The following is a 111,474-nucleotide window of genomic DNA, read 5'->3' on the forward strand; positions in this document are numbered from 1 at the left end:
CGGTGCACGCAATGTGATGGTGGAGGGACCAGCCGGCATTCTGGCTGTCCACGCGCGCGACGAGCGGCCGACATGGTCGCCCTCGCTGCGTAAGCTTGAATGGCCCAACGGCGCAGTGGCGCAGGTGTTTTCCGCCGAAGATCCGGACTCGTTGCGCGGCCCGCAATTCGAGGCCGCTTGGGCGGACGAACTCGCCAAGTGGCGACACGTGGAGGAAACCTGGGACATGCTGCAGTTCGGCATGCGCCTCGGCACGCATCCACGTCAGATGGTGACGACGACGCCGCGTCCGATTCCGCTGTTGAAGCGGTTTCTCGACGATCCGAAGGTGGCGGTTGCGCGTGCGAAAACTGCGGACAACGCGGCCAATCTCGCGCCGGTCTTTCTCGACGCAGTCGTCGGGCGCTATGCCGGAACGCGACTGGGGCGACAGGAACTCGACGGCGACATGATCGAGGATCGCCCGGGTGCGTTATGGACGCGCGATCTCATCGAGGTGCATCGGGTTGCGTTCGCACCGCCGCTCGCGCGGATTGTCGTCGCGGTCGATCCGCCCGCCTCGTCGTCGAAGCGCGCGGATGCTTGCGGCATCGTCGCCGCCGGTGTTGACGATGGTGGCGCGGCTTATGTGCTGGAAGATGCGACGGCATCCGGTCTCAAGCCGCCCGAATGGGCTGCGAAGGCGGTTGCGCTCTATCGCCGACTCCAGGCCGATGCGCTGATCGTGGAAACGAACCAGGGCGGCGAAATGGCGAGCGGGGTGATCCGCGAGGTCGACGCTTCCGTGCCGGTGGTGAGCGTGCGCGCGACGCGCGGCAAATATCTGCGCGCCGAACCCGTTTCCGTTCTTTATGCGCAAGGCCGCGTGCACCACGTGGGCGCGCTGCGGGAACTAGAGGACGAGCTGTGCGATTTCGGCCCTGGCGGCCTCACATCCGGCCGTTCACCTGATCGGATGGACGCGCTCGTTTGGGCGCTGACGGACTTGATGTTGCGCGAGAGGAAAGAGCCGCGAGTGCGTGCGCTCTGAGCTTCAGTTCCGATCCACCGAGAAGCGGCCGGGTCCCACGCCTGCGAGAATGATGAAGCCGCCGATCATCGCGAGGTTCTTCATCGCCTGGATCTCATTCAGCGCACGGGCATCGCCCGTCATGTTCCAATAGTGGTGGACGAACAGGATGGTCAGCAGGCTGAAAAGCGCGAGAAGCCAAGCCGCGACCCGCGTCTGGAAGCCGATGGCGACCGCAAGGCCAAGCCCGAGTTCCACAATCCCGACCAATGGCGCGAGAACGGACGGAAGCGGCAACCCCTGCGAGGCGATGTAGGCGGCCGTTCCGCTTAAGTTGGCGAGCTTACCGAGGCCCGATGCGATGAAGATGACGACGAGAAGAATGCGTCCGATCAAGAGAAGCGTGTCGCGCATGGCTTTTGTGCTCCGGGTCCGCCGCAAGGCGCGAGTGATTTTGTAGCGCCCGAGACATCGGCGTCAATGGACGCTGCCCAGACCTTTCTTTTGCCTCTCAGCGAGGGGCCGGAGTTTTTCATGCTGAGACAATTGACCCGCTGGTTTCAGGCACCGCCTGAAGCCAAGGCTTCGCGCGCCGAGTCCGCCATTGCGCTCTACGTATCGGGAGGCGCCGTGTGGACGCCGCGCGACTATGGCGCGCTGGCTCGCGAGGGCTTCCAGAAAAACGCCATCGTGCACCGCGCCGTGCGGCTTGTTTCGGAGGCGGCGGCATCGCTGCCGTTAATCCTGAAGCGTGGCGGCAGCGAGTTGTCCGATCACCCGCTCCTGACATTGCTCACGCGGCCCAATTCCCGCGAAGGCGGCCAGCGCCTGTTAGAGAGCGTTTACGGACATCTTCTTGTGTCCGGCAACGCTTACATGGAAGCCGTCAGCGTCGATGGCGTGCCGCGCGAGCTTTATGCCCTGCGCCCCGACCGGATGCGCGTGGTGTCTGGCGCCGATGGCTGGCTTGCGGCGTATGAATATGCCGTCGGGGCAGAAACCATCCGCTTCGCGCAAGGCGCGGACGATGCCGTTCCGCCGATCCTGCATCTGACGTTGTTCCATCCCGCCGACGACCACTATGGCCTGTCGCCGATGGAGGCGGCTGCAACGGCGCTCGACATCCACAATGCGGCCGGTGCCTGGAACAAGGCGCTGCTCGACAATGCCGCGCGCCCGTCGGGTGCGCTCGTGGTCGGCGGTGCGACACTCACCGACACGCAGTTCGACCGACTGAAGGGCGAACTCGAAGCCAACTGCCAGGGCGCGGGCAATGCCGGTTGCCCGTTGCTCCTGGAAGGCGGGCTCGATTGGAAGCCGCTGTCCCTCTCGCCGAAGGACATGGATTTCGTGTAGGCCAAGACGGCCGCCGCACGAGAGATCGCGCTCGCCTTCGGCGTGCCGCCGCTGTTGCTGGGCCTGCCTGGCGACAGCACGCACGCCAACTACGCCGAAGCCAACCGCGCCTTCTATCGCCAGACCGTCATTCCACTCGTGAAGCGGACGGCGGAAGCGATGGCGCACTGGCTCGCGCCGGCCTTCAACGAACCCCTGCAACTTACCCCCGACCTCGACGCCATCGAAGCACTCGCCGACGAACGCGAAAGCCTCTGCGCCGCGTCGTTCCTTACGGATGACGAGAAGCGCGAGGCGGTGGGGTATGGGCGCAACTGAGCGAATACACCGCCGCGTCGCTTCTCCATCCGCTCATTCAAAAAAGTCGGTTCGCAAATGAGGGCGAGTGATTTGAGAACAAATAATGAACATTGCTGATCGAGTCGCCGAGGCTGTCATCAGCCGCGGCGATCTTGCTCACCTCGCCCTGTTTGTCTGGGCGAGCGGGGCTTCCGCGCTGCTTGCCATGACGCTTCGCGATCTTTTCGCGGCCAACCGTCGCTTCGATGAATTCGTGCGCGAGCTGTCCCTCTTCAACCGCCGTCAATAGGGAGATTTTTCATGACCCGCTCATCACCTCGTCCCGCCCGCAAGCCGAAGGCTGTGCGGGAGGCGCAGAGTCGCGCGACGTTGGTGTTTCGTGACTTCGTGCGCCAGCTCGAAAAGCTCGATGCCTGTCCGCCGAAGCCCACACGCGAGGCTAAGCGATGATGCGGGCAGAGAATACATTCGTGCGGGAAATCAAGCTGCTCGCCGAGCCGTTGGGCGGCGTGGGCAATGACGGTGCGTTCGAAGGCTATGCCAGCCTCTTTGGCGTTGCCGATCTCGGCAAGGATGTTGTGATGCCAGGCGCTTTCAACGACAGCCTGAAGAAGCGCGGTGTCAGCGACATTCGTCTGCTCTGGCAGCGCGATCCGTCCGAGCCCATCGGACGCTGGCTCGCCATCGAGGAAGATCGTCGCGGATTACGCGTGCGCGGCAAGCTCAACCTCGCCGTCACCCGCGCCCGCGACATCCATGCGCTGATGCGCGACGGCGCGGTCAATGGCCTCTCCATCGGCTTTCGCGTCGAACGCGCGCGCGCCGAACGTCCTACGGGTCTGCGCAGACTCGAAAAGCTCGACCTGTGGGAAATCTCGATCGTCACCTTCCCGATGCTTCCGGGCGCGCGGGTGGAGAGGGTGAAATTTGCAAAGGAGGATCTGGCGGGTAGGATCCGTTCTACCGGCTTTCGATTATTTTCCTGAACTCGTCTCACCATCCGCATTGGCGTGTCGTACGGAGAATGGAAACGCTTTTCGGCACGATGCGCCTTTGATAAGAGGAGCGTCGGATGGTCCCAACGTGGCATCCATTTTTGAGTCTGATGCTTTAGCCGGAAGTCCACACGAGAGCAGAGGCCGCGAGTTGCCGGCCCGACGGTGGGACCTTTCCGCTCTTTCGAGGGGCTTTCCATGAAGAAACTCATTTTCAGCGCTTTTCTTATGCTCGCGGCCGCGGGCTGCACGACGGCGGAACAACGCGTCGGTGGTGCTGCCGTGGGGGCTGGTGTCGGCCTTGTCGCAGGGCCCGTCGGCGCCGTCGCGGGTGGTGCCGTGGGAGCTGCAACCGGGCCTGCAGTCTCGCGGGCCGTCAGGCGTGCAACGCGCTGACATTCCTCATTCCTTAACTCGACCCCAAGCCCGCCTCCTGGCGGGCTTTTCTTTTTTCTAACCGAATGATTCACATGATCCCTATTGTTGAGACAAAATCCACTTCCGACGATGTCGCTTCGGCGTTCGAGGATTTCGCGCGCGCCTTCGAGGCGTTTAAGGACACCAACGATACGCGCCTTGGCGAGATCGAAACGCGGCTGACCGGCGACGTCGTGACGGAAGAAAAACTCACCCGCATCGATGCGGCGCTCGATGATGCGAAGCGTCGTCTCGACCGGCTTTCGCTCGACCGTTCCCGCCCGCCGCTCGGCGGCAGCGCGGACGCTTCGCGCGATCCGGTGCTGGCCGAACACAAGAGCGCGTTTCACACCTATGTGCGCTCCGGCGAGGCCTCCGGCCTGAAGCGGCTCGAGGAGAAGGCGCTCTCCGCAGGCTCTGGCCCGGATGGCGGCTATCTCGTGCCCGATAATGTGGAGCGCGAAGTTCTGCGTCGTCTCGCCGGTATTTCGCCGATCCGCGCGATCTCGTCGGTGCGCGTGATTTCCGGCGGCCAGTACAAGCGCGCATTCTCGTCTTCCGGACCGGCAACCGGCTGGGTCGGCGAGACGGCGGCGCGGCCGCAGACGGCGAGTTCGACACTCTCCGAGATGAGCTTCCCGGCTATGGAGCTCTATGCCATGCCGGCGGCGACGCAGACGCTGCTCGACGACGCCGTGGTCGATATCGACGGCTGGATCGCCGAGGAGGTCGAGGCCGCCTTCGCCGAGCAGGAAAGTGCTGCTTTCATCAAGGGCGATGGCGTCAACAAGCCCAAAGGTTTTCTCGCCTACGACACCGTCGAGGACGAGATTTGGGAGTGGGGCCGTCTCAGCACTGTCCAGGCGGGCGGCGCGAGCTTCCCGGCTTCCAACCCGTCCGATGTGCTCGTGGAACTGATCTACGCGCTCAAGGCCGGTTATCGGCAGAATGCGTCCTTCGTCATGAACCGCAAGACGCAGAGCGCGATCCGCAAGTTCAAGGATGATAACGGCCAGTACCTTTGGGCGCCGCCCGCGAGCCTCGGCCAGCCTGCGACGCTGATGGGCTTCCCCGTCGTCGAGGCGGAAGACATGCCGGACATCGCGGCCAATGCGTGCGCCGTCGCCTTCGGCGATTTCAAGCGCGGCTACCTGGTTGTCGATCGTGCCGGCATGCGCGTGCTGCGCGATCCGTATTCGGCAAAGCCGTACGTGCTGTTCTACACTACCAAGCGCGTGGGTGGCGGCGTGCAGGACTTCGCTGCGATCAAGCTTCTGAAGTTCGCAGCCTGAAGCGCTTGAAACGATGAGTGGCGCGGGTCAGTGGCCCGCCCACTCGTCGCGGGCTCCGTTGAGCTTCTGCGCGCCTTCGACAATCCATCCGATGTGATCGTTGACCGGCGTCACCGCCGTCAGGCCGCCGCAGGCGCTCTGGTCGGTGGTGCGAAGCGCTCCGCTCGACCAGCTGACGATTCCGAAGAGGCGATAGTCGGACTGCGATCCCACAAGGATCGGCCCGCCGGAATCGCCACGGCAGGCTCCTGCGCCAGTGGTTTCGGCCAGCTTGTCACGATCTGCAACGATCATGACGCGGTTGGCCAACTCGACCAAGCCGACGGAAATGAGATCGGTCTGCCGGAGAACACGGGCGGAGTTCCTTTGCTTCTCCGCAAGGACTCCGAAACCCGCGATGGTAACGGTATCGCCACTCTCGACCTTGCCGGCGAGTTTCGGATCGAAGGGAGAAAATTCCGAGCCCAACGGCTGTTCGAGCTTGACGATGGCCAGGTCCACGCCGGGCTGCTTGCGCGGTACCGTGCCCGGCACGAACGCCGGATGAACGGCGATGGCGATGACTTTGAGCGTCTTCGACTTGAAGGAGTGACCGAAGGCCATGACGCGATAGCTCGCCTTGTCCATCACGCAATGCGCGGCGGTGAGCACCAGATCGGGCGCGATCACCGCGCCGGAACAGAGTTCGCCCGCGGAATTTTCGATGGAGACAACGGAGCGTCGGAGCCCGTTAGGATTGCGGTCCGCCGTCCCCTGCAGCACTGCGTGGGCCGGAGTGACGAAAATGGGGGCGATGGCCAGGAGAAAGAGGGGAAGGAACCGCATGGCGCGACTGTGAAGTTTGATGACCAATTCCGCAAGGGAAGGATTATCGCAGGCCGATGGTTCCGCGTCGTTTCCAGCTCTTAATTGCCGCGCTTGTCACCCCATTTCGCCGCTCGGTTCCAACCGTCCAGTGTCTTGTCGATCCAGGCCCGTTGGGGGCCGAGCAAGGCACCCTGGGTCATGTCTCCACAGGTGAGGCCTTTAGCAGCGGTCGACCAGCTCGTGATGGCGACAATAGCGCCGCTTGCGGCAATCGGTCCGCCGGAATCGCCGTGGCAGGCACCCATCGGGCCGTCGCCTCGCAACCACAGAAGGATGGTGCTGGGACCATAAGGCTCGATGACTTTCAACCGGGCCGCGCGAAACGTACCAGTCGTCTTCGCATCGCCCTCGCGGGCGAGCCCATAGCCGCCGACGATGACGGTTTCATCCTTCATCGGCCGCGACGCGTCCAGAGTTGCCGCCTCGAACGGCGCGGGTAGCGCGTCCGGAATGCGGATGAGCGCCAGGTCAATGGAGCGTCGGCGCGTCTCGACGGCTTTTGCGTCGTAGCCCGGATGAACCGCCTTGGCGGCGGGCACAATCAGGACAGGCTGCCCCGCCTCGTCCCGGAAATGCACCCGATGTTCTGGCGCGCCCGTCACGCAATGGGCGGCGGTGAGCACCACGTCCCGCGCTATCACGATGGCGCTGCAGACGCCGCCATGCGAGCTCAGAACCATCACGCTCTGGCGGGCGAGGGGACTTTGATCCTCCGCGCCGCCGACGATGGCTAAAGCGCTTGTCGTCAGCAGCGATGCGGCGATGGCGAGGGCTGCGAGCCGTTTCATCATTCAAGGATTCCTGTTTCATGCATCCCATACTCATCGACGGTCCGGCCGTCGAGCCGGTGACACTCACTGAGATGAAAGCCTATCTGCGCGTTGATGACGATGCCGAGGATGAGCTGATCGCGGGACTCATCAAGGCTTCGCGTCTCATGGTGGAGGCAGCCGCGCGTCGCATTCTCATCGCGCAGGGCTGGCGCCTGATGCTCGACCGATGGCCGGAAGGGCGGACGGTTCCGCTGCCGCTGTCTCCCGTGTTGTCGATCGAGAGCGTGCGTGTGTTTGATGCGGCGGGCACAGCGAGCGAAGTCTCTGCGGAAGTCATCGACGCCGATCTTTTTGCCGATCCGCCGCGTCTCACCGCCACCGCCGCGCCGGAGCGGGCCGCAAACGGCATCATCATCGATCTTCGCGCGGGATACGGCGTTGCATCTGACGATGTTCCGGACCCGCTGCGTCTTGCCATCAAGATCCTCGTCGCCCGCTGGTTCGAGAACCGGGGCGATGTCGCGGGCGACCAGACCTTGCCGGCCGAAGCGCTGGCCTTGATCGCGCCGTTTCAGCGTCCGCGCCTCTAGATTTTTCGAGTTCGTTTCATGAAAATCAAATCATTGTCCATCGGCGCGCGTGCGCGCCGGTTCGTTCTCGAATTGCCGCTCGAGCGACCCGGCGGTTTCGGCGGCGTTATTCGCTCCTATGCCGCCGGCCCGCAGATCTGGGGTGCGATGGAAATGCTCTCCGGCACCGAGCGCATTCGCGCCGGACGGCCCGAGCAAAGCCTGACCCACAAGATCACCCTGCGCTATCGCGAAGGCGTGACCGGCGCGATGCGCCTGACATCGGGCCTGCGCCGTTTCGCGATCCGCACCGCTTCCGATCCGGACGGGGCGCGGCGGGACCTGGTGTGCCTCGTCGAGGAGATCAGCGCATGGCGAGCCCGGTGCTTGCGCTTCGCCGCGCCATTCTCGATGTGGCGGAAGCAGACGCGAAGTTGAAGGCGCTCATGGGCGGCTCGGTTCGTCTTTTCGACGAGCCGCCCCGCGCCGCCACGCCGGCTTACGCGCTTTTCGGCGACGTCAAAGCGGCGGATTGGTCGACGGATTTCGATCGTGGTCATGAGCAGAGGCTCGATCTCGTCGTCTGGTCTGAGAGAGGCAGCGCGCGTGCCGCACTGGCGACGGCGGAGCGTCTCGCGGCTCTTCTCGACGATGCTCCGCTGACGCTTGAGGGGCATCGCCTCGTCAATCTGCGCGTGGCCGAGATCGCTTCCCAGCGTGACAAGGACACGCAGCTCGTCCGCGTCACGATCCGCCTGCGCGCTGTGACGGAAGTCGCGTGAGCGATCGTTCAAAAACACTTGCACCAAAGGAAAGACTCTTATGCCTGCTCAAAAGGGCAAGGACCTGCTCATCAAAATCAGCGACGGAGGCACGGGATTCGTTACCGTCGCGGGGCTGCGCACGCGCCAGATCGCCTTCAATGCCGAAACGGTTGACGTGACCCACGCAGAGTCGGTGGGGCGCTGGCGTGAATTGCTCGCCGGCGTCGGCGTGCGCCGTGCCGGCATCACCGGGTCGGGCATTTTCAAGGACGAGGCCTCGGATGCGCGGATGCGCCAGGTGTTCTTCGACGGAGATATCCTGACTTACCAGATCATCGTGCCGGATTTTGGCCGCATTGAAGGTCCGTTTCAGATTACGAGCCTCGAATATCGCTGCGATCACGCGGGCGAAGTCACGTTTGACATGGCGTTTGAATCCGCCGGCGCACTGACCTTCGTCGCGCTGTAAGGTGAGTGGCATCATGGCGAACAAACGACGCGGCGAGGTTTCGCTGCAACTGGGTTCCGGCTGCTACACGCTCTGCCTGACGCTCGGCGCGCTTGCCGAACTGGAAGATGCCTTCGGCGTGCAGGATCTCCTGGCGCTGGCCGAACGCTTTAGCACGGGACGATTGTCGAGCCGCGATCTGCTCGCAATCCTCGCAGTGGCGTTGCGTGGCGGCGGGCATGACGTATCGGATGCGGATGTCGCGGCCTTACCGCTGCACGACGGTATCGAGCCGGTCGCCGCTGCTATCGCGGATCTTCTCGTCGCCACCTTCGGAGCAGCGGCCCCATCGCCAAACCCTCCGCAACCGCAGGGCCTTTGAGCGAAGCCCAGGCCTTCCCGTGGGAAGATGCCATGGCGCTGGGCTTGAGTGTTCTGCGGTGGACTCCATCCGAATTCTGGCACGCCACGCCGCGCGAGTTGATGGCCGCTTGGGCGGGGCTGAACGGCGGGCGGCGGATGACGCCAGCGGGGGGAAGCGATCTCAAGCGATTGATGGAGGTGTTTCCAGACGCATAGACACGGCTACGAATAGACACGGCTCTTAGTATTTTCGATCCTATGTAAGAGGTTAAAATGACGATTAATAGTTCTGAAGTTATTAATACCGTCCCTGAGGTTGGCGCCATTCCCCGGCCGCTCGATCTCAAGTTGAGAGAAATTCTGTGCTTTGACGACTTCGGTCCGGATAAGACCGGAGTGGCTTCGGTCAGCACTGCGTGGCAAAATTTCATGAACGCGCTTAGAGCTGGACCCTGCAAGCATGGTTATATCCCGCAGGGTATTTATCGATTCAGCAGTCAGCCGGCCGATATCGACTTTCCTGTCGTTCTAGAAGGCGATGGGCTCAACGCCACGTCGTTTATTCGAGACTACAATGGGACGTCAGGTAAAGGGCTACTGAGCTTTACCGCTGGTAGCAATGGTTCCACTCTGCGTGGCATTGGCGTCGCGTCGGAAGTCGGAACGTCCTCGGGAGCTCTTATTTCTATCAAGTCGACGGCGACCAGTGCCGTGGGTTCGATCACGCTGGAAGATCTTTATCTCACAACCCGAGGCAGCGATACGCATGAGACAACGCTTTATGTCGATGGCACGGCCAAGGCCACTCCGGCGACCGGGTGCCGTGTCCTTTCGCTTCGCAACGTCGCTGTATTTGGCTCCTCGGGTTACAGCGTGGTACTGAAAGGCGTTCAGGGCCTCACGTGGACCGGCGGCGGTATTTACCCGGCAGGAGGCACCGGAGCTGCTTCGGGCGGTCTCCAGATTTCCGGCACCTCGACGGTCAAGTCTGTCAATATCCGGATTGCCGCCGAGGCGGTCAATTATATTAACCTCACGCAGGCGCAGACTTGCCACCTCGCCTTTAATTCGATCGGCGCAACCTCTGGCGTATCGTTGGATAACGACGGCACCGCAAGCACAACGATGCTGCAAGCCAGCTATATTGGCGGTCTGGTTCGGAATAACTGGGTAAACTCAGGTGTGTACCGTCCGACCGGCTGGAGTGCTACCTGACGCGGCTGGGGAAGATCGCACGACAGCTCTCATCGCCGCGTCTCTGCTGACCAACCGGCGATGATGATCTCTTAGCTCCGGGAGCTTTCGGCGGTGGCGGGACGAACTGATTCAGTAACCTGCCATCGCTCACTTTGACCAGACAAGTAAACGTTCTTAAATTCCTGCTTCCGCAATCGACGATAGAGGGCGCCAGCTCAATACCCTCATTGGGCTGTCCGCCAAATTCGGCGAGTTCTTCGCCGCGGCTAAATCAAACTAATAAGACTTCCGAAATTCCGCATCTTGCCGCTCAAGGCATTCCAGTTCCAAATCCTCCTTGAGTTCGTCGCGTATGCGTGACGCAGGATATTTGGTGATTGCGGCTTTAGCCTCTTCCTTGCATTGCATAGATATCGTTCGCCATTTCTCGTTAGGCATGGTCACCCGCCCGACGAATTTCGCTCCTTTCAACTCGGCACACATGACGTAGAGCCTTCTCCACGTGTCGGCGATGGGTGTTCTGGGTCCCGCAGAGGCAGTCGCCTTTTCCGCTTCGTACGTACACTCGTTGTCGATCCGGCTCCACTGAGCGTCGCTCATACCGGGTGTCTTGAAGACAGGTCTTGTCGACGTGTCGCTTAAACATCCGGCCAGCAGGGTTACTGACAGCAGGGCCGGAACCAATCTGATTTTTGGAGAGAAAACTTTGAATGAGCCGAAGAAACCCGCCGGTAGCGAACTCGACAAGGACGACGACAGGAGGCGCCAACTCAGTACTCTCATCGGGCTCTCCGATAAATTCGGCGGCTCCCTCGCCAAAGCGTTTGCGAAGAATATCGCTGAAGGGAAAAAATTCGATGATGTTCTAAAGTCGATGCGCCGATCTCTTGTGGAAACAGGGTTACGTATGGCGCTCGGGCCGCTTCAGATCGCGCTTAGCCAAGGCGCGCGGGACTTGACGGCAGGGCCGGCGCAATCGTCGTTGCCCTTGGGGAGTGGCTTGTTCTCCAGCCTTGCCAAGGGGCTCGAGTCAATCGTTGGCTCCATCTTTGGATCGGGAGCCGGTGCGGCTGCTGCGCCATCTCCCTTTGCTCAGGGCGGCGTGTTCTCCCGCGGCATGGTGATGCCGTTTGCGCAAGGCGGGGTGATCGGCGCGCCGACCTATTTTCCGCTCGGGCGCGGCCTCGGCCTCATGGGTGAGCAGGGCGCGGAGGCGGTGATGCCTCTGGCGCGCGGGCCGGATGGGCGCCTCGGTGTCCGCACTGGCGGAGGTGGACGGCCCGTTGCGGTGACCGTCCATGTCTCGACGCCAGACGCCGACAGTTTTCGCCGCTCGGAAGCGCAGGTTTCCGCAGCGCTCGCCCGCGCTGTGGCGCGCGGTCAGCGCGGCATGTGAGCGGTTAGGCGCTCTCCTTCGCCAGAATAGCGGCAAGCGCGTCCTTGATCTGGACGCGCTTCATCTTCAGCGCCTCCTCCTCATCCTGCGCCTTGGGGTCGAGATGGGTGTCGAGCGCGTGAATGGCGTGGTTGAGCTCGCGATACTTTTCCAGAAGCCGCGCGAAGTGCGGATTGTTCGCCGTCAGGCGCGCGATGCGGTCGGCCTGGTTGGGGAAATCGTCCTCGAGGTCGTCGGATGGTTTGCTCATGGCGCAAAAATCTCCCGTCGGCGAAAGGGCGCTCCGGTCACAACGCCGCGTCCGCTTTTTTCGTTTCACAGCAATCAAGGATGAACCATGGCCTCCGATTTTCACGAGGTCCGCTTTCCGCTCGACGTCAGCCTCGGCAGCCGGGGTGGGCCGGTGCGGCGAACCGACATCGTCACGCTCGCGTCGGGCCGCGAGCATCGCAACAGTCGCTGGGCGCAATCGCGCCGCCGTTATGATGCAGGACTTGGCGTGCGCAGCACCGATGCGCTTCATGCGGTGATCGTCTTTTTCGAAGAGCGACGCGGACGGCTGATCGGTTTTCGCTTTCGCGACAGGACCGATTGGCGCTCCGGTGCACCCTCCAAAGAGCCTACGGCGCTCGATCAGCGCGTTGGGACAGGCGACGGCACGACGCGCGGCTTTCAGCTGACCAAAACCTACGGCACGTCCTATGCGCCTTATCAGCGCGCCATCGCCAAACCTGTCGGGGGAACGGTGCGGGTTGCGCTGAACGGTGTGGAGCAGACGGTCGGTCCTGATTTCAATTGCGATCCGGCGTCGGGCCTTGTCACGTTCACCGTGGCGCCGCCGGCGGGCGCGGCCATCACGGCGGGCTATGCGTTCGATGTTCCGGTCCGCTTCGACACGGACGAACTCGACATCGATCTGTCGGCTTTCGAGGCGGGCGAGATTCCAAAAGTCCCGCTGATCGAAATCATTCCCTGAGTTTCTTTAAAAATCATGCGCAATATTCCTTCCGGCCTCGTCACACATCTCGCTGACGGGGTGACGACGCTTTGCCATTGCTGGAAACTGATCCGCCGCGACGGAACGACGTTCGGTTTCACGGATCATGATCGCGATCTCTCTTTCGGCGCCACCACGTTTGCCGCGCGGTCCGGCCTCGAGGCCGCAGAAGCGACGGCCGAACTTGGCTTCGCGGTAGGCGGCGGCGAGGTTTCCGGTGCGCTCGTTTCCGCCGGGCTGACGGAAGACGATATTTCCTCCGGACTCTATGACGATGCGAGCGTCGAAACCTGGCTCGTCAACTGGGAGAACGTGGGCGACCGGATTCTGCTCGATGTCGGCTCCATCGGCGAAATCCGCCGTGCGGACGGGACCTTTGTCGCGGAGGTAAGGGGGCAATGCACCGCTTCGACGAGGAGCGGGGCCGCCTGTTTCGCGCAACTTGTTCGGCAGATCTCGGCGATGCCAAGTGTGGCGTCAAGATTTCCTCGTCGACTTATACCGGAAACGGCACGGTGACGCGCACGGATAGCGCGCTCGTGATTGCAGCCTCCGGTATCGGCTTTGCGGATGGCTGGTGCACGGGCGGGCATCTGACCTGGACGAGCGGCGCGAACAAGGGGATCTCCGTCGAGGTAAAAGTTCACCGCGCGGTGAGCGGGACCGACGAATTCGATCTCTGGCAGCGTGCGCCGCAGGCCATCGCGGTCGGCGACAAATTCCGCGTCACGGCGGGATGCGACAAGATTCACACAACCTGTCGTGACAAGTTCAAGAACGCCGTGAACTTCCGTGGCTTTCCTCACATGCCGGGTAACGATTTCATCATCCGCATGCCGCGCCAAGGCGAGCCGGGGTTGGACGGCGGAAGCTTCTTCAAGTGATGTCCGGTCAGTCTTTTTCTTTCCGTGTCGTTGCCGAGGCGCGATCATGGATCGGTACGCCCTATCGCCACCAGGCGTCGCTGAAAGGCGTCGGTTGCGATTGCCTCGGGCTTTTGCGCGGGGTGTGGCGAGGCGTCATGGGTGCCGAGCCGGAATTACCGCCGCCTTACTCGCCCGATTGGGCAGAGTCGGGCGCGGATATGCTCGTCGCGGCCGCGCGGCGGCATCTCATTGAAGCCGATTGCCAAGGCATCGCGCCGGGGACGTGCTCCTGTTCCGCTGGCGCGACAACCTGCCGGCGAAGCACTGCGCCATCGCGACCTCCGAAGACACAATTGTTCACGCCCATGACGGTGCCTGCGTCGCAGAGGTGGCGTTTCGCCCTTGGTGGCGGCGGCATCTCGTTTATGCGTTTCGATTTCCTGGATAACAGCAATGGCCACAATCGTTCTTCAAACAGTTGGCTCGGTGGTCGGCGGAATGATCGGCGGGCCTCTCGGGGCCATGGCCGGTCGCGCGCTCGGCGGTCTTGCGGGAGCGGCTATCGACAATGCGCTTCTGAGCGGCTCCGATACGCCGAAAATGGTCGAGGGGCCGCGGCTCACCGAGATGGATGGCCTGATCTCGTCGGAGGGCGCGCCGATCCCTCGCATCTATGGCCGAGCGCGGATCGGTGGACAGCTCATCTGGGCGACGCGGTTCGAGGAAGTGGCGAACACCACATCCGACCGCTCTGGTAGCCAGGGCGGAAAGGGGATGGGCGGCCAGGGGCAGAAGACCGTCACCACGACCTATTCCTACTACGCCAATCTGGCAGTCGGCCTGTGCGAGGGGCAAATTGCCTTCATCCGCCGCGTTTGGGCCGATGGGCGCGAGGTCGATCTCAACACCATCACGATGCGCGTTCACCGCGGCCACGAGACGCAGGTCGCCGATCCGCTCATCGTCGCGAAGGAGGGAGCTAACAATGCTCCGGCCTATCGCGGGCTCGCCTATGTGGTGTTCGAGCGGTTGCCTTTGGCCGATTTCGGCAATCGTGTGCCGCAATTCGCCTTCGAGATCGTGCGCCCGGTCGCGGGCCTCAACACGATGGTGCGCGCGGCCTGCCTGATCCCCGGCGCGAGCGAGTTTGGATACGACACGCTGCCGGTCTCGCAAGTTCTTGACCTTGGCAAGACGAGGTCCGAGAACCGCCACCAGCTGCAGCGCGGAAGCGATGTGGCGGCCTCCCTTGATGCGCTGCAATCGCTGTGCCCGAATCTGAAACGGGTTTCGCTCGTGGTGAGTTGGTTCGGCGATGACCTGCGCGCGGGCTCGTGCCGCATCGAACCGCGTGTCGATGTGACAACGAAGACCACCGATGGCGCGACGTGGTCGGTGGCTGGCGTTAGTCGTGAGGACGCCAAGGCCGTCTCGACTGTCAACGGTTCGCAGGCTTATGGCGGCACGCCGTCCGACGAGTCGGTCATCCGCCTGATCAAGGAATTGAAGGCGCGAGGGCTCGACGTTGTCCTTTATCCCTTCGTCATGATGGACGTGGCGGCGGGTAACACATTGCCGAACCCTTATGGCGGGACAGGCCAAGCCGCCTATCCCTGGCGTGGGCGCATCACGTGCCATCCCGCCCCGGGGAAGGCGGGTTCGCCAGACGGGACGAACACGGCGGGAACGCAAGTCGGCCAATGGTTCACGAATGAATGGGGCTTCCGGCGTCTGATCCTTCACTGTGCCGATCTCGCAGTGCGGGCTGGAGGCGTCGATGGCTTTCTCATCGGCAGTGAGCTGGTGGGCCTTACGCGGGTGCGCTCGGCGTCGGGAATTTATCCAGCCGTCGATGCGCTGAAACAATTGGCGAGCGATGTGCGCGCCGTTGTCGGTTCTGCGACCAAACTGGTCTACGCTGCCGACTGGACCGAATATGGCGCGCATGTGCTCGACGGCGGTGACGAGGTACGTTTCCCGCTCGATCCGCTTTTCGCGCATTCGGCCATCGATGCCGTCGGCATTGATTATTATCCGCCGATTTCCGACTGGCGGGATGGGCCGGATCACGCGGATCTCAAGATCGCTCGCAGCATCTACGATGTCGACTATCTGCGCGGCAGGCTGGGAGCAGGCGAGGCGTTCGAATGGTACTACGCGAACGCATCCGACCGCGCCGCACAAAGGCGCACGACGATTTCCGATGGGGCTTATGGCAAGCCGTGGATCTATCGTGCGAAGGATCTCGTTTCCTGGTGGTCGAGCGCGCATGTGGAGCGCGTCGGCGGCGTCGAGATCCGCACCACGGCCTGGAGAGCGAAATCGAAGCCGATCTGGCTTACCGAAATCGGCGTCCCTGTCGTGGACAAAGGCCCGAACGGCCCGAACGTCTTTCCCGATCCGAAATCGTCGGAATCTGCCTATCCGCCTTTTTCGCGCGCGGTGCGGGACGATCTTGTCCAAGCACGCGCGCTCGAGGCCATTCTGTCGCGTTTCGATCCGGCGCAGAAGGGACACTCAACCGCCGACAATCCGACATCGTCGTCCTATGGCGGCCTCAGGGTCGATCCGGCGAATGTCTATATCTGGGCGTGGGATGCGCGTCCGTTCCCCGCCTTTCCGGACTTCGACGCGGTCTGGGCGGACGGCGCCAATTGGGAAACAGGCCACTGGGTCACCGGCCGCCTCGAAGGGGCCGCGCTCGATCGCTTGATCCCCGCGATCCTAAAAGATTTCGGTCTCGACGCTTCGGGGCCGTTTCCGGTCGATGGTTTCGTCGATGGCTATGTCATCGACCGCCCGATGTCCGCCCGCGGGGCGTTGGAGCCGCTGATGCGTCTCTTCGGCGTCGATGCGGTTGCGAGCGGTGGCGGCACACTGTGGAGAGGACGCGGCGGGCGTGTCGCGGCGGTGCTCGCGAAGGACGATTTTGTTCTTGGCGAAAAGCAACCGTCGCTCAAACTGACGCGTGCGCAGGAAACGGAGCTGCCGCAACAGGTGGAGATCGGCTTCTCGGAAGGCGACGGGGATTATCGTCGGGCTGCCGTGGCATCGCGCCGGCTCGCCGGCGTGAGCCGCAGGGAGTCGCGCGCGGACTCGGCTGTCATTACTCGCCGCGTAGAGGCGCAGCGTTTGGCGGATACCTGGCTGCAGGATCTGTGGGCAGGACGGGAAAGCGCGGAGTTCGAACTGTCGCCCCGGCGCATCGAGGTCGAACCCGGCGATGTCATCTCCCTTCCGACCGATGTGGGGCCGAAGCTGCACCGGGTCGTGCGCGTTGCTGACGGCATTACGCGGAAGGTCTCGACGCGAGCCGTGGAGCCGGCGGTCTTTGAGACGCCCGGAAGCGGCGCGGTTTCGCGGCCTGTGCGCCGTCCTCCGCCTCTTCCCGGCAAGCCGATGGCGGTCGTTCTCGACCTCCCCGCAGGAAAGGGCGATCCGGTTCCGTTGCAATACATTGCAGTGGCAGCGGATCCGTGGCCGGGTGCCATGACCGTTTGGCGATCCGGCAACGGCGCGAGTTTCACGGCGCACCGGTTCATCGATTTGTCCGCGCTCATCGGTCGGACGAAAAGCGCGCTGTCGCCGGGTCCGCTATGGCGGTGGGACCCGCGAGCGACCGTCGACATTGAAATCTCCTCCGGGGCGATAAGCTCCGTCGATGACGAAGCCGCTTTGGCGGGAGGAAACCTTTTTGCCCTGCAAGGGACCGACGGGCGATGGGAAATTCTGTCCGCTGCGCGGGCCGAGATGCTCGGCGAGCACCAATACCGGTTGTCGCGTTTGTTGCGCGGTCAAGGAAACAGCGAGGCGGAAGCCGCCCGCGCCGTTCCAGCCGGTGCGCTCATCGTTCGTCTCGACGAGGCGATTACGCCGCTTACGTCCGATCTTGAGGATCTCGGACGGACCTGGCGCTACCGCATCGGCCCGGCCGGGCGCGATCACGCGGATGCTGCAATCGTGGAGATTGCCGCGACGGTCGGGCGCGATCCGCTCAAGCCCTTGAGCCCCGTGCATGTCGCGGCGCGGCGGGAAGGTGACGGCGTTCGCCTCTCGTGGATTCGCCGCGCGCGCCGCGAAGCGGATGCCTGGGATGTCGCGGATATACGTCTCGGCGAAGATGCCGAGCTCTATGAGATCGACATTCTGAGCGGCGACCTCGTGCGCCGCACGCTCATCAGCAGCGAGCCTGCAGTTCTCTACTCCGCCGCGCAGGAAACAGCGGATTTCGGCACGGCGCAAACCTCACTGCGCGTTCGTATCGCGCAAACCAGCACAGTGGCGGGACGCGGTTTCGAGCGGGATGTGACCGTTTCGATCCTCTAGCGCGGCCCAGCTGCATCACTCACGACAGGCCAATCAATGTCTTCAACGCCTCATTTGGCCCTGCCGCTGCTTGCAGCTGCGCAGGCGCAGAAACATGTCACGCACAACGAAGCGCTCACCTCTCTCGATGCGCTGCTGCATCTTGCGGTGAAGGAGAAAAACAGGACGAGCGCGCCCGCTAGGCCGGAGGAGGGAGATCGCTATCTCGTCGGAGCGGGCGGCGCCGGGGTCTTTGCAGGTCACGAGAACGAGATTGCGCTGTTCGATCTCGGCGTCTGGCGTTTCTTCACGCCGCGTCCGGGGTGGCGCGCCTATGTCGAGGCCGAGGATCGCATCCTTGCTTTCGACGGCGTGAGCTGGCGCGATCTCGGTCATTATGGGCGCGATCTGAGCCGCGCCGAGCGGCTTGGCATCGGCACCGCCCCTGACGATCTCAACAGGATCGCGGCGAAATTGAACGCGACCCTGTTCAGCGCCCTGACGACCGCGGAGGGCGGGACAGGCGATCTGCGCTTTGTCCTCAACAAGACTGACGCCGGAAATGTGCTGTCTCAACTCTACCAGCGCGGATTCAGCGGACGGGCTGAGACGGGCTTGATCGGCAGCGACGATTTTAGTCTGCGAGTTTCGCCGGATGGGAGCCAATGGCGAGACGCTTTGCGGGTTGACTGCAATTCGGGCTTCGTGTCGTTTCCGAGTGGTACGGCAGCCTTGCCGAATGCGAATCTGCTCATCAACTCCAATTTCCTGGTCAATCAACGAGCTTCGATCGGCGGGACGATTGCATCCGGCTACTATACTTACGACCGGTGGAAGGCGGGATCAGGTGGCGGCACATTTAGCCGCGCCACTGACGGAACGATGACGTTTAGCGGCTCGCTCGATCAGATTGTCGACGTAGCGAACGCACCAGCCATGTTGGGCAGTACGACCTTCGCCAACCGCACGCTCACTCTTTCCGTCGAAGATCCCACGGCTCCGCTTTCGGTCACGATCGGCTCGAAGACCGCGACGATTCCGGCAGGGGCGGGGCGTCGTTCGGCGACGGTGACACTCGGCGCATCGGATACCGGTCACATCACCGTCAGGTTCCAGTCGAGCGTCAGTTGTTCGTTCAAATGCGCGAAGCTGGAACTTGGACCCAATGTGACCCCTTGGGTCGCCGAGCCATTTGAAGTCGAAGAACTCCGCTGCCGTCGATACTATCAAAGGATCTCGGCTGGCGGTGGCCCTCCCATGGTGTTGGGCGCGCTGGCGCAGCGCGTCTCGACCAACATCATCGACATCCCTTTCAGTCTGCCTGTTCCAATGCGCGCCGCTCCGACGTTGGCGACAAGCGGGCTCACCTGGGCGAATGCGAGTCCGTCCGGCAACCAAGCCGCTTTCTTCGACAATGTCGCCGGGACATGGGCTGTTCAAACGGGCGGAGTGACGCTGACAGCGGCTGTTGCCGGACTCACGTCCGTTGTCTTGCGGTTTCTTGCGGGAACGTCGTTCACCGGTGCGGCCGGCTCCATCGGAAACATCTATTTCGGCAACGTCGCCTATATCGGTTTGCAGGCGGAGCTTTAAGAGATGACCTCCGCCAGAACCTCGTTCGACGAGGCGCTCGCCGTCGTGCTGACGCATGAGGGCGGTTTCGTCCAGCATCGGCTCGATCCCGGCGGCGCGACCAATTTCGGGATCACCCGGGAGACATTGTCCCGCGCTCGCGGATGTCCTGCCTCAGTCGAGGATGTCCGCGACCTCGCACAAGCCGAGGCGGGCGCCATCTACCGCCGCTTTTACTGGGACGTTATCCGCGGAGAGGAGCTCCCTCTCGGCATTGCTCTCGCGGTCTTTGATGCCGCCGTCAATTCGGGTCCGGGACGTGCTGTCCGCCTTTTCCAGGAAGCGCTTGCGGTGCCGGTCGACGGCCTGATCGGCCCGCTGACCGTGAAGGCCGCCGGGAAAGCCGATCCCGCGGAGACGATCCGCGCATTTACCCGCGCCCGTCTCGGCTTCCTCGCCCGCCTCGCCATCTGGCCCGTCTTCGGAAGGGGATGGCGTCGGCGGGTTCTTGCGGTCGAGCAGGAGGCTCTCCGGCTCGCCCATGCTTCAACCTCTCTTCAAAAGGACGCCTGACATGATCAACACCAAGACAATCCTGGCCAGCCGCACGGTCTGGTCCAACCTGACCGGCCTGGCCGCTCTTCTTCTCGGCCTGTTCGGTTTTGACGCTTCCGCTCTCAGTACGGGGGCTTTTGCGGACGCCGTGGTCCAGCTGGTCGCAGCGGCGAGCTTCATTGCCTCGACGGTTTTCCGTATCCTGGCTACGAAGCAGATCCTGAATTAGAGTAACATTCAGGAATTGTTCAGTGCGAAAGGCGCATGTCTTCTTTCATGCGACTGGTTTGGTCAATCATTGTTCTGTGGGGACTGACGGGTGCGGCGTATGCGCAGAGCGCGACGTCGGCGCTCCAGAACTGTTTGCCCACCCGCGACATGCAGGAGGCCGTGGCCTCCAAAAGCGTGGTCGCGCCTGCTTTCGCGGTCATGACCGCCCGGCGGCAGGTGCCGAATGCGGAGGTGCTGAGGGCCAACCTTTGCCGGAACAGCGACGCTCTCGTTTATGTCATCATGGCCTTGCAGAAAGATGGTAGGATCGTGCAAGTGATGATCGACGGTCCTTCCGGCCGGGTGAAGTCAGTCCATTAAGGGGAAGCTCGAAGCGTGCGTCTTCTCGTCGTCGAGGATGACAAGATCCTCAACCAGCAGATCGTGACCGCCCTCGAACATGCGGGGTATGCGGTCGATTCCGCCATGGACGGGGAAGAGGGGCAGTTCCTCGGCGATACGGAGCCCTACGACGCCGTGATCCTCGACCTTGGCCTGCCGAAGGTCGATGGAGTCACGGTTCTCAGCGCCTGGCGTCGCGAAGGGCGCAAGATGCCCGTCATCATCCTCACCGCGCGCGACCGTTGGAGCGACAAGGTGCAGGGCTTCGATGCCGGCGCTGACGACTATGTGACGAAGCCCTTCCATATGGAGGAACTGCTCGCGCGTGTCCGGGCGTTGCTCCGGCGCGCGACGGGACATGCCACCAGCGAGATCACCTGCGGGCCGGTTAAACTCGATACCCGCTCCGGCCGTGTGGCCGTGGACGGCAATCCGATCAAGCTGACTTCACACGAATACCGCCTGCTCTCCTATCTGATGCACCATACCGGGCGCATCGTCTCTCGCGGTGAGCTGACGGAACACCTGTACGATCAGGACTTCGACCGCGACTCCAACACGATTGAGGTCTTCATCGGACGGCTGCGCAAGAAGCTCGGTGTCGACATCATCCAAACCGTGCGCGGGCTGGGTTACCTCCTCGACACGAGCCAGACCAAGACGTGACCGGGGTCCATTCGATCCTCGACCGGTTCGAGCGTCGCTCGATCGCCGTCCGCCTGGCGGTGTCCGCCCTGTTCTGGAGTTTCGTGATCCTGCTGATCGCAGGGCTGATCCTTTCGACACTCTACCGGGACAACACGGAGCGGGCTTTCGATCAGCGCCTGCTCGTCTATGCCAATACGCTGGCCTCGAACCTCGTCGCGCCGGGAGACCCCGACCGCGATCTCGGGCCAATCGGCGATCCGCGTTTCGAATTGCCGCTGTCAGGCTGGTATTGGCAGGTCGCGCGGCCGAACGCGAAGCCGAGGGAGATCCGCTCCTCGAAATCCCTGTTCGGAGGGCAGCTTCCAAGCCTCACACCGAATGCCGACGAGAATTTCGGCCAGATCCGACGGGGGTACGGAAAAGCCCCCGACGAGCGCGGCCTGCGTGTCATCGAGCGGGATATCGATTTGGGTGAGGATGGGCGCTTCATCATCCGCGTCGGCGGGCCGTCGGACGAGATCGAGGCAGATGTGCGCAGGTTCCTGGTTGCGCTGACGGTGACGTTCCTGCTTCTCGGCATGGCCTTGGGCGCCAGCACTCTGCTGCAGATCCGCTTCGGCCTTCAGCCGCTGGTCAATCTCCGCAGCGCACTCGGCGCGATCCGACGCGGGGAGGCGGAGCGGATCGCTGGCGAATATCCGCGCGATATTGCGCCGCTTGTAGGGGAATTGAACCAGCTTCTCGACACCAACCGCGAAATCCTCGAGCGGGCGCGGACCCAGGTCGGCAATCTCGCCCACGCTCTCAAGACGCCGCTGAGCATCATCGTCAACGAAGCGGAAAATGCCCCCGACGAGGTCGCCGCAAAGGTGCGCGAACAGGCCACGATCATGCGCGATCAGGTGAATTACTACCTCGACCGCGCCCGCGCGGCAGCCCTCGCAGGGACGCTCGGAACGCTGACGGAAGCGGAGCCGGTGATCGCCGGGCTCGCCCGGACCTTCGCCAAGATCTACCGCGACAAGGACCTGACGATCGATCTGGCCATTGCGCCGAACCTGCGGTTCCGCGGCGAGCGGCAGGACCTCGAGGAGATGGCCGGGAATCTCATCGACAATGCCTCCAAATGGGCTGCCGGGCGGGTGGCCGTGACGGGAGAGATCGTTCTGATGGACGATGAACGCTCTCGCCTGCGCCTGATGATCGACGATGACGGCCCTGGTCTGCCAGAGGCGGCACGGGAAGAGGTGCTCAAGCGCGGCCACCGTCTCGATGAGACGAAGCCGGGCTCGGGGCTTGGGCTTTCCATTGTCCGGGATCTGGCGGGGCTCTATCGCGGGGCGGTCAAGCTCGAAGCCTCGCCGCTTGGGGGATTACGGGCGGTTCTGGAACTGCCCGGGGACAGGGCCTGACAAAATTCCGCATTTGTGCGTGACACCGTGCCGCCGTCGTGCTTCACGAGAGGCCGCGGTAAGTAGGCTCCTATGGTGATTTGGATAATACTCCTGACGATGACGGCGGCGGCTGTGATGGCGGTTCTTTGGCCGCTGTCGCGCCATCACGGCCAAAATAGGCAGGTCGATCCGAACACCCAGTTCTACCGCTCGCAGCTTGCCGAAATCGAGCGTGACCAAGAAAAAGGGGCGCTTTTGCCGAGCGAGGCGGAGGCCGCCAAGGCCGAGGCCGCGCGTCGCCTGCTGCGGGCGAACGGTCAACAGGATGCGGGCTTCGTCGCCGTGGGCGAGCCTGCTTTGCGCCGGCGCCGCGCGGCGTCTGCGCTGGCCCTTTCGGTCGTCCCGATTCTCGCGATTGCGATTTATGGGGCCTACGGTTCACCGCATTTTCAGGGCGGTGCTCCGATTGCGATCAAGCAGGAAGCCGCAAAGCTCGATTTCGCCGCTGCCGTGGGCCAGATCGAGGCTCATCTTGCGAGCAACCCGGAGGATGGCCGGGGCTGGGAGGTTCTGGCTCCTGTCTATTTGCGGATGGGGCGCGTGGATGACGCGGTCAAAGCCTATGGATCAGCCATCCGTTATCTTGGCCCTGAGGCGGGAAGGCTTGCGAACTACGGCGAAGCGATGGTGCTCGCCAAGGACGGTGTCGTCTCAGCGGAAGCGCAGGCCGCGTTCGAGCAAGCCGTCGCGCTCGATAAGTCTTCCGCGAAGGCCCGCTTCTATCTTGCCCGCGCTGCCGAACAGGATGGCCAGATCGAGAAGGCAAAATCGGCCTATTCCGATCTTCTCTCGACCTCACCGGCCGATGCGCCGTGGGTCCCGGTTGTCAGGGAACAGCTGTCCCGCCTCGGCGCTCCTCAGTCCGACGCGGCGGAGGCAGGTGCTCCGAGGATCGGCTCCGACGACATCGCGCGCATGGTGTCCGGCCTTGCCGCCCGCCTCGAAGCGCAGGGCGGCAGCGCAGAGGAATGGGCCCGATTGATGCGATCCTATGCCGTTCTGGGCCAACGTGATAAGGCTGCGGCTGCGGCCAAGCAGGCTCGCCAGGCGCTTGCCAAGGACGAGGCCGGGCTGAAAACCATCGAGATGATGGCCCGTGAACTGAAATTGACCGACGCCGAACCATGACCAGAAAACAACGTCGTCTGACCCTCATCGGTGCCGCTGGAGCCGTCCTCGCGATTGCGCTCGGCCTCGTGCTCTATGCGATGAATGACACGATTGTGTTCTTCAATTCGCCGGCCGACATCCAGGCCAAGAATGTGAGGCCGGGAACCCGTTTCCGGCTCGGTGGCCTGGTGAAGCCGGGCTCCTTGCAGCGCGGCGAGAGCCAGCAGATTTCGTTTGAAGTGATGGATGCCGAGAGCTCGATTGTGGTCCGCTACAGGGGGCTGCTGCCCGACCTTTTCCGTGAGGGGCAAGGCGTTGTCGCGGAGGGCGTTCTGGAAAATCCCGGTGTTTTCCGGGCGGACACCGTTCTCGCCAAGCATGACGAGACTTATATGCCTCGCGAGGTGGCCGACGCCCTGCGGCGTCAAGGCCACTGGCAGGGTGAAGGAAAAGCCTCACAACAGGCAAAGTAAACTGAGGGGATGCCATCGTGTTGGTCGAGGCCGGACATTTCGCGCTCGCGCTCGCGCTTGGCTTGTCCCTGATTCAGTTTATCGTCCCGCTTTGGGGCGCGCGCACCAACGATCCGGTGTTGATGGGTGTTGCTCCTGCGAGCGCGCTGGCCGTTCTCGCGTGCATCGGCTTTGCCTTCCTGGCTCTGACAACCGCGTACATCACGTCCGATTTCTCGGTTCTCAACGTGGTCGAGAACTCCCATTCGACAAAGCCACTGATTTATAAAATCTCGGGCGTGTGGGGAAACCATGAGGGGTCGATGCTCCTCTGGGTGCTCATACTCGCTCTGTTCGGCGCAGTCGTCGCGGTTTCGAAAAACACGGTGCCGGTGCGTCTTCAGGCGAACACTCTTGCCGTGCAGGCGGCGATCACGGTCGCCTTTTTGCTCTTCATCCTGATCGCTTCGAATCCCTTCACGCGCATTACACCGGTGGGGGAGGGGCAGGATCTCAACCCGCTTTTGCAGGACCCCGGCCTCGCGATCCATCCGCCGCTTCTCTATATCGGCTATGTCGGCTTCTCGATTACGTTTGCCTTCGCCTGCGCCGCCTTGATCGATGGCCGCATCGATGCCGTGTGGGCCCGGATCGTCCGTCCGTGGACTCTGGGTGCATGGTCCTTCCTGACGCTTGGCATCGCGATGGGCTCCTACTGGGCCTATTACGAACTTGGCTGGGGCGGATGGTGGTTTTGGGATCCGGTTGAGAACGCCTCCCTGATGCCCTGGCTCGCCGGGACGGCGCTGCTCCACTCCACCGTCGTGATGGAGAAGCGCGATGCGCTCAAAGTCTGGACGATCCTGCTCGCAATTCTGACTTTCTCGCTGTCGCTGCTCGGCACCTTCCTGGTGCGCTCGGGCGTGCTGACGTCAGTTCACTCCTTCGCGGTCGATCCAGCGCGCGGAAGCTTCATTCTCGGCATTCTGGTCGCCTTCATCGGCGGCTCCTTTGCGCTCTTCGCGTGGCGCGCGCCCCTCCTGCGGCAGGGCGGATTGTTTGCGCCCGTCTCGCGCGAGGGTGCGCTCGTTGTGAACAACCTTTTCCTCGCGACCGCCTGCGCTACGGTATTCATCGGCACGCTTTATCCGCTGGCTCTCGAGGTGCTGACGGGCGAGAAGATTTCGGTCGGCGCACCGTTCTTCAATCTCACCTTCCTGCCGCTGATCATTCCGCTTCTTCTACTTCTCCCGTTCGGGCAGACACTCGCCTGGAAGCGCGGCAACTTTCTCGGCACCGCCCAGAGGCTCTATGCGGCGATGGGCCTTGCGATCGTCGCCACACTGGCGCTGCTGGCTGTGACTGCGGGCGGCCCGGTCGTTGCGCCGTTGGGCATCGGACTTGGCACCTTCCTGATCCTGGGCTCGCTGAACGAAATCGTCACGCGTTCCTGGTCGAAAGGGACACGCCTTGCGGTGGCTTGGCGCAAAGCGGCCGGTCTGCCTCGTTCGGCCTGGGGAACGGCCATCGCCCATGCGGGCGTCGGCGTGACGGTAATCGGTATCGCGGCCACGGCCTGGGGCGTCGAAGCCCTCGGCACTATGAAGGTCGGTGACCGCCTCAAGGCGGGTTCCTACGAAATCAGGCTCGAACGCCTCGTGCCGCGCGTCGAGGCCAATTATCGCGAGGATGTCGCGCTTCTCATGGTCTCCCACAACGGGCGGGAGCTTGGAAATCTGGAGACCATGAAGCGCCTCTATGTGACGCGGAACATGCCGACGACGGAAGCAGGCATCATGACCGTGGGGCTGGGGCAGGTCTATGCCAGCCTCGGCGAGATTCAGTCGGACGGCTCCATCGGCCTGCGCCTCTACTACAAGCCTCTTGTGCTGCTGATCTGGCTCGGCGCGCTCGTGATGGCGGCGGGTGGAGCGCTTTCACTCACGGATCGGCGGTTGCGCATCGGCGCGCCCGCGCGGGCGAAGGTGCCACCTTCCTCAGTTCCGGCGGAGTAGGGGATGCGCTTCGTTTTTGCCCTCATCGGCGTTCTCCTCGTGGCAAGCCCCGTCTTCGCGGTGCAGCCTGACGAGGTGCTGAAGGACCCGGCACTGGAGCAACGCGCTCGCGACATTTCATCGGGCCTGCGTTGTCTTGTCTGTCAGAACCAGTCCATCGACGATTCCGACGCGACGCTCGCAAAGGACCTGCGGTTGCTCGTCCGCGAACGCCTCTCGGCCGGCGACACCGACGATCAGGTGCGCGGCTTCCTGGTCCAGCGTTACGGGGAATTCGTCCTGCTCAAGCCGACCTTCGGCACGCATACGCTGCTGTTGTGGCTGACCCCTGCGCTTGTTCTTGTTCTGGGCGGTCTCGGCGCGTACGCGGCCCTCCGCCGCCGTCCGCAGTCTGCCGGTGCTCTCGACGATGCGGAGCAGGAAGCGCTCGCGGCCGTGCTGAAGCGTGATCCGGACGCGCCTTAAGCAAACCTTACCAACATTTCATCTTGAGGTGAGGGCGCCGTAAGGCTGCGGGGCCCATTTTCTTCCCATGACGAACCCGCAGGGGTTTCGCGAGGAGAAAAAGACAATGTTGGACAAAGCTTCCACCCCCACCCGCAAGCGTATGACCAAATGGCTCGGCGCAGCGGCCGTTGCTGCGTTGATCGCGGGCGGCGCCGTCGAGAGTGGTCTCGTTGTTCCCAATCCGGCCCATGCCGAGCTGCGCTCCATGTCGCAGCCGGTGCAAAGCATGCCGTCCTTCGCCAACGTCATCGACCAGGTGAAGCCCGCGGTCGTCTCGGTGAAGGTGAAGATGTTGAGCGTCGCCGACCGCGGCGGCGACGACGACGAAAGCGACGGCTCGGAGTTTGCGGTGCCCGACATGCCGCCTGGCAGCCCGATGGATCGCTTCTTCCGCCAGTTCCGTGACCAGCAGGGTCCTCGCGGCAAGCATCGCCAGCCGCGGCAGTTCGCCCAGGCCCTCGGCTCCGGCTTCTTCATCTCGGCCGACGGCTACGTCGTGACCAACAATCACGTCGTGGAGAACGCCTCGCAGGTCCAGGTGACGATGGATGACGGCAAGGTTCTGGACGCCAAGGTGATCGGCACCGATCCGAAGACCGACCTCGCGCTTCTGAAGGTCGATGGCGGCAGCGACTTTCCGTATGTCCGCCTCGCCCCGCAGAAGGCGCGGATCGGCGACTGGGTTCTCGCCGTCGGCAACCCGTTCGGCCTCGGTGGCACGGTGACGGCAGGCATCGTCTCGGCGCAGCACCGCGACATCGGCGCAGGCCCCTATGACGACTTCATCCAGATCGACGCGCCGGTGAACAAGGGCAATTCCGGTGGCCCGACATTTAACCTCGCCGGTGAGGTGGTCGGCGTGAACACAGCGATCTTCTCGCCGTCTGGCGGCAGCGTCGGCATCGCCTTCGCGATCCCCGCAAACACCGTCGATCAGGTCGTCGCCTCGTTGAAGGACAAGGGCTCGGTCACCCGCGGCTTCATCGGCGTGCAGATGCAGCCGGTGACCAAGGAAATAGCCGAAGCCATCGGGCTCAAGGAGCCGAAGGGCGCCCTTGTGGCGGATACGGTCAAGAACGGCCCCGCCGCCAAGGCCGGAATCCGGACCGGTGATACCATCGTCGCCGTCAACGGCGAGGCGATCACGGAGGCAAGGGACTTGTCGCGCAAGGTGGCCCAGGTGGCGCCTGGCAAGACCCTTTCGCTCACCCTCTACCGCGATGGCAAGGAGCGTACCGTAACCCTTGAGGTCGCGAGCCAGCCGAAGGGGGCCTAAACCCTTTTCGGAATGGAGCCGGCGCCAAGTTAGAATGTGTCCCTGTCGCTTGGCGCCCACTTCCCACGGCAGGCTGGCCTATCCCCCTCCAAGGCCGGCCTGCCGTTGGGATTAAAATGCGCTACACTCATGCCCATGCGGATTCTCATCATCGAGGACGACCGGGAGGCAGCGTCCTACCTCGTCAAGGCTTTTCGGGAAGCGGGCTATGTGGCGGATCATGCCGCGGATGGCCTGGATGGCTATGCCATGGCGGAATCGGGAGACTACGACGTTCTCGTCGTCGACCGCATGTTGCCGAAGCTCGATGGGCTTTCCCTGATCCGGTCCTTGCGGGAGCAGAGCATTGAAACCCCCGTTCTCATCCTCTCAGCCCTCGGGCAGGTCGATGACCGGGTGAAGGGCCTCCGTGCCGGGGGCGATGATTATCTCCCCAAGCCTTATGCCTTCTCTGAACTTCTGGCGCGCGTCGAGGTGCTCGCCCGCCGGCGCGGTTCAGCGCCGTCGGGAGAGCCGACCGTCTATCGCATCGCGGATCTCGAACTCGACCGCCTGTCCCATCGGGTGGCGCGGTCGGGGCAGGAGATCGTGCTGCAGCCGCGCGAATACCGACTGCTCGAATACCTGATGCGCAATGCCAACAAAGTCGTGACCCGCACCATGCTGCTGGAGCATGTGTGGGACTATCATTTCGACCCGCAGACCAACGTCATCGACGTACACGTCTCCCGCTTGCGGGCGAAGATCGACAAGGGCTTCGACAAACCTCTCATTCACACCATCCGCGGCGCGGGTTACATGGTCCGGGTCGGCAGCGATGGGGATGACGAATGAGAAGAGTGTGCGACCCATGAACGCCCTCGGCAAACTCGTCCGCACGACGGCTTTCAAGCTTTCCTTCGCCTATCTCGTCATCTTCACTATCTTCGCCTTCGTGACGCTGGGCTATGTGGCTTGGAGCGCCCAGCGCCTGCTGAACGACCAGTTCGTCTCCACCATCGAGGCGGAGATCAACGGGTTGGCGGAGCAATACCGCAACGGCGGCCTGCGGCGTCTTGTGAATGTGGTGGATCGCCGTTCTCGCGCACCGGGGGCCTCGCTTTACCTTGTCACCACGTTCGCGGGCGAAAAGATCGCCGGAAACATCAGCGCACTGCCGCCAGGTGCGATCGATCAGGCGGGTCAGTTCGAAACGGCCTATAGCCGCACCGACGATGCGGAGGCCGCGACCAGCAATGCCATTGTTCGCGTCTATTTGCTCCCTGGCGGGTTTCGCCTCATGGTGGGGCGGGATCTCGAGGAGCGCGCGCGGCTGAACGCCGTCATTCAACGGGCTTTTGGCTACTCGCTCTTGTTCATCGGCGTGCTCGGCTGCGCAGGTGGTTGGTTCATCACACGCCGCGTGCTCAAGCGCGTCGACGACATGACGGAAACGACACGCGTCATCATGGCCGGCGATTTGAGCGGACGGCTGAAGGTTGCCGGAACAGGCGATGAACTCGATCGCCTCGCCCATAACCTCAACGACATGCTCGACCGCATCGGCGAGTTGATGATGGGCATGCGCGAAGTTTCCGACAACATCGCCCATGATCTGAAAACCCCGCTGACCCGTTTGCGCAACAAGGCCGACGAGGCTCTGCGGACGGCGAAGACCCCTGACGAGTTGAAGGTCGCGCTCGAAGCGACCATCGACGAGAGTGACAACCTCATCCGCATCTTCAACGCCCTTCTCATGATCGCGCGGCTTGAAGCCGGCAATGCCCAAGAGGAGTTGGCGGATTTCGACGCGGCGGAAGCTGTGCGCGATGTCGCGGAACTTTACGAGGCGCTGGCGGAAGAGGCCGGCGTGCCGCTTGAGGTAACGATCGAGGACGACTTGCCGCTACACGGCAGCCGCGAACTGTTAGGACAGGCGGTCGCGAACCTTCTCGACAACGCCCTGAAATACGGAGCAACAGGCTCTGGCGAGTCCGAAAGAGCCATTACCGTAACCGCGAAGCGCGCCAATGGGGAGGTTCTGATCACGGTCGCTGACCGAGGGCCGGGAATCCCGGAGGCCGAGCGAGCCCATGTCGTCGAGCGTTTCGTCAGGCTCGAAACGGCGCGCTCGCGCCCCGGTTTCGGGCTTGGCCTCAGCCTGGCTGCGGCCGTCGCCCGTCTCCACGGAGGCACCCTGCGGCTTGAGGACAACGAGCCGGGCCTGCGCGCGGTGCTCGTGCTGCCGCGCCAGGAGGCGCCGGCCCAGCTGCCGGTCGCGGCTTAAGCGGAAATATTTCGATTGCCTCGGGCCGGAGGGCATGGACACTCAACCCGTCGACAAGGATTCGATGGATTGGCCGTGCCGGATAAGAAAAGCTCCTTCCTCAGCCGCCTGACGCAGGCTCCCCCCGTTGCCGATCTCCGGCGCGCCAAGGCGCAGCTGGCCGACTTCGTCCGGCGGGTCAAGGACGAGCCAGAGGCTGCATCCCTCTTGCCGCATCTTGAGGCCGGCCTTTTTCGCGATCTGCTTTTGGCCCTTGCCGACCATTCCACCTTCCTTTGGCAACTCGTCGTCACCGACCCAGTGCGCATGGCGAAGCTTGCCGCCGAGCCGCCGGAAGAGGCCCATCGCGCCGTCATCGAGAGCCAAGTCAATCTTTTCCGCGAACTCCGCTCCGGCGCGATGACGCGGGATGACGTGGTGAGCGCTTTCCGCCGCAACCGCAACACGCACGCTCTTCTCGTCGCGCTTGCAGATATTGGCGGCCTCTGGGATGTCGTGCAGGTCACGCAGGCCTTGTCGGATTTCGCCGATGCGTCGGTCAGCGGTGGCGTCAACCTCGTGCTGACCGAGTTTGCCGATTCCGGGCGGATCGTTCTGCAAAACCCGGACTCGCCGGGCGAGGGTTCCGGTTTCACCGTGCTGGCGCTCGGCAAGCATGGCGCGGGCGAGCTGAATTATTCGAGCGATATCGACCTCGTCATCTTCTTCGATTCCGAAAGTCCGGCGCTGCCAGAGGGCGCGGAGGCCGCGACCCTTTACACACGCATCGCGCAACAACTCGCGCGACTCTTGCAGGAGCGTACGCCCGACGGCTACGTGCACCGTGTCGATTATCGCCTGCGGCCCGATCCCGGCTCGACACCGACCGCTGTTTCCCTTGCCTCCGCCTATACCTATTACGAAACCGTCGGCCAGAACTGGGAGCGTGCGGCGCTCATCAAAGCGCGGCCCGTTGCGGGCGACCTGACGCTCGGCACGAATTTCCTATCCGAATTGCGCCCCTTCATCTGGCGCAAATATTTTGACTTCGCCTCGATCCAGGATGTGCACGCCATGAAGCGACAGATCCATGCGGTGCGAGGGCACGATGAGATCGCGGTCGCTGGCCACGACATCAAGCTCGGACGCGGCGGCATTCGTGAGATCGAGTTTTTCGTCCAGACGCAGCAGCTTGTGTTCGGCGGCCGCCGCCCGGCTTTGCGTGGACGGCGCACGCTCGACATGCTGGTCGCGCTTCACGACGAAGGCTGGATCACCGACAAGGCACGCGATGAACTCTCCGAGGCCTATCGCTTCCTGCGGACCATCGAGCATCGTTTGCAGATGGTGGCGGACGAGCAGACGCAGCGGCTGCCCTCGGATGAGGACGAGCTGAAGCGCTTCGCGAAATTCTGCGGCTATCCCAATCTCAAAGAATTCTCCAAAGCCCTGACCCATCAGGCGAGCATCGTGCAGGGGCATTATGCGCTGCTCTTCGAGGAAGCGCCGGAACTTGCCTCCGATGTCGGCAATCTCGTTTTCACCGGCACGACCGACGATCCCGAGACTCTGGCAACGCTCCAGCGCCTCGGTTTTCGAGAGCCCGAGAAAGCGGCTGAGACCGTGCGCGGCTGGCATTTTGGCCGCCGCTCAGCCATCACCAGCCAACGCGCGCGAGAGGTACTGACTGAGCTGACACCCGCCTTGTTATCCGCACTCGGCGGAACGGCCGATCCGGATGGCGCGCTTGCGGTGCTCGATCGCGCCTTCGGGCGCATGCCTGCGGCGGTCGAGCTTCTGACCATCCTGCAATCGCACGAACGACTGCGCCTGCGCTTCGCCGATCTGTTGGGCACGGCGCCGCGCCTTGCCGACACGGTGGCGCAGTCCCCGCATGTGCTCGACGCGTTGATTGATCCCGCTTTCGGCGTGGCCTCGACGGACGAGGCGGCCATCGAACAGCAGGTTCGCCAGATCATCGGATCGCCGCGCGATTTCGAGGACTTTCTCGACCGCTCGCGCGATGCCGCCCGGCAGATGCGCTTCATCACAGGCGCGCGCCTTCTTTCAGACGTCCTGTCTCCGGCGCAGGCGGGCGAAGTCTATGCAGCCATTGCGCAAGCGATCATCCGCGTTTCATTCGAACAAGTGCGCAAGGTTTTCGAAGCCGAGCACGGCGTGGTGCCGGGCGCGCAGATCGCCATTCTCGGCTTAGGAAGGCTTGGCACGCGCGAGCTGACCGCGGGCTCGGATCTCGACCTCGTCGTCATCTACGACTTCGATGAGGAGAAGCGCGAAAGCTCCGGAGCGCGTTCGCTTGACGCGGTGGTCTACTACACGCGCCTTACGCAGCGCCTGGTGGCTGCGTTGACGGTGCCGACCCGGCGCGGGCTTCTCTATGAGGTCGATTTACGCCTCCGTCCCCAAGGCGGAAAGGGGCCGGTCGCATCCCAGTTTCGCGGCTTCGTCAATTATCAGCAGACGGAGGCCGATCTGTGGGAGCACATGGCTCTCACACGTGCCCGCGTCCTGGCCGGGGATCCTGAGCTCACAAAGCGAGTTCAGGATGCTGTGGGTGGGCTCATCGCTGCACGGCGTGATCGCAAGAAGGTCGTGAAGGAAGTTCGCGCAATGCGGGAGCTCATCGCTCAGGAAAAAGGCGATGACAATCCGTGGGATCTCAAGTTGGCGCGTGGCGGCCTGACCGACCTCGACTTCATCGCGCAGGCCTTGATCCTTATAGACGCTGCCGACAATTCAGCACTGATCGGTCTCTCGCCGGAGGCGACATTCGCGGAAGCGAGGCGCTCAGGACTCCTGAACCTCGGGGATGAGGAAATCCTGATCGAGGCGCATCGCCTGTTCAGCGCCCTTTTCCAGTGGCAGCGCCTGACGATCGAGGGGGCTTTCAATCCGGCGGCCGTTCCGCCTGCTATTCTCAAGCGTCTGGCCTCCGTCGCAGGTCTCCCGGATGCGAAAGTCCTCATCGATCACCTGAACGCGACGCGTGCGCAGGTGACGGACATATATCAGAAAGTCCTCGACGCGCGGTCAGGAGTGGCTCGCTGAGGAGCCGAGTGAGTCTGCCGACGGCGTTATCTTTCGAAGGCGGTGCTTTGGGTTACGCCGCAGCGTCCGCCAGTGCGATGTCCGCGTTGGTCGCTTCCGTCAGCGGCAGGTGGACCAGCACGATGGTGCCGACGCCTTCCTGGCTCTTGATGCGTAGCGTGCCGCCGTGCAGTTCCGTGAGCGAACGGGCGATGGCGAGGCCCAGCCCTGAGCCCTTGTAGCTCTTCGAGAACTCGGTCTCGACCTGCTCGAAGGGACGTCCGAGCTTGTGCAGGGCCTGCGCCGGAATGCCGATGCCGTTGTCCTCGACATAGATGTTGATGGCGTTGCCGGCCTGACGGGTACGCACCGTGATGCAGCCGCCGTCACTGGTGAACTTCGTGGCGTTCTGCAGCAGGTTCACGAGGATCTGATGGATCGCCCGTTCGTCCGCCGTGACGACGATGTCTTCCGGGATCACGTCGACCGAGACGGACAGGTTCTTGCCCTTGATCTGTTCGCTGACGAGCTTGAGCGCCTTGTGGACAGACGCGTTCACTTCGACAGCTTGCTTCTTCAGGCTCGTGCGGCCCGCTTCGATGCGCGACATATCGAGGATGTCGTTGATGACCGACAGGAGATATTCGCCGCTGGTGCGAATGTCGGTGCAGTATTCTTCATACTTATCCGAGCCGAGCGACCCAAAGATGCCGCTCTGCATGACTTCCGCGAAGCCGATGATGGCGTTGAGCGGGGTGCGCAGCTCATGGCTCATGTTGGCCAGGAATTCAGACTTGGCGCGGTTCGCGCTTTCGGCCTGGGCCTTCTGGTCGAGATAACGCTCGGCGAGATCGGCAAGCTGGTGCGTCTGCGCTTCGAGCTTCTGACGCGACTGCTTGAGGTCCAGAACGGTGGCAATCAGTTCCTTCTCGGACTCGACAAGGCGATGCTCGTGGCGCTTGAGCGCGGTGATGTCCGTGCCGACGGAGACGTAGCCGCCGTCCTTGGTCCGGCGCTCGTTGATCTGCAGCCAGCGACCATCCTGGAGGCGCGCCTCGAAGGTGCGCGCGCCTACATCCTGGTTCTGTGCGCGCACGAACTGGTGCTGCACTTCCGGCGGGCGGCCCTGCGCCATCACCTCGGCATAGGTCATGCCCTGGAGCTGCGCGTCGGCGGGAAGCTCGTGCAGCTTCTGGAATTTCGAATTGCAGAGCACGAGACGGTTGTTGGCATCCCACAGCACGAAGGCTTCCGAGATCGCCTCGATGGCATCGTGGAGGCGCGCATCGGCTTTTTCGGTCTTTTCCTCAAGCCGGCGCTGCTCCGTCACGTCGACGGCGATGCCGACGAGATGGCTTGCCGCATCGTCCGGATCGTTCATCAGTTCGGCGCGGGCGCGCAGCCACACCCAGTCGCCGCTGGACGAGCGGATGCGGAACTCGTAATCGACGAGCGAGGTGCTGGCGGAAGCGAGCTGTTCGGCGAGCGTATAAAGGTCCTGATCATCCGGGTGGATCATCGTGTTGACTTCGCCGAAGGACAGGAACTCGTCCTGCCGCTCGTAGCCGAGAAGCTCGTACATCGAGTCGGACCAGTAGATGCGTCCGCGTCCGATATCCCAGTCCCACAGGCCGCAGCGGCCGCGGTTGAGGGCGGAGTCGATGCGGTCGCGCACCTTCTCGCAAACCTCGTCGGCGGCCTGCGCGCGATTGGCCTGCATGACATAAGCAATGCCAAGGCCGAGAAGCACCAGAATGGTCCCGCCGAGCAGCGACACATGGCCAATGGTGCGTGACCACCATCCTTCGAGAAGGCGGGGGATCGGCTGTACGATAGCGATCTGGCCGAGCGAGGTTGGCAGCGAGCGCACGGTCGCGATGCCTTCATCGCCGCTGGCGAGCTTGATGGTCATCACGCCTGCGCGGTCTGCAAAGAGCGCGAGGGGCTGCGCATCGCCGAGCAACTCGGCGAGCGCGTGTGGTGCGGTCGCTGTCGCGGGATAAGAAGCGATGATCGCGCCGTTATGATCGACAAGATGAAGCGTGCGGTTCCGCGTCAGCGCGCTCGGCGGCATGGTCTTGGCAAGCTCGCTCAGGCGCGATGCGGCCGCGGCCTTGTCGGCCGGCGCGGGATGGTTGCCGAGTTTTGCTGCCGACAGCGAGGCGATCACATCGATATCGCCGACGGCATCGATGAGCGTGTCCTTGCGGGTTTCGCGCACCTGAACCCAGGCGGTCGCCGCAAGCGTCACGAGAAAAAGCGCCAGAAGGGCGGGAACCGCGAGCTTCAGGAAGGGCTCGTATTGCTCCAATCGCCGATATGTCGGGTTCGCGTCAGATCGCGTCACCCCGAGAATCGTACCCGCGCGTGCGGGTACGCATGCGGTCACCGCCCCCGCCATGCGAAGTTCCCTCCAGAACCACTAACATCCTTGATCGGAGGACGTGCCGCATCTCTCCGAATCACCAACAATAGAATCGCGGATGAGTGATTTGTCTAGCTGCGCGAATGTCTAGGTTAACAAAAAATTTCTTTTTGTTTTTCGCGCGCCGATTTTGCCGGGAATTTTTGGGAACTTTCGTGAATCCAACGCGTTATTGGACCTTCGTTTCGAGCGAACGATTCACGATATCGCTGACATCGCGGGAGAGGTTCGGATGCTCGGCGATGGCTTGCAGAGTCTGCTGCGCGTGCTTGCGACGAGTCTCTTCCATCATCCGCCAGGCGCTGAATGCGGTCAGCAGGCGCGCCGCGAGTTGCGGGTTCAGCTCGTCCGCGCGCAGCACGATCTCGGCCAGGAAGGCGTAGCCCGCGCCATCGGCGCGGTTGAACTGCATCTGATTGGCCATGGCGAAACTGCCCACCAGCGAGCGCACCCGGTTGGGGTTGTTGATCGAAAAGGCGGGGTGGTTCATCAGCCCCTTCACCCGTTCGAGCGTCCCTTCTTCGAGGATCGTGGCCTGCAAGGCGAACCATTTGTCGAGCACCAGTGGCTCGTCGCGGTAACGCTCGCTGAACTGGGTCAGCGCCCCCTCGCGGGCAGCGCCCGGCAGGGTCGTCAGCACACTCAAGGAAGCCAGACGGTCTGTCATGTTGCCGGCGGTGTCGAATTGCTCGCGGGCCAACCTCTCGCCGAGACGCTTGTCCGCGCCCGCGATCAGATCGAGCGCGACGTTGCGCAGGGCGCGACGCCCCGCGCTGGCGGCATCGGGGCTGTAGGGGCCCAGATCCGCCAGCAGTTGGTGGAACTCCCATAGCTGCCCGATATTCGCGCTGCCGATACGCCGTTTCAGCTCCGTGCGGGCCTTGTGAATCGCATCGGGGTCCACGTCGGCGGCGATCTCCTGCGCGATGTCCGCCTCGCTCGGGAGCGTCAGCACGAGCGCGGCGAAGGCCGGATCGCGCATCGCGTCGTCCTCTATGAACATTTCCAGCGCAGCGGACAGGCCTGTGATGTCTGCGTCAGTGACCGCCGCGCCGGTCGACAGAGCAACGAGCAGGCGCATCGCGACGGTCTGCGCCGCCTGCCAGCGATTGAAGGCATCGCTGTCATGGCGCAAAAGCACGAGCAGTTCCGTGTTCGACAGGTCGAGCGAGGTTTTGACCGGAGCCGAGAAGCCGCGGAAGACGGAAGGGACGGGATGCGACGGGACATTCGTGAAGGTCAGGCTGTCGCTGGCCTTGTCTAGGATAAAGACCCCTTGCGCATTCACGCGGTCGGATGAGGTGGCAAGCGGCCTGCCATCCTGCGCGACAAGACCCAGCGCCACGGGGATCGCCATTGGCTCCTTATTAGGCTGTCCGGGCGTCGCGGGCGTGGCTTGCGTGAAATCGAGCCGGTAGGTCTGCGCCGCCTCGTCATAGGTTCCCTTGATCGTGACGCGCGGTGTTCCGGCCTGGGCGTACCAGTGCGAAAAATGGGAAAGGTCGCGGCCCGTTACTTCAGAGAAGGCTTGCAGAAAATCCTCGACCGTCGCGGCGGTGCCGTCGCAGCGGTCGAAATACAGGTCCATGCCGCGCCGGAAATCCGCCTCGCCGATGATCGTCTTGAGCATCCGGACGATTTCCGCGCCCTTCTCATAGACGGTGGCCGTGTAGAAGTTGTTGATCTCGCGATATTGCGTCGGCCGCACGGGATGGGCGAGGGGGCTCGCATCCTCCGAGAACTGGCGCGCACGCAAGGTCTTCACCTCGGCAATGCGATGCACGGGGCGGGACCGTTCGTCGGACGAGAATTCCTGATCGCGGAAGACCGTGAGGCCTTCCTTCAGGCAGAGCTGGAACCAATCGCGGCAGGTGACCCGATTGCCGGACCAGTTGTGGAAATACTCATGCGCAATGATCGCCTCGATATTAGCGTAGTCCATGTCGGTCGCGGTCTCAGGCGACGCCAGCACGTATTTGTCGTTGAAGATGTTGAGACCCTTGTTCTCCATCGCCCCCATGTTGAAATCCGACACGGCGACAATGTTGAACTCGTCGAGGTCGTATTCGCGCCCGAACACCCGCTCGTCCCAGCGCATGGAACGTTCCAGCGCATCGAGAGCGTAGGCCGCACGCTCTTCCTTGCCGGGCTCCACATAGACCGCGAGCTTCACCTTGCGACCGCTCATGGTGGTAAAGTCCTTGCCGACCTTTCCGAGGCGACCGCCGACGAGCGCGAAGAGATAAGCAGGCTTGGGGTGAGGATCGTGCCAGACCGCGTAGTGCCGGTTCGTTCCGGCAATGTTACCTGCCTCGACCGGGTTACCATTGCCGAGCAGTACAGGCGCTTCGTCCCGGTCGGCTTCGATGCGCGTGGTGTAAACCGCCATCACGTCGGGCCGGTCGAGGAAATAGGTGATGCGGCGAAAGCCTTCCGCTTCGCATTGCGTGCAGTAATTGCCGCTCGAGCGATAAAGACCCATGAGCTGCGTGTTTGCGGTCGGGTCGATTTCCGTCTCGATGGTGAGCGTGAAAGGCCGCCGCGGCGGTTGGGCAATGGTCAGGCCTTGCGCGGACGCTTCAAACTCCGCCGCAGGGATCGCCCTTCCGTCGAGTGAAAGCCCTTTTAAATTCACCTCGTCGCCGTCGAGCACGAGCGGTGCATCGGGGCGACCTTTGGGGTTCGGCTTAAGTGCGAGCGTCGCCGTGACGCGTGTCGTGGTGGGATGCAGCCGCACATCGAGTTCGACCCTCTCGATCACGAACGGGCTTGGCTGATAATCCTCAAGCCGGATCACAGGGGTCGTTTCGGTGCGCATGGGTCACTCTCGAAAAGGGTTACTCTTTCGGCCAGGGCTCTTTCTGCGAGCCTTTCTTGTCCTAGCTCTTTCCCCTGATATGGACCAACCGCCAGCCGATTCATAGGGTGGTAGCCATAAGGAACCAGGAAGGGAAAAGACGATGAATCCGGTTGTTTGGTTTGAAATTCCCGTCAACGATCTCGATAAGGCGAAAGCGTTCTATGAACACATTTTGGGCCTGACTTTGTCGCCGATGGACATGGGAGAGGCCAAGATGGTCTTCTTCCCGATGTCCGACCAGCAGCAGCCCGGCGCGACCGGCGCGCTGATGAAGTCGGACGGTTATGCACCGTCGCACAACGGCACCGTCATCTATTTCGAGGTTCCCGATATCGAGGGAACGCTCAAGAAGGTTGCCGAGAAGGGCGGCAAGACTCTTGTGCCGAAGATGAGCATCGGCCAATACGGATTCATCGCCCATTTCGAGGATACCGAAGGCAACCGCGTCGCGCTTCATTCCATGTAGTAAGCGCCGCCGCGTCTCCGTCGGAGATTGCCTTTCGGGGCGATCTCCGGCTAGGCGTGTTCCGGTTCACTACGGAGACGTGCCTTGGAATACCTGCACACGATGATTCGGGTCTCGAACCTTGAGCGATCCCTCGACTTCTTCTGCAACAAGTTCGGCCTCGTCGAAGTCCGCCGGATCGATAACGAGAAGGGCCGCTTCACCCTCGTTTTCCTTGCCGCCGATGAGGACATCGAAAAGTCCAAGACCAGCCGGGCTCCGCTGCTCGAACTGACCCACAATTGGGGCGAGCACGAATATACCGGCGGTCGCAATTTCGGCCATCTGGCCTATCGCGTCGACGATATCTACGCGATCTGCCAGAAGCTGATGGATGCGGGCGTCACCATCAACCGCCCGCCCCGCGACGGGCACATGGCCTTCATTCGCACTCCCGACCATATCTCCATCGAATTGCTGCAGCGCGGCGAACCGAAGCCGCCGCAGGAGCCTTGGGCGTCCATGCCCAATACCGGCACATGGTAAGAGCTTGACCTTACACATTGTGGTGGAGCGGCTCGTTTCGCCACAAAGTGCGCTGTTGGCGAAATCGTTGGACTCCGCCATTCTACCCGGCCCGACATAACGAGCCGGGTTCAACCGGCGGAGGAATGAAGTGGCACGAGACGCGATCCGCTTTTGGCGGCAAGGACAGGTCGTCGAGGTTTCCGGTTTCCACCCGCGCACCACGCTTCTGGACTATCTGCGGCTTCAAAAGCGCCAGGTCGGCACCAAGGAAGGTTGTGCCGAGGGCGATTGCGGCGCCTGCACGGTCGCGCTGGGCCGGGTTCGCGAGGGCTCTGTGCACTACGAGCCTGTCAATGCCTGCATCCTGCTGCTGGGCCAGATCGACGGCGCCGAGCTTGTCACCGTTGAGGATCTGGCAGCGGGCGGCCCGCTTCATCCCGTGCAGAGTGCAATGGTGGCGAGCCACGGTTCGCAATGCGGCTTCTGCACCCCTGGCATCGTAATGAGCCTGTTCAGCCTCTACTACGAAGGCGAGAGGCCTGTGACCCGCGAGGCGGTGAACGACGCGCTTGCGGGCAATCTCTGCCGCTGCACCGGCTATCGCCCCATCGTCGACGCCGCCCTTGAGGCGTGCGGCGGACAGCCGAGCGATGCCTTTTCCATTGATCATCCCGGTAGAGCCCAAAGCTTGACGGCGCTGAACGACGCGCAGGATGTCTTCATCCGCCATGAAAAAGGTTTCTTCGCCGCTCCGGCGAGCGAAGCTTCCCTTGCTGCGCTTTACGCCGAGCATTCCGATGCCACGCTTGTCGCAGGCTGCACCGATGTCGGCCTTTGGATCACCAAGGGCATGGCGGAGCTGGAAAAGATCATCTGGCTTGGCCGTGTCGCCGGCCTCGACCGGATCGAGGACAACGCTGAAGCGTTGACGCTCGGTGCGACCGTCACCCACGCTCAGGCCTTCTCCACGCTTGCCGCCATCGATCCCGATCTCGGCGAAATCATGCGCCGGTTCGGTTCCACTCAGGTCCGCGCGTCCGGCACGGTCGGCGGAAACATCGCCAACGGTTCGCCCATCGGCGATCTCGCTCCTGCCCTGATCGCGCTCGGCGCCGGACTCGAATTGCGCCGGGGTGACGAAACCCGAACCATCCCGCTCGAAAACTTTTTCATCGCGTATCGCAGGCAGGACCGCGCGCCGGGCGAATATGTCCGCCGCGTGACCGTACCGGAGCTTAAAGCGAACGAGCATTTCCGCGCCTATAAGGTTTCCAAGCGCTTCGACGAAGACATTTCCGCCGCCATGGGCGCTTTCAAGTTCACCCTCGGTGGTCGCCACATCGCAGATGCCCGCATTGCTTTCGGCGGCATGGCGGGGACGCCAAAGCGCGCCAGCGAGACGGAGCAGACGCTCGTTGGCCTTTCGCTCGATGAGCCTGCTACCTGGGGCGAGGCGCTCGCCGCCATCGGGCGTGACTATCAACCGATGGACGATCATCGCGCCTCTGCGGCCTATCGCGCCACCGTGGCGCGCAATTTGCTGTTCAAGGCCTTGAGCGAAACCGCCTCCGGCCAGACGCGCGCAACGCGCATTGTCGGCCAGCGCGAGGCGCTCGAGGCGGCGGAGTAGCGTGATGAACGAGACCATGAAGATTGATGCGCTCACTTTGGCCTCTGCGGGAGAGGTCGAATCTCTCCGCCACATTCGCCAACCGCTGCCACATGATTCCGGCCCCAAGCACGTGCAAGGCGCGGCGCAGTACATCGACGACATTCGCGAACCGGACGGCACACTGCACATCGCGCTCGGCCTGACATCGAAAGCGCGCGGACGTCTTGTTTCGCTCGATCTCTCCGCTGTGCGCACCGCGCCCGGCGTCGTCGCGGTGCTGACTGCCGCCGACATTCCAGCCAAGAACGACATTTCACCTGCCTTCGGCGACGATCCGCTCTTCGTTGAAACCCAAGTCGATTTTCTCGGGCAAGCCGTCTTCGCCGTCGTCGCAACGGAACGCGACAGCGCTCGTCGTGCGACGCGCTTGGCGAAAATGGAGATCGAGGCCGAAGCGCCGAGCATCACGGTCGAGGATGCGCTCGCGCGCGGTGAAACCGTGCTGCCGGATTACGCCTTTGGCCGGGGCGATGCGAAGGCCGCCATTGCTTCATCGCCATGCAGGCTCGAAGGGCAATTCCGCATTGGCGGGCAGGAGCACTTTTATCTCGAAGGACAGGTCGCACTGGCGATCCCCGGTGAAGATGGGGATGTGCACGTCTATTCCTCGACCCAGCATCCAACGGAAGTGCAGCACGTCGTAGCGCGTGTGCTCGGCATCCCTGATGCCTATGTGACCTGCGAAACCCGCCGCATGGGCGGCGGCTTCGGCGGCAAGGAAAGTCAGGCGACGCAATGGGCCGTCACCGCTGCGCTCGCCGCGCGCGTGACAGGCAGGCCATGTAAACTGCGCCTCGACCGCGACGACGATTTCGTTCTCACTGGCAAGCGGCATGATTTTCGTTGCGATTGGCAAGTGGGCATCGACGGTGAGGGGCGCATTCAGGGCTATGAGGTCGAGCATCTCGCCCGCTGCGGCTATTCGGCTGATCTGTCGGGCGGTGTCGTGGACCGCGCGATGTTTCACTCCGACAACGCCTATTGGATGCCCGCCGTCCATGTCGGTTCGAAACGGCTGAAGACAAACACGGTCTCGAACACCGCCTTTCGCGGCTTCGGCGGCCCGCAGGGCATGCTCGCCATCGAGCATGTGATGGACCAAATCGCCTGGGCGACGGGGCGCGACCCGCTCGACGTGCGTTACGCCAATTTCTACACGCCGGGGCAGAACATCACCCCGTTCGGCATGGAGGTGGAGGAGACCGATACGCTCTTCGGCCTCGTGCAGACGCTCGAGCGCACGTCCGATTATCGTGCGCGCCGTGCGGAGATCGCAGCGTTCAACGCCACGTCTCCCATCATGAAGCGCGGACTTGCGCTGACGCCTGTGAAGTTCGGCATCAGTTTCACGCTGACGCAGCTCAATCAGGCGGGCGCGTTGGTGCATGTCTATCAGGACGGCTCCGTGCATCTGAACCACGGCGGCACCGAGATGGGGCAGGGGCTCTATATCAAGGTGGCGCAGGTGGTGGCGGAGGAATTCGGCATCGCCATGGAGCGCGTGCGCATCACCGCAACGACAACCGCGAAAGTGCCCAACACGTCGCCCACGGCGGCATCGTCAGGCTCCGATCTCAATGGTATGGCCGCGCGCGTTGCGGCAAGCGCCATTAAGGCGCGTATGACCGCTTTCGCCGCCGAGGCCTATGGCGTGTCAGAGGATCAGGTGGAGTTCCGGGACGATCACGTCTTCGTCGGAAATCACAGCCTGCCCTTTACCGAACTCGCCAAGAAATGCGTGCTCGCCCGCGTGTCGCTCTCCGAGGCCGGTCACTACAAGACACCGAAGATTACGTGGGATCGCGCGACCGCGACGGGGCGCCCCTTCTTCTACTTCGCGTATGGCGCGGCGTGCTCTGAAGTGATCGTCGATACGTTGACTGGCGAAAACCGGCTTCTGCGCGCGGACATTCTGCATGATGTCGGCAAGTCCCTGAATCCTGCCATCGACATCGGTCAGATCGAGGGCGGGTTCGTGCAGGGCATGGGCTGGCTCACGACGGAAGAGCTGGTGTTCGGCAAGGATGGCCGTCTGCTCACCCACGCGCCGTCGACCTACAAAATCCCCGTCGCTTCCGATGTGCCTGCGGATTTCCGCGTCGCGCTTTATCCTAACGCTAATCGCGAAGAGACGATCTATCGCTCCAAGGCTGTCGGCGAGCCGCCGATCATGCTGGCGAACAGCGTCTTCTGCGCGCTGACCGATGCGGTGCATTCGCTCGATCCCACAAAGCCCGTGCCGCTTGATGCCCCCGCGACGCCGGAGGCGATCCTGCGCGCCTGCGAGGCTTTGCGCGGGAGGTTGTTGGGGTGAGGGTCTGGCGGCATCTCGCCGATCTTGTGGCCAGCCATGGCGCTGCCGCCCTTGTCAGCGTGCACGAGGTCAAAGGCTCCGCGCCGCGCGAGGTCGGCGCGCGCATGGTCGTGCGGCCGGATGGGGCCTATCGCGGCACCATCGGCGGCGGGCAGCTCGAATTCCGCATGCTCGACATCGCCCGCGAGATGCTGGAGCGCAAGGAACGCTCCGCCCGCATCGTCGATCAGGCCTTGGGGCCGGATCTCGGCCAATGCTGCGGCGGGCGCGTCAAAGTCCTTATCGAAACCTTCGACCCGCAGGACCTGGCCGACTTGAAGCCCCTGTTAACGGCGGAAGCCGAAGGCGGTGCTTTCCAAGTCGAGTGCCGGCTCGATCACGGCCGTGTCCGGCGAGAACTCTCCTCCGCCGTCGGCGATGACAGTTGGACCGAGTGGCGCGAAACCCATGGCGAGGCGCTGACCTCCGTCCTGCTCTTCGGCGCAGGCCATGTGGGCCGCGCACTCGTTCTGGCGCTCGCGCCGCTGCCGTTTTCCATCCGCTGGTTCGATGACCGTGAAGGGGCATTTCCGTCGCATATCCCGGGAAATGCCACCGCTATTGCCCTGCGCGATCCGGAGGCTGAGATCGCGGAGGCCGATCCTCACTCGCTCATCCTCGTCATGACCCACGACCACCCCCTCGACATGGCAATCACGGCGGCGGCCTTGCGGCGGGGCTTTCCCTATGTCGGCCTGATCGGCAGCGCCACGAAGCGGGCGCGGTTCGAGAAGCGCTTCCGGGAACTGGGCTTAAGCGAGGGGCGGATCGGCTCGCTCGTTTGCCCCATCGGCCTTCCCGGCATCGTGGGCAAGGAGCCCGCCATAGTCGCGGCCTCGGTGGCCGCCCAACTCCTCCAGGTCCGCGAGCGCTTAAACTTCTCGCCTCTTTCCGCCTCAAACGATAAAAGCGCCTTATGACTGACCATAAGACAGAAGATCAGCGCTATCTCGCGCGCGCTGTTGCCCTTTCGCGCGAGCACATGAACGACGGTGCCGGGGGGCCCTTCGGCGCGGTGATCGTGCGCGACGGCAATGTTCTGGCCGAGGGCTGGAACCGGGTGACGTCCTCGAACGATCCCACCGCCCATGCGGAGGTGACGGCGATCCGCCGCGCCTGCGAGGCGGTGGGCGATTTCGCCCTGCAGGGGGCGACCCTCTATACGAGCTGCGAGCCATGCCCCATGTGCCTCGCCTCGGCCTATTGGGCGCGTATTTCGCGCATCGTCTATGCCAATACCCGCGAGGATGCGGCGCAGATCGGCTTCGACGACAGCCTGATCTATGAGGAAATCCCTAAGCCCGTCTCCGAGCGGATCATTCCCATGGACCACGTGCCGAGTCTGGAGGCCAGGGCGGTCTTCGACGCCTGGGAAGCCAAGCCGGACAAGGTCACTTACTAAGCCGCGTCCTCTCGACCATGGCTTTACCCGGCCATGGTGACTATCTTGACGACAAGTTCACATCTCACGCGAGAAAGCCATGCCCTGCGCTGCCACCATCGTCCGTAAAGCCGCCGTCAAGGCTGACCGGGTCGTCGACACGGTCACCCTCGATTACGCGGCGCGCAATCGCCGCCATGCGACCTTGAGGGGCGAGGGTGGGACGGAGGTTGTGGTTGACCTCGACATGGAAACCACCGTCAACGATGGCGATGCGTTTCGCCTTAAGGACGGGTTGCTGGTGCAGGTGAAGGCTGCCGCCGAGCGCCTTCTGGAAGTGCGGGCGGAAAACCCGCTGCGTCTCACGCGCCTCGCCTGGCACCTCGGCGGCCAGCACGGCCTCGCCGAGATCACCAGCGATGCGATCTATATCGAGGACACTCCGGCCTTTGCCGAACTGGCACGCGGCCAGGGCTGCGTCGCGACGCCGGTGACGCGGGCGTTCCGGCCCGAGCAGAGCCTCCATGTCTGCGATCATGACCACGGGCATCACCACCATCATGGTCACGACCACGGTCATGCTCATCATGACCATCACGGACACGCGCATCACGATCATGGCCACGATGATCACAAGCACGACCATGCGCACGACCATCATCACGAGCACGGCCATGGCTGCGGATGCGGCCACCATCACGGCCACAAGCACGATCACTGATCCGGCATGTCCAAGACGACGCGCGCGACGCTCGCCTTGCAGCAGGCGGGCGTCGCCTTCACGGTCCACACCTACGACTACGATCCGCAAGCCGAGCGCATTGGCCTCCAGGCGGCGGAGGCCATCGGAGCCGATCCGAACACGGTTCTGAAGACCCTGATGGTGCTGGTCGATGGCAAAGCGGCTTGCGTGGTCGTGCCCTCCGACCGTGAGGTGAACCTGAAGAAGCTGGCGGCGGCGCTTGGTGGCAAGGCGGCGCAGATGATGAAGCCCGCCGATGCGGAACGGCTTACCGGCTATCACGTCGGTGGCATCAGCCCCTTCGGACAGAAGAAGCGCGTGCCGACCCTGATCGAAGAAACCGCCTTCACCCACGCGAGCGTCTTCATCAATGGCGGCCAGCGTGGCCTTCAGGTGAAACTAGCTCCCGGCGATGCCGCCAAGGTTCTGGACGCGAAGAGCGCAGCGCTGATCTGATCTCCAAGGCTGGGTGACATTGCCGCCTCGCGGAACCATCACCCCCGCTTCGACTTGGCTGGTGTGGGCAAGGGTCATCGCGATGCTGATCCTGCTTCCAAAGGGGATCGGCATGGAAACCGCGCCCGCCACCACAGACAATGAGACCTTGAGAGGGGAGATCGAGCGTCTCGCGGAGCTGTTTCGTCAGGCGCCGGGCTTCATCGCGGTCATGCGGGGGCCGGATCTGGTTTTCGAGATCGTCAACGACGCTTTCGAGCAGGTCGTCGGCCATCGCGACCTCATCGGCAGGCCGGTGCGCGAGGCCATGTCCGAGATCGAGGAGCAGGGCTTCTTCGAACTGCTCGACGAGGTTTATCAGACGGGCCAACCCTTCGTCGGCCGCCAGATGCCCTTGCGGCTTCAAAGACAACGGGGAGGCCCGATCGAGGAAGCGTATTTCGATTTCGTCTATCAGCCCATCCGGGACCGGAGCGGGAAGGTCACGGGCATCTTTCTCGAAGGCAGCGACGTCACCGACCGGGTCTGGGCCGAGGAATATCAGCAGCTTCTCATCAACGAGCTGAACCACCGGGTGAAAAACACCCTGGCGACCGTTCAATCCATCGTCTCGCAGACCTTGAGGCACGCAACCAACCAGGCGGAAGCGCGTAAAGCCATCGAGCAGCGCCTGGCGGCATTGTCCCGCACCCACGACATGCTCATCCGCGAGAACTGGAAAGGGGCCGAGATCCGCCAGTTGGTCGCCCAAACGCTCGAGCCGTTTCAAAGTGGGGCACACAAGCGATTCAACGTTGCGGGGCCGGAGCTCAAGCTGTCCTCCCGCACGGCGCTCGATCTGTCTCTCACCTTGCATGAACTCGCGACGAATGCCGTCAAATACGGGGCGCTGTCCAACGATGCGGGCCGGATCGAGGTGATCTGGTCGGTCGACGGATCGACCGATCCACCCCACCTCCGGTTGCGCTGGGAGGAGGAGGGCGGTCCCCCGGCCCATCCGCCCGACCGAAAGGGCTTCGGCTCCCGCCTCATCGAGCGCAGCCTTGCGCGGGATCTGGATGGCGAGGTCGCCATTGAATTCAGGCCGCGCGGTGTCGTCTGTACGATTGAAGCGCCGATTATCACCTGACGCATTTTTTCGTGCAAAACCGGCGCATTCGCCTTACATCGGCGCTATAGCCAACCCCATAACGGACATCCGAACCTGCACCGCCTTCGGGCGGAAGAGTAAAAAATTGTTGTCACCAAAAGACATAGCCCTGAGCGTTGCGCCCATGATCGAATGGACGGACCGGCATTGCCGGTCGTTCCATCGCGTTATGTCGCGCCGGACGCGGCTTTATACGGAGATGGTCACCACCGGGGCGGTGATCCATGGGCCGCGTGACAGGCTTTTGGGGTTTGATGACGCGGAGCATCCCGTCGCGGTGCAGCTCGGTGGGTCGGACCCGGCGGAGCTGGTCAAGGCGGCGCGGATCTGTGCCGATTTTGGTTATGACGAGATCAACCTCAATGTGGGTTGCCCTTCGGACCGTGTGCAGAACGGCCGCTTCGGGGCCTGCCTGATGCTGGAGCCTGCTCTCGTGGGCGAGTGCGTCGCCGCCATGAAGGGTGCCGTCTCCCTGCCGGTCACAGTCAAATGCCGCATCGGCGTCGATGAGCAGGATACGGAAGAGGCGCTGAACCGGCTGACCGAGAGCGTGGTCGCGGCCGGTTGCGATGCGCTGACCGTTCATGCCCGCAAGGCTTGGCTTCAGGGCCTGTCGCCGAAGGAAAATCGCGATATTCCACCGCTCGACTACGATCGCGTCTATCGGCTGAAGCAGAAAAACCCTGATTTGCCGACCGCCATCAATGGTGGCATCCGCACCATGGCGGAGGTTAAGGAGCACCTGAAACACGTGGACGGCGTCATGCTGGGCCGCATCGCCTATCAGGAGCCGGAAATCCTTCTTGCCGTTGATCGCGAGCTGTTCGGCGAGGGGCCGCCCGTCGCCGATCCCTTCGAGGCGGTGGAGGCCTACGAGCCCTATGTCGCAGCGCAGCTCGCCGAGGGGCGGCGTCTCCACGACATGACCCGGCATATGCTCGGCCTTTTCACCGGACGCCCGGGGGCGCGCGCCTATCGCCGCCATCTGGCGACCGAGGCGACGAAGCCGGGCGCAGGGCTTGAGACATTGCGCGACGCGGTCGCGAAGGTGTCGCGGCTTTCTGCTGAGGCGGCCTGAGGCCGATCGCGTTTTCCTTTTCACAGCCTTTTCGCCCGGCTTGCCCCGGAAGGCTTTCTCCGTCAGAGATCGAAAAACACGCCGCCTCAAAAGAGATTCCCGCCATGTTCGGAATATCCCTCCTCGACCTTTCCTGGCTTGTCGTTGCGCTGCTTGCGGCGGGGGCGATCACGGGCTTGCTGGCGGGCTTGTTCGGGGTCGGCGGCGGCACGGTGGCGGTGCCGATCCTCTATGAATTGTTCCGCATCGTCGGCGTGCCGGAAGAAGTGCGGATGCCGCTTTGCGTCGGCACATCGCTCGCTATCATCATCCCCACTTCCATCCGCTCCTTCATGACCCATCGCGCCAAGGGCGCGGTCGACATGTCGATCCTGAAAGTCTGGGCGGCGCCTGTGGTCATCGGCGTGGCGGTGGGGAGCTACATCGCCCGCTACGCACCGGCCGAACTTTTTAAGGCGGTCTTCGTCCTCGTGGCGGGTGTGGCCGCGATCCGGCTTCTCTTCGGCAAGGATACCTGGCGCTTTGGCCTCGACATGCCGGCGAAGCCCATCACGGTGTTTTACGGCTGGGTGATCGGCTTTCTCTCGGCCCTCATGGGCATCGGCGGCGGCCTTTTGTCGAACATGTTCATGACGTTCTACAACCGCCCCATCCATCAGGCGATTGCGACGTCCTCCGGCCTCGGCATTCTCATCTCCATTCCCGGCGCACTCGGCTATATCTATGCCGGCTGGCCGCGCGCTGCGGAGTATCCGAACGTTCTGGCGCTCCAGTTCCCGCTCGCCATCGGTTATATCTCGCTTCTCGGCTTCCTGCTCTTCATCCCGACCAGCACCTGGATGGCCCCCGTCGGCGCGCGTCTGGCGCACCGGCTCTCGAAGCGGCGTCTTGAAGTGGCGTTCGGCACCTTCCTGCTTCTCATCTGCGCTCGGTTCGCGATCAGTTTGTGGGTCTAAAATCAGGCATTGGCAATTTGTGGTTGCCGAACAATGCGCAACTATTGGTTGTTTTCGCCTGCTGGCGAGAACCCAAATGTGTGCGCGTGCACATTGGCGGAAGCAGAGATTTAAATTCTTTGCGAAAATAGTTGATATAACGTTTCATAAAAAATAACCTCCTTGTGCGCTTCGGCCTTCCAACGGTCGGCGCGTTGGTAAATCCCGAAGGAGGGAAAACATGGTAACTCGTATAAGTGCTGTCACATTGGCGCTTGCCATCTCCGCGTTCAGCGCGACGCAGGCTAGTGCGTTCTTTGGCTATGATGATGAGCGCGATCCGCCGAAGGGTTTGAACGGTGTGAGCGCGACCGGCCTGACGGACCAGGGGCTTGCCGACCTCAAGGTTGGCAAGGCGGCGCATTCGAAGTCCGTCGTGCTGCCTGACGGCTCGCGCGTCGAGATCAAGTAAGCGAGGAGGAACTCATGACGATCCGTAAAAGCGTTCTGGTGTTGGCGCTTGCCATCTCCGCGTTCAGCGCGACGCAGGCTAGTGCGTTCTTTCACTATGATGATGAGCGCGATCCGCCGAGGGGTTTGAACGGTGTGAGCGCGACCGGCCTGACGGACCAGGGGCTTGCCGACCTCAAGGTTGGCAAGGCGGCGCATTCGAAGTCCGTCGTGCTGCCTGACGGCTCGCGTGTCGAGATCAAGTAAGCGAGGAGGAACTCATGACGATCCGTAAAAGCGTTCTGGTGTTGGCGCTTGCCATCTCCGCGTTCAGCGCGACGCAGGCTAGTGCGTTCTTTGGCTATGATGATGACCGCGATCCGCCGAAGGGTTTGAACGGTGTGAGCGCGACCGGCCTGACGGACCAGGGGCTTGCCGACCTCAAGGTTGGCAAGGCGGCGCATTCGAAGTCCGTCGTGCTGCCTGACGGCTCGCGTGTCGAGATCAAGTAAACGTTCTCCGCATAATGAAAGACCCTCTCGCCACAAGGCGAGAGGGTTGTTCGAGTATGGTGCATCGACTAATCCTCTTTTTCGCGCTGCTGATTTTCGCGCAATTTTCTCCCGCATCTGTTTCGGCTTTGGAAGGGCGCTTTCAAGCCGATGGTATGGACCTCGTGCTCAAGCTCAGTGACGGCAGAGTACTGAGAGGGCAGACGCTGACCGGGATGAGGCTCTTCCTGGGCACAGGGGCGGATGAGCGGGAAATACGCATTGATGATATTGCGCTGGAAACGCGACTGCGCGGGTTGCCGCTTACCTTCTATCGGATGTCCGTGAAGGACAGAGAAACGGGGGCTTTCAAAGAACTGTGCCAGGTCGATCCTGACGGAGAGCGTGCCGCGATCGCTTATCCCAACGGAGCGGATGACTTTTCCCTGACATGCACGAGTGGAGCCGAGGGCAAATGCATCCTCTTCGGCTATTTTCCTTGGCAGACTCAGGACGGCATTCCGATGCGCGATCTGCATCGCGCCTGCGTCCACATGTTGCGCGCCGATTATACCGGGGATGATCGGCCGACCGCGAAGAACGGGACGAAAATCAACATCATCGACCGCTTCGGCATTCAGAATCCCGGCCACGTTTCCTGGATGGAGTTCGAGGCCGCCTGGGGGACGGAAGGGGCCATTTGTGTCGCCCATCCCCGCATTGCCGACAACATTACGTTGGACGAATTGGCCGATAGGGCGCCCCGGCTCAAGGGACGATTGGGGCCGCATAAATGCTATGAGGAAGCGGTGCGGGACGATCCGCGTGCGCTAATTTACAATGAATCGGTCCTGACCTGGCGCACAAAGCGGTAGGCAGCACGCTGCTGCTGCGTTGCCGGGCTTCTGCATCGTCTGTGCGCTCCCCTTAGCTGCGTGCCTGCCCCTGAAAGAATTATTCGGCACTCATTTCCTGCGCAGGATCAGCCGGTTGCCGCGAACCTCGTAAGATCCGAGGCGCTCTAAGAAGGTCATGCCGAGAAGATTGGTGTGCAAGCTTCCGGATGGGGTGATCAGGGCCTCCACATTGCGCTCGGTGATTGGCCCCACAGAAAGGATCGGGATGATGACCGGCGCCGCAAGCGCGGTGCCGTTCGCAGTGGAGACTGGCACGGAATAATCCAGGTCCTCCGGCTTGAAGCCAAGGGCAGCGGCATTTTCCGCGCGGATCACGACGGTGCTGGCGCCCGTGTCGAAGATGAAACGGCCGTCGCGTCCGTTGACCTTGGCAGTGAGCACGAAACTCCCGTCCAGCTTGCGCGCGGCAACAACCTCGCCCTTGTCGGTGACGACGGTGCGCCCGAGCGAGACATCGCCAATGGCGCGGTCGATAACGGCTTCAAACTCATGCCGGGCGGAATAGGCGACGAGCACAGCCAGAAGAATCCCCGCACTGACGGCAGTGGCCTGCACGCCATAGGTCCAGTGACGGCTGAAATTCTCGATGATACCGGCGGCCAGAATCAGCGTCAGCGCGCAGAAGCTGACGGCGAGCGCGGTTTCTAACGGCGAAAAATCGGCAATCGGCTCTTCGACGAGGACGGCAATCAGGAATGCTCCTGCGAGAAGAAGCAATCCCGCTCTGCGCGCGCCACGCATCAGGAGGCCTTATCGGGCTCGACAGCAAAGGCTTGCCGCATCCGCTCGGGCAGTTCGGCCATGATGCGCAGCCGCTCTTCCTCAGTCAGGCGGTACCACGTGCCGATTTCCTCGCGCGTGCGCCCGCACCCCTCGCACAGACCCGTTTCGGGATCGAGCATGCAGACGCGGATGCAGGGGGTGGAAGCGGGGCTCATGATTGCTTCATGTCGTTACGGTGCGGTGACGGTCAAGAGGCCGATCAGCGCGGCGATCTCCGCGACCTGTTGCGCCGCTCCCGCGATGTCGCCTGTCTGCCCCCCGATGTGCCGCGCGGCGAACCGCGTCAGCGCGAGCCCTGAGAGCGCCGACAGAGCGATCATCAGGCCGACGCCCGAGGGAGCCAGTCCGGCGATCATGCCGAGCACGACGGCGAGTAAGGATGCGATGGCGGCGGCGAGCCACAGCGCGTCGCGTGTCGGCTGTCCGACCGCTTGGGAGGCACCATCCGGACGGGCAGGGGGCAGCAGCACGAGGGGCATCAGGCCCGCCGTGCGGGAGAGCGAGGCTACGATCAGAAGGGCGATGCAGGCTGCCAGGGGGGCGAGGCGGTCTGCCAGGGCCGCCAGCGCGCCGATCCGCAAAGCGAAGGCCAGGATGAGCGCGGATGCGCCATAGGAGCCGATCAGGCTGTCCTTCATGATCGCGAGCCGCCGTTCGCGAGTCGCACCGCCAAAGCTGTCGGCGGTATCGGTCAGCCCGTCCTCATGGAACGCGCCGGTGGTCAACGTCATCGCGGCGATGGAGAGGATGGCCGCGAGCCAGGGGCCGAGATCGAGAAAGAGGGCGAGGGCCAGCACCAGCGCAGGCAACAGGCCGAGCACGAGCCCCGCCACCGGCAGAACCCGCGTCAATCTCTGAAATTCGGGCAGCGCATGGGGGTCATGCTCCCAAGGCAGGGTGGACACCGGAAGGCGAGAATAAAAGCGCAGGCAACGGGCGAGATCGGTCAGCAATTCCTGCCAAGCGCGCGTCGTCGCGGCGGTTTGTGCCTTCTGCAATTGATCGGACATGCTTCACCCCGTGTGCACAGCCCGTTATAGGTCACGCCTGACCTCATTCTTCAATGCCTCATAGGCTGGATCCCCATGAACGATACCGCGCCTTCCTCGCCCTTCGACGATATCCGCCGCCTGATCACGACGATTCCCGGGCCGGACGAGGCGGCGGTCGAGGCTGTGCGGCTGCGGGACCGGCAGCTGACGAAGCCAGCCGGCAGCTTAGGCCGCCTGGAATGGCTGAACGAGTGGCTCGCCGCCTGGCAGGGCAAACCGAAGCCGACCGTGGATCGTCCGATGGTCTGCGTCTTTGCCGGCAGCCATGGGGTGACGGCGCGCGGCGTTTCCGCGTTCCCGTCTGACGTGAACCGGCAGATGCTGGAGAACTTTTCCGCAGGCGGCGCTGCCATCAACCAGATATGCGCGAGCCTTGGGCTCGGCTTCAAGGTGTTTGATCTCGCCATCGACATGCCGACCAACGACATCGTGACTGACGCGGCGATGGACGAAAAAGCCTGTGTCGCCACCATGGCCTTCGGAATGGAGGCGATTGCAGGCGGCACCGACCTGCTCGCCGTCGGCGAACTCGGCATTGGCAACACCACCATCGCCGCCGCGATCTATACTGCTCTCTTCGGCGGCCCGGCGGCGCATTGGGTTGGGCGTGGCACGGGTGTCGACGATGAGGGGATGAAGCGCAAAATTGCAGCCGTCGAGGGGGCGCTCGACCGACACAAGGATCATCTGAAGGACCCGCTCGAAGTGCTGCGCCGCCTCGGCGGACGCGAAGTTGCCGCCATCGCAGGCGCGATCCTAGCCGCGCGGCTGCAGCGCATCCCCGTCGTTCTCGACGGCTACGTCACGACTGCGGCTGCTGCGGTTCTGCACGCCATCCATCCCTCGACCATCGACCATTGCATCGCCGGACATGTTTCGGCGGAAGGCGCGCATCAGGACGTGCTGGAGCGCCTCGGCAAAATCCCGCTTCTGGCGCTCGGCATGCGTCTTGGCGAGGGGACGGGCGCGGCACTCGCCGTCGGCATCGTGAAAACCGCCGCCACCGTTCATCGTGACATGGCGACTTTCGGTCAGGCAGGCGTTTCCGAACGCCTGTCATAAACATGTTCCAGTCCCGGTTCCCTCGTCGCCCCTTCGCTGCGCGCTCGTCTCACCGCGGGCTTGCGTCCTTGGTGCTGGCGCTGGGCCTGGCGGCCGGGGCGAACCTGCTTCTCAGCCCCAAGGAGCCCGCCGAGGGGCGGGCCTATGCGGTCGACGGAGATACCATCCGGATCAACGAGATGCGCATCCGCCTCAAAGGCATCGATGCACCGGAACTGGAACAGACCTGCGTCAGGGCCGGTCAGCCTTATCTCTGCGGCGAGGAAGCGCGCAATGCGTTGGTTGCGATCCTTCTCAAGCAGCAGGTGGAATGCCGCCTGTCGGGACGCGACCGTTATCGGCGCTCTCTGGCCCGGTGCACTGTCGAGGGCAAGGATATCGGCGCGCGATTGGTCGAAGAGGGTTGGGCCGTCGCCTATGGCGGTTATACCTGGGAGGAAACGCGCGCCCGGCATCGCGCCGTCGGCCTGTGGGCCGGATCATTCGACTATCCGCGCGAGTGGCGTCGGAAACACGGCCGCTCGACCTAATTTTGCATCCGCTCTCGCGAATTTATCAGGTCCATCAGAATTTTAGGCGAGATTTCCCCGCGATCATGAAGGCAAAGTCTGCGCTATATTAATTTTATAACATAAATTACCCTGCGTCATATGGATTTGAAATTATAAGTATACTTAAACCCTTCGTTAAATTCCTACGGTAAGGATGATGGCGAGAATATGGCAATCATTGTTACCGGGGTCCGTCGCGAGGCGGGTGATGAGATGAGGTTTCTTCAAAGACTGTCGATCAGGTCAAAACTGATCGGTGCGTTCGCTGTGCTTTTCGTCCTGACGCTGCTTGTCGGCCTGCAGGGACTGATCGAGGTCCGCAACCTCAACCGTCTCCTGGCTGAATCCAACACCGCCTCTCTTCCGAGCGTTCGCTGGTCGGGCGCGATCAACGCGATCACGGCGGATCTCAGGGGCACGCTTCTGCGTCATACGCTCGCGGTTGATGAGGACGTGATCCTTGAGGCGGAAGCGCGCTCGGTCGAACTTGATAAAAAACTGGCGGAAGCTCGCACCGCCTTTGTCGCCCTCATCAATACGTCCGAGGAACGCGCTCTCTACGAGGAATTCAGCCAGAACTGGGGCACCTATGCGACGGAGGCCGCCGCAGTCCTCAAGTACTCGCAGCAGAGCCAAACGGCGATGGCTCGTCAGCACTTCAACGGAAGAACCATCGAGCCCTTCCGGAAGGCGCAGGAGGCTCTCGAAAAAATCGTCGAGAGCGTCGTTGCCGAAGCGGAGAAAAACTATCTCGAAGCGCAGGCGGATTATGAGCGCATGCTCCAGTGGGTCATCGCCATTCTTGCTGCTGCCGCGATCTTCGGCGCCGGTCTTGGAGTCGTCATCATTCGCTCGATCTCGCGCGGCATTGCGTCGGTGGTAGCACCCATGAGGGCTCTCGCCGAAGGCGATCTCATGGCGGACGTGCCTCATCGCGGCGAGAAGAATGAGATCGGCACGATCGCTGACGCCGTCCAGGTCTTCAAGGCCGCGCTCATCGCCAAGAAGGAGGCCGATGAGGCAGCCGCTCTCGAAGCCGACGCCAAGATGCGTCGTGCTCAAAAGCTCGACGAACTGACGAAGCGCTTCGAGGCGAACGTCTCCGTCCTCACGCAGGAGCTGACCGGCGCCGCGACCGACATGGAAGCGACGGCCAAGTCCATGGCGGCGATTGCCGACCAGACGACCCGCCAATCGGCCACCGTGGCTTCGGCTGCCGAGCAGACATCGGCCAATGTGCAGACGGTTGCGGCTGCGACGGAGGAAATGTCGATTTCGATCCGCGAGATTGCCACGCAGATCAACCAATCCTCGCAGATCGCCGATCGTGCGGTCCAGGGCGCGCAGCGCACGAATGTGACCGTGCAGACGTTGGCATCGACGGCGGAAAAAATCGGCGACGTGATCGCGCTGATCAACAACATCGCCGGCCAGACCAACCTGCTTGCGCTCAACGCCACCATCGAGGCGGCGAGGGCGGGTGAGGCGGGCCGCGGCTTCGCGGTCGTCGCGTCCGAGGTCAAGGAACTGGCCAGCCAGACCGCCAAGGCGACCGAGGAAATCGGCAGCCAGATCGCGGGCGTCCAGCAGGCCACGGAAGAGGTCGTTGCGGCGATCCAGGATATCGCCAAGACGATCACCGAGATGTCCCAAATTTCCGTCACCATCGCTGCCGCCATGGAGCAGCAGGGCGTGGCAACGCAGGAGATCTCCCGCAATGTGCAGGAGGCCGCGCGCGGCACGGATCATGTCACCGGCAATATCACCGACGTCCGCCAGGGCGCGGGCGAGACGGGCTCCGTCGCCGCCAAGGTGCTCGACGCGGCGCAGGGGCTTGCACGCCATTCGGAGGATCTTGGCCGCGAGGTTCAGGACTTCCTCTACGGCGTGAAGGCCGCCTGACAAGTTCACGAACTTCGTGAGATTTTCGAAAGCCGCCCCCCTTGGGCGGCTTTCTTCGTTTTTCCCTTATTGACCCATTTGCCAGTGTCGCGGAGCCGGTTCCGCCCTATGCTCCAGCTTAACCGCAAGGAGCCGATGAATGAGCCAGACGACCCTGCATTGCGCCGTGACCGGAGCGGTCGCCACGATCACACTCGCCCGCGCCGACAAGATGAACGCGTTCAATACGGCGATGCATGCCGAATTGCGTGAGGCGTTGGATCGCTGCGAGAAGGATGATGCGGTTCGCGTTGTCGTGCTCACAGGAGAGGGAAGGGCCTTTTCCTCCGGCCAGGATCTGACCGAGGAGATGCCACGCGATGCGCAAGGACGCATCGAACTCGGGCCTGCGCTTGCGCGGGACTACAATGCGCTCGTGCTGAGGCTCGCAAATTATCCGAAGGTGACCATCGCGGCCTTGAACGGCCCTGCCGTTGGGGCCTCGATGAACATTGCGCTCGCCTGCGACGTGGCGGTCGCGGCCCGCTCTGCCTATCTTCAGGAGGGCTTTGCGAAGATCGGTCTCATTCCCGATGCGGGCGGCACCTGGATTTTGCCACGTCTTGTTGGGCCCAAGCAGGCGCTCGCGCTCATGTTGACTGCAGAACCGATTCCTGCCGACGAGGCGCAGCGCATGGGGATCGTTTTCAAGGTTTTCGACGATGCAACCTTCGCCAGGGACATGGCGGCCTTCGCAGCAAGCCTCGCCGGCGGACCGGCACTTGCCTATCGCCTGATGAAACAGGCGGTAGCCGGGAGCCTGTCGAACGATCTTGAGACGCAGCTTGAGCTGGAGGCCCGGTTGCAGAACCAAGTGGGCGCCAGCCGCGATTTCATTGAGGGCATCACGGCTTTTCGCGAAAAGCGCGCGCCGCGGTTTGAGGGGCGGTGAAGGATGAGTACATGCGATACAATTATTGGATCGTCGGCCTCCTCACGCTTCTTGTCGTGATCGGCCTTTTCATGTCCCGCGATCCTGAGCGCGCCGCGCGCCTCTCGCAGATGTATCGCGACGCCGCCTTTTCTGGTGAAGCGCGCCAGCTCGTGCTGTTCGCGCTCGCCATCGGGATCGGCGGGTTCATCCTCTACCTGACGATGACCCGCCGTTAGATCGGCGCTGCGATTAGCGCTCGAGCCGCGCGATCAGGCTGGACGTGTCCCAACGCTTGCCGCCCATTTTCTGCACGTCGGCATAGAACTGATCCACGAGAGCGGTGACAGGCAGGCTCGCGCCGTTCTTCCGCGCTTCCGCGAGGCAGATGGCGAGGTCCTTGCGCATCCAGTCGACGGCGAAGCCGAACTCGAACTTGCCCTCGTTCATGGTCTTGCCGCGGTTCTCCATCTGCCACGACCCTGCCGCGCCCTTCGAGATGACGTCGAGCACCGCCTCGATGTCGAGCCCGGCCTTCTTGCCGAAATGGACGCCCTCGGACAGGGCCTGCACAAGACCTGCAATGCAGATCTGGTTGATCATCTTGGTGAGCTGGCCAGAGCCCGCCGGACCCAACAGGCGGCAGGCGCGCGCAAAGCTCATGATGACCGGCTCGGCCTTCGCGTACACATCCGCATCGCCGCCGCACATGACCGTCAGCACGCCGTTTTCCGCACCGGCCTGGCCGCCGGAGACGGGAGCGTCGATGAAGGCCGCGCCTTTCTCCTTCGCCGCCGCATAAAGCTCGCGCGCGACTTCTGCGGAGGCGGTGGTGTGGTCGACGAAGATCGTGCCGGGTTTCAGACCGTGGAAGGCTCCGTCGGGACCCAAGGTCGCCTGACGCAGGTCGTCGTCGTTGCCGACGCAGGCGAAAACGAAATCCTGTCCTTCGGTGGCCTCGCGCGGCGTTTTCATGGCGCGACCGCCGTTCTCAGAGACCCATCGCTCGGCCTTTGCGAAGGTCCGGTTATAAACCGTGACCTCATGGCCCTTTGCCTTGAGATGCCGCGCCATGGGGTAGCCCATCACCCCAAGCCCGAGAAATGCGACCTTCGCCATTGTCTGCTCCCTTGTCGTCCCGAATGGTTCTATGGAGAGCAGCGGCGGCGGTCAAACGGCCCTATTTGATATCGAAGGGAAAGTACTTCGCGCGGATGGCGTCATAGGTCCCATCCGCCATGATGTGAGCGATGGCGCTGTTGAACTGCTCCCGTAGGCTGTCGTCGCTCTTGCGCAAGCCGATGCCGTAAATCTGATGCTGATAGGGCGGGTCGGCGGGCGCATTGCCGATCAGGCGGCAGCACGCGCCCTCGCGGGAGGAGAGGAACGCGGCAAGCGAGCGCCTGTCACCGAAAACGGCATCGATCCGTTCGGTCAGAAGATCGAGATTGGCCTCGTCGACCTTGGAATAGGGCCGGATTTCGGAATCCTTGTAGAACTGGTCGAGATATTCCGCCCAATCGCTGCGATCCGTCACCCCGATAGTCTTGCCTGCCAGCCCCTGCGGCGTGACCTCGCGAAGACCCGAGCCCTTGCGGGTGATGAAGGCTGCAGGAATCCGGTAGTAGGGCGCCGAGAATGCGATGCGCCTCTTGCGGCGCTCCGTGATTTCGAGCGACGACACGATCGCGTCATAGTCGCGGTTCACTAGGCCGCGCAAAATCCCGTCCCACTCGTGTGGGACAAGCACGCATTCCGCTTTCATGACCTCGCACATGGCTTTCAGGAGTTCGATCTCGAAACCCTGAAGCTCGTTGTTCTGGTCCATGTAGTTGAACGGCGGATTGGCCCCCTCGACGGCGACGCGGATGGTCTGCTTAGGGGGAGATGCGGGCGTCTCTTGCGCGGTCGCGGAAAGGCCTGCCGAGAGCCACACGACGAGGCCCGCAAGCATTGCCAGTCTTCGCCCGAAACCCGAAACGTTCACGTTTGTGCAGCCTGAATAATTTAAGGCTGGATATCCCTTGAAAAGCTTGAACAGTCAATCAACCTGCCGGTGAGATACTTTGACACCAAAGTAACGTTAGGAAATTAACCGCCCGTCATGCTCATGTGCCGGCCGACGGCGGGTCGCGCATGGCGCCTGTCGATGATGAAATCGTGCCCCTTCGGTTTGCGCGCGATGGCGTCAATGATGGCTTTTTCGAGAAGAGCGTTGTTGTCGGAGGCTCGGACGGGCGCCCGCAGATCGACGGCGTCCTCCTGGCCGAGGCACATGAAAAGCTGGCCGGTGCAGGTTAGCCGCACGCGGTTGCAGCTTTCGCAGAAGTTGTGGGTCATCGGGGTGATGAAGCCCAACTTTCCACCGGTTTCCCTCACGCGGGCATAGCGTGCAGGCCCTCCGGTGCGCTCGTCGATCTCGTCCAGCGTGTAACGTGCGCCCAGGCGCGCCCGTACGAGCGAGAGAGGCAGGAACTGGTCGATCCGCTGTCCGTCGATTTCGCCGAGCGGCATCACCTCGATGAGGGTCAAGTCCATTCCGCGCCCATGGGTCCAGGCGATGAGACCCTCGATCTCATCCTCGTTGACGCCCTTCAGCGCTACGGTGTTGATCTTGATCTTGAGGCCCGCGCGCTGCGCGGCATCGAGGCCGTCGAGGACCTTGGAGAGATCGCCCCATCGGGTAATGCGATGGAACTTGTCGGCGTCGAGCGTGTCGATGGACACATTGATCCGCTGGACGCCACAGGCAGCGAGGTCCGCCGCATGGCGCGCGAGTTGCGAGCCGTTGGTGGTGACGGTCAGCTCGTCGAGCGCGCCCGAATCGAGATGGCGGGAGAGCGAGCGGAACAGGTTCATGATATCCCGCCGCACGAGGGGCTCACCCCCGGTGATGCGCAGCTTGCGCACGCCCTGTCCGACAAAAACGGAGCAGATGCGGTCAAGCTCCTCGAGCGTCAGCAGGTCCCGCTTCGGCAGGAAGGCCATGTTTTCCGACATGCAATAGACGCAGCGGAAATCGCACCGATCCGTCACCGATACTCTGAGATAGGTGATGGCGCGGCCGAACGGGTCCACGAGAGGACGGCCGGAAACTGGATCGCTCGATGATCCCCACATGGTGGAGAAATCCTCGCTGTTCGTGCACTTGAATGCGTGCTTTCAACGTAGCTCTCAGGCAGCTAACGTCAAATCACAAACCATGGAAGAGAGAAACACCCATGAGTTCCGAGCGCTGGCCCACAGAGCTTCGTCTTGCCAAGGACAGGCGGACTTTAAGCATCGCATTCGATGACAGAACGGCTTTCGATCTTCCGGCCGAATATTTGCGCGTGACGAGCCCCTCGGCCGAGGTGCAGGGTCATAGCCCCGCGGAGCGGAAAACCGTGCCCGGCAAGCGCAACGTGGAAATCATCGGCGTCGAGCCCATCGGCAATTATGCGGTCAAGCTTGTCTTCGACGATCTGCACGACACGGGAATCTACGGGTGGGACTATCTGCACCAGCTTGGGGTCGAGCAGCAGGGCAGGTGGCAAGCCTATCTCGATGAGTTGGCAGTCAAGGGTTTATCCCGGGATCGTTAGCTCGGGTTGGTTGCCAACAACATGGCCGTGCATCGGCTTTCGAGGAGAGCCACGGTTTCGGCGAAGTCCTGCCGGTCGGTTTCGATTACCAGATCGCTGAAGGGCTGCGGGGCATAGCCTTGGTCGATCATTTCCGTGATCCGGCTCTGTTCTCCGGGGTCGAAGACGCGGCCCCGCGTGGGGGCGAGGATTGCGCCCTGCGCCGCGGAAAGCGTGACGCAATGGCATGCAATTCCCTGTGCTTTGAAGGTGCCGTGGAAAAAGACCCAATCCCGCCGGCGGAGCGGCTTGGCGATGACGACGGCCGGTTTCTCGCGAAGCGCTGCCAGTGCCGCATCGACCAGCCGGCGCGACGAGGTGAGGATCTCTCCGAACCACGTCCTTGTATGATTACGCAGGTCGTCGCTGTCGATGAAGGCCGCATTCATGGCCGGCGCAAGCGCCCGGCCCAGGGTGGTCTTTCCCGCCCCGATCGGGCCATTGAGGAAAATGACATGTCGCATAAGCGGACGATGTCAGGATTTCCAAGTGCGATCCAGGTCGGAAAGGCCGACGTGAGGCCGGCCTTTCACAATGTACTTATCTCCTTGCGATCAGCGCTGCACGACCACGCGCGTTCCGACCCTTGCGCGGCTGTAAAGATCCATCACGTCATCATTTGTCATGCGGATGCAGCCTGAGGAGACGGCTTCGCCGATAGTCTCCGGCTCATTCGAGCCGTGGATGCGATACAAGGTGCTGCCGATGTAAAGGGCCCGCGCGCCGAGCGGATTGTCCGGTCCGCCCCTCATGTAGCGCGGCAGATCGGGGCGACGCCTCAGCATCTGCGCCGGGGGGCGCCAATCCGGCCACTCGCGTTTCATGGTGATGGAATGCGTGCCGGCCCACTCGAAGCCGGGGCGGCCCACGCCGACGCCGTAGCGGATCGCCTGGCCGTTGCCGAGGGTGTAGTAGAGGTGCCGTTCACTCGTCGATACGACGATGGTGCCGGGCCCAAAACGGCTGCCAAAGGCGACGATTGCGCGCGCGCTTGGCGCGGCTTGCGCCCTCAGAGCGTCCTCTTGGGGGTAGAGTGGCCGGCGGGTCAGCGGATCGATTGCGGTGAAGGCTGCAGCCGGGGTGGCAAGGGCGGCGAAGACACAAAAAAGCCCGTACTGGGCAGCGCGAGAGCGTCCCATGATAGCCTCGAGAATTCAGGTTTGGTGCGGATTTTGCCTTTGCTAAACGCAATGGCTGCGTTTCGGATCCAGTCTCTTTCGGGAGCTCTAAGTGCAACGGTGTCGTGTTTTCGCCACGTCGCAATCCATCGTTAAAGTCACGGCGACACAATTCGCGGCCGAAAAATTTTGTTCGCCGTCTTTCGGATTCTTTGGCTTGACGTCAGGGGTTTAACGACCTTAGAAGGCGCTGGTCAGGGCGCGTAGCTCAGCGGGAGAGCATTCGCTTCACACGCGAAGGGTCACAGGTTCAATCCCTGTCGCGCCCACCATTTCTTCCTGACATGCCGGTTCACGTTTTCGTGCTTATGCCCGCGCTTGTTTGCGCGTGGTGGGGGTGTCAGGCCGCCAGCGGTCTCGTGAGATTGCCGATCGCCCCGAAAAGCTGGTCGAAATGGTCGATGACGATGTCCGGACCCAATTGCTGGACCGGCACTTCCGTATAGCCGAATGGCACAGCGATGACCGGGATGCGTGCGTTCCGGGCGGTTACGATATCGGTTCGCGAATCTCCCACCATCACCGCCCTGCGGGGATCGCCGCCCGCGCGCTCGATGGTGAGCGTGAGATGTCGGGCGTCCGGCTTGAAATACGGAAACGTATCGCGCCCGCAATTCGCTGCGAATAGATGGTCGACGCCCAGCGCCTCGAGCAGCTTGACCGAGTGCTCTTCGACCTTGTTGGTGCAGACGGCGAGGATGAAGCCCGCCGCTTCCAGCCTTCTCAGCGCCCGCCGCACACCGGGAAAAAGCTCCGTCTGGACGCAGATATTCTCGCTGTAATGGACCATAAACCGCTCGAATAGCCGGTCGAGATGAGCCGGTGCCAGGTCCTTGCCCGCAGCCTGAAATCCGCGCTCGATCAGGGCCTTGGCGCCCGCTCCGATCATATCCCGGGCCTTGGCCAGGGGCAGCGGAGCCAAGCCTTCCTGCGCCAGAATGACGTTCAGCGTGCCGACGAGGTCGGCGGCCGTGTCGGCCAGCGTTCCGTCGAGGTCGAAGACGGCGATGGGCGGGGTGTGAATGGCCATAGAGCTGGGCTACCTGCTGGAGACACCTGAATCAAGCCGGAGAATAATAGGGTCTGATTTGTTGATTCGTTCTTACCGAATGGAGTTTTCGATGCGGCTCGTTGGTCCTGCAACGTTTCTCTCAGTGGCCCTTTTCATGGGCGGTCTGACGGTTCCATCGCTTGCCGCGACCTATGATTTCGTCCCCGCGCCGCAAACAGACCTCAACCGGATCTACCGCATCGACCGGGTCACGGGGGAGGTTAGCTCCTGCCAGTACGGCCTGCAGGAGGGCACCATCGGCGTCACGCTCTGCTTCTCGCCCGGCGAGGGCGCTGGGCCGCAGGCCCCGGGAGAATTCGGCCTCGTCGCCTCCCGCCACGAGCGGGAAGGGGGCGTCTTTCGCGTCAATTACCGCACCGGGGAGATGAGCATCTGCTACGTCTTCGACGAAAGGTCGTCTGCACACCCCAGGCCAGCCCGTCGCCTGCCGCGCCCGCGAGCCCTCCGGCCTCGACTCCGAGCGTGCGTTCCGGCACAGGAGCTTCGCCGCAGCGGCCTTAAGACTCATGTCAGGCTGTGAAACCTTCTTTCTTCCTGCGCCTCTTGCGTGGTAGAGGCGTCCTCGTCCGCCTTCTTCAGGAGGCGGTGAATGGTTAGGGGTCATCAGTGAGCGACACTCTCAAGCGCGCCGCAGCCGAACGGGCGGCCGCCCTGGTCTCCGACGGGATGAGGCTTGGCCTCGGCACCGGCTCGACGGCGGCGCATTTCGTTGCGGCCATAGGCGAGCGCGTGCGCGGCGGTCTCAAGGTGATCGGTGTGCCGACCTCCGAGGCGACCCGCCAGCAGGCTGAGCGCGAAGGCATTCCCCTGACGACCCTCGACGAGACGCCCGAACTCGATCTGACGGTGGACGGGGCCGACGAGCTGGACGGTCAGCTGAGGCTCATCAAGGGCGGCGGCGGCGCGCATCTGCGCGAAAAAATCGTGGCTGCCGCCAGCCACCGCATGATCGTCATCGCCGACGGCTCGAAGCATGTGGAAACCCTCGGGCGTTTCCCGCTGCCGATCGAGGTGGTGCCCTTCGGCCTCAAGGCGACGGAAATTGCCATCGCGAAGGTTTTGAAGGGCTCGGGGCTGAACCCCGACCTGCGCCTGCGCGCCAAGGACGGCAACCCGTTCGTCACCGACAGCGGAAACCTCATTCTCGATGCGCATCTGGGCCGCATCGAAAAACCCGACGCTCTGGCCGCGGCGCTGAACGCCGTGCCCGGCGTCGTCGAGCACGGACTTTTTCTTGGCCTTGCCACCGGTGCGATCCTCGCGACCGGGGAGGGGCTTGTCGAACTCGGTCAGGTCTGACCATAAGTCTTCCAAAGATTGGAGCCTATTCAATGATCCGTTCCGCTTCCCGCCTGGCTGCGACCACCGTCGCCCTGTTCATGCTGGCCAGCCCTGTCTTCGCGCAGGCCCAGCCGACCCCGAGTCATCTTGCCCTCGCGCGCGAAGTCGCCATCGGGTCGGGCATGACCCGTTCGTTCGACGCCATGACCGAGCCGCTGCTCGGCCAGCTGCAGCAGATGAACGTCACGCGTCCGGAAGTGAAGCAGGACCTGGATCAGGTTGTCGCCATGCTGCGCCCTGAGATCGAGCAGCAGAAGGAAAAGATGGTCGAGGCCGCCTCCAAGGCCTTCGCCAGCCGCCTGACCGAAGCCGAGCTGAAGGAGATCGCGGCCTTCTACAAGTCCCCGGCGGGTGTGAAATACGTCCAGACCCAGCCCGTCATCCTCGACGAGATCGTCCGCGAACTCGCGACTTGGACCCAGAACGTCGCCGAATACGTGATGATCCGTGCCCGCGCGGAGATGGGCAAGCGCGGTCACCAGCTGAACTAAGAGCGCAAACCGCCTCGGACATGCAAAAGGCCCGGCATCGCTGCCGGGCCTTTTACTTTTCGAAGCTTTTCGCGATCGTTATTCCGCCGCCAAGGCGGTCGGGCGCTCGCGGGACTGGCGCTCGCGCTTGATCATCTCGGAGGTCAGGAACGCGATCTCAAGCGCCTGCTCCGCGTTGAGACGCGGGTCGCAATAGGTGTGGTAGCGGTCGCTCAGATCGGCATCGGTGAGGGCGCGTGCGCCGCCGGTGCATTCCGTCACGTTCTTGCCGGTCATCTCGAGATGGATGCCGCCCGCATGGGTGCCCTCGGCCTGGTGCACGGCGAAGAAGTCGCGAACCTCGCCCATGACCATCTCGAACGGCCGGGTCTTGTAACCGGACGCCGCCTTGACCGTGTTGCCGTGCATCGGATCGCAGGACCACACGACGGTGCGGCCCTCGCGCTGCACGGCCCGGATGAGGCCCGGCAGATGGTCGCCCACCTTGTCGGCGCCGAAGCGGCAGATCAGGGTGAGGCGGCCTGCCTCGTCCTCGGGGTTGAGCAGGTCGATGAGCTTGAGGAGCCCATCCGGCGTCAGCGACGGGCCGCACTTCAGGCCGATCGGGTTCTTGATACCGCGCATGTACTCGATATGGGCGTGATCACCCTGGCGGGTGCGGTCGCCGATCCAGAGCATGTGGCCGGAGGTGGCATACCAGTCGCCGGTCGTGGAATCGACGCGGGTCAGTGCCTCCTCGTAGCCGAGCAGCAGTGCCTCGTGGCTGGTGTAGAAATCCGTCGTGCGCATCTCGGGATGCGTCTCGGGATCGATGCCGATGGCCCGCATGAAGTCGAGGCTCTCGGTGATGCGCTCGGCCAGTTCGCGGTAGCGCGAGGATTGCGGGGAATCCTTCACGAAGCCGAGCATCCAGCGATGCGCGTTCTCAAGGTTGGCGTAGCCGCCAGTCGCGAAGGCGCGGATCAGGTTGAGCGTCGCCGCCGATTGGCGATAGGCCATGAGCTGGCGGCGCGGATCGGGGATGCGCGCTTCCGGCGTGAAGGCTATGTCGTTGATGATGTCGCCGCGGTAGCTCGGCAGCTCGACGCCGTCGACCGTCTCCGTGTTCGATGAGCGCGGCTTGGCGAACTGACCGGCGGAACGGCCGATCTTCACCACGGGCGAGCCGCCCGCGAAAGTCAGAACCACCGCCATCTGCAGGAACAGGCGGAAGAAGTCGCGGATGTTGTCGGCTGAATGCTCGGCGAAGCTTTCGGCGCAGTCGCCGCCCTGGAGCAGGAAGGCCTCGCCCTTGGCGACCTTGCCGAGGGTGCGCTTCAGCTTGCGGGCTTCGCCCGCAAAAACCAGCGGGGGAAAGCCGGCGAGCTGCTGCTCGACGCTCTCAAGCGCCTCAAGGTCCGGAAAGGCCGGAACCTGCTGGATAGGCTTGTTCCTCCAGCTGTTGGGCGTCCACCGCTCAGTCATGACACACTCTCTTGTCTCTCAATTTCCTCGTCGTTCACCGCAACAAGCGGCACGAAAGGGCACCTATACACGACATATTCAAAAAGGCGAGTGCGGTGCGAAATGACACCTAGTCATCTCGGCCGCCACTTTTAAGCCGCCACCGGCTTCTTGGCCGGCACCGGGGTGCGCATCGTGACCAATTCCTCCGCCGCCGTTGGGTGAACGGCGATGGTGCGGTCGAAATCGGCCTTCGTCGCGCCCATGGTAACGGCAATGCCGGCCAGTTGGATCATTTCACCGGCATCGTGTCCGACGATATGGACGCCGACCACCTTATCGGTGGCTTTGTCGACGATCATCTTCATCAGGACGCGATCCGGCGCTCCGGACAGGGTGGCGCGCATGGGGCGGAAGACGGCCTTGTAGACGTCGATCTCCCCATAGCGTTCCTCCGCCGCCGCCTCGCTGTGGCCCACGACGCCGATTTCGGGGGTCGAGAACACCGCCGTCGGGATCAGATCGTGATCGACCGAGGTGGGCTTATCGCCGAAAACCGTGTCCGCGAAGGCGTGTCCCTCGCGAATGGCGACGGGCGTCAGGTTGGCGCGGTTGGTGACATCGCCGACGGCGTAGATCGACGGGATCACGGTCTGAGAATAGGCATCGACGGGGATCGCTCCCACGGCGTCGAGGGTGATCCCGACATTTTCCAGCCCGAGCTTTGCCGTGTTGGGCCTCCGCCCGGTGGCCACGAGCACCTGATCGACCGTGACGATGCTGCCGTCCGACAAAGTGGCGGCAATGCCGTCCGGCGTCTTGTCGAGGCGAGTGACCGTCATGCTGAGCGCCAGCTTGATGCCGCGCTTGGCATAGGCGTCGGCCAGGGCGTCGCGCACGTCCTCGTCGAAACCGCGCAGCAGCTTGGGGCCGCGGTGGAGCAGGGTGACCTCGCTGCCGAGTCCGGCGAAAACGCCGGCGAATTCCACGGCGATATAGCCCCCACCGATCACTAGGATGCGCTTCGGCTGGGCCTCGAGATGAAAGACCTCGTTCGAGGTGATGGCGAGTTCCCCACCGGGAATGGCCGGCTCAAGCGTCGGGTAAGCGCCGACAGCGACCAGGATATAGCGCGCCCGAACGCGCGCCCCGGTCTTGAGAATGCGAACCGTATGGGCATCCTCGATCACCGCGCGGCTATCGACGATCTCGACGCCCGCCTTTTCCAGATTGCTCCGGTAGATGCTCTCCAGCCGGTCGATCTCCAGATCCTTGTTGCGGATCAGGGTCGGCCAGTTGAAGCTCGACGGACCCACGGTCCAGCCGAAGCCCGCCGCATCATGGAAATCGTCCGAGAAGCGGCTGGCATAGACCATCAGCTTCTTGGGCACGCAGCCGCGAATGACGCAGGTGCCTCCGACCCGGTATTCCTCCGCAATCATGACCTTCGCGCCATAGGTTGCGGCGATGCGGGCGGCGCGCACGCCGCCGGAGCCGCCGCCGATGACGAAAAGATCAACGTCGAAATCGCTCATGCTGTTGTCTCCAGATAAGTCTTTTTGGCGGCGAGCATCCAGGCGATGGCGGCCCCAAGGGAGGCCGCCCACCAGCCTTGCCAGGCGCCATGGCCGATGAGGCCTACGGCGGCTGCGGAGCCCATCAGGGCCAGGGATGCGCTCATGATTAGATGCGGCTGGCGCCGAATGGCGCTGACCACGAGAAGGGCGATAGTAAGCGCGAGTACCGCCCCGACGACACCAAGCTCGGTCCAGATCTGAATCGGGACGTTGTGGGGGTGCCCGACTGCCAGAAGGGTTCTGTCGGCCTCGGACACTTTCTGGGCGACCGCCGTATCCCGCATGCGCGGGCTCACGCCGAAACCGGCTCCAAGGAACGGCTGCTCGCGGATTGCCGCACCGAAGCTGATCCAGATATCGACCCGTTCACGGGAATGATCCCGCGCCAGTTTTTCATGAATGAAGGTGGGGATTGCGCGGTCGCTGATCGGGCCGATGAAGGGGGCCGCCACCGTGACCGCGACGAAGGCCGCCGCGGCCAGACCTGAGACGGCCCGCGGTGCAAACCAGGCCAGGGCGAAGACCGAGCACGCCACGATGAGGCCGACTACTGATGCGCCGCTTTCGCCGTTGGACATTGCGGCGACGATCACAGCGATTAGGCCGAGCGCGAAAATCCAGCCCCGGCGCAGGTTCAGGGCAAACCAGATCGCGAGCGCGGGCATCAGCACCAGAATCGTTAGGAACGAGCGGTTGAAGATGTAGCTGTTCCAGCGCCGCCCGAGCATGTGACGCAAGGCTAGGCCCGTTCGCAGCTCGATCACCATCATCAAGCAGGCCAGGACGATGGCGCCCGCTAGGAGAAAGAAAGCCTGTCGGGTTAGGTAGCGGGGCAGGGCCCGACCGACGACGAAAGCGCAGGCGACTGCGAGCCAGAACTCGCCGAGCGCCGCCACCGAGACGCCGCGAAATTCGCTCCATACGACCGAAAGAGCGGACCATCCGGCGAAAACAAGAACCGCGATCCCCAAGGGCGAGCGTAGGGCGGCCAAGGCTTGCCGGAGGAACGACGGCAGGTTCCCCTCGACGGCGAGCGCAGCCAGCGAACACAGGGCACTCAACACCAGAAAGACCGGGCTTGAACGATGGGCGACGGCCATGCCGACCGGCATCACGGCAAGGGCCCCCACGGCAATGCGCCATAATGTGGCGGCGAGCCGGAGCTGAGGGGCGGGAAGGGGACGGCCGGATGAGGCCATGTCGAGCGTGCTCATGAAAAGGTCTTACGCGAAGGTTGAACATCGATAAAGAACCCAGCGCTTGCAGCGGGGCATTTCGACCTTTACCGTTCAGGCGCAGGGCGCGCGCTTACGTAGCGGAAAAGGCGTCAAAGATCTCATTGGAGGAATTGTTAATGAGCCAATATCGCAAGGGTTTCTGGCGCGGCGCGCTGGCGGCTGCCGCTGTGGCGGGATTCGCCACGACCGCTATGGCCCAGTCCGAACTCAAGATCATGGCTCCGGCGGCTCCGGGCGGCGGCTGGGACCAGACCGCTCGTTCCATGCAGCAGGCACTGACCACGGCCGGCCTCGCAAAGAGCGTCCAGGTCACCAACGTTCCGGGCGCTGGCGGCTCCATCGGCATTGCCCAGTTCGTCAACGGCGCGAAGGGCGACGGCAGCCAGCTCATGGTTATGGGCTACGTGATGGTCGGCGCGCTTTTGACCAACAAGTCCCCCGTCACCCTCGACCAGACCACCCCCATCGCGCGCCTCACCGGCGAGTATGAGGCCATCGTGGTCCCGGCGGATTCGCCGATCAAGAACGCCAAGGATCTCGCAGCGGCCGTGAAGGCCGACCCGGCGAAGGTCACCTGGGCCGGCGGCTCGGCGGGTGGTGTCGACCACATCGCCGTGGCCCTCTTCGCGAAGGCCGTTGGCGCCGATCCGACCAAGATCAACTACATCCCGTTCTCGGGCGGCGGTGAATCGCTTGCGGCTATTCTTGGCGGCAAGGTCACGGCGGGCATCTCCGGCTACGGTGAGTTCGAAAGCCAGATCAAGGCAGGCAAGCTGCGCCTCATCGGCCTGACCACGCCGAAGGGCACGCCGGACATGCCTTCGCTGAAGGAACAGGGCGTCAATCTCGAGATCGCCAACTGGCGCGCTGTCGTTGCCGCTCCCGGCATCTCCGCGGACCAGAAGAAGGCTCTTTCCGAGACCATCGACAAGCTCGCGAAGTCGAAGGAGTGGGCCGAAATCCTGAAACAGAAGGGCTGGGATGACGCCTATCTGTCGGGCGACGCCTTCGCCAAGTTCCTGGCCGAGGACACCAATCGCACGAAGGAGGTTCTGACCTCCGTCGGGCTTGTGAAGTAACGAACTACCGCCTGAAAGACTATTGTCGGAAGCGCCGCCTTTGCGGCGCTTCCTTTTAGGGATTGCCATGAGCACACGAACACCTGGCCGCGTCGACAAGGCAGGCCTCGTCATCGCCCTTTTTCTCCTCATCCTCGCAGGTCTGATCTGGCAAGACTTGACCAGCCTCCAGCTCTCTTCCGTCTATGGCCTTGGGCCGAAGGCGATGCCGGTCGTGGTCTCAGTGGGGCTTGTGGTTTTGGCGGTCGGCAACGCCGTGACCGCGCTTAAAGGTGGATTGCCCGCGCGCGAAAGGCTCGATTGGAAGCCGATCCTCTTCATCCTCGGCGGCCTCGCCGCGCTGATCGCCTGCATCAAGTTCGAGATCGGCTTCATCCCCGCGACGGCCATTCTGTTCGCGGCCACGTCCGCGGCCTTCGGACGGCGTGCTTTTCTCGTCGATCTCCTCATCGGCTTCGTGGCCGGTATCGTGATTTTCCTTCTCTTCTCGAAGCTGTTGACCCTGACGCTGCCGATGGGTCCGCTCGAGCGCCTGATCTGAGGCTTCCATGGACGCTTTTTTTGCACTCGCCCATGGCGTGACCGTCGCCATCCAACCGATGAACCTGCTGTTCGCCCTCGTCGGCGTGCTGCTCGGCACGGCGGTCGGCGTTCTGCCGGGCATCGGCCCGGCGCTGACCGTGGCGCTCCTCCTGCCGATCACCTTCAAACTCGATCCGGGCGGATCGATCATCATGTTCGCGGGCATCTACTACGGCGGCATGTATGGCGGATCGACGACCGCGATCCTCATCAACACGCCCGGCGAAAGCGCCTCGATGGCGACCGCGCTTGAAGGCAACAAGATGGCCAAGGCAGGGCGCGGCGGGCCGGCGCTTGCGACCTCGGCCATCGGCTCCTTCGTCGCCGGCACCATCGCGACGCTGGGCCTCGCCTTCCTCGCGCCGACCCTCGTCGAATTGGCCGTGAAGTTCGGGCCGGAGGATTACTTCGCGCTCATGTGCGTCGCCTTCGTCACGGTCTCGGCGACGTTCGGCGATTCCCCGGTGCGCGGCTTGACGAGTCTTTTCATCGGCCTCGCGCTGGGTCTCGTCGGTATCGACAGACTGACCGGGCAGGCCCGTCTCACCTTCGGTGTGCCGGAACTTCTCGACGGCGTCGAGGTCACGACCCTTGCGGTCGGCCTCTTTGCGGTCGGCGAAGCGCTCTACGTTGCCTCCCGGCGCCACATCGAGGAAGAGGTGCTCGAGCCGGTGCGCGGTTCGCTGTGGATGACCAAGCAGGACTGGAAGCGTTCCTGGATGCCGTGGCTGCGCGGCACCCTCTTCGGCTTCCCCATCGGAGCCTTGCCGGCGGGCGGCGCGGAAATCCCGACCTTCCTATCCTACTCCACCGAAAAGCGCCTGACGAAGTACCCGGAAGAGTTCGGCCACGGCGCCATCGAAGGCGTGGCAGGCCCGGAGGCAGCCAACAACGCGTCCGCCGCCGGCACCTTGGTGCCGCTCCTGGCGCTTGGCCTTCCGACTTCGGCGACTGCCGCGATGATGCTGGCCGGCTTCCAGCAATACGGCCTCAACCCCGGCCCCCTGCTATTCGCCGAACGACCTGAGCTGGTTTGGGGCCTGATCGCCAGCCTGTTCATCGCGAACACGATGCTGCTCGTCCTCAACTTGCCGCTGGTCGGCCTGTGGGTGAAGCTTTTGGCCATTCCGCAGCCCTGGCTCTACGCCGGCATCCTGGTCTTCGCGACCATGGGCACCATCGCGGCGAAGCCTTCGGTTGTCGAGCTGACCATGCTTGGGGCTTTCGGCGTCCTCGGATTCCTGATGCGGCGGTTCGATTATCCCATCGCGCCAGTCGTGGTCGGCCTCATCCTTGGCCCCATCGCCGAAGCGCAGCTGCGCCGCGCTCTCTCGATCAGCCTCGGCGATCCGATGGTGCTGCTCCAAAGCCCGATCTCGGCGACCCTGCTCGCCATCGCGGCCATCGCCTTGATCCTGCCGTTCGCGCTCAAGGGCATGAACCGGTTCAAGGCTCAGGAGGACTAAGAGAAAGGTCCCGATCTCAAAAAAAGCGGCGCTTCGAGCGCCGCTTTTCGTTTCGGGCGTCGTTTCACCGGCCCGAATGGCAGGAGCGCATTTTCCCCGCATTGCTGCCATTGTCGCAACGCGCTAAATCGACAGGGCTATGGCTCAGAACAGACTCAAGATTGCTCTCGCGCAGCTCAACCCCATCGTCGGCGATGTGGCCGGCAACGAGCAGAAGGCGCGCGCCGCCCGCGCTGAGGCGGCCCGGCTCGGCGCGGACATCGTGATGTTCACGGAGCTTTTCCTGGCCGGTTATCCGGCCGAGGACCTCGTGCTCAAGCCTGCCTTTCAGGATGCCTGCCGCGCGGCCTGCGAGCGGCTCGCCGCCGAGACGGTGGATAGCGGGCCTGCTATGCTCATCGGCCTGCCCTGGAAAGAAGGGGCTGCGCTCTACAACACCTACGCGCTTCTCGATGACGGGGCGATTACGCTGCGCTTCAAAGTCGATCTGCCGAATTACGGCGTCTTCGACGAGAAGCGGAATTTCGAACACGGCCCCATGCCGGGGCCGGTTAACTTCCGCGGTGTCCGGCTCGGGCTGCCCATTTGCGAAGATATCTGGACGCCGGATGTCGTCGAGTGCCTGGCCGAGACCGGTGCCGAGATCCTGCTCGTTCCGAACGGCTCGCCCTATTGGCGGGGCAAGACCGAGGAACGGTTCAACATTGCCGCTGCACGCATCACGGAAAGTGGATTGCCGCTCGTCTACCTCAACGAAGTCGGCGGCCAGGATGAATTGATTTTCGACGGCGCGTCGTTTGTGCTCAATGCCGACTGCTCGCTCGCCTGCCAATTGCCCGCCTATCACGAGACGGTCGCGCTGACGGTCTGGGAGAAGGGCGCAGAGGGTTGGACCTGCATCGACGCTCCGATGGTGACGGTGGAAGAGGGCGAAGAGGCGGATTATGCCGCCTGCGTCCTCGGGCTTCGCGACTACGTGGAGAAGAACCGCTTTCCGGGCGTGGTGCTTGGCCTCTCCGGCGGCATCGATTCCGCAATCTGCGCAGCGATGGCGGTCGATGCGCTTGGGCCTGAGCGCGTCCACTGCGTGATGCTGCCCTATCGCTACACGTCGAGTGAGTCGCTGAAAGACGCCGAAGACTGCGCGAAGGCGCTGGGCGTTCGTTACGACACGCTGCCGATTGCGCCCGCCGTGGATGGTTTCGAGGAATTGCTGCAGCCGCTCTTCGCGGGCAGGCCGCGCGACATCACGGAAGAGAACATGCAAAGCCGCGCGCGCGGCACGATCCTCATGTCGATCTCAAACAAGTTCGGCGCGATGGTGGTGACGACGGGCAACAAATCCGAAATGTCGGTCGGCTATGCCACGCTCTATGGCGACATGAATGGCGGCTTCAACCCGATCAAGGATCTCTACAAGATGGAGGTCTATCGCCTGTCGGCTCTGCGCAATCGCCGGAAGCCGGAGGGTGCATTGGGGCCGGACGGCATCGTGATCCCCGAAAACATCCTGTCCAAGGCACCAAGCGCCGAGCTGCGCGAGAACCAGACGGACCAGGACTCACTGCCGCCTTACGACGCCCTCGACGCGATCCTGCACGGGCTTGTGGAGGAAGAACTGCGCGTCTCCGAAATCGTCGCGCGGGGCTACGATCTCGAAACCGTCAAGAAAGTCGAGCGGCTGCTCTATCTCGCCGAATACAAGCGCCGACAATCGGCACCGGGCGTGAAGGTCACTCGCAAAAACTTTGGCCGTGATCGCCGCTATCCGATCGTCAATCGCTTTCGGGATCAGGGCGAGGTGCCTGTCCGTCCCGCTGGGGTTGCGGAACGGGCCGTCGGCAAGCCGAAAATGAGTTCGCTGGATGTCTAGCGCCATCGTCGCTCGCGCCATCCAATTCCAGTTATTATAGGATCTCTATGTCCAAGCCTATCGTCCGCTTCGCCCCGTCTCCGACCGGGCGCATCCACATCGGCAATGCGCGCCAGGCGCTCATGAATGCGCTCTTCGCGCGGCGCGAGAAGGGCGTGTTTGTCCTGCGTTTCGACGACACGGACCTTGAACGCTCCAAGCGTGAATATGCCGATTCCATCGAAGTTGATCTCGCGTGGCTCGGCATCGCGCCGGATGTGGTGGTGCGCCAGTCGGAGCGCGTGGAGTTCTATGACGAAGCCGCCGAGCGGCTCCGCGATGTCGGCCGGCTCTATCCCTGCTACGAGACAGCCGAAGAGCTCGAGTTTCGCCGCAAGCGCCAGCTCGCGCGTGGCCTGCCGCCGATCTATGACCGCGCCGCGCTCAAGCTCACGAAGGAAGAACGGGAAAAGCTCGAAGCGGAAGGGCGTCGCCCGCATTGGCGCTTCCGTCTCGATCACCGCGTCGTCACATGGCACGACCTTGTGCGCGGCGAATGCCATGTGGATTGCGGCTCGCTGTCGGACCCCGTGCTGGTGCGCGAGGACGGGACCTATCTCTACACGCTGCCCTCGATCGTCGACGACATCGACCTGAAGATCAGCCACGTGATCCGCGGCGAAGACCACGTGACCAACACGGCGGTGCAGATTCAGATCTTCGAGGCTTTGGGCGCGCATCTCCCGCAGTTTGCACACATCAACCTGCTGACGACCGCGAGCGGGGAGGGGCTGTCCAAGCGTCTCGGGCATCTGTCGCTCACAAGCCTGCGCGAAGCGGGGCTGGAGCCGATGTCTGTTGCATCGCTTGCGGTTCTGGTCGGAACGGCGGAGGCCGTGCGGCCCGTTGCGGACATCGATGAACTCGCAAGCCTCATCGATTTCAACCACATCTCCCGCGCGCCGGCGAAATTCGACGAGCATGAGCTCGATCAGCTCAATGCGCGTCTGATCCACGAAATGCCCTACGAGGCCGCGCGCAGCCGTCTCGCGGCGCTTGATGCGGATGGGGGCGAGGCGTTTTGGCTGGCGGTGCGGGGCAACCTGACCCGATTGGCCGATGCGGTTCAATGGTGGCACGTGGTGCGCGGGCCGGTGACGCCTGTCATCGAGGACAAGGCCTTTCTCGATGCCGCCACGAAAGTTCTTCCCGACGCGCCCTGGGATTCCACGACCTGGAAGACCTGGACGGAGGCCGTAAAGGCCGCGACCGGCGTGAAAGGCAAGGCGCTTTTCATGCCGCTGCGTTTAGCGTTGACAGGTCTCGATCATGGGCCTGAACTGGCAGCGCTCCTGCCCTTGATCGGACCTGAGCGCGCCAAAGCGCGACTTGTGGGGCAGGCTGCTTAACAAAGGGGACACGCCATGTATCAGCTCTTCATCGCCAACAAGAACTATTCATCCTGGTCTTTGCGGCCGTGGGTGCTGATGACGGAACTCGCGATTCCCTTCGAGGAGCAAATGGTCCTCTTCGGTGGTGCCTCGAACTGGGACCGGTTCCGCGATTTTGCGCCGAACGGCAAGGTTCCCTGCTTGAAGGATGGCGACACGGTGGTGTGGGATTCCCTCGCCATCGCTGAATATTTGGCCGAGCGGCATCCGGGTGTCTGGCCCTCCGACGCGAGCGCCCGCACCTGGGCTCGCTCCGCTGCCGCGGAGATGCATTCAGGATTCACCACGCTGCGTGGAAGCTGCCCGATGTGTTGCGGCATCCGCGTCCGCATCGACGAGTGGACGCCGGCGTTGAAGCATGACATCGCCCGGATTGGTGAATTGTGGAGCGACGGCCTGAACCGCTTCGGCGGACCTTTCCTGGCAGGCAAGGCTTTTACGGCGGTGGATGCGTTCTTCGCGCCGGTGGCGTTCCGCGCCCAGACCTATGGTCTCACGTTCGGCGAGACCGCCGATGCCTATGTGAAGCGGCTGCTTGCTCTGCCGGCGATGAAAAGCTGGTACGAAGCGGCACTGGCCGAGACATGGCGCGAGCCCGCCCATGAAGATGACGTGAAGCGGACCGGGACCTGGCTGGAAGACCGGCGCGCGACGGCCTGAGCCATCGCGCGTCACCGACGAACCCGTTAAGGCGTTGCGTTCGGCACCGGGATCAGGTTGGGCGCGATAATGCGCACAGTCCGCTTGGTGCCGTCCGCCGCAACGTTTTCGCGCTTCGGACCTTCGCTCTGGTTCACGATGCGGGTGTTTTCGATGGATTGCGGGCCGATGCCGGAGGATTCCTTGCTCGCGGTTGGCGCGGCAGCGGCGATTTCGGCGGCGGCCTGTGTTTCCTCGGTCGCCTTCTTCTCGGCGGCCTTGCGGGCCTGAACGACCTTCGGACGCGAAAGCTCTTCCGACTTCTCGGCGGTCACGATCACGTCGCCCTTGCGCTGTTCCAGCATGCCCTCAGCCCTGCGCAGGACGACAGCCCAGCTCTCGTCCCCCTTCTTGCAGGCACAGCTTTCATCGAAGTTCTTGCGGAACTTGAAGGCGTTGGCGAGCGAGGTGTAGGGCCGGCTTCCGGACACCGAGATCGCCCGGTTAAGCGAGTCATCGCCGCCGCCGGTGGCAAACGCGAGGGTTTCGGTGCCGGGGCAGAGCGACTGGCACATTTCGTCCGCGCTCTCCCGGCCGCCGGGCGCGACGCTCAACGGGAAATACGAACCGTCGCAGGTTTTCACACAGACAAGACGGCGACCGCCGAGGGGCTGGTCCTCGGAGATGATCGGCTGGCCTTCCGGCATGATGTCCGGCTGTTGGGGACGCGGCGTGCCGAAGAGGGATTCGAAGAAGCCGCGGGGCTGGTCGGTGCTGCAGGTCTGCTGCACGGCGGCCTGAAGCTGACGGCGGCGGAATTCGATATCGCCGCTCTCGGCGGCCTGCTGGGCCATCCGGTTATATCCGGCCTCCAGCTGCCGAATCTGTTGCTGCATCGGGCCGCATTCGGCAGGTGCCGGGCCGGTCAGGAAGCCGAGCGGGCCGCGCTCGCAGCCGATGGAGCGGTAATAGGCGAGAAGCCGGTTCAACTCATCGCGCTGGGCCGCCATGGCGCTCGACTGGGCGCTTCCGCCGCTCCGTTCCAGATTCGCCAATTCGGCACGGAAGCGCAGGCATTCCGCCGATTGAGCAAAAGCGGCATCGCCCGCGGCGAGAAAAGCCGTGGCGGCAATCAGAAGGCGGAAGAAAGAGATCTTTTTCATAAATCTTGTCGCGAAAACCGGATTTTCATGCCGCCAATAGCCCAGGTCGATGGTCATTTGACGTCGTGAAATTGACCCTAATGTGATTAGCGCCTTGCACGCGCCGATGGAAGCCAAGTAGCGTTCAAGCAGGGCGGCAAAAGCCACAGCCAGAGGAATTTAGGGGAAAGCATGTACTCTCATACGACCGTCGGGGCAAATGACGTGAACCGCGCCAAGGCGTTCTACGACGTCGTTCTCGCGCCGCTCGGCATCGAGGCGAAGCTCGTTTTCGACAGCGCCATCAGCTATGGCCTGCCGGGCGGCCCCTCCCAGTTCTGGGTCACGCAACCCTTTGACGGGAAAAGCCAATCGGTCGGCAACGGCACCATGATCGCCTTTGCGGCCTCGAAGAGGTCGGCGGTCGACGCCTGTTATGCCGCCGCGATGGCCAGGGGTGGGAAGGACGAAGGCGGGCCGGGTCTGCGGCCGCATTACCACAAGGATTATTACGGCGCTTACTTCCGCGACCTCGACGGCAACAAGATTTGCGTGTGCAGTCAGCACGCCGAGTAACCCTCGCAAGAGGCGGGAAGCTTCCCCACATAGCGCGTGACTGTGGGAGATTGCGGAATGCTCGCTCGAATCGCCTTGGCTCTGGCGCTTGTCGCCGGGGCCGCTACCGGCGCCCTGGCCCAGGAGCCGGACCTGATTTTCAAGAAATCGACCGTCTGGCGGGCGCTGACCCCCAATGACAAGCTGGCCGTCTATGGCGTTGACGATCCGCTCGTGGAGGGCGTCGCCTGTCACTATACGACGCCGGAGAAGGGCGGCCTGTCCGGAACCTTCGGCGTGGCCGAGGAGGTGTCCGATATTTCGCTTTCCTGCCGTCAGGTCGGACCGGTCCGCTTCAAGGGCAAGTTCGAGCAGGGCGACGTGGTGTTCAGCGAGCGCCGATCCCTGATCTTTAAGAAGATGCAGATCGTCCGCGGCTGCGACGCCAAGCGTAACACGCTGGTCTATATGGTCTATTCCGACCGGCCCATCGAAGGCTCGCCCAAGAACTCGACCTCGACCGTGCCGCTGATGCCTTGGGGCACAGAAGCGCCACAGAAATGCGGCGAGTGGCTGACCCGTTAAGACGCGACCACAAAACGGGTCTCTCATGACCCGGTCATGGAGAGCCTTCTGTCCCGTTCAGCGCGCCTTCTTGATCTGATCCAGGTCCTCCGCCGTCGCCGCCGACCGATTACGGCAAGCGAGATTGCGGAAGAACTCGGCATTTCCTTGCGTACCGTCTATCGGGATATCGCTACGCTGATGGCCCAGGGCATGCCGATCGAGGGGGAGGCAGGGCTTGGCTATGTCTTGAAGCCCGGCTTCTTCCTGCCGCCGCTGATGCTGGGCGAGAATGAGATGGACGCGATCATCCTGGGCCTGCGGTTTGTTTCCCAGAGGGGCGACAAGGCGCTGGCTGTCGCCGCCGAGGATGCGCTGGCAAAGATCACCGCCGTTTTGCCGCCTGGTCTTGAAGATGCGGCAGCCACGAGCGGCCTCCTGGCTGGCCCGGGCAGCACGAGTGACGCATCTCGTCTTGCGGCGCTCCGCCGGGCGATCCGCGCCGAGGAGAAACTCCGGCTGAGCTATGTCGATAAGCTTGGCGTGGCCACCGAGCGGGTCGTCTGGCCCGTTGCAATCGGCTTTTTCGATGCAGTGGAAATGCTGGCGGCGTGGTGTGAGACGCGCAGCGATTTCCGTCATTTTCGCCTGGACCGGATCGCCTCGGCAGCGTCGACAGGAGAGAGGATGCCGAAACGCCAACGAATCCTGCTTGCTGAATGGCGTCTCGTGGAAGGGCTCGGCGACTTGATCTGATTGCTGCTGCCAGAAACTGACAATGGAGCGCGTTACGGATCGAGGCACCGAAACCGGAGAGCACCATGCCCGATCCCAGCCTCGTCATTCTCTACGTCGACAGACCCGAAGCCAGCGCAGCTTTTTATGCCGACCTCCTCGGTCAATCGCCGGTCGAGGCTTCGCCGACTTTCGCCATGTTCGCTTTGCCGTCAGGATTCAAACTCGGCCTATGGGCGCGCCACACAGTCGAGCCGGCCGCAACGGGCGCAGGCGGGGGCACTGAGCTCGCCTTTCCGGTTGCCGACGTCGATGCCGTTTATCTGGACTGGGCAGGACGCGGCCTGGCCGTGATTCAGCCCCCAACGGAGATGGATTTCGGCCGCACCTTCGTCGGGCTCGACCCAGATGGTCATCGGCTACGAGTATATGACCCGGTGATGCCGTGAGCGGCGGGTGGATTGCGGTCGCCTCAGCCGAGCATGTTCGGCGCGGGCGGGAAGGAGGCTTCATGCAGGTCTGCCATGGCAAGGCCGGCCCCTTACGCCGGATAAAGCCCGGCGACCATGTCGCCTACTACTCCCCGACGGCGGTTCTGGGCGACAAGATCCCCTATCGGGCATTCACGGCGGTCGGCGTGGTTGCGGAGGGCGAGCCCTACGCCTTCGACATGGGCGGAGGGTTCATCCCTTCGCGGCGCAATGTCCGGTGGTTCGATTCTGTCGATGCGCCGATCGTGCCCTTGCTCGAGCGCCTCGATTTCACGGCGGGCATGCGCAACTGGGGCTACAAGTTCCGCTTCGGATTATTCGCGGTCAGCGAGCGTGACATGGACGTCATCGCCGATGCGCTGAAGGGGCCCGCCGATAGGAGAGAGGCTTAATTCGAGCAGGTAATGGCAACCGGCCTCGGCGCGGGGGCGGTTGCCACCTTTTGCACTTCAACCGACCCCGTCACGTCCTCAGGGTCTGCCTGCCGGAAGGAGACGGCGCGGGAATAGCCCTGCGCTTCGCACCAGGTATCCGCCACCGCCTTGCCACAGGTATGGCCGGAGACGAGGCATTCTGCGACGCCGTAGCCGTCAGCGGCCGGCACCAGGAAGGTTGCCTCGGTTGCGGAAGCCTTGCCACCCTCCGGCATCAGGGTCAGGGACCCGGCGGCAACAAGCACGACCGCACCCAACCCGAGCATGGCATATGCGCGGCGCATGGAAGACCTCACTGCAATTGAACTCGTGCACTAATGTGACGAAGGGGCGTGAATAAACCGCTAACGTGACGGCAGACAACCGAGCTTGGGCGTTCTCTCAAAAAATTCATGGGACTTTGTGGAGAACCTTGACGCCGCAAGGCGGAGAGGGCATTGATGGAACCATGAACACGGCAACGATCCTCATTTCCGGGATTATTTGCGGCTAGCGCACAACGCTGGCTGGAGCCGTCTCGTCCTCATTCCACGGATCGAAACCATACTCCGGCCTGCGGCCTGAAGGGATTATGGTTTCATGACTGCACTGAAACTCTACAGCACGCTGACCCGGTCGAAGGACACGTTCGTCCCCATCGACGACAGGAATGTGCGCCTCTATGTCTGCGGCCCGACCGTGTACGACTATGCCCATATCGGCAATGCGCGCCCGATCATCGTCTTCGACCTTCTCTTCCGACTGCTGAGACATGTTTACGGTGCGGAAGCGGTCACGTATGTGCGCAACATCACGGATGTGGAAGACAAGATCAACGCGCGCGCCGCGCGGGACTATCCCGACCTGCCGCACAACGATGCGATTCGCATCGTCACGCAGAAGACCGAGAAACAGTTCCACGACGACATCCGCGCGCTCGGCGTGCTGATGCCGGAGCACGTGAACGAACCCGGCAAGCCGCCGCGTTTCGTTGAGCCTCGCGCGACCGAGCATATCGATGAGATGAAGATGATCATCGAGCGCCTGATCGCGCGCGGCGCGGCCTATGTCGCCGAGGACCATGTGCTATTCAGCGTGTCGGGCATGAGCAAGTTGTCGAACGTGCCGCAATACGGCGCATTCTCGAAGCGCTCGCTCGACGAGCTTCTGTCCGGCGCGCGTGTCGATGTCGCGCCCTACAAGCGCGATCCGATGGATTTCGTGCTCTGGAAGCCGTCAGGCCCCAAGGACCCGGCTTGGCCTTCGCCCGCCGGCATCGCAAAGCCGGGCCGTCCCGGTTGGCACATCGAATGCTCGGCCATGGCGTGGAAGCATCTGGTGCAGGCTTTCGAGACGCGGCTTTCATGCAACGATCCGGCTGAGCGTGAAACCTTCGACATTCATGGCGGCGGCATCGATCTCGTCTTCCCGCATCACGAGAACGAGATTGCGCAATCCTGCTGCGCCTTCGGCGTGCCGCGCATGGCGAATGTGTGGATGCACAACGGCTTCCTTCAGGTGGAAAGCGAGAAGATGTCGAAGTCTCTCGGCAACTTCTTCACGATCCACGATCTCTTGAAGGATTGGCCGGGCGAGGTTTTGCGCTTCAACATGCTGCGCACCCATTATCGCCAGCCCATCGACTGGACGGTGAAGGGGCTGGAGGAAAGCCAGAAGACGCTCGACCGCTGGTACGGCCTTGCGGGCGATGGCTCGTCTGTCACGCTCTCGGGCCCGGTGGTCGAGGCTTTGGCGGACGATCTCAATACGCCGAAGATGCTCGCGGAGTTGCACGCCCTCGATCACCACGGCGCGCATGAGGAACTGGGCGCGAACCTGCGTGCGCTCGGGTTCCTTCTTGAAGGCTCCGTTGCCTGGGAGGCGCGCAAAAAGGCCTCTCTCAGCGTCGACGCGAGCGTCGTCGAGGCGCTCATCGTCGCCCGCAAGGAAGCGCGCGCTTCGAAGAACTGGGCCGAGTCCGACCGTATCCGCGATGAACTCGCCGCCTTGAGCGTCGTCGTGAAGGACAACAAGGACGGCACCACCACCTGGGAGGTCGCGCGATGACCTTTTCGGTTCTTCACCGCTATGGCCGGGCTTGTTGCGGGGATGACGCCTCTGGTCTGCGTTGCCGTTACACCAAGGAAAGGACGCTCTGATGGGTCATTCTATGCCGAAGCCAGCTCTGCGACCCTTCCTGCCCGACGATGCTGAGATGCTCGTGAGCATTTATCACGCCAGCGTCATGGAGCTTGCGGAAGAGGATTACAGCGAGGCGCAGCGGGAGGCCTGGGCCGCGATTGCCGATGATGAGAGCTTCGTTAAGCGCCTCGCCGGGGGAGTTACCTTGCTCGCCACGATGGAAGGAACGCCGGTCGGTTTCATTTCTCTCAAGGACAACGAGCACGTGGATTTTCTCTACGTTCATCCAGCCGTGTCGGGACAGGGCGTAGGGGCCATGCTGTACGACGCGGTTGAGAAGCTGGCCCGCGCTCGCGGAGCAACCCGCCTCACGGTCGATGCGAGCGATACTGCGCGGCCTTTCTTCGAACAGCGCGGTTTCGCGCCCCAGCGCCGAAACACCATTTCTCTCGGCGACGAATGGCTTGCCAATACCACCATGGAAAAGCGCCTCGCTCCGCAAGAGGACAGGAAGTTGTCGTCATGACCCGCGAACGCATCTATCTCTTCGACACGACCCTGCGTGACGGTGCGCAGACCACGGGTGTCGATTTTTCGCTCGAAGATAAGCGCGCCATTGCAAGCCTGCTCGACCGTCTCGGCGTCGATTATGTGGAAGGCGGCTATCCGGGCGCCAACCCGCTCGACACCACGTTCTTTTCCGAGAAGCGGACAAAGAACGCAAAATTCACCGCCTTCGGCATGACCAAGCGCCCAGGCCGCTCGGTCTCGAACGATCCCGGCGTCGCCGCGCTGCTGGAAGCCGAGGCCGATGCGATTTGCTTCGTCACCAAATCATGGGACTATCACGTCCACGTGGCGCTTGAGACAACGCTGGAAGAAAACCTTGCCGGCATCCGCGACAGCGTCACCGCCGCACGCGAAAAGGGCCGTGAAGTTATCGTCGATTGCGAGCATTTCTTCGACGGCTACAAGGCCAATCCAGACTACGCGTTAGCCTGCGCGAAGACGGCTTACGATGCAGGTGCGCGCTGGGTGGTTCTTTGCGACACCAATGGCGGCACGCTGCCTCACGAGGTTTCGGCCATCGTCAGCGCCGTGACAAAGGCCGTGCCGGGCGCCAATCTCGGCGTTCACACCCATGATGATTGCGGTTGCGCTGTTGCGAACTCGCTTGCGGCGGTGGAGGCCGGTGCGCGGCACATTCAGGGCACACTCAACGGCCTCGGCGAGCGCTGCGGCAATGCCAACCTCGTGACGCTCATCGGTGCGTTGAAGTTGAAGGACGGCTATGCGGCTCGCTTCGACCTCGGCGTGTCTGACGAGACGTTGGGTGAGTTGACCCACGTGTCGCGGCAGGTGGATGAAATCCTCAACCGCCAGCCCAACCGCCACGCACCTTTCGTGGGCGCAAGCGCCTTTGCGACGAAAGCGGGCATTCACGCTTCCGCGGTCCTCAAAGACCCGCGCACCTACGAGCATGTGGAGCCGGAGGTCGTCGGCAATGTGCGCAAAGTTCTGGTGTCCGACCAGGGCGGCCAGTCGAACGTGCTTGCCGAATTGAAGCGCCTCGGCTTCTCGCTTGAAAAAGGCGATCCGCGCGTGACGCGCGTGCTCGAGGAAGTGAAGCGCAAGGAAGCGGAGGGCTTTGCCTTCGAAGGGGCGGATGCGTCCTTCTTCGTGCTGGTCAAGCGCATGCTCGGCGAAGTGCCCGCGTTCTTCGACGTCGAGCGCTTCTCCGTGAATGTGGAACGCCGCTATAACGCGGTCGGCGAACTGGTCACGGCCTCGGAGGCCATCGTGAAAGTGCGCGTGGGCGACGAGATGTTGATCTCAGCCGCCGAAGGAAACGGTCCGGTGAACGCGCTCGACGTGGCTCTGCGCAAGGATCTCGGCAAGTATCAGAACTTGATCCAGGACCTGGAGTTGGTGGACTATAAAGTGCGCATTTATCAGGGCGGCTCGGATGCCGTGACGCGCGTTCTGATAGAATTCACCGATGCCACGGGCGAGCGCTGGACCACCATCGGCGTTTCGGCCAACATCATTGACGCTTCCTTCCAGGCACTGACCGATTCCATGGTCTATAAGCTCCTGAAGGGTGGAGCGACGCTTTAAGCCCACCGGAGCTACCTATGACCCTATCAGTTCTGCTCCCGCTGCTCGGCGTTGTCGTGGGCGGTGTCTTTCTCTCCTCTCAGGCGCCGATCAATGCCGCGTTGGCGCGGGGCTTGGGAGACCCGGTGCTGGCGGCTTGTGTCTCGTTCGCAGTCGGATTCTCGGTTCTCGCCATCATCAGCTTTTTCAGAGGCGGATGGCCGACAGGTGGCGCGATTGCCTCCGCTCCGTGGTGGTCTTGGCTCGGAGGTTTGCTTGGCGCGTTCTACGTGGCCATCGTCATCTGGGGTGTGCCGCAGCTCGGCGTGGTCAGCACCGTCGCCGCGCTGGTCTTCGGTCAGCTTGCGGCGGCGCTGCTTTTGGATGCCGTTGGCGCTTTCGGATTACCCGTTCAGGAGATCACCTGGCAGCGGCTTCTCGCGGCGGGGCTCATCCTGAGCGGGCTTGTTCTGTCCCGGTTCTGAGATTCAGAATTTCGTTTCGATCAGATCGACGTTCTCGACGAGCCGGGTACGCCGCACCGAGGCTTCGAGCATCGGGATCACGTCTTCGACCTGCTCGGCCACGAGGTAGTTCAGTTCAAGGCCGGGGCGGATGAAGCCCTGCTCGCGCATATGGGCGAAGAGGCTTAGAAGTGGTTTCCAGAAGCCGTTGGTGTTGAGCATCAGAATCGGCTTGGTGTGCCGCCCGAGCTGCGCCCAGGTCATCTGCTCCACCAATTCTTCCAATGTGCCGATGCCGCCGGGCAGGGCGACGAAGGCGTCCGCTTTTTCGAACATCAGCCGCTTGCGGGTGTGCATGTCGGGAACCACGATGGTTTCCTGCACTGCATCAAGAAGCTTTTCGCGGGATTTCAAAAAGTCCGGAATGATTCCCGTGACATAGCCGCCATGGTCGAGAACGGCCTTCGCCACGGTGCCCATGAGGCCGACATTTCCGCCGCCATAGACGAGGCTAATTCCTTCTTCGGCCATCGTTCGGCCCAATGCCGCCGCATTTTCAGCGAAAACGGGCTCGTCGCCGAATCCCGAGCCGCAATAGACGCAAATGGATTTGATGGGTGACATGGGCTTTTCGGGGAAGCGGGCAGCTTCCCGCGCTGAGTCGTAAAACATTGTTATTCTTCCTTATGGCCGTAGCCTTTTCAACGATAAACGGCTTAAATGCCGGAAAGTGCCGCGGTTGAGAAAAAGCATTATGGCAAACGAGAAACAGGTCCGTGGGACGATAGCGATTCTCGGTGCAGCGGCGGTTTCGGTCGTCGCGGTTCTGCTGGGCGTCCTTTATTGGGAAACGGGTAAGAACACGCCGGTCGCGAAAAACGAGACGCCGGGTTCCGGTGTTCCTCCGCAGGCTTCTCAAGTTCCATCCTCCCAGGCCCCTGTACCGCAAGCGGCACCAGCCGAATCGAAGTCTTCTCCACCGGCGGAAGCGGCCAAAGCCGCCGCACCGGCTCCCATCGTTCCTTCCTTTGATGTGGTGCGTGTGGAGCCGGATGGCGAGAGCGTTATTGCGGGTCGTGCGGCACCGGGAGCCACCATCGAATTGCTGCGCGGCGATCAGGTTCATGCCCGCGCAGCCGCGGACGCCTCGGGCCTCTTCGCCCTCGTGCCGCCGCCCCTGCCGCCGGGCACCCATCAGATCATCCTGCAATCCATCGCCCCGGACGGCAGTCGCCAACGCTCCCGCGAGAGCGTGACGGTGGTCATCAGCCCGGCCAAGACCCGGCCGCTGGTGGCTTTGACCGCCCCGGACAAGCCGACGGTGTTGCTCTCCAACCCCGAGCCGCCGGAGGCAAAGGTCGAGACGGCGGAAACGCCCGCGCCTGCCACCCCGCAGCAGCAGGCCAATGCCGCGCCCGGCACAAACCCGCAGGCCGCCACGCCCCGGCCCGAGATCAAGATCGTCAGCGTCGAATCGGCGGCAGGGCGGCTTTTTGTCTCCGGCCAATCCGCGCCGGGGGCCACGGTCCGCCTCTATCTCAACGACACCTTCATCGCGCCGGGCGGGGCAGGGGGAGATGGAAAGGTCTCTTTCTCCATCGCCAGTGGCGTCCGGCCCGGCGATTACCGGGTCCGGCTGGATGACGTCGATCCCGTGTCGGGCCAAGTGAAGTCCCGTGCCGAGGTCGCCTTCAACGTGCCTGCCCAGGTCGCCGGCGCCGAGGGGCAGACCGCTCCGGCTCAGGCGGCTGCGCAGCCCGCGCCCTCGAACGCCGCGCCGCAAAGCGGCGGCCAGGCCGCTCCGGCAGCGCAGCCCGGAACGGTGGTCATTCCCAATATCAACACGGCCATCGTGTCGCGCGGCGACAATCTCTGGCGCATCAGCCAGCGGACCTATGGCGAGGGTTATCGCTACACGGTGATCTACGGGGCCAACCAGGACCAGATCCGCAACCCGAACCTGATCTATCCCGGACAGGTTTTTGTTCTCCCCAACGCGCAGGTGCAGAGGACAAACTGACCATTCGAGCCGGCGGCGGGGTGAATTCCCGTTGTCGATCGTCTATATCGGGGTCCGAAGCTTTTGATCGGATCGTAGCGAATGCCCCCCTCCAGCGCTGTCCCGTCGGCTGGCTCGGCGAAGCCGAAGCCTCCCGGTTTGGTCGCGACCCTCTCGAAATTGTGGCCCTATCTCTGGCCCCACGGCCGCCCGGATCTACAACGCCGGGTCTTTCTGGCCTTTGGCCTGCTGTTGGTCGCCAAGGGCGTCACGATGGTGACGCCGTTCGCCTTCAAGTGGGCGACGGATGCGCTAGTCGCCGCGACCAGCGGCGCGGGGCAGGGGATCGAGGCCGCCACGACTTCAGGCACCTGGCTCTGGCGCGCGCCGGTTCTCCTCACCATCGTTTATGGTGTCACCCGCATTCTCATGGCGGTGCTCACGCAGGTCCGCGACGGGCTTTTCGCCAAGGTCGCCATGCATGCGGTGCGCAAGCTCGCGCTGCAAACCTTCGAGCACATGCACCGCCTGTCCTTGCGCTTCCATCTCGAACGCAAGACCGGCGGCCTGACCCGCGTGCTCGAGCGCGGACGCAGGGGCATCGAGGAATTGTCGCGCCTCATGGTGTTGACGCTGATCCCCACCATCGTCGAGTTCGCGCTGGTCCTCGGCCTTCTCGCCTGGGAGTTCGACTGGCTCTATTCGCTCGTCGTGTTGGCGATGGTGGTGGTCTATCTCGCCTACACCTACAAGGCCACCGAGTGGCGTATCTCCATCCGCCGCCGGATGAACGAGTCCGACACGGACGCCAACACTAAGGCAGTCGATTCACTCCTCAACTACGAGACCGTGAAATACTTCGGCGCGGAAGCGCGCGAAGCGATCCGCTACGATCACTCCATGGAGCGCTATGAGAGGGCGTCCACGCAGACCTATGTTTCGCTGGCGGTTCTCAACGCCGGTCAGGCGGTGATCTTCTCCATCGGCATGATGCTTGTGATGATTTTGGCCGCGCAGGACATCATGGCGGGCCGCGCTTCCATCGGCAGCTTCGTGCTCGTCAACGCCATGCTGGTGCAGCTCTACATCCCGCTGAACTTCATGGGGATGCTCTATCGCGAAATCAAACAGGCGCTCATCGATATCGACGACATGTTCAAGATCATCGATCGCAATCCCGAGATCGAGGACAAGCCGCACGCCAAGCCGCTCCACATCTCTGAGGGCGTGGTGCGTTTCGAGGATGTGCACTTCTCCTACATTCCCGAGCGCCCGATCCTCAAAGGCGTGTCCTTCGAGGTGCCCGCCGGGCACACCGTCGCCATCGTCGGTCCGTCGGGCGCGGGCAAGTCGACGATTTCGCGCCTTCTGTTCCGGTTCTATGAACCCGCGAGCGGACGCATCCTCATCGACGGTCAGAACATCGCCGACGTGCAGCAGGGGACCTTACGCAAAGCCATCGGCATGGTTCCGCAGGACACGGTGCTGTTCAACGACACCATTGGCTACAACGTCCAGTACGGCCGTTGGGACGCCGCCGCCGAAGACGTGAGGGAGGCAGCACGCCTCGCGCAGATCGACCGTTTCATCAGCAACCTGCCGGAAGGCTACGACACCTCGGTGGGCGAGCGCGGCCTGAAGCTGTCGGGCGGCGAGAAGCAGCGCGTCGCCATCGCCCGCACGATCCTCAAAGGCCCGCCGATCCTCGTTCTCGATGAGGCGACGTCGGCGCTCGACTCCTTTACCGAAAAGGAGATCCAGGACGCGCTCGACCGGGTCAGCCAGGGGCGCACGACCCTCGTCATCGCCCACCGCCTGTCCACCATCGTCGGTGCGGACGAGATCATCGTTCTCGACCATGGCAGCATCGCTGAGCGCGGAACCCATGCGGGCCTGCTCGCCTCCGGCGGGCTCTATGCCGCCATGTGGAACCGCCAGCGCGAAGCCGACGAGGCCCGCGAGGCCCTGAAACGCGCGGAAGAGGAAGAACTGAGCAAGGAGGCGGTGCCGGGTTGACGGAACCCGCGGCCCCTGCCATCCCCTCTTCCAAACCATTGAGGCTTCAAAAGAATGAGCGACATTCTGGATTCGATGCGCCGCATCTTCGTTCCCATCCACAAGGAGGGCTATCCCTTCATTCTGATCGCGCTCGCTGCGACGATCGTTTTGGGATTCCTGTGGTCGCCCTTGGGCTGGATCGGCACGATCCTCACGGTGTGGGTCTGCTACTTCTTCCGCGATCCGCCGCGCGTGACGCCGATCCGCGATGGCCTCGTGGTGTCGCCTGCCGACGGCAAGGTCAGCCTCATCACCACCGCCGTGCCTCCGGCCGAACTCGACCTGCCGAGTGAGCCGATGACCCGTATCTCGGTGTTCATGAACGTGTTCGACTGCCACGTGAACCGGTCGCCGGTCGCGGGCCGCATCACCCAGATCCTCTATACGCCGGGCCTCTTCCTCAACGCCGAGCTCGACAAGGCGAGCGAGGACAATGAGCGCAACGCCCTCGTCATCGAGACGGGGGGGACCAAGATCGGCGTGGTGCAGATCGCGGGCCTCGTGGCGCGGCGCATCGTGTCCTTCGTCAAGGAAGGCGACAGCCTGAGCCCGGGTGAGCGCTTCGGCCTGATCCGCTTCGGCTCGCGGCTCGACATTTACGTGCCGCTCTCGACGCAGGTCCTCGTCGGCCTGGGCCAGACAGCGGTCGCGGGCGAGACGGTTCTGGCCGATCTGTCGGCCAAGGAACCGGCGCGCCAGCACCGGGTCGGCTAGCGTCGCTTGCGGCTTCCCTGGGCTGAACCTAGAATCGCGCCATGAGTGACCTTTTTCCGCCCTTCGCCCCGGACCCTAACGAGCCGCGTCGGCGTCTCTTCAAACCGGTGCCGTTTCGCGTGATCGTGCCCAACATCATCACGCTGATCGCGCTTTGCCTTGGCCTGACGGCCATCCGGCTGGCCTATGAAGGGCGGATGGTGCCGGCGGTCATCGCTATTGTCGCGGCGGCTGTGCTGGACGCGGTCGATGGCCGGGTCGCGCGGCTTTTGAAGGGCACGTCCCGGTTCGGGGCCGAGCTGGACTCGCTGGCGGACTTCGTCAATTTCGGCGTGACGCCCGCGCTCGTCCTCTACAGCTTCATACTGCATGAACTGAAGGCGCTCGGCTGGATCGCGGTTCTCGTCTTCGCCATCGCCATGGCGCTGCGCCTTGCGCGCTTCAACGTGATGCTGGACGATCCCGACCGGCCGGAATGGAAGAAAAACTTCTTCACGGGCATGCCCGCGCCCGCGGGCGCGCTGACGTCGATGCTGCCGCTCTATCTGTCCTTCCTTGGCGTTCCGATTGGTGCTCCGGCTGCGCCGATCGTGCTGGTCTATTTGCTCGGTCTTGCGTTCCTCATGGTCTCGACCATCCCGGTCTATTCCGGCAAGACCATAGGCAAATACGTGCCGCGCCATTGGGTGTTGCCGATTTTCGTCCTGTCAGTCGCGGCCTTCGGCCTGCTGGTCAGTTTCCCGTTCGAAGTGTTGACGGCTGTTACCATTCTCTTCCTCGCGACCATTCCGATCAGCGCGGCGCGCTATCGCACGCTCGAAAGGGCGCACGCGGCCGAAATGGCAGGTCAGCCGAGCGAGTCGCAGCCGCTTGATTCAACCGGCCCCGGTTCCATCTGACCGGGCGCGGGCGGCGTTTGCCGATCCGCCAAGAATGGGCCTCTCAGCCCGCAGTAGCGTGGAGATCATCGTGGCGTTTTCCTCCGAGGCATCGAGTCCCAGCTGGCGTCCGAAACTGGTTCTGGCTTCCGCATCGCCCCGCCGGCTCGCGCTGCTGCAGCAGGCCGGCATCGAGCCCGATGCGCTTCTGCCTTCCGATATCGACGAGACGCCGTTCAAGGGCGAGCCTCCGAAGGATCTGGCCAAGCGCCTCTCCCGCCAGAAGGCCGAACTGGCCCTCCAAACCGCCCGCAACCGCGAAGAGCTGAAGGATGCCTTCATTCTGTCCGCCGACACCGTCGTCGTCGCTGGTGGACGCATTCTGCCGAAGGCGGAGGTGCTTGATGAGGCGGCGGCTTGCCTGCGCCTGCTCTCGGGCCGGGCGCACAAGGTCTTCACGTCCATCTCTCTGGTGACGCCCAAGAACACGATTCGCGACCGTCTCGTGGAAACCCGCGTGCGCTTCAAGCGCCTCTCGCGGGAGGAGTTCGAGCGCTATCTCGCCTCCGGCGAGTGGCGCGGCAAGGCCGGAGGCTATGCGATCCAAGGATTAGCAGGCACGTTCGTGATCAAGCTCGTCGGCTCCTATACCAACGTGGTGGGTCTGCCCCTCTATGAGACCGTCGCTCTTCTGGACGGGGAGGGGTATCCGGTCCGATTCACCTGGCTCAACGCGGCTTAAGCGCCGAGGATCGCCACAATGATGCCCGCCAACGAGAACAAGCCCCTTTCATCCGCTGGAAAATGCCCGGTTTGTGGCAAGCCCACGCAAGCGGAATTTCGCCCCTTCTGCTCCAAGCGCTGCGCGGACGTGGACCTCAATCGCTGGCTTTCCGGGGGCTACGCCATCCCAGCCGTCGAGGACGACGAAGACCGCGACGAGGACGACCGGGAAGCCTGATCGAATTTTCCTCAAACTTGTCGCTCAAGACCGCTGGACATGCGCTCCAGGTCTGACTATACAACCGGCCTCTGACGCGCACGGCCTCTGGCCGACGCCCGGATGCCCAGGTAGCTCAGTTGGTAGAGCATGCGACTGAAAATCGCAGTGTCGGTGGTTCGATTCCGCCCCTGGGCACCACTCTTTCTTTCCCCTGGCATAAGATTATTTAGCCTCTGATCGGAGCATCCTGATCGGGTCGGCGTGTTTCTTTTCGCCCGATTTTGGGGAAGAGGACCATGAGCCGCTGGATAAGAAATTTCGCGCTGTCCTGCGCCTTCGCAGCATTCATGGCGGCGTGCGCCAGCCCCGGCCTGGTCGAGATATCGACCTATATCGGCGTTGCGCCGACACAGGTGAACACGAGCTGCCATGGCGGCTACGAAGTCTTCGACAAAAAGGACGAACACCGCCTTCTCATCAGGCCCTATGCCTTAAGCCTGATGGCCAACGGGGTGTGCAGGAGCCAACGCGGATTGCCTCGACTGACGAGCCTACCCGGCGTGTGGTATGCGGAGCCCGCGCAAGAATATCTCACGATGCAGGGCAGTGAATCGGTTCCGCTTGCCTCCCGTCGCTACGGGTGCCGGTTGACCGCCGGCATGGGGTTGACCGCTTCGCACTCGGAGTTCTGGTACCAGTGCGCGCCTTCGGCAAGTCAGGCTGCTCCACCGGTGGGAATCATCATCCTTCCATCGCAATGATGAAAGCGACGCAGCAAAGCCAGCGCGCTCACTTTCGGCGCAGCCGCCACATTGATCGTCCGGACGAAACCAGCCGAGGCTGAAACCGTTCCCCCGATGTCCCTTTGCTAGTCGCAAGATCGCTTAACGGATGACTCCATAAGCAATTGCCTAGCCGAGTGAAAATTCATCGCCGACCGTGGCGTTTTAATGCGTTGCCTCGTCGTGACCGCCGGGTTCGGCCTTCTCCTTCAGCGGAGGAAGATCATGCCCACCAATCTCGTCTCACTTGTCATGCAATTCCTGACGCCGGACATGATCGGCAAGATCGCGTCGACTTTCGGCCTCGACCGTAGTGCGACCGGTCGGGCCATCACTGCCGCGGTGCCGGCGCTTCTCGGCGGCTTCATGAAAAGCACTGAGACGTCCGAGGGCGCCAACAGACTGTATGACGCGGTCTCGCGGCAGCCGCCGGGCTTCCTGGATGGTCTATCCAGCATGCTCGGCACCCCGAGTCAGGCCGCGACGTCGGAAAGCGGTACGGCCATGCTCTCGTCACTTCTCGGCGGTTCGACCACGCAGAGTCTTGCCGGTGCAATCGCGCGATTTGCCAGAATCGACCCCAACTCCGCTTCGCCTTTGATGGGGCTTCTCGGCTCCGTGGTGACTGGAGCGCTCGCGAAAGAGACCAGCTCTAGCCGTCTCGACGCGTCGGGTCTGTCCGACCTGTTGGCCGCGCAGAAGGGAAACATTCAGGCAGCGCTCCCATCGGGCTTCTCCGACATTCTGCGCAGCTCCCGCTTGTTGAGCGACGTTACCGGCGTGACCGGCGAGGCCCAGCGAGCGGCGAGCACGGCGGCAGAAGCCGCGCGTTATTCCGCGCAACGCGCCGCTCTGACGCAACAAGCGCGCTGGCAGTATTGGGCGATTCCCGCGGCAATCGTCCTCGCCGCGTTGTGGTGGCTGTACGGCAGCCGGATGACGCCGAACGTCACCGAGCAAGCTCAAACGACGCAGCCACAGCAGGTCGAGCGTCCTGCAACAACGGGAGCGCTTCCTTCGGCCGAGCAGATGAAGGCGCGTACCGATCAGGCGATGGCGGCGCTGCGGAACATCGCGGGCGGTACAGAGATCGCGAACCAGGCCACTTCTGCGCTCGATGCGGTGAAAACGTCTTTGAGCGGCATCACCGATACGGCGACTGCTCAAGCGGCGCTTCCGAGACTCATCGAGGAGCAGGCGCAGATGGACCGCATCCGCAATCTCGTCGGCGCGCTTCCCGCAGATGGCCGGAGTGCTCTCGCGACGATTGCCGCGGCCAATATGCCCGCTCTCAACGAGCAGATCGCGCGGGTGCTTGCCATTCCTGGCGTGGCTGAGATTTTGAAAGGGCCGATGGACGGATTACGCGCCAATCTCGCGACGCTGACGAAGAGCCCTGCTTAGTCTCACTGCATCAGGTCGGCTTTGAGAATGCAATTCCCAAAGCCGACCGCCGATCCCGTGATTCACCACCGTGCCGCTTCCTGCTCTGTCGGCATGCGACCTTGTGGGGTCAGCTTGTCGACCACTTGGGGCAGAACCTGCGAAAGACCATTCAACAGCTGATCGACAGGTAAACCCGTCTGCTGTTGCAACCGATTGATGACGTCCGGCCCCAGTACGTTTTGCAGCTGATCGGAGGAAATGGGTTTGTTCTCGCCGGGCCCGATCCAGGAATTGACGGCGTCGCCCTGACCGCTCCTGGTGAATTGTTCGACCAGCCCGCCGAGGCCCGTGAGGCTTGGGAGGCCAGCGAGCATGCCGCTGGTGATTTTGCCTTGGCTGTCATCGGCCTGCGGTTCCTGGCCCGCTTCCGGCTGCGCCGCCTTCGGGCTCAGGTAGTGTTGCGCGGCCTTCGCCGCCATCAGAAGGAGGGCAGCCTTGATGACCGGCGACATCGAACTCGACCCGCCGCTCTGCGATCCGCTCAATCCTCCGAGCACTTGATCAAGTAGTCCCATCTCACCCCTCCTTTGGTCGAGCCGCGAACGCGACTTTCCGCTGCGCTTTCAACGCTCGAGGCCGCGAATGGGTCGTTCGCTGGGCGGCCGCAAAAAAGAGTGGCGATGGGAGGGGCGTTGCGCTTCCGCGGTAGCCCTGAAGAGCCGTTGTCTTGGGCGAGAACTTCAAGTTCCCCAGAGGTTTGCGGGAGGCCAGCAGCAGAACTCTGCGTCATGTTGACACGGGCCTTCGGCTCTGCCGATATGTTCTAGCGTAGTCTCTTGCGGTGCTGACGATGGCTGGCGGGAATAGTCAGGCGGATATCGTTTTCGAGTTTGTCGAGGCTTGCGAGAGTTTCAAATCGGTCGATGAGGTTTTGAGCGCCTTGCGCACGCGGGCGGATGATCTCGGCTTCGCCCATTTCATCGTGACCGGTCTTCCACTGCCCAATCGTCCGCTGGAGCCGCTCGTTCTCCTCAATTCATGGCCGGCGGGCTGGTTCGACCGTTACATCTCCCGCGACTATTTCCGCGTGGACCCTATCGGCCAGCAGGCGCTGGCCACGAGCACGCCTTTTAAATGGGGCCATGCGGCGGAGCGGGGTGAGCGGGTCTCCGCCAGGACAATGATGGGCGAGGCCGTCGAGTTCGGGCTGACGGACGGTTTCTGTGTGCCGATCTACACCGCCACCGGCTGGCAATCCGCCATCAGCTTCGCGAGCCCTCATCGCCTGGACATGGGCCCGAGGGATCTTGCCGCGGCGCATCTTTTGGCAATCACGGCGCACGGTCGACTCAGAGTGCTTCTGGGCGAGGAGCGCCTTATCCGGCAAAGACTGACGCCGCGTGAGCGGGAGGTTCTGACCTGGGCGGCGGCCGGTAAGAGCGCCTGGGAGACGTCGTGCATCCTGTCGATTTCCGAGGCGACGGTCATCACGCATCTCGACAACGTGCGCCGCAAGCTCAACGTCGCCAACACCACGCAGGCCGTCGCCGTCGCTCTCCAGACGGGCGAACTGCAACCGTACTGACCTCCTAAGATCTTCGGATAGGCAAGAGCCGCCCGCGACCGAAAGATCCTCCAATCAGAGTTTGGGGGGCATGATGGTCAGAGTGCATGTGGTCTCTCGGGAAAACGTTGCCGATTACGCCGAGGAGATGAACGCCTATTACCGCTGGCGCCACCTCGTCTATGTCGAGGAGCGGGGTTGGGAAGACCTGCGGCGCGCAGATGGCCTTGAGCGCGACCAGTTCGATACCGACAACACGGTTCATCTTCTCGCCCTCGACGGTTCGGAATTCGTCGGTGCATCGCGGATGCTGCCGATGTCCGAGCCCACGCTCCTGAGCGAAATCTTTCCCAACCTTGTCGAGCGCGAGCCGGTGCCGCGGGATGCTGAGACAATCGAATGGACACGTATGTTCGTCGTGCCCGCCCGCCGGACGGGGCAAGGCCCGAGATCCGTGGCAGGAGCGCTGTTTTGCGGCGTCATGGAATATTGCCTGTCCGTCGGCGCGCGCCGCGTTGGCGGCGTGATGGAGACGTTCTGGCTGCCGCGCTGGCAACGCTTCGGCTGGACGGCGAAGCCCATGGGATTGCCACGGGATATCGGTGGGTCGATGACGCTTGCCGCTTTCGTGGATGTCGATCAGCGCGCGCTGGAAGGTGTTCGCGCGGCGACGGGCTGGACTGAATCGGTTTTAACTTGGAGCAAGGAGACGCATGATGGACGCAGACAAGCTTTCGGAACAGAACCCTTCCGAAAAGCGGGTTAGACGCGGCGAGGGGCATTTTTCGGACTTCAGCCGTGATGAACGTCTGTCTGTCAACTTGCTCGAGATCGCCGCCAAGCTGGTTTCGATGAAGAGTGTGCTCACCGAGCGCGACTTCCAACGCCTGCCGCACCTGCGCGCTCTTCTCAATGCCGCGGACGGTTTGGTGGACGATCTCGGCTATAGCGATTGAACTCAGTCACAACAGCGGTCCCGCTCTGACACGGATGTCAGGCCGGGACCGCTTCTGTTTTCCGCCGTTATCATGCCAGTAGGCTCCACCGGAGGCGCTTCATGTCAGGCAGGCGATTCAACGTCGGCGACCATGTGACCTGGAATTCCGAGGCCGGCCACGTCACGGGGCATATCGTCAAGGTTCACACACAGAACGTGAACTACAAGGGCTATATCCATCACGCGAGCGAGGATGAGCCCCAGTACGAGATCAAGAGCGACAAGACGGACCACATCGCCCTGCACAAGGGTTCGGCGCTCCGCAAGATCACGTGATCGTTAAGAGAGCGGGGCTGTTTTTGCGCCTGCCATCGAAGCCGCATGTGGTACCAGCGCGGTTGGTGCCATGACGCGGAGGTTGGCCATGCGGTATCTTCTTGCAGTCGTCCTGACCCTCTTCCTATTCCAACCGCTTGGAGCGCAGACGATGACGTCTCTTGATGCCGCGCTTATAGAGGCTGCTAACCGCGGCGATGTTGCTTCGGTCAGCGATTTACTCGCCAAAGGCGCCAGCGTCGCGGGGCGCGATGCGCGCAATCGCACGGCGTTGCTCGCTGCCACGCAAGGCAATCACATCGCGGTGGCGCGCGCTTTGATCGAGGCTGGAGCGGATGTGAACGCGCAGGACAATCAGCGCGACAGCACCTATCTGCTCGCTGGCGCCCGGGGGTATCTCGATATCCTACGACTGACGCTAGCGAACGGCGCGAACCTGAAGAGCACGAACCGCTATGGCGGGACGGCTCTGATCCCGGCTTGCGAGCGCGGGCATGTTGAGACAGTGAGGGAACTTCTCAAAACCAATATCGACGTGAACCACGTCAACAATCTCGGTTGGACCGGATTGATGGAGGCTGTCGTTCTTAGCGATGGCGGCACCCGCCATGTCGAGATCGTGAAGATGCTGATCGAAAGTGGGCGCGCCAACGTCAACATTCCCGACAGCGACGGCATTACGCCTTTGCAGCATGCAAAGAAGCGCGGCTTTCGAGAGATCGCCGCGCTTCTGGAAAAGGCCGGGGGTCGCTGACCGCCGCAAGCGGCTTAGTAGAAAATCCTGCGCGGCCGCGGTTCCGGTTCGAACGGTACGGGCTTGGGAGGGGGAGGGTCGAACGGCCCGGACTGGAACGGCGCAGATTCAAATGTCTCCGCGTCAGGTGCGTTGAGCACGACGACCGGCGCGCCGACCGGAACGCGGTTGTAAAGGTCAATGATGTCCTGGTTGAACAGGCGGATACAGCCGCTCGAAACATTCTCACCGATGGACCATGGCTCGGACGTGCCGTGGATTCGGTACATGGTGTCCCGACCGCCGTCATAGAGATAGAGCGCGCGTGCGCCGAGCGGGTTTTCGAGACCCGCCGCCATGCCGCCGGCCCATGGTGCGTTGCGTTCCGGCTCGCGCTTGATCATGGCAGCCGTTGGCGTCCAGCGCGGCCAGGGGGCCTTGCGCCCGACGCTTGCGCGTCCGCTCCAGGCAAGCCCTGCTTTGCCGACGCCGATGCCGTAGCGGACCGCGCGGCCGTTTTCGCGTACGAGGTAGAGATAGCGTGCTCCCGTATCGACGACGATGGTGCCCGGTCGCTCCGGGCCGTTATAGGCCACTTCGCGGCGCAGGAAGCGCGGGTCGACCTCCGAGATATCCGTCGGCGGGATCGGATGCAGCTCATCCGGCTGCTCGCCATACATCGCGAGATAGGCCGGATCGATCCGCGGAACCTGAGGCTGCGGCGGAGCACTCGCCATGCAGCCCGCCATGATCAACGGGAAGAGCAGGGCGCCAAGGCGAAGAGCGGTTTGCGGGAAAGGGCGGCTCTGGACCGGAGCGGCGGCGGACATGGGATTCACGACTCGTATTTTTGGTTGCGGAAGGCGGGGCAGAAAGCCCGCGATGCGACATTGTCGTTTGATAAGCTTGGGCGTGACTGGACCGTGGACCGGGCGTGGCGAAAATGTGGCGCATCTCCGCTGTTGTATCGATGCCACACTCATTCCGTGAGCGGATTTTGTTCTCTATTGTGCGGCCCCCCGCCGCGATTGCTTCGACACGCCATTGGGTCTACGAGCCGGTTAGTTGCGTCTTCACCCCGCTCCTTGGAAAGGTTCGTGCCTGATGAAGTCCTCCTCCATCTCCATGCTCACCGTTTGCGGAATTTCCGAACTGCCGGAGCAGGGCGCGCGCTCGGTCACGCATGTGCTGTCGATTCTCGACCCCGAACATCCCGACCCGGATGCTTTCCAGGCTTACGATCCGCATCATCGGACCATCCTGCGCTTCAACGACATTATCGATCCGCGCCCGGGAATGTTGATGCCAGAGCCCGAGCATGTGCAAGCGGTGTTGCAGTTCGGCGAGGCCATGGCGCAGAGAGGCGGCGAGCGTGTCGATGGGCATCTGCTCGTTCATTGCCATATGGGCATTTCCCGCTCCACGGCAGCGATGGTGACGCTGATGGCGCAGGCCAATCCCGGCGAAAGCGAGGACCGGTTGCTTGAACGCCTTGCTGAAATCCGCCCGCAGGCTTGGCCGAACTCCGTGATGATCCAGTTTGCCGACGATCTCCTGTCGCGCGGTGGCCGCCTCTCCGCGGCCCTGCGCCGCCATTACGGCCGCCAGGTCCGCCGCGATCCTGAGATGGCCAAGTGGATGCGTGAACTGGGCCGCGGTCGCGAAGTCGATATGGCGGCGTAACGAGATCGACCGGCGCTCTCTGCAATAGGTGGAGAGCGCCGGTTTCTTTCACTATCCGACGGCGCGGATAAGCGCGTGGCGTTTGCGCCCGGCGGTCAGCTTCAACATGCCGTCGTTCAGGTCGGGCAGCCCCGCCTCGGCATTCACATCGCTGACGACGAGCCCGTTGAGACGCGCGCCGTCGCCGGCGATCAGGCGTCTCGCATCGCTCTTCGAGGTCGAAAGACCCGCGAGGACCAAAAGCTCTGTCATTGCAATGCCGTTCGCCAGGTCGGACCGTGCGATCTCGAAGGTTGGTAACCCCGCAGCGTTTCCGCCCTCTTCGAATGCGCGCTGCGCGGTTTCCTCAGCCGCCTGCGCTGCGTCGTCACCGTGCGCGAGGCGCGTGACCTCATTGGCGAGGATGCGCTTCGCCTCATTGATTTCGGAGCCCTGGAGTTTGGCAAGCCGTTGCACCTCGTCCAGCGGCAATTCCGTGAAGAGACGCAGGAAACGCGGCACGTCGAGATCGTCCGTGTTGCGCCAATGCTGCCAGAATTCGTAAGGGCTCAAACGGTCCGCATTAAGCCAGACGGCTCCATTCGCCGTCTTGCCCATCTTCGTTCCCGCTGATGTCGTCAGCAGCGGCGTGGTCAATCCAAAGAGCTGGCGCTGATCGACCCGGCGGCTGAGTTCAATGCCGTTGACGATGTTGCCCCACTGATCGGAGCCGCCCATTTGCAGAACGCAATCGTGGCGGCGCGACAACTCCAGAAAATCGAAGGCCTGGAGAACCATGTAGTTGAATTCGAGCAAGGTCAGCGGCTGCTCGCGCTCCAGCCGTGTTCGCACGCTGTCGAAAGTCAGCATGCGATTGACCGTAAAATGCGTGCCGAACTCGCGCAGGAAGGCGACGAAGTGCAGCGGATCGAGCCAGGCGGCGTTGTTGACAAGCGTCGCATCCGTCGCGCCGTCACCGAAAGTCAGGTAGCGCGAGAAGACCTGTTGAAGTCCCACGAGATTGCGGTCGATCTGCGCATCATCCAGCAGCGGTCGGCTTGCATCGCGAAAGCTTGGATCACCGAGACGCGTTGTTCCGCCGCCGACGAGGACGATGGGCTTGTTGCCCGTGCGTTGAAGCCAGCGCAGCGTCATGATCTGGACGAGGGAGCCGATATGCAGGCTGTCGGCCGTGGCGTCGAAACCGATATAAGCCGTGACCGGCCCCGCCGCGAGACGCGCATCGAGCGCGGCGAGATCGGTGCATTGATGCAGAAAGCCGCGTTCGGTCAGAACGTTCAGGAAGTCGGATTTGTGGGTCGGCATTTTGAAAAGTCTCCTTTGAGGCTTGGCAGGAGCCGCTGCCCGGAGACTCGATCACCAAATGAAGATGCCGCCGGGAGCGGCGGCATCGAACGTCTGGTCGCAACCGAACGTGCCGCCCTATGGGGACGGCGTAAAATAGCTGACGAAGGTGTGGCGACCGGTGATCATGGGCGAGAACCTAGCCAGTAGGGCGTCACGCGTCAACCGTGCCCGATGGCGCGGTCTAGCGGCGCGTCGGCGCCTTGCCCAAAGTGCCGAATTTTGTGCCCGCTGCCGATGAGCAATGAGGCGCGTCGTTGCTCGCCAGTTCCTGGATGATCGGGCAATCGGGCCGGCCGTCGCCGTGGCAGGTCGTGGCCAGATGGTTGAGAGTCTCCGCCATCTGCTGGAGTTCCACGATCTTGCGTTGAAGCACGGTGACATGTTCCTGCGCGATGCGCTTGACGTCCTTGCTCGCCCGCTCGCGGTCCTGCCACAGGGAGACGAGATCGGAGATCTGCTCAACGGAAAATCCAAGATCCCGCGCACGGCGGATAAAACGGAGCGTGTGGACATCGCTGTCCGAATACACCCGGTAGCCGGACTCCGTCCGAACGGTCTTTGGGATCAAGGCAATCGACTCGTAATAGCGGATCATCTTGGCCGACACTCCGGATGCTTCAGCCGCTTGTCCGATATTCATGACCTCACGTCCTCTCCGTAAAACGTTCCCCTCAGGCTGCGGGAGCCAGCTCGGGGGTAAAGAAGATATCGGCATGGAGGTCGCCCGCGCCAAGGCCACGCTCGGCAAGAACGGCGCCCACCGCCTCGACCATGACCGGGGGACCGGCCACATAAGCCTTCCACCCATCGCAATCCGCAAGGTCCTGAGCCAGCGCCTCCGACACATTCCCGACCCGCCTCTGCGTCGGTCCGAGAGGCGCGGACAGAACAGGGATGAACGTGAGGTTCGGATGGTCGACCTCAAGAACCGCGAAGCGATCGAGGAGGTAAAGATCCCGCTCGCTGCGCGCACCGAAATAGACACGGATCGGCTGCTTTAAGCCCGCCGCAAGCGCGGTCTCCACAATCGATTTGATCGGCGCAAGGCCCGAGCCGCCCGCGACGCAGACGATGGGGCCGTTGTGCCGTTCGCGCAGATAGGAGCTGCCAAACGGACCTTCGACACGCACCATGTCGCCGACCTTCGCAGAGGAGGCGACATGCTCGCTCGTCGCGCCGGAGGGCACGCGGCGGATGTGAAACTCGAGGATCGTTTTGTCCGGACTGTTCGCCATCGAGTAGTCGCGGGTCGGCGCTCCGGGAAAGGTCAGCCGCGCATATTGTCCCGCAGAGAACGCGAAGGCCTGCCCGTCCTCGATGGCGAGGCGGACGCGCTTGATGTCGTGCGCCGCATCCGAAATCTCGACGATGCGAGTCTGAAGATTCCTTCGCGGATGCTCGACCGCTTCAGCGTCTCCATGCAGCCAGAGAATCTCGCAGGACGATTTCGGCTGTGCGCGGCAAGCCAGCACCAGCCCTTCCTGGCGCTCCTTCTCGGTCAGCGAGAAAGGCGTGTGCGGCAGAAGGTCGACCTCGCCCCTGACGAGGCGCGACTTGCACGACCCGCAGCGTCCCGAGCGGCATCCATGCGGATAGGCGATGCCGGCATCGAGCGCGGCGCTGAGGATCGTCTCGCCCTCCTTCACGACGATGGTCCGTCCCGTCGAGCGGACGTGAATCTGATGGGCCATGGGGCTTTTCCTGGTCCGAAGCGGAGGGTCAGCGTGCGCTTGTGGCAGGCTTCATGGCGACCACAGGCGCGGCTTCGTGCCGTGCCTCGATGGGAGCCTTGAAGCGCCGCAGGCGCAACGCATTGCCCACCACGAAGACGCTGGACAAGGCCATCGCACCCGCGGCGACCATCGGAGAGAGCAGCGTTCCGTCGACGGGGTAGAGAACGCCCGCCGCGACGGGGATGAGGATGACGTTGTAGGCGAAGGCCCAGAAGAGATTCTGGCGGATGTTGCGGATCGTCGCCTTCGAGAGCGCAATAGCATTGACCACGCCGCGCAGGTCGCCGGACATCAGAACCACATCGGCGCTCTCGATTGCGATGTCAGTGCCGGTGCCGATGGCAAGGCCGATATCGGCCTCGGCGAGGGCGGGAGCATCGTTGATGCCGTCGCCGACGAAGGCGATCTTGCCGAACTTGTCGCGCAGGCGCTTCACAGTGTCGACCTTGCCGTCGGGCAGCACCTCGGCGACGACCTCGTCGATGCCGATCTGCCGCGCGATGGCTTTCGCCGTCTTGCTGTTGTCGCCGGTAACCATCGCAACCTTCAGCCCGAGCGCATGCAGCGCCGCGATGGCTTGCGGCGTCGAGGGCTTGATCGGGTCGGCGACAGCGATGATCGCGGCGAGGCGGCCATCGATGGCGGCGTAAAGCGGGCTCTTGCCTTCGAGAGCGAGGCGTTCCGCCGTCGTGACGAACTCGGCGACCGAATAACCGAGCTTCGTCATGAAACGGTCTGCGCCCACATCGACCTTGCGGCCCTCGACGGTTGCCGAGACGCCGAAGCCCGGCACGGCATCGAAGCTTTCGGTCGTCGCAAGAGGGATGCCCTTGCGTTTCGCCGCTTCGACGATGGCTTCCGCAATCGGATGTTCGGAGCGGCTTTCAACTGCCGCGACGAGCTTCAGCACGTCAGTCTCGGAGAAGCCGGGAGCGACAACGAAATCCGTGAGGTCGGGACGGCCCTTGGTGAGCGTGCCGGTCTTGTCGAGAGCGACGATGCCAACTTCCTTGAGGCTCTGCAGCGCCTCGCCCTGGCGGAAGAGAATGCCAAGTTCCGCCGCGCGCCCGGTGCCGACCATGATCGAGGTTGGCGTCGCCAATCCCATGGCGCAGGGGCAGGCGATGATGAGCACCGCGACCGCGTTGACGAGAGCGTAGGTGAGGGCGGGCGAGGGGCCCACGATCATCCAGATCGCAAAGGTGAGGGCGGCAGCGCCCATGACAGCGGGGACGAACCAGGCGGTCACCTTGTCGACCAGGGCCTGGATCGGCAACTTGGAGCCCTGCGCCTGTTCGACCATGCGGATGATCTGAGACAGCACGGTATCAGCACCGATGCGGGTGGCCTTGAAGGTGAAGCTGCCGGTCTTGTTGATCGTACCGCCGACGACTTCCGCGCCGACGGCTTTCTGCACGGGCACCGGCTCGCCAGTGATCATGGATTCGTCGACGAAGGACGATCCCTCGATCACCTGGCCGTCGACAGGAACCTTCTCGCCGGGGCGGACCTGCACGACGTCGCCTGCGATAACGTCCTCCAGAGGGACTTCCACCGTCGCGCCGTTGCGCACGACGCGAGCGGTCTTGGCCTGCAGGTTCAGGAGATGCTTGATCGCGTCCGACGTGCGCCCCTTGGCCCGTGCCTCGAGGAAGCGGCCAAGCAGGATCAGTGTCACGATGACGGCGGCGGCCTCGTAATACACATTGGCCGTGCCGAGTGGCAGCACGTCCGGCAGGAAGGTCGCGACCAGCGAATAGCCGTAGGCCGCGCTCGTGCCGAGAACGACAAGCGAGTTCATCTCGGGCGCCCAGCGCAGGAGCGCGGGAACACCCGTCTTGAAGAAGCGAAGGCCCGGCCCGAACAGCACAATCGTCGTCAGCACGAACTGGAGATACGAGTTCTGGCGATGGCCGATGGTTTCCATCACCCATTCGTGCATGCCCGGAATGAAGTGAGACCCCATTTCGAGCACGAAGACCGGGAGAGTGAAAATCGCCGCGACCATCAGCGCGAGTCGCAGGCTGGCGATCTCGGCTTCGCTCGCCGGACGCGCGTGCTCGCTGTGATCCCCGTGGTGGGCATGAAGTTCTTCAGCCTTGTAGCCCGCGCCCGAGACGGCCGCCTTGAGAGGCCCGACAGCGTCCTTGCCGCCCAACGTGCGGATGGAGGCGCGCTCCGTGGCGAGATTGACTGTGGCGTCGAGCACGCCCGGCACACGCTTCAGCGCCTTCTCGACCCGCCCCACGCAGGAGGCGCAGGTCATGCCCTCGATCTTCAGCTCGACCTTGGTGTCGCCCGGCTCGTAGCCGGCCTTGCGGATCGCTTCCGCCACGGCTTGCGGATTGGCGGGGGAGGGGGCCAGCGACACGGTCGCGCGTCCTGTCGCGAGATTGACGTTCGCGTTGGCCACGCCGTCGACGGCTTTGATCGCCTTTTCGACCCGGCCGACACAGGACGCACAGGTCATCCCCTCGACAGGGATGTCTAGCGTTAAGGGCGCGTTCGGATGCTTGTGCTCAGCCATATCGAATCTCCGGATTCAACTCATTGGCTGATGTCGTGATCCCTCCCACCATGGGAAGGTCAAGTGCCCTCGAGACCAGCGCCTTTCAGGTGGTCAAGATGAAGCAGGCAACGCGTCCCTGATAAGCGGGACCCCGCCTGGGCCGTTGGGCTCTCGGAGCTTCTTAGATGGCCCGGATTGAAACGTTCGCGACAAAGAAGATCACGCCTAGGCCGAAGGTCAATCCGACCCAATCCAGGATATGCGCGATCGCATCGTCAGCGGGGCGTCGTCTTTGTGAAGCGGTCATGGCAGTAATGGATTCAGTGGTTCGCTCGGTCATCGAGCTTGGCCGTCAAATTATGGTTAATTTTCACTCAAGAGAAGAGAGAGATTAGTCTTATGGTCAAATGATACAGCATACCGATGATCAGTATTTGCCGATCTCGTCTCCCAAAGTCCGACCTGATTTGAAGTCCTTAAGCCGCAGAGCACGGGCCGCTGCCCCGTCATTGATCCGACATCTTCTCGCCATAGGCGAAAGATGAAGAGAAGCCTCGCTTGTGCCGTGTCCGGGCGCGGCCTAATTGTTGATTCTTCTTGAGCCGGTGCCGACCGTTGAAGCAAGCCGAAAAACCGGGGCCGATCCTCCGCACCCTGACCTACAACGTGCACCGTTGGCTTGGGACAGATCGGAAAATCGCGCCGGCCCGCATTGTCGAGGTCATCGCCTCCTGCGAGCCCGATATCGTGGCTCTTCAGGAGGTGCGTGCGGGCAAAGTCCACAAGGGCGAGATCGATCAAGCCGCGACTCTCGCCGCCGAACTCGGCATGGATCTGCATTTCCAGCCGACCATCCGAATCTTGGGCGAGCAATACGGCATCGCGATCTTGACCCGGCACCCATCGCGGATCGTGCGATCCGAGAGGCTGCCGAGCCGGGCGCGGGGGCCGGCCTTCGAGAAACGGAGCGCTCTTTGGGTCTCCATCCAGGCCGGTCAGCATCAGGTCCAGGTGGTCAACGCCCATCTCTCATTGCGGTCGGGCGACCGGCGGGCCCAGGCCACCGCGCTGATGGGGGAGGAGTGGCTGGGCCATCCCGATTGTACGGATCCCGCCATTCTGCTGGGCGATTTCAATGCGCCACCCTATTCGCGGTCCTACCGCCTGTTCGCGGACCGGCTGCGCGATGCGCAACTGTCCAATCCCAACGGCGAGCCACAGCCGACTTTTCATACACGCGCGCCTGTGCTTCGCCTCGACCACGTCTTCGTCACGAAATCGGTGGAGGTGGTTGCGGCAGGCCCTGTCCGGAATGCTCTGACCCGCGTTGCATCGGACCATTTTCCGCTTCTCGCCGAACTGAGGGTCCGCAGCCGGTCGCGGAAGGCCGAAGGGGCACCGACGGCACATATTACCCAGGGCGAAGTGCTGTAAATTTTGCAAATAAGCAAGCAGGCCGGGCATTTCTGCAAGGAAACGGATGTTGCCGCTGGGGAATGGCGACACTAGTTTTTGCAAAACTTTATAACATTGAATCGCGCGGGGTGAAGGACGGCCGATGAAGCTTTACTTTTCGCCCGGTGCCTGTTCTCTCGCCTCCCGTATCGTCGCTTGCGAAGCTGGCCTCGCCATCGATTGCGATAAGGTGGATTTGAAGACGCGGGTTACGGCGTCAGGGCGCGATTTCAGCCGCATCAATCCCAAGGGCCATGTCCCCGCCCTGGCGCTGGATGATGGGGAGGTACTCACCGAGGGCGTCGTCATTCTGCAGTATCTGGCGGATCAAGCGCCTGAGACCGGGCTGATGCCGGAAACAGGGTGCCGCGAACGCTATCGTGTCCAGGAATGGCTCAGCTTCATCAGCGTGGAGATCTACAAGGGCTTTGCTCCGCTTTGGACGCCGGCGACGCCCGACGTCGCCCGGCGCATGGCGGTGGAGGATCTGCACCGGCATTTTGGCTATATCGACGGCCACCTGGAGGGGCGCTCCTACCTGATGGGTGAGCGATACACGGTCGCCGACGCCTATTGCTTCACGGTTCTGAACTGGACGGGCTTCCATAGGATCGACCTTTCGGCCTATCCGCGCCTCGTAGCCTTCATGGATCGTGTCGCGGCTCGTCCGAAGGTGCGCGAGGCGCTGAAGGCAGAAGGCCTTTTGCGGGTCGCGTAGGCTGTACGTGCCAGCTTGGGGCCGCCTCAGGCCTTGCCACGAACCGCTTGGGCGGTTAGGCAGCCTGTGATACGGCACCATTGTTATGCTCCCAATTTCTGTCTTCATCATCGCCAAGAACGAGGCCGACCGGATCGGCGAGACCATCCGCGCGGTCCGCGACCTGACGGACGACCTGATCGTGGTCGATTCAGGATCGACGGACGGGACCCAAGCGGTCGCGGAGGAGCTTGGGGCGCGCGTTATTTTCAATGCCTGGCCGGGATATGGCCCGCAGAAGCGCTTCGCCGAGGAGCAATGCCGGCATACTTGGCTTCTCAACCTCGATGCCGACGAGGTCGTGCCGCCCAACCTCGCGGCCGAAATCCGCGCTCTCTTCGCTCAAGGCGAGCCGCCGCGCCAGGCCTACAAGATCCGCATCGCGGAGATTTTTCCGGGGGAGAAGGCTCCCCATCCTCTAGCCTACGCGCTCGCCCCCGTCCGGCTCTACCGGAAGGATTGGGGCCGCTACTCGCCATCCCTCGTCCATGACCGAGTCGACCTGAACCAGGGGACGAAAGTCGGAAAACTCAAGGGGACGGTGCACCACTGGTCCGTGCGTTCGCTCGGCGACCAGCTCGCCAAGCTGAACCGCTATTCCGACCAGCAGGCGGTGGACCTTGAAATCCGCGGCATTTTGATACCCACTTGGCGCGTTTTCTTCGAACTGCCGGCGGCGTTCTTCAAGGCCTATGTCGGGCGCCGTCACGCCCTGCGCGGGACCTACGGCTTCCTGACGGCCATGAACTATGCCGTCTCGCGCCACCTGCGGCTCGCCAAGCACTATGAGAAGCGCCGCCTCAATGCCGTGAAGAAAGAGCGGCGCTAAGCGCTGCTCAACGGCCACGTCATTAGAGGGCCGCGATCACCTGGATTTCGAGCGCATATCGCGGATCGGCCAATTTTGACTCGACGCAGGCCCGCGCCGGGGCCTGCCCTGGGATGACCCACGTATCCCACACGGCGTTCATCTCATCGTAGAAGCCGATATCCGCAAGCCAGATCGTGGCGCGCAGCAGCTTGGACTTGTCGCTGCCGATCTCGGCCAGGGATTGCGCGATCTGATCGAGGATATCCCGCGTCTGATCCGCGACGGAACCGTCGAGACTCGTCTCGGGGACGTAGCCTGAAAAATAGGCCGTATCGCCAAGAATCGCGATGTCGCAATAGCGTGCGGCGACACCGATCCGTTTGATTGTTGTCACGCTGATGGTTCCGTTGTTTCGCTCAAGAGCGCTTTCCTATCACGCGTTCGCGCGCGACGTCAGGGCCGTGTTTGAGGCTCAGGTTATCGAGCCTCCTCCACAGAGAGGACCTCGAGGCGATGAATCTCGCCTGTCCGAGTCGGCCAGGAGATCGATTGGCCCTCGGAGAGACCGATCAACGCGGCGCCGATCGGCGTCATCACCGAAATCCGCTTCTCGGCGATGTTCGCCTCCTCGGGGAAAACCAGGGTCACGCGCTCGGTCCGGCCCGTCTGCTCATCGCGGAAGGTGAGCGTCGTCCCCATGGTCACGAGCTTGGAGGGAATACGGCTCGACGGCACGATTTTCGCGCGATCGAGCTCGGTGGCCAGATAATCGGCCACTTCCGGCATCCGCTCAGTGGCGGCGTCGGCGAGGCGGGAGAGGCGGGCGTAATCGTCCTCCGTCAGGACAATCTTCGGCTTGCGGTTGGAAATGGGTTTGGTGAAAACGTTGGTCATTGCTTTCGCTCGAACGCAGAACCCGCGCCCGCCCGCGACTTCCGGGGCAGGGCGACAGAAAAATCGGATGGGGATGGTGGCATGACCCGAGCAGGGGTGCGCAAACGGCACCGCTCACTCGGGCTACGAATGTGCGATGAGTTGCCCTGCGGAGCGCAGGCCTCGGCAATATGGCGCGAAATGACTCATGAGCGCGATGGTAGTCGGGGGGCTGACATTGTCAATTCCGGACGGGGAAAGCGACCCGGCGGCTGAAAGGCATTGGACGATCCCAAGGCTCGTCCCCATCCATGACGCAAACGGGATTGACGCCCCAAGGCCGAAACCGTAAGAACGCGACCACTGGAGACGTGGCCGAGAGGCTGAAGGCACTCGTTTGCTAAATGAGCATACCCCAAAAGGGTATCGAGGGTTCGAATCCCTCCGTCTCCGCCACCCATTTTCTTGAAAAATCCTTATTTTGCAAGGCTTTTGTGGCCTAGCTTGACACTTTTCCCGCGCGCGTGTCAGAAATTCGTCCAACAAAACGCCCAACACGCGGGCATCCAATTGGCCGATTATCTGACCAACCGAGACGGCATTTGGCACTACGTCCGCCGCGTCCCCGAAGAGTTTAAGAGCCTTGACCTCCGGGGTATCGTCAAACTGTCTACGAAGATCCGCGTAGTTGACGATCCGAGGGCGGTCAGGGCCAGCAAAGTCGCGGCCCGTCTGAACGCTGAAACCGAAGCCTATTGGCGCGGGCTCGTGGACGGGCAATCTCTTGAGGCGCGTACCCGCTATATGGAGGCTAGACGCCGCGCTCGCTCCCTGGGGTTCGATTACGCCACGGTTCCAGATCTGGTTGACCGCCCGATTGCCGATCTCCTTGAGCGGTTCGAGCGTCTCATGGCCGACAGGCGAGCCACCTTCCAGCGCAGGACAGAAATCTTGAAACCCCAAGTGCTTCGTGTAATACAACGGGGCATAAGCAGACGCGCGCAAACTTGGCAGTGCGTTAGGGGAAAGAGCAATGGCGCAGGGTGTTACTTTCGAAGCGCAGTTAAGCCGTAGCTCATACAAGCAATATTTCCTTGTATCGCTGATTATAGCGACAGCTCTGCCGACCTTTGCGTTCATTCTGAACTACCATGTCTTTGGTCAGACATTCTCGCCGGTCGCATTTTTCCTGTCTATTATCTTGATTATGTCGGGTGCCCACGTCTGGTTGACGCTCGCATACTACCTCGACAAGCACTGGCTATCCTTCTTTGCAACCCGCCCCTTGATCTTCTTCGGCGGGCCAGCGGCGATCATTGCCGGGACAATCCTCCTGATCGCTGGCACTCCGCTCGTGATCGGTGCGACCGTTATGTACGCGGCCACGTTCCTGAATATCTGGCACCACAGCAAGCAGAATTGGGGAATCTTGGCCATGGTGGGCAAGATCCGCGGCTCGAATATTGCCGCGCTCCGGGTTCCTGTTGTGTGGGCTTGGCCGTTCTTTATGATTCCTTGGGCGCAGTTCGTGCCTGAGGTCAAGGCCGCGATCCCAGGAGACATCCTCGCGAACTCGGCCATGGCGTCAGGGTTGGCCTACCTGGTATTCTTCGCCTACTACCTCGTGAAGAGCGGGGTTCTCGCTAAGCGTGATCCGTCCATCCTCCTCTTCATCGCAGTGATCGCGGCCTACTTCATCCCGACCGCGATGTTCAACAGCTCCTATATGCTGATGGCTTTTCCGGCCGCGCATGCATTGCAGTATTACATCATCGTCCTAGCTTCCTTGGCCCTCCGCGAACGTAAGAAGGCGCGGACGGTTGGCATCCTGAGCTCGATTGCCATCGCTTCCGCCCTACTCATCGGTTTGACTGTGACCGCTTGGCTGGTGGTTAAGGTCAGTGCCGGCGGAAATGTGTGGGCAGAGGGACCGGTTCGCATTGGATTGGGGGTGCTCTACGGGGTAAACCTCCTGCACTTCTACCTCGATGCGTTCATCTGGAAGTTCTCGGACAAGCAGGTTCGCGAGCAGCACGGCGAAGCTTTCGCTTTCTGACATGCAACAGCTCGGAGCGGCGCCGAAAGGCCACATCGACGATATCGACTATCTGCGTGGTCTCGCGATCTTCCTGACAGGAATCGCACATCTAGGCCTTGGGATGCCTAGCGTATCGCCCCTTTACATGTGGGTGATCACACATGCGCAGTTCTGGGGCGGGGTGTATTTGTTCTTCGTGATCTCGGGGTTCGTGATCAGTCGAGCGTTCCTTGTGACCTTTGAGGAAGCCCGATCCGGAGAGGCTTTCCGAGCGGCCTGGAAGGCGTTCTACGTCCGGCGGTTCTTCCGGATCGTCCCGACAGCTTTGTTCTGGATCTTCGTGACCCTTCTATTTGCCGTTGTTTTCAATACGCACGGCAGCTTCGGGCCGCTGCGGGGCAACATCATTCAGGCGCTGTCCGCAGCGCTCTTTGTCTATAATTTCTACATCCCGAACTGGACAGCGACCTTCGGCGTGTTTTGGTCCCTCGCTCTTGAGGAACAGTTCTATCTAGTGTTCCCGCTCCTGAGCTGGCTGCCGTCGCGGTGGCGGCTACCGCTCTTGGTCCTGCCGATCATCGCGTTCTTCTTCGTGCACCGGCCCGCCGGGACCTATCCCGTGTTCTTTCCCTTGGACACGCTCTGCTATGGTGTCCTTATTGCGCTGTTCCATCGTAGCGGCCTGCGGGATCGGTTCGAGCCGCGATTCCTTCAGATTGCTGCACTGCGCTATTTGAACATTGCTCTGTCGA

Annotated in this window: 117 protein-coding genes, 3 tRNA genes and 4 pseudogenes (2 of these 124 running past the window's edge); 94 read left to right on the forward strand and 30 right to left on the reverse strand. The window is 62.8% G+C overall.

Annotated elements, in window-relative coordinates:
- Positions 1–1,030, forward strand: the 3' portion of a protein-coding gene (locus HB375_RS09675; RefSeq protein WP_167672791.1) for a DNA-packaging protein. Its footprint begins 317 nt before the window's first position; 1,030 of the gene's 1,347 nt are visible here — the last part of the coding sequence; its start codon lies off the left edge, out of view; it ends in the stop codon at positions 1,028–1,030.
- A 3-nt stretch (positions 1,031–1,033) separates the two neighbouring features.
- On the opposite strand, the gene HB375_RS09680 is transcribed toward HB375_RS09675, so the two are convergent.
- Entirely contained in the window at positions 1,034–1,450 is a 417-nt protein-coding gene (locus HB375_RS09680; protein ID WP_281409339.1) for a DoxX family protein, read from the reverse strand.
- A gap of 93 nt (positions 1,451–1,543) precedes the next feature.
- Here HB375_RS09680 and HB375_RS09685 point away from each other — a divergent pair.
- From HB375_RS09685 to HB375_RS09710, 6 genes and pseudogenes are all read left to right on the forward strand, one after another.
- Positions 1,544–2,683: pseudogene (locus HB375_RS09685) on the forward strand (phage portal protein).
- Between the two features lie 85 nt (positions 2,684–2,768).
- The gene (locus HB375_RS09690) at positions 2,769–2,954 is read left to right on the forward strand and encodes a hypothetical protein (protein WP_167672793.1); all 186 of its coding nucleotides are present in this window, start codon (positions 2,769–2,771) and stop codon (positions 2,952–2,954) included.
- An 11-nt stretch (positions 2,955–2,965) separates the two neighbouring features.
- A complete protein-coding gene (locus tag HB375_RS09695; protein ID WP_167672794.1) occupies positions 2,966–3,115 on the forward strand; it encodes a hypothetical protein in 150 nt (49 codons plus the stop codon).
- Entirely contained in the window at positions 3,112–3,651 is a 540-nt protein-coding gene (locus tag HB375_RS09700; protein WP_246728434.1) for an HK97 family phage prohead protease, read from the forward strand. Before HB375_RS09695 ends, HB375_RS09700 begins: the two co-directional genes overlap by 4 nt.
- A gap of 207 nt (positions 3,652–3,858) precedes the next feature.
- On the forward strand, positions 3,859–4,056 hold the full coding sequence (locus HB375_RS09705; RefSeq protein WP_167672795.1) for a hypothetical protein: 198 nt from the start codon (positions 3,859–3,861) through the stop codon (positions 4,054–4,056).
- Positions 4,057–4,130: 74 nt separating this feature from the next.
- A complete protein-coding gene (locus tag HB375_RS09710; protein WP_205800129.1) occupies positions 4,131–5,369 on the forward strand; it encodes a phage major capsid protein in 1,239 nt (412 codons plus the stop codon).
- A 27-nt stretch (positions 5,370–5,396) separates the two neighbouring features.
- On the opposite strand, the gene HB375_RS09715 is transcribed toward HB375_RS09710, so the two are convergent.
- Together HB375_RS09715 and HB375_RS09720 are read right to left on the reverse strand one after the other, a co-directional pair.
- A complete protein-coding gene (locus HB375_RS09715; protein WP_167672797.1) occupies positions 5,397–6,194 on the reverse strand; it encodes a S1 family peptidase in 798 nt (265 codons plus the stop codon).
- Positions 6,195–6,274: 80 nt separating this feature from the next.
- Positions 6,275–7,027, reverse strand: a complete 753-nt coding sequence (locus tag HB375_RS09720; protein ID WP_343232385.1) for a S1 family peptidase — start codon at positions 7,025–7,027, stop codon at positions 6,275–6,277.
- Between the two features lie 17 nt (positions 7,028–7,044).
- Here HB375_RS09720 and HB375_RS09725 point away from each other — a divergent pair, with 17 nt between their 5' ends.
- Genes HB375_RS09725 through HB375_RS09755 form a run of 7 tightly spaced genes read left to right on the forward strand, consistent with a single transcriptional unit; the run spans position 7,045 to position 10,368 of the window.
- Positions 7,045–7,599, forward strand: coding sequence for a head-tail connector protein (locus HB375_RS09725; RefSeq protein ID WP_167672798.1), 555 nt, complete (start codon positions 7,045–7,047; stop codon positions 7,597–7,599).
- An 18-nt stretch (positions 7,600–7,617) separates the two neighbouring features.
- On the forward strand, positions 7,618–8,016 hold the full coding sequence (locus HB375_RS09730) for a phage head closure protein (RefSeq protein ID WP_167672799.1): 399 nt from the start codon (positions 7,618–7,620) through the stop codon (positions 8,014–8,016).
- Positions 7,950–8,360, forward strand: coding sequence for a DUF3168 domain-containing protein (locus HB375_RS09735; RefSeq protein ID WP_167672800.1), 411 nt, complete (start codon positions 7,950–7,952; stop codon positions 8,358–8,360). The genes HB375_RS09730 and HB375_RS09735 overlap by 67 nt, the downstream gene beginning before the upstream one ends.
- 40 nt (positions 8,361–8,400) lie before the next feature.
- Positions 8,401–8,811: a phage major tail protein, TP901-1 family gene (locus HB375_RS09740; protein WP_167672801.1), complete on the forward strand. Its 411-nt coding sequence runs from the start codon at positions 8,401–8,403 to the stop codon at positions 8,809–8,811.
- A 13-nt stretch (positions 8,812–8,824) separates the two neighbouring features.
- Positions 8,825–9,172 (forward strand): gene transfer agent family protein, encoded by a 348-nt coding sequence (locus HB375_RS09745; RefSeq protein ID WP_167672802.1) that lies wholly within the window; start codon positions 8,825–8,827, stop codon positions 9,170–9,172.
- The gene (locus HB375_RS09750) at positions 9,169–9,369 is read left to right on the forward strand and encodes a phage tail assembly chaperone (RefSeq protein ID WP_281409340.1); all 201 of its coding nucleotides are present in this window, start codon (positions 9,169–9,171) and stop codon (positions 9,367–9,369) included. The genes HB375_RS09745 and HB375_RS09750 overlap by 4 nt, the downstream gene beginning before the upstream one ends.
- Before the next feature lie 57 nt (positions 9,370–9,426).
- Positions 9,427–10,368 (forward strand): hypothetical protein, encoded by a 942-nt coding sequence (locus HB375_RS09755; RefSeq protein ID WP_167672804.1) that lies wholly within the window; start codon positions 9,427–9,429, stop codon positions 10,366–10,368.
- Between the two features lie 258 nt (positions 10,369–10,626).
- Here the strand turns inward: HB375_RS09755 and HB375_RS09760 are convergent, their stop codons facing one another.
- Entirely contained in the window at positions 10,627–10,950 is a 324-nt protein-coding gene (locus tag HB375_RS09760; protein WP_167672805.1) for a hypothetical protein, read from the reverse strand.
- Between the two features lie 106 nt (positions 10,951–11,056).
- Between HB375_RS09760 and HB375_RS09765 the strand changes: the two genes are divergently transcribed.
- A complete protein-coding gene (locus tag HB375_RS09765) occupies positions 11,057–11,746 on the forward strand; it encodes a phage tail tape measure protein (protein ID WP_167672806.1) in 690 nt (229 codons plus the stop codon).
- 4 nt (positions 11,747–11,750) lie between these two features.
- On the opposite strand, the gene HB375_RS09770 is transcribed toward HB375_RS09765, so the two are convergent.
- On the reverse strand, positions 11,751–11,996 hold the full coding sequence (locus HB375_RS09770; RefSeq protein ID WP_167672807.1) for an HP1242/YdcH family protein: 246 nt from the start codon (positions 11,994–11,996) through the stop codon (positions 11,751–11,753).
- An 87-nt stretch (positions 11,997–12,083) separates the two neighbouring features.
- Here HB375_RS09770 and HB375_RS09775 point away from each other — a divergent pair, with 87 nt between their 5' ends.
- The 18 genes and pseudogenes from HB375_RS09775 (at position 12,084) to HB375_RS09860 (ending at position 33,429) form a co-directional block, all read left to right on the forward strand.
- A complete protein-coding gene (locus tag HB375_RS09775; protein WP_167672808.1) occupies positions 12,084–12,722 on the forward strand; it encodes a DUF2460 domain-containing protein in 639 nt (212 codons plus the stop codon).
- A gap of 15 nt (positions 12,723–12,737) precedes the next feature.
- Positions 12,738–13,627: pseudogene (locus HB375_RS09780) on the forward strand (DUF2163 domain-containing protein).
- Positions 13,627–14,057, forward strand: a pseudogene (locus HB375_RS09785) (C40 family peptidase). Before HB375_RS09780 ends, HB375_RS09785 begins: the two co-directional pseudogenes overlap by 1 nt.
- Before the next feature lie 5 nt (positions 14,058–14,062).
- The gene (locus tag HB375_RS09790) at positions 14,063–17,935 is read left to right on the forward strand and encodes a baseplate multidomain protein megatron (RefSeq protein ID WP_167672809.1); all 3,873 of its coding nucleotides are present in this window, start codon (positions 14,063–14,065) and stop codon (positions 17,933–17,935) included.
- 36 nt (positions 17,936–17,971) lie between these two features.
- A complete protein-coding gene (locus HB375_RS09795; RefSeq protein ID WP_167672810.1) occupies positions 17,972–19,507 on the forward strand; it encodes a DUF2793 domain-containing protein in 1,536 nt (511 codons plus the stop codon).
- Between the two features lie 3 nt (positions 19,508–19,510).
- The gene (locus HB375_RS09800) at positions 19,511–20,059 is read left to right on the forward strand and encodes a glycoside hydrolase family 108 protein (protein ID WP_167672811.1); all 549 of its coding nucleotides are present in this window, start codon (positions 19,511–19,513) and stop codon (positions 20,057–20,059) included.
- A gap of 1 nt (position 20,060) precedes the next feature.
- Positions 20,061–20,270, forward strand: coding sequence for a hypothetical protein (locus HB375_RS09805; protein ID WP_167672812.1), 210 nt, complete (start codon positions 20,061–20,063; stop codon positions 20,268–20,270).
- 35 nt (positions 20,271–20,305) lie between these two features.
- Positions 20,306–20,632: a PepSY domain-containing protein gene (locus HB375_RS09810; protein WP_167672813.1), complete on the forward strand. Its 327-nt coding sequence runs from the start codon at positions 20,306–20,308 to the stop codon at positions 20,630–20,632.
- Between the two features lie 15 nt (positions 20,633–20,647).
- Complete coding sequence (locus tag HB375_RS09815) at positions 20,648–21,319, forward strand: response regulator (RefSeq protein WP_167672814.1); 672 nt, start codon at positions 20,648–20,650, stop codon at positions 21,317–21,319.
- On the forward strand, positions 21,316–22,713 hold the full coding sequence (locus HB375_RS09820) for an ATP-binding protein (protein ID WP_343232386.1): 1,398 nt from the start codon (positions 21,316–21,318) through the stop codon (positions 22,711–22,713). The genes HB375_RS09815 and HB375_RS09820 overlap by 4 nt, the downstream gene beginning before the upstream one ends.
- 72 nt (positions 22,714–22,785) lie before the next feature.
- Positions 22,786–23,883 (forward strand): c-type cytochrome biogenesis protein CcmI, encoded by a 1,098-nt coding sequence (gene ccmI, locus HB375_RS09825; RefSeq protein WP_167672815.1) that lies wholly within the window; start codon positions 22,786–22,788, stop codon positions 23,881–23,883.
- Positions 23,880–24,338 carry a cytochrome c maturation protein CcmE gene (ccmE, locus tag HB375_RS09830; RefSeq protein WP_167672816.1) on the forward strand — a complete coding sequence of 153 codons (459 nt, stop codon included), beginning with the start codon at positions 23,880–23,882 and terminating at the stop codon, positions 24,336–24,338. Before ccmI ends, ccmE begins: the two co-directional genes overlap by 4 nt.
- A gap of 17 nt (positions 24,339–24,355) precedes the next feature.
- Positions 24,356–26,332: a heme lyase CcmF/NrfE family subunit gene (locus HB375_RS09835; RefSeq protein ID WP_167672817.1), complete on the forward strand. Its 1,977-nt coding sequence runs from the start codon at positions 24,356–24,358 to the stop codon at positions 26,330–26,332.
- 3 nt (positions 26,333–26,335) lie between these two features.
- Positions 26,336–26,797, forward strand: coding sequence for a cytochrome c-type biogenesis protein (locus HB375_RS09840; RefSeq protein WP_167672818.1), 462 nt, complete (start codon positions 26,336–26,338; stop codon positions 26,795–26,797).
- Between the two features lie 106 nt (positions 26,798–26,903).
- The gene (locus HB375_RS09845) at positions 26,904–28,115 is read left to right on the forward strand and encodes a S1C family serine protease (RefSeq protein WP_167672819.1); all 1,212 of its coding nucleotides are present in this window, start codon (positions 26,904–26,906) and stop codon (positions 28,113–28,115) included.
- A 135-nt stretch (positions 28,116–28,250) separates the two neighbouring features.
- Positions 28,251–28,949 carry a winged helix-turn-helix domain-containing protein gene (locus tag HB375_RS09850; protein WP_167673251.1) on the forward strand — a complete coding sequence of 233 codons (699 nt, stop codon included), beginning with the start codon at positions 28,251–28,253 and terminating at the stop codon, positions 28,947–28,949.
- Positions 28,950–28,965: 16 nt separating this feature from the next.
- Positions 28,966–30,381 (forward strand): HAMP domain-containing sensor histidine kinase, encoded by a 1,416-nt coding sequence (locus HB375_RS09855; protein WP_205800130.1) that lies wholly within the window; start codon positions 28,966–28,968, stop codon positions 30,379–30,381.
- 75 nt (positions 30,382–30,456) lie between these two features.
- A complete protein-coding gene (locus HB375_RS09860) occupies positions 30,457–33,429 on the forward strand; it encodes a bifunctional [glutamine synthetase] adenylyltransferase/[glutamine synthetase]-adenylyl-L-tyrosine phosphorylase (RefSeq protein ID WP_167672821.1) in 2,973 nt (990 codons plus the stop codon).
- A 52-nt stretch (positions 33,430–33,481) separates the two neighbouring features.
- Here the strand turns inward: HB375_RS09860 and HB375_RS09865 are convergent, their stop codons facing one another.
- Both HB375_RS09865 and pepN read right to left on the reverse strand, forming a co-directional pair.
- Positions 33,482–35,755: a sensor histidine kinase gene (locus HB375_RS09865; RefSeq protein WP_343232387.1), complete on the reverse strand. Its 2,274-nt coding sequence runs from the start codon at positions 35,753–35,755 to the stop codon at positions 33,482–33,484.
- 247 nt (positions 35,756–36,002) lie between these two features.
- A complete protein-coding gene (pepN, locus tag HB375_RS09870) occupies positions 36,003–38,651 on the reverse strand; it encodes an aminopeptidase N (RefSeq protein ID WP_167672823.1) in 2,649 nt (882 codons plus the stop codon).
- A 142-nt stretch (positions 38,652–38,793) separates the two neighbouring features.
- On the opposite strand from pepN, the gene HB375_RS09875 reads away from it, so the two are divergent.
- From HB375_RS09875 to HB375_RS09945, 15 genes are all read left to right on the forward strand, one after another.
- A complete protein-coding gene (locus HB375_RS09875) occupies positions 38,794–39,159 on the forward strand; it encodes a VOC family protein (protein WP_167672824.1) in 366 nt (121 codons plus the stop codon).
- An 84-nt stretch (positions 39,160–39,243) separates the two neighbouring features.
- On the forward strand, positions 39,244–39,684 hold the full coding sequence (locus HB375_RS09880) for a VOC family protein (protein WP_167672825.1): 441 nt from the start codon (positions 39,244–39,246) through the stop codon (positions 39,682–39,684).
- A gap of 130 nt (positions 39,685–39,814) precedes the next feature.
- Positions 39,815–41,296: a xanthine dehydrogenase small subunit gene (gene xdhA / locus HB375_RS09885; protein ID WP_167672826.1), complete on the forward strand. Its 1,482-nt coding sequence runs from the start codon at positions 39,815–39,817 to the stop codon at positions 41,294–41,296.
- 4 nt (positions 41,297–41,300) lie between these two features.
- A complete protein-coding gene (gene xdhB / locus HB375_RS09890; protein ID WP_205800132.1) occupies positions 41,301–43,652 on the forward strand; it encodes a xanthine dehydrogenase molybdopterin binding subunit in 2,352 nt (783 codons plus the stop codon).
- Complete coding sequence (gene xdhC, locus HB375_RS09895; RefSeq protein WP_167672827.1) at positions 43,649–44,611, forward strand: xanthine dehydrogenase accessory protein XdhC; 963 nt, start codon at positions 43,649–43,651, stop codon at positions 44,609–44,611. Before xdhB ends, xdhC begins: the two co-directional genes overlap by 4 nt.
- The gene (locus HB375_RS09900; protein ID WP_167672828.1) at positions 44,608–45,093 is read left to right on the forward strand and encodes a nucleoside deaminase; all 486 of its coding nucleotides are present in this window, start codon (positions 44,608–44,610) and stop codon (positions 45,091–45,093) included. Before xdhC ends, HB375_RS09900 begins: the two co-directional genes overlap by 4 nt.
- A 79-nt stretch (positions 45,094–45,172) precedes the next feature.
- Positions 45,173–45,793 carry an urease accessory protein UreE gene (locus HB375_RS09905; RefSeq protein WP_167672829.1) on the forward strand — a complete coding sequence of 207 codons (621 nt, stop codon included), beginning with the start codon at positions 45,173–45,175 and terminating at the stop codon, positions 45,791–45,793.
- A gap of 6 nt (positions 45,794–45,799) precedes the next feature.
- A complete protein-coding gene (gene ybaK, locus HB375_RS09910) occupies positions 45,800–46,270 on the forward strand; it encodes a Cys-tRNA(Pro) deacylase (protein ID WP_167672830.1) in 471 nt (156 codons plus the stop codon).
- 13 nt (positions 46,271–46,283) lie between these two features.
- Entirely contained in the window at positions 46,284–47,399 is a 1,116-nt protein-coding gene (locus HB375_RS09915; RefSeq protein WP_343232388.1) for a sensor histidine kinase, read from the forward strand.
- Positions 47,400–47,505: 106 nt separating this feature from the next.
- Positions 47,506–48,498, forward strand: coding sequence for a tRNA dihydrouridine(20/20a) synthase DusA (dusA, locus tag HB375_RS09920; RefSeq protein WP_281409341.1), 993 nt, complete (start codon positions 47,506–47,508; stop codon positions 48,496–48,498).
- A gap of 104 nt (positions 48,499–48,602) precedes the next feature.
- Positions 48,603–49,454, forward strand: a complete 852-nt coding sequence (locus tag HB375_RS09925) for a sulfite exporter TauE/SafE family protein (protein ID WP_167672833.1) — start codon at positions 48,603–48,605, stop codon at positions 49,452–49,454.
- A 220-nt stretch (positions 49,455–49,674) separates the two neighbouring features.
- Entirely contained in the window at positions 49,675–49,905 is a 231-nt protein-coding gene (locus tag HB375_RS09930; RefSeq protein ID WP_167672834.1) for a hypothetical protein, read from the forward strand.
- Positions 49,906–49,919: 14 nt separating this feature from the next.
- On the forward strand, positions 49,920–50,150 hold the full coding sequence (locus HB375_RS09935) for a hypothetical protein (RefSeq protein WP_167672835.1): 231 nt from the start codon (positions 49,920–49,922) through the stop codon (positions 50,148–50,150).
- A 14-nt stretch (positions 50,151–50,164) separates the two neighbouring features.
- Positions 50,165–50,395: a hypothetical protein gene (locus HB375_RS09940; RefSeq protein WP_167672836.1), complete on the forward strand. Its 231-nt coding sequence runs from the start codon at positions 50,165–50,167 to the stop codon at positions 50,393–50,395.
- A 56-nt stretch (positions 50,396–50,451) separates the two neighbouring features.
- The gene (locus HB375_RS09945) at positions 50,452–51,249 is read left to right on the forward strand and encodes an ADYC domain-containing protein (protein ID WP_167672837.1); all 798 of its coding nucleotides are present in this window, start codon (positions 50,452–50,454) and stop codon (positions 51,247–51,249) included.
- A 90-nt stretch (positions 51,250–51,339) separates the two neighbouring features.
- On the opposite strand, the gene HB375_RS09950 is transcribed toward HB375_RS09945, so the two are convergent.
- From HB375_RS09950 to cobS, 3 genes are read right to left on the reverse strand one after another with little or no spacing between them, the layout of a single operon-like run.
- Positions 51,340–52,032, reverse strand: a complete 693-nt coding sequence (locus HB375_RS09950; protein ID WP_167672838.1) for a retropepsin-like aspartic protease family protein — start codon at positions 52,030–52,032, stop codon at positions 51,340–51,342.
- Positions 52,032–52,229, reverse strand: a complete 198-nt coding sequence (locus HB375_RS09955) for a DUF1289 domain-containing protein (RefSeq protein WP_167672839.1) — start codon at positions 52,227–52,229, stop codon at positions 52,032–52,034. The genes HB375_RS09950 and HB375_RS09955 overlap by 1 nt, the downstream gene beginning before the upstream one ends.
- Positions 52,230–52,244: 15 nt before the next feature.
- Positions 52,245–53,084: an adenosylcobinamide-GDP ribazoletransferase gene (gene cobS, locus HB375_RS09960; RefSeq protein WP_167672840.1), complete on the reverse strand. Its 840-nt coding sequence runs from the start codon at positions 53,082–53,084 to the stop codon at positions 52,245–52,247.
- A 75-nt stretch (positions 53,085–53,159) separates the two neighbouring features.
- Here cobS and cobT point away from each other — a divergent pair, with 75 nt between their 5' ends.
- The 5 genes from cobT to HB375_RS09985 all read left to right on the forward strand — a co-directional run bounded on the left by cobT (position 53,160) and on the right by HB375_RS09985 (position 57,790).
- A complete protein-coding gene (cobT, locus tag HB375_RS09965) occupies positions 53,160–54,188 on the forward strand; it encodes a nicotinate-nucleotide--dimethylbenzimidazole phosphoribosyltransferase (RefSeq protein WP_167672841.1) in 1,029 nt (342 codons plus the stop codon).
- A gap of 2 nt (positions 54,189–54,190) precedes the next feature.
- Positions 54,191–54,718 carry a thermonuclease family protein gene (locus HB375_RS09970; protein WP_167672842.1) on the forward strand — a complete coding sequence of 176 codons (528 nt, stop codon included), beginning with the start codon at positions 54,191–54,193 and terminating at the stop codon, positions 54,716–54,718.
- Between the two features lie 189 nt (positions 54,719–54,907).
- Positions 54,908–56,641 (forward strand): methyl-accepting chemotaxis protein, encoded by a 1,734-nt coding sequence (locus HB375_RS09975; RefSeq protein WP_167672843.1) that lies wholly within the window; start codon positions 54,908–54,910, stop codon positions 56,639–56,641.
- A gap of 139 nt (positions 56,642–56,780) precedes the next feature.
- Complete coding sequence (locus tag HB375_RS09980; RefSeq protein ID WP_167672844.1) at positions 56,781–57,572, forward strand: enoyl-CoA hydratase-related protein; 792 nt, start codon at positions 56,781–56,783, stop codon at positions 57,570–57,572.
- A gap of 11 nt (positions 57,573–57,583) precedes the next feature.
- Positions 57,584–57,790: a hypothetical protein gene (locus tag HB375_RS09985; RefSeq protein WP_167672845.1), complete on the forward strand. Its 207-nt coding sequence runs from the start codon at positions 57,584–57,586 to the stop codon at positions 57,788–57,790.
- A 13-nt stretch (positions 57,791–57,803) separates the two neighbouring features.
- On the opposite strand, the gene HB375_RS09990 is transcribed toward HB375_RS09985, so the two are convergent.
- From HB375_RS09990 to moaA, 3 genes are all read right to left on the reverse strand, one after another.
- The gene (locus tag HB375_RS09990; protein WP_167672846.1) at positions 57,804–58,670 is read right to left on the reverse strand and encodes an NAD(P)-dependent oxidoreductase; all 867 of its coding nucleotides are present in this window, start codon (positions 58,668–58,670) and stop codon (positions 57,804–57,806) included.
- 61 nt (positions 58,671–58,731) lie between these two features.
- Positions 58,732–59,538, reverse strand: coding sequence for a transporter substrate-binding domain-containing protein (locus HB375_RS09995; protein WP_167672847.1), 807 nt, complete (start codon positions 59,536–59,538; stop codon positions 58,732–58,734).
- Positions 59,539–59,642: 104 nt separating this feature from the next.
- A complete protein-coding gene (moaA, locus tag HB375_RS10000) occupies positions 59,643–60,671 on the reverse strand; it encodes a GTP 3',8-cyclase MoaA (protein ID WP_167672848.1) in 1,029 nt (342 codons plus the stop codon).
- A gap of 101 nt (positions 60,672–60,772) precedes the next feature.
- On the opposite strand from moaA, the gene HB375_RS10005 reads away from it, so the two are divergent.
- Entirely contained in the window at positions 60,773–61,135 is a 363-nt protein-coding gene (locus tag HB375_RS10005) for a gamma-butyrobetaine hydroxylase family protein (RefSeq protein ID WP_167672849.1), read from the forward strand.
- On the opposite strand, the gene HB375_RS10010 is transcribed toward HB375_RS10005, so the two are convergent.
- Entirely contained in the window at positions 61,132–61,638 is a 507-nt protein-coding gene (locus tag HB375_RS10010) for a P-loop nucleotide/nucleoside kinase family protein (protein ID WP_167672850.1), read from the reverse strand. The two genes, HB375_RS10005 and HB375_RS10010, sit on opposite strands and share 4 nt — an antisense overlap.
- A 90-nt stretch (positions 61,639–61,728) precedes the next feature.
- On the reverse strand, positions 61,729–62,313 hold the full coding sequence (locus tag HB375_RS10015) for a L,D-transpeptidase (protein ID WP_167672851.1): 585 nt from the start codon (positions 62,311–62,313) through the stop codon (positions 61,729–61,731).
- A gap of 236 nt (positions 62,314–62,549) precedes the next feature.
- Between HB375_RS10015 and HB375_RS10020 the strand changes: the two genes are divergently transcribed.
- Positions 62,550–62,624: transfer RNA gene (locus HB375_RS10020), tRNA-Val, on the forward strand.
- A gap of 68 nt (positions 62,625–62,692) precedes the next feature.
- Here the strand turns inward: HB375_RS10020 and HB375_RS10025 are convergent.
- Positions 62,693–63,382, reverse strand: coding sequence for an HAD family hydrolase (locus HB375_RS10025; RefSeq protein WP_167672852.1), 690 nt, complete (start codon positions 63,380–63,382; stop codon positions 62,693–62,695).
- A gap of 91 nt (positions 63,383–63,473) precedes the next feature.
- Here HB375_RS10025 and HB375_RS10030 point away from each other — a divergent pair.
- From HB375_RS10030 to HB375_RS10040, 3 genes and pseudogenes are all read left to right on the forward strand, one after another.
- Positions 63,474–63,925, forward strand: a pseudogene (locus HB375_RS10030) (hypothetical protein).
- A 105-nt stretch (positions 63,926–64,030) separates the two neighbouring features.
- Complete coding sequence (rpiA, locus tag HB375_RS10035; protein WP_167672853.1) at positions 64,031–64,723, forward strand: ribose-5-phosphate isomerase RpiA; 693 nt, start codon at positions 64,031–64,033, stop codon at positions 64,721–64,723.
- A gap of 32 nt (positions 64,724–64,755) precedes the next feature.
- Positions 64,756–65,256: a DUF2059 domain-containing protein gene (locus HB375_RS10040; RefSeq protein ID WP_167672854.1), complete on the forward strand. Its 501-nt coding sequence runs from the start codon at positions 64,756–64,758 to the stop codon at positions 65,254–65,256.
- Positions 65,257–65,334: 78 nt separating this feature from the next.
- Here the strand turns inward: HB375_RS10040 and HB375_RS10045 are convergent, their stop codons facing one another.
- The 3 genes from HB375_RS10045 to HB375_RS10055 form a co-directional block, all read right to left on the reverse strand.
- Positions 65,335–66,720, reverse strand: coding sequence for a class II 3-deoxy-7-phosphoheptulonate synthase (locus HB375_RS10045; RefSeq protein WP_167672855.1), 1,386 nt, complete (start codon positions 66,718–66,720; stop codon positions 65,335–65,337).
- Positions 66,721–66,851: 131 nt separating this feature from the next.
- Positions 66,852–68,234 (reverse strand): glutathione-disulfide reductase, encoded by a 1,383-nt coding sequence (gene gor, locus HB375_RS10050; RefSeq protein ID WP_167672856.1) that lies wholly within the window; start codon positions 68,232–68,234, stop codon positions 66,852–66,854.
- Complete coding sequence (locus tag HB375_RS10055) at positions 68,231–69,490, reverse strand: O-antigen ligase family protein (protein ID WP_167672857.1); 1,260 nt, start codon at positions 69,488–69,490, stop codon at positions 68,231–68,233. Before HB375_RS10055 ends, gor begins: the two co-directional genes overlap by 4 nt.
- Positions 69,491–69,630: 140 nt before the next feature.
- On the opposite strand from HB375_RS10055, the gene HB375_RS10060 reads away from it, so the two are divergent.
- From HB375_RS10060 to HB375_RS10085, 6 genes are all read left to right on the forward strand, one after another.
- Positions 69,631–70,593, forward strand: a complete 963-nt coding sequence (locus HB375_RS10060) for a Bug family tripartite tricarboxylate transporter substrate binding protein (protein ID WP_167672858.1) — start codon at positions 69,631–69,633, stop codon at positions 70,591–70,593.
- Between the two features lie 67 nt (positions 70,594–70,660).
- Positions 70,661–71,134 (forward strand): tripartite tricarboxylate transporter TctB family protein, encoded by a 474-nt coding sequence (locus tag HB375_RS10065; protein ID WP_167672859.1) that lies wholly within the window; start codon positions 70,661–70,663, stop codon positions 71,132–71,134.
- 7 nt (positions 71,135–71,141) lie between these two features.
- Entirely contained in the window at positions 71,142–72,641 is a 1,500-nt protein-coding gene (locus HB375_RS10070) for a tripartite tricarboxylate transporter permease (protein ID WP_167672860.1), read from the forward strand.
- A gap of 139 nt (positions 72,642–72,780) precedes the next feature.
- On the forward strand, positions 72,781–74,514 hold the full coding sequence (locus HB375_RS10075) for an NAD+ synthase (protein WP_167672861.1): 1,734 nt from the start codon (positions 72,781–72,783) through the stop codon (positions 74,512–74,514).
- 47 nt (positions 74,515–74,561) lie between these two features.
- Positions 74,562–75,902, forward strand: coding sequence for a glutamate--tRNA ligase (gene gltX / locus HB375_RS10080; protein ID WP_167672862.1), 1,341 nt, complete (start codon positions 74,562–74,564; stop codon positions 75,900–75,902).
- Between the two features lie 15 nt (positions 75,903–75,917).
- On the forward strand, positions 75,918–76,604 hold the full coding sequence (locus tag HB375_RS10085; protein WP_167672863.1) for a glutathione S-transferase family protein: 687 nt from the start codon (positions 75,918–75,920) through the stop codon (positions 76,602–76,604).
- A gap of 26 nt (positions 76,605–76,630) precedes the next feature.
- On the opposite strand, the gene HB375_RS10090 is transcribed toward HB375_RS10085, so the two are convergent.
- Positions 76,631–77,746, reverse strand: coding sequence for a DUF2865 domain-containing protein (locus HB375_RS10090; RefSeq protein ID WP_167672864.1), 1,116 nt, complete (start codon positions 77,744–77,746; stop codon positions 76,631–76,633).
- 171 nt (positions 77,747–77,917) lie between these two features.
- Here HB375_RS10090 and HB375_RS10095 point away from each other — a divergent pair, with 171 nt between their 5' ends.
- The 5 genes from HB375_RS10095 to HB375_RS10115 all read left to right on the forward strand — a co-directional run bounded on the left by HB375_RS10095 (position 77,918) and on the right by HB375_RS10115 (position 80,462).
- A complete protein-coding gene (locus HB375_RS10095; RefSeq protein ID WP_167672865.1) occupies positions 77,918–78,301 on the forward strand; it encodes a VOC family protein in 384 nt (127 codons plus the stop codon).
- Between the two features lie 57 nt (positions 78,302–78,358).
- On the forward strand, positions 78,359–78,865 hold the full coding sequence (locus tag HB375_RS10100) for a CreA family protein (protein WP_167672866.1): 507 nt from the start codon (positions 78,359–78,361) through the stop codon (positions 78,863–78,865).
- A 48-nt stretch (positions 78,866–78,913) separates the two neighbouring features.
- Positions 78,914–79,600, forward strand: coding sequence for a helix-turn-helix transcriptional regulator (locus HB375_RS10105; RefSeq protein WP_167673253.1), 687 nt, complete (start codon positions 78,914–78,916; stop codon positions 79,598–79,600).
- A 65-nt stretch (positions 79,601–79,665) separates the two neighbouring features.
- Entirely contained in the window at positions 79,666–80,028 is a 363-nt protein-coding gene (locus HB375_RS10110) for a VOC family protein (protein WP_167672867.1), read from the forward strand.
- Positions 80,025–80,462 carry an EVE domain-containing protein gene (locus HB375_RS10115; RefSeq protein WP_167672868.1) on the forward strand — a complete coding sequence of 146 codons (438 nt, stop codon included), beginning with the start codon at positions 80,025–80,027 and terminating at the stop codon, positions 80,460–80,462. Before HB375_RS10110 ends, HB375_RS10115 begins: the two co-directional genes overlap by 4 nt.
- Here HB375_RS10115 and HB375_RS10120 read toward each other — a convergent pair.
- Positions 80,459–80,788 carry a hypothetical protein gene (locus HB375_RS10120; protein ID WP_167672869.1) on the reverse strand — a complete coding sequence of 110 codons (330 nt, stop codon included), beginning with the start codon at positions 80,786–80,788 and terminating at the stop codon, positions 80,459–80,461. The genes HB375_RS10115 and HB375_RS10120 overlap by 4 nt on opposite strands.
- A 295-nt stretch (positions 80,789–81,083) precedes the next feature.
- Between HB375_RS10120 and cysS the strand changes: the two genes are divergently transcribed.
- The 4 genes from cysS to HB375_RS10140 all read left to right on the forward strand — a co-directional run bounded on the left by cysS (position 81,084) and on the right by HB375_RS10140 (position 85,207).
- Complete coding sequence (gene cysS, locus HB375_RS10125) at positions 81,084–82,550, forward strand: cysteine--tRNA ligase (RefSeq protein ID WP_167672870.1); 1,467 nt, start codon at positions 81,084–81,086, stop codon at positions 82,548–82,550.
- A 91-nt stretch (positions 82,551–82,641) separates the two neighbouring features.
- Positions 82,642–83,151, forward strand: coding sequence for a GNAT family N-acetyltransferase (locus HB375_RS10130; protein ID WP_167672871.1), 510 nt, complete (start codon positions 82,642–82,644; stop codon positions 83,149–83,151).
- Entirely contained in the window at positions 83,148–84,743 is a 1,596-nt protein-coding gene (gene cimA, locus HB375_RS10135; RefSeq protein WP_167672872.1) for a citramalate synthase, read from the forward strand. The genes HB375_RS10130 and cimA overlap by 4 nt, the downstream gene beginning before the upstream one ends.
- Positions 84,744–84,760: 17 nt before the next feature.
- The gene (locus HB375_RS10140; RefSeq protein ID WP_167672873.1) at positions 84,761–85,207 is read left to right on the forward strand and encodes a DMT family transporter; all 447 of its coding nucleotides are present in this window, start codon (positions 84,761–84,763) and stop codon (positions 85,205–85,207) included.
- A gap of 3 nt (positions 85,208–85,210) precedes the next feature.
- On the opposite strand, the gene HB375_RS10145 is transcribed toward HB375_RS10140, so the two are convergent.
- Positions 85,211–85,810 carry an LOG family protein gene (locus HB375_RS10145; protein WP_167673254.1) on the reverse strand — a complete coding sequence of 200 codons (600 nt, stop codon included), beginning with the start codon at positions 85,808–85,810 and terminating at the stop codon, positions 85,211–85,213.
- A 130-nt stretch (positions 85,811–85,940) separates the two neighbouring features.
- Here HB375_RS10145 and HB375_RS10150 point away from each other — a divergent pair, with 130 nt between their 5' ends.
- The 9 genes from HB375_RS10150 (at position 85,941) to HB375_RS10190 (ending at position 93,964) form a co-directional block, all read left to right on the forward strand.
- On the forward strand, positions 85,941–87,206 hold the full coding sequence (locus HB375_RS10150; RefSeq protein ID WP_167672874.1) for a LysM peptidoglycan-binding domain-containing protein: 1,266 nt from the start codon (positions 85,941–85,943) through the stop codon (positions 87,204–87,206).
- Positions 87,207–87,287: 81 nt separating this feature from the next.
- Positions 87,288–89,201: an ABCB family ABC transporter ATP-binding protein/permease gene (locus HB375_RS10155; RefSeq protein WP_167672875.1), complete on the forward strand. Its 1,914-nt coding sequence runs from the start codon at positions 87,288–87,290 to the stop codon at positions 89,199–89,201.
- A gap of 54 nt (positions 89,202–89,255) precedes the next feature.
- A complete protein-coding gene (locus HB375_RS10160; protein WP_167672876.1) occupies positions 89,256–89,957 on the forward strand; it encodes a phosphatidylserine decarboxylase in 702 nt (233 codons plus the stop codon).
- Positions 89,958–89,998: 41 nt separating this feature from the next.
- The gene (locus HB375_RS10165) at positions 89,999–90,856 is read left to right on the forward strand and encodes a CDP-alcohol phosphatidyltransferase family protein (protein WP_167672877.1); all 858 of its coding nucleotides are present in this window, start codon (positions 89,999–90,001) and stop codon (positions 90,854–90,856) included.
- Between the two features lie 34 nt (positions 90,857–90,890).
- On the forward strand, positions 90,891–91,577 hold the full coding sequence (locus HB375_RS10170) for a Maf-like protein (RefSeq protein WP_167672878.1): 687 nt from the start codon (positions 90,891–90,893) through the stop codon (positions 91,575–91,577).
- A gap of 21 nt (positions 91,578–91,598) precedes the next feature.
- Positions 91,599–91,796 carry a DNA gyrase inhibitor YacG gene (gene yacG, locus HB375_RS10175; RefSeq protein ID WP_167673255.1) on the forward strand — a complete coding sequence of 66 codons (198 nt, stop codon included), beginning with the start codon at positions 91,599–91,601 and terminating at the stop codon, positions 91,794–91,796.
- Positions 91,797–91,900: 104 nt separating this feature from the next.
- Positions 91,901–91,976 (forward strand) — tRNA-Phe (locus HB375_RS10180).
- Between the two features lie 98 nt (positions 91,977–92,074).
- Complete coding sequence (locus HB375_RS10185; protein WP_167672879.1) at positions 92,075–92,539, forward strand: hypothetical protein; 465 nt, start codon at positions 92,075–92,077, stop codon at positions 92,537–92,539.
- A 246-nt stretch (positions 92,540–92,785) separates the two neighbouring features.
- Positions 92,786–93,964 (forward strand): DUF937 domain-containing protein, encoded by a 1,179-nt coding sequence (locus HB375_RS10190; RefSeq protein ID WP_167672880.1) that lies wholly within the window; start codon positions 92,786–92,788, stop codon positions 93,962–93,964.
- A gap of 62 nt (positions 93,965–94,026) precedes the next feature.
- Here HB375_RS10190 and HB375_RS10195 read toward each other — a convergent pair whose 3' ends face one another.
- On the reverse strand, positions 94,027–94,521 hold the full coding sequence (locus HB375_RS10195; RefSeq protein ID WP_167672881.1) for a YidB family protein: 495 nt from the start codon (positions 94,519–94,521) through the stop codon (positions 94,027–94,029).
- A gap of 275 nt (positions 94,522–94,796) precedes the next feature.
- On the opposite strand from HB375_RS10195, the gene HB375_RS10200 reads away from it, so the two are divergent.
- The 5 genes from HB375_RS10200 to HB375_RS10220 all read left to right on the forward strand — a co-directional run bounded on the left by HB375_RS10200 (position 94,797) and on the right by HB375_RS10220 (position 97,537).
- Positions 94,797–95,531: a helix-turn-helix transcriptional regulator gene (locus HB375_RS10200; RefSeq protein WP_167672882.1), complete on the forward strand. Its 735-nt coding sequence runs from the start codon at positions 94,797–94,799 to the stop codon at positions 95,529–95,531.
- Positions 95,532–95,613: 82 nt separating this feature from the next.
- The gene (locus HB375_RS10205) at positions 95,614–96,276 is read left to right on the forward strand and encodes an acyl-homoserine-lactone synthase (protein ID WP_167672883.1); all 663 of its coding nucleotides are present in this window, start codon (positions 95,614–95,616) and stop codon (positions 96,274–96,276) included.
- Positions 96,227–96,466 carry a hypothetical protein gene (locus HB375_RS10210; RefSeq protein ID WP_167672884.1) on the forward strand — a complete coding sequence of 80 codons (240 nt, stop codon included), beginning with the start codon at positions 96,227–96,229 and terminating at the stop codon, positions 96,464–96,466. Before HB375_RS10205 ends, HB375_RS10210 begins: the two co-directional genes overlap by 50 nt.
- Positions 96,467–96,567: 101 nt before the next feature.
- The gene (locus tag HB375_RS10215) at positions 96,568–96,783 is read left to right on the forward strand and encodes a hypervirulence associated TUDOR domain-containing protein (protein ID WP_167672885.1); all 216 of its coding nucleotides are present in this window, start codon (positions 96,568–96,570) and stop codon (positions 96,781–96,783) included.
- An 88-nt stretch (positions 96,784–96,871) separates the two neighbouring features.
- Positions 96,872–97,537 carry an ankyrin repeat domain-containing protein gene (locus tag HB375_RS10220; RefSeq protein ID WP_167672886.1) on the forward strand — a complete coding sequence of 222 codons (666 nt, stop codon included), beginning with the start codon at positions 96,872–96,874 and terminating at the stop codon, positions 97,535–97,537.
- A gap of 14 nt (positions 97,538–97,551) precedes the next feature.
- Here the strand turns inward: HB375_RS10220 and HB375_RS10225 are convergent, their stop codons facing one another.
- Complete coding sequence (locus HB375_RS10225; protein ID WP_167672887.1) at positions 97,552–98,346, reverse strand: L,D-transpeptidase; 795 nt, start codon at positions 98,344–98,346, stop codon at positions 97,552–97,554.
- A gap of 274 nt (positions 98,347–98,620) precedes the next feature.
- On the opposite strand from HB375_RS10225, the gene HB375_RS10230 reads away from it, so the two are divergent.
- Positions 98,621–99,199 carry a tyrosine phosphatase family protein gene (locus tag HB375_RS10230; RefSeq protein WP_167672888.1) on the forward strand — a complete coding sequence of 193 codons (579 nt, stop codon included), beginning with the start codon at positions 98,621–98,623 and terminating at the stop codon, positions 99,197–99,199.
- A 51-nt stretch (positions 99,200–99,250) separates the two neighbouring features.
- Here HB375_RS10230 and tyrS read toward each other — a convergent pair whose 3' ends face one another.
- From tyrS to HB375_RS10250, 4 genes are all read right to left on the reverse strand, one after another.
- Positions 99,251–100,504 carry a tyrosine--tRNA ligase gene (gene tyrS, locus HB375_RS10235; protein WP_167672889.1) on the reverse strand — a complete coding sequence of 418 codons (1,254 nt, stop codon included), beginning with the start codon at positions 100,502–100,504 and terminating at the stop codon, positions 99,251–99,253.
- Between the two features lie 223 nt (positions 100,505–100,727).
- Positions 100,728–101,186: a Cu(I)-responsive transcriptional regulator gene (gene cueR, locus HB375_RS10240; RefSeq protein ID WP_167672890.1), complete on the reverse strand. Its 459-nt coding sequence runs from the start codon at positions 101,184–101,186 to the stop codon at positions 100,728–100,730.
- A gap of 31 nt (positions 101,187–101,217) precedes the next feature.
- Positions 101,218–102,237, reverse strand: coding sequence for a 2Fe-2S iron-sulfur cluster-binding protein (locus HB375_RS10245; protein WP_167672891.1), 1,020 nt, complete (start codon positions 102,235–102,237; stop codon positions 101,218–101,220).
- A gap of 28 nt (positions 102,238–102,265) precedes the next feature.
- Positions 102,266–104,806 carry a heavy metal translocating P-type ATPase gene (locus tag HB375_RS10250; RefSeq protein ID WP_167672892.1) on the reverse strand — a complete coding sequence of 847 codons (2,541 nt, stop codon included), beginning with the start codon at positions 104,804–104,806 and terminating at the stop codon, positions 102,266–102,268.
- A gap of 597 nt (positions 104,807–105,403) precedes the next feature.
- On the opposite strand from HB375_RS10250, the gene HB375_RS10255 reads away from it, so the two are divergent.
- From HB375_RS10255 to HB375_RS10265, 3 genes are all read left to right on the forward strand, one after another.
- Positions 105,404–106,222 (forward strand): endonuclease/exonuclease/phosphatase family protein, encoded by an 819-nt coding sequence (locus HB375_RS10255; protein ID WP_205800134.1) that lies wholly within the window; start codon positions 105,404–105,406, stop codon positions 106,220–106,222.
- Positions 106,223–106,346: 124 nt separating this feature from the next.
- Positions 106,347–106,961 (forward strand): glutathione transferase GstA, encoded by a 615-nt coding sequence (gstA, locus tag HB375_RS10260; protein WP_167672893.1) that lies wholly within the window; start codon positions 106,347–106,349, stop codon positions 106,959–106,961.
- 79 nt (positions 106,962–107,040) lie between these two features.
- Positions 107,041–107,829: a glycosyltransferase gene (locus tag HB375_RS10265; protein WP_167673257.1), complete on the forward strand. Its 789-nt coding sequence runs from the start codon at positions 107,041–107,043 to the stop codon at positions 107,827–107,829.
- Positions 107,830–107,851: 22 nt separating this feature from the next.
- Here the strand turns inward: HB375_RS10265 and HB375_RS10270 are convergent, their stop codons facing one another.
- Positions 107,852–108,205, reverse strand: coding sequence for a Rid family hydrolase (locus HB375_RS10270; protein ID WP_167672894.1), 354 nt, complete (start codon positions 108,203–108,205; stop codon positions 107,852–107,854).
- Between the two features lie 83 nt (positions 108,206–108,288).
- On the reverse strand, positions 108,289–108,705 hold the full coding sequence (gene rnk / locus HB375_RS10275; RefSeq protein ID WP_167672895.1) for a nucleoside diphosphate kinase regulator: 417 nt from the start codon (positions 108,703–108,705) through the stop codon (positions 108,289–108,291).
- A gap of 344 nt (positions 108,706–109,049) precedes the next feature.
- Between rnk and HB375_RS10280 the strand changes: the two genes are divergently transcribed.
- From HB375_RS10280 to HB375_RS10290, 3 genes are all read left to right on the forward strand, one after another.
- Positions 109,050–109,140, forward strand: a tRNA-Ser gene (locus HB375_RS10280).
- A 577-nt stretch (positions 109,141–109,717) separates the two neighbouring features.
- Positions 109,718–110,740, forward strand: a complete 1,023-nt coding sequence (locus tag HB375_RS10285) for a hypothetical protein (protein WP_167672896.1) — start codon at positions 109,718–109,720, stop codon at positions 110,738–110,740.
- Between the two features lies 1 nt (position 110,741).
- Positions 110,742–111,474: the 5' portion of an acyltransferase family protein gene (locus tag HB375_RS10290; protein WP_167672897.1), read on the forward strand. It continues 398 nt past the right edge of the window; the window shows 733 of its 1,131 coding nt (coding positions 1–733); it begins with the start codon at positions 110,742–110,744; its stop codon lies off the right edge, out of view.

It is taken from the genome of Microvirga terricola (assembly GCF_011777495.1).
GTDB classification, from domain to species: Bacteria; Pseudomonadota; Alphaproteobacteria; order Rhizobiales; family Beijerinckiaceae; genus Microvirga; species Microvirga terricola.

Bases quoted from the DNA above. Each gene is read 5' to 3' on its own strand.
- HB375_RS09690 (WP_167672793.1), top strand. From the start codon at position 2,769: ATGAACATTGCTGATCGAGTCGCCGAGGCTGTCATCAGCCGCGGCGAT.
- HB375_RS09695 (WP_167672794.1), top strand. From the start codon at position 2,966: ATGACCCGCTCATCACCTCGTCCCGCCCGCAAGCCGAAGGCTGTGCGG.
- HB375_RS09700 (WP_246728434.1), top strand. From the start codon at position 3,112: ATGATGCGGGCAGAGAATACATTCGTGCGGGAAATCAAGCTGCTCGCC.
- HB375_RS09705 (WP_167672795.1), top strand. From the start codon at position 3,859: ATGAAGAAACTCATTTTCAGCGCTTTTCTTATGCTCGCGGCCGCGGGC.
- HB375_RS09710 (WP_205800129.1), top strand. From the start codon at position 4,131: ATGATCCCTATTGTTGAGACAAAATCCACTTCCGACGATGTCGCTTCG.
- HB375_RS09715 (WP_167672797.1), bottom strand. From the start codon at position 6,194: ATGCGGTTCCTTCCCCTCTTTCTCCTGGCCATCGCCCCCATTTTCGTC.
- HB375_RS09720 (WP_343232385.1), bottom strand. From the start codon at position 7,027: ATGATGAAACGGCTCGCAGCCCTCGCCATCGCCGCATCGCTGCTGACG.
- HB375_RS09725 (WP_167672798.1), top strand. From the start codon at position 7,045: ATGCATCCCATACTCATCGACGGTCCGGCCGTCGAGCCGGTGACACTC.
- HB375_RS09730 (WP_167672799.1), top strand. From the start codon at position 7,618: ATGAAAATCAAATCATTGTCCATCGGCGCGCGTGCGCGCCGGTTCGTT.
- HB375_RS09735 (WP_167672800.1), top strand. From the start codon at position 7,950: ATGGCGAGCCCGGTGCTTGCGCTTCGCCGCGCCATTCTCGATGTGGCG.
- HB375_RS09740 (WP_167672801.1), top strand. From the start codon at position 8,401: ATGCCTGCTCAAAAGGGCAAGGACCTGCTCATCAAAATCAGCGACGGA.
- HB375_RS09745 (WP_167672802.1), top strand. From the start codon at position 8,825: ATGGCGAACAAACGACGCGGCGAGGTTTCGCTGCAACTGGGTTCCGGC.
- HB375_RS09755 (WP_167672804.1), top strand. From the start codon at position 9,427: ATGACGATTAATAGTTCTGAAGTTATTAATACCGTCCCTGAGGTTGGC.
- HB375_RS09760 (WP_167672805.1), bottom strand. From the start codon at position 10,950: ATGAGCGACGCTCAGTGGAGCCGGATCGACAACGAGTGTACGTACGAA.
- HB375_RS09770 (WP_167672807.1), bottom strand. From the start codon at position 11,996: ATGAGCAAACCATCCGACGACCTCGAGGACGATTTCCCCAACCAGGCC.
- HB375_RS09775 (WP_167672808.1), top strand. From the start codon at position 12,084: ATGGCCTCCGATTTTCACGAGGTCCGCTTTCCGCTCGACGTCAGCCTC.
- HB375_RS09790 (WP_167672809.1), top strand. From the start codon at position 14,063: ATGGCCACAATCGTTCTTCAAACAGTTGGCTCGGTGGTCGGCGGAATG.
- HB375_RS09795 (WP_167672810.1), top strand. From the start codon at position 17,972: ATGTCTTCAACGCCTCATTTGGCCCTGCCGCTGCTTGCAGCTGCGCAG.
- HB375_RS09800 (WP_167672811.1), top strand. From the start codon at position 19,511: ATGACCTCCGCCAGAACCTCGTTCGACGAGGCGCTCGCCGTCGTGCTG.
- HB375_RS09805 (WP_167672812.1), top strand. From the start codon at position 20,061: ATGATCAACACCAAGACAATCCTGGCCAGCCGCACGGTCTGGTCCAAC.
- HB375_RS09810 (WP_167672813.1), top strand. From the start codon at position 20,306: ATGTCTTCTTTCATGCGACTGGTTTGGTCAATCATTGTTCTGTGGGGA.
- ccmI (WP_167672815.1), top strand. From the start codon at position 22,786: ATGGTGATTTGGATAATACTCCTGACGATGACGGCGGCGGCTGTGATG.
- ccmE (WP_167672816.1), top strand. From the start codon at position 23,880: ATGACCAGAAAACAACGTCGTCTGACCCTCATCGGTGCCGCTGGAGCC.
- HB375_RS09840 (WP_167672818.1), top strand. From the start codon at position 26,336: ATGCGCTTCGTTTTTGCCCTCATCGGCGTTCTCCTCGTGGCAAGCCCC.
- HB375_RS09845 (WP_167672819.1), top strand. From the start codon at position 26,904: ATGTTGGACAAAGCTTCCACCCCCACCCGCAAGCGTATGACCAAATGG.
- HB375_RS09850 (WP_167673251.1), top strand. From the start codon at position 28,251: ATGCGGATTCTCATCATCGAGGACGACCGGGAGGCAGCGTCCTACCTC.
- HB375_RS09855 (WP_205800130.1), top strand. From the start codon at position 28,966: ATGAACGCCCTCGGCAAACTCGTCCGCACGACGGCTTTCAAGCTTTCC.
- pepN (WP_167672823.1), bottom strand. From the start codon at position 38,651: ATGCGCACCGAAACGACCCCTGTGATCCGGCTTGAGGATTATCAGCCA.
- HB375_RS09875 (WP_167672824.1), top strand. From the start codon at position 38,794: ATGAATCCGGTTGTTTGGTTTGAAATTCCCGTCAACGATCTCGATAAG.
- xdhB (WP_205800132.1), top strand. From the start codon at position 41,301: ATGAACGAGACCATGAAGATTGATGCGCTCACTTTGGCCTCTGCGGGA.
- HB375_RS09900 (WP_167672828.1), top strand. From the start codon at position 44,608: ATGACTGACCATAAGACAGAAGATCAGCGCTATCTCGCGCGCGCTGTT.
- HB375_RS09905 (WP_167672829.1), top strand. From the start codon at position 45,173: ATGCCCTGCGCTGCCACCATCGTCCGTAAAGCCGCCGTCAAGGCTGAC.
- ybaK (WP_167672830.1), top strand. From the start codon at position 45,800: ATGTCCAAGACGACGCGCGCGACGCTCGCCTTGCAGCAGGCGGGCGTC.
- HB375_RS09925 (WP_167672833.1), top strand. From the start codon at position 48,603: ATGTTCGGAATATCCCTCCTCGACCTTTCCTGGCTTGTCGTTGCGCTG.
- HB375_RS09930 (WP_167672834.1), top strand. From the start codon at position 49,675: ATGGTAACTCGTATAAGTGCTGTCACATTGGCGCTTGCCATCTCCGCG.
- HB375_RS09935 (WP_167672835.1), top strand. From the start codon at position 49,920: ATGACGATCCGTAAAAGCGTTCTGGTGTTGGCGCTTGCCATCTCCGCG.
- HB375_RS09940 (WP_167672836.1), top strand. From the start codon at position 50,165: ATGACGATCCGTAAAAGCGTTCTGGTGTTGGCGCTTGCCATCTCCGCG.
- HB375_RS09945 (WP_167672837.1), top strand. From the start codon at position 50,452: ATGGTGCATCGACTAATCCTCTTTTTCGCGCTGCTGATTTTCGCGCAA.
- HB375_RS09950 (WP_167672838.1), bottom strand. From the start codon at position 52,032: ATGCGTGGCGCGCGCAGAGCGGGATTGCTTCTTCTCGCAGGAGCATTC.
- HB375_RS09955 (WP_167672839.1), bottom strand. From the start codon at position 52,229: ATGAGCCCCGCTTCCACCCCCTGCATCCGCGTCTGCATGCTCGATCCC.
- cobS (WP_167672840.1), bottom strand. From the start codon at position 53,084: ATGTCCGATCAATTGCAGAAGGCACAAACCGCCGCGACGACGCGCGCT.
- cobT (WP_167672841.1), top strand. From the start codon at position 53,160: ATGAACGATACCGCGCCTTCCTCGCCCTTCGACGATATCCGCCGCCTG.
- HB375_RS09970 (WP_167672842.1), top strand. From the start codon at position 54,191: ATGTTCCAGTCCCGGTTCCCTCGTCGCCCCTTCGCTGCGCGCTCGTCT.
- HB375_RS09975 (WP_167672843.1), top strand. From the start codon at position 54,908: ATGGCAATCATTGTTACCGGGGTCCGTCGCGAGGCGGGTGATGAGATG.
- HB375_RS09980 (WP_167672844.1), top strand. From the start codon at position 56,781: ATGAGCCAGACGACCCTGCATTGCGCCGTGACCGGAGCGGTCGCCACG.
- HB375_RS09985 (WP_167672845.1), top strand. From the start codon at position 57,584: ATGCGATACAATTATTGGATCGTCGGCCTCCTCACGCTTCTTGTCGTG.
- HB375_RS09990 (WP_167672846.1), bottom strand. From the start codon at position 58,670: ATGGCGAAGGTCGCATTTCTCGGGCTTGGGGTGATGGGCTACCCCATG.
- moaA (WP_167672848.1), bottom strand. From the start codon at position 60,671: ATGTGGGGATCATCGAGCGATCCAGTTTCCGGCCGTCCTCTCGTGGAC.
- HB375_RS10005 (WP_167672849.1), top strand. From the start codon at position 60,773: ATGAGTTCCGAGCGCTGGCCCACAGAGCTTCGTCTTGCCAAGGACAGG.
- HB375_RS10010 (WP_167672850.1), bottom strand. From the start codon at position 61,638: ATGCGACATGTCATTTTCCTCAATGGCCCGATCGGGGCGGGAAAGACC.
- HB375_RS10015 (WP_167672851.1), bottom strand. From the start codon at position 62,313: ATGGGACGCTCTCGCGCTGCCCAGTACGGGCTTTTTTGTGTCTTCGCC.
- HB375_RS10025 (WP_167672852.1), bottom strand. From the start codon at position 63,382: ATGGCCATTCACACCCCGCCCATCGCCGTCTTCGACCTCGACGGAACG.
- HB375_RS10040 (WP_167672854.1), top strand. From the start codon at position 64,756: ATGATCCGTTCCGCTTCCCGCCTGGCTGCGACCACCGTCGCCCTGTTC.
- HB375_RS10045 (WP_167672855.1), bottom strand. From the start codon at position 66,720: ATGACTGAGCGGTGGACGCCCAACAGCTGGAGGAACAAGCCTATCCAG.
- gor (WP_167672856.1), bottom strand. From the start codon at position 68,234: ATGAGCGATTTCGACGTTGATCTTTTCGTCATCGGCGGCGGCTCCGGC.
- HB375_RS10055 (WP_167672857.1), bottom strand. From the start codon at position 69,490: ATGAGCACGCTCGACATGGCCTCATCCGGCCGTCCCCTTCCCGCCCCT.
- HB375_RS10060 (WP_167672858.1), top strand. From the start codon at position 69,631: ATGAGCCAATATCGCAAGGGTTTCTGGCGCGGCGCGCTGGCGGCTGCC.
- HB375_RS10065 (WP_167672859.1), top strand. From the start codon at position 70,661: ATGAGCACACGAACACCTGGCCGCGTCGACAAGGCAGGCCTCGTCATC.
- HB375_RS10070 (WP_167672860.1), top strand. From the start codon at position 71,142: ATGGACGCTTTTTTTGCACTCGCCCATGGCGTGACCGTCGCCATCCAA.
- HB375_RS10075 (WP_167672861.1), top strand. From the start codon at position 72,781: ATGGCTCAGAACAGACTCAAGATTGCTCTCGCGCAGCTCAACCCCATC.
- gltX (WP_167672862.1), top strand. From the start codon at position 74,562: ATGTCCAAGCCTATCGTCCGCTTCGCCCCGTCTCCGACCGGGCGCATC.
- HB375_RS10085 (WP_167672863.1), top strand. From the start codon at position 75,918: ATGTATCAGCTCTTCATCGCCAACAAGAACTATTCATCCTGGTCTTTG.
- HB375_RS10090 (WP_167672864.1), bottom strand. From the start codon at position 77,746: ATGAAAAAGATCTCTTTCTTCCGCCTTCTGATTGCCGCCACGGCTTTT.
- HB375_RS10095 (WP_167672865.1), top strand. From the start codon at position 77,918: ATGTACTCTCATACGACCGTCGGGGCAAATGACGTGAACCGCGCCAAG.
- HB375_RS10100 (WP_167672866.1), top strand. From the start codon at position 78,359: ATGCTCGCTCGAATCGCCTTGGCTCTGGCGCTTGTCGCCGGGGCCGCT.
- HB375_RS10110 (WP_167672867.1), top strand. From the start codon at position 79,666: ATGCCCGATCCCAGCCTCGTCATTCTCTACGTCGACAGACCCGAAGCC.
- HB375_RS10120 (WP_167672869.1), bottom strand. From the start codon at position 80,788: ATGCGCCGCGCATATGCCATGCTCGGGTTGGGTGCGGTCGTGCTTGTT.
- cysS (WP_167672870.1), top strand. From the start codon at position 81,084: ATGACTGCACTGAAACTCTACAGCACGCTGACCCGGTCGAAGGACACG.
- HB375_RS10130 (WP_167672871.1), top strand. From the start codon at position 82,642: ATGGGTCATTCTATGCCGAAGCCAGCTCTGCGACCCTTCCTGCCCGAC.
- cimA (WP_167672872.1), top strand. From the start codon at position 83,148: ATGACCCGCGAACGCATCTATCTCTTCGACACGACCCTGCGTGACGGT.
- HB375_RS10140 (WP_167672873.1), top strand. From the start codon at position 84,761: ATGACCCTATCAGTTCTGCTCCCGCTGCTCGGCGTTGTCGTGGGCGGT.
- HB375_RS10145 (WP_167673254.1), bottom strand. From the start codon at position 85,810: ATGTCACCCATCAAATCCATTTGCGTCTATTGCGGCTCGGGATTCGGC.
- HB375_RS10150 (WP_167672874.1), top strand. From the start codon at position 85,941: ATGGCAAACGAGAAACAGGTCCGTGGGACGATAGCGATTCTCGGTGCA.
- HB375_RS10155 (WP_167672875.1), top strand. From the start codon at position 87,288: ATGCCCCCCTCCAGCGCTGTCCCGTCGGCTGGCTCGGCGAAGCCGAAG.
- HB375_RS10160 (WP_167672876.1), top strand. From the start codon at position 89,256: ATGAGCGACATTCTGGATTCGATGCGCCGCATCTTCGTTCCCATCCAC.
- HB375_RS10165 (WP_167672877.1), top strand. From the start codon at position 89,999: ATGAGTGACCTTTTTCCGCCCTTCGCCCCGGACCCTAACGAGCCGCGT.
- HB375_RS10170 (WP_167672878.1), top strand. From the start codon at position 90,891: ATGGGCCTCTCAGCCCGCAGTAGCGTGGAGATCATCGTGGCGTTTTCC.
- yacG (WP_167673255.1), top strand. From the start codon at position 91,599: ATGCCCGCCAACGAGAACAAGCCCCTTTCATCCGCTGGAAAATGCCCG.
- HB375_RS10185 (WP_167672879.1), top strand. From the start codon at position 92,075: ATGAGCCGCTGGATAAGAAATTTCGCGCTGTCCTGCGCCTTCGCAGCA.
- HB375_RS10190 (WP_167672880.1), top strand. From the start codon at position 92,786: ATGCCCACCAATCTCGTCTCACTTGTCATGCAATTCCTGACGCCGGAC.
- HB375_RS10195 (WP_167672881.1), bottom strand. From the start codon at position 94,521: ATGGGACTACTTGATCAAGTGCTCGGAGGATTGAGCGGATCGCAGAGC.
- HB375_RS10200 (WP_167672882.1), top strand. From the start codon at position 94,797: ATGGCTGGCGGGAATAGTCAGGCGGATATCGTTTTCGAGTTTGTCGAG.
- HB375_RS10210 (WP_167672884.1), top strand. From the start codon at position 96,227: ATGGACGCAGACAAGCTTTCGGAACAGAACCCTTCCGAAAAGCGGGTT.
- HB375_RS10215 (WP_167672885.1), top strand. From the start codon at position 96,568: ATGTCAGGCAGGCGATTCAACGTCGGCGACCATGTGACCTGGAATTCC.
- HB375_RS10220 (WP_167672886.1), top strand. From the start codon at position 96,872: ATGCGGTATCTTCTTGCAGTCGTCCTGACCCTCTTCCTATTCCAACCG.
- HB375_RS10225 (WP_167672887.1), bottom strand. From the start codon at position 98,346: ATGTCCGCCGCCGCTCCGGTCCAGAGCCGCCCTTTCCCGCAAACCGCT.
- HB375_RS10230 (WP_167672888.1), top strand. From the start codon at position 98,621: ATGAAGTCCTCCTCCATCTCCATGCTCACCGTTTGCGGAATTTCCGAA.
- tyrS (WP_167672889.1), bottom strand. From the start codon at position 100,504: ATGCCGACCCACAAATCCGACTTCCTGAACGTTCTGACCGAACGCGGC.
- cueR (WP_167672890.1), bottom strand. From the start codon at position 101,186: ATGAATATCGGACAAGCGGCTGAAGCATCCGGAGTGTCGGCCAAGATG.
- HB375_RS10245 (WP_167672891.1), bottom strand. From the start codon at position 102,237: ATGGCCCATCAGATTCACGTCCGCTCGACGGGACGGACCATCGTCGTG.
- HB375_RS10250 (WP_167672892.1), bottom strand. From the start codon at position 104,806: ATGGCTGAGCACAAGCATCCGAACGCGCCCTTAACGCTAGACATCCCT.
- gstA (WP_167672893.1), top strand. From the start codon at position 106,347: ATGAAGCTTTACTTTTCGCCCGGTGCCTGTTCTCTCGCCTCCCGTATC.
- rnk (WP_167672895.1), bottom strand. From the start codon at position 108,705: ATGACCAACGTTTTCACCAAACCCATTTCCAACCGCAAGCCGAAGATT.
- HB375_RS10285 (WP_167672896.1), top strand. From the start codon at position 109,718: ATGGCGCAGGGTGTTACTTTCGAAGCGCAGTTAAGCCGTAGCTCATAC.